Consider the following 113066-nt stretch of genomic DNA (forward strand, 5'->3'; position numbering starts at 1 on the left):
AGTTCCAGAAGTCCGCGCCCAACAGACAAGCACGACGGGCACGTAAACACCTGCGCCGAGCAATCCTCGATCTCGCACACGATATCGCCGACGCAAAGGGCAACGACACCGAGGCCGTCCATCACTCCCGGGCAGAGGTCGAGCGCCTGCGCGCCAGAGACGGAATCAGCCGTCAAGTCTGAAGCGCCCCAGGCAACGTCACTCTCACGCTCGCCATCGAACAATTTGGCGGCGAACGCTTCCCTGGCGCACACCGTGAGAAGGTCCGCGCCGAAGTCTCCAGTTAGAGATCCGGGTCGACTTGGACTCTGGTGCCCCCAGTCGGACTCGAACCGACACTGTGCGGATTTCAAGTCCCTGGAAATAGATTCAACTGAACGTCTCTGGACTCGATTTCTGTTTCTTTACAATATTTTTCGTACGTTACGGTCCGGCTCGGTCCACGTCCGAACGTACCGACTTGTGACACTCTCGTGACACCGAACTACCGCCGGCGCTCCGGCACCGGACAGCCCTGATCGGTGTCGGACAGCCACGGTGCCGGGTGGACGGAGGGTGTCCTGTAACACCGACGTGCTGTGCGGACTCGTGACGACGAGACTCGTTCGACCGAAGCCACATGCCCCCGGAGTCAGTAGGAAAGTGCGACCACGTGACGAACCAGGCGTCCGCGATCCGCAGACGAATTGTTCCGTACCAAGGGGGTGGGATGATGGGCCGTCCATTACGGCGGTCGGGGTCGACGGACGAATAAACGAAATTGTTGGGCACCGATCGCGTGAGAACCACCGGGTGGGCGAACCTGGTGCGCAGGTAGACGCGACGCGCAGGACCTTAAAACCCGATTGGAGAATTGAAGCTGGACGGCAGCTGAGGGCAGTGAAACCGGCAGTCCTTCCCCATGCGGGCACGGTTCGCCATCGGTGTGGTCGACGGCGGCGGTGATCGCCACACGGACCACGCCGTCGAATCAACAGTGTGGCACCACCTGTCAGGTGCACTGTCACCCTGTGGACGCCACCCTCGCACATGATATTTGTCATGCGCGACCCGTGACGCTGTCATCGCAGACCGTGTCCATGCGCACTGGTGTCGACCCCCACGCGGAGAGCACCCTCGAATACATGACCACGCCACCCGCCCCGCCGAAACGCATGAAACCGTTCCGACAGTGGCAGGTACTGCATAGACACCTGTACACCGTCGATCACACCGGCCCGGCAGGGAACTCGATTCGATACACCCTCGAAATCGATACAGCCAACGGCGACAACGAAGTACAGGTGTACGCCGATGGATGGTTCCAGTCGAAGCACGAACTGCCGGCCTCGATCCCCGTAGTCGGCGGACACATCGAAGCAAACGCCTCGTTGTACGGCGTCACTCGAATGCACCTCGTGACGGCAGACGGTGCCGCGCGGCGGTTGACTCCCGTCGCCGGAACGATCGAGGACCGTCGCCGCGCACTCGATCGTCGCCACCCTACGATCAGCAGAGCCATGAGGTGGGCAGCAATTGCAATCCTCATCGCCAATCTCGTGCTCGCCATACCCTTTGCGATCGAACTGGCGACAGAACTACCCGCAATTCAGCGAAACCTCGGCACGTTCGTCTCACCGATTCAACTACCCGCATGGGCCAACACGTCGCTGATGGTCGCCGGAATACTTGCAGCGACCGAGCGCGTCCTGACTTTGCGTCGCAACAGGATCCTCGATATGGAGACGATCTGGACAGGTCTTTAGGCTTTCCTCGGCAAACAACGAGATTTCGATTCCTGAACGGTCTGGCCCCGAATTGCTGTCGATGGGGTGGTGGAGCAGCCGACGAACTGGCCGCTACCTGCCCGAGTCACGATGGCTGCGATGAGTTCGGCGCCCACCCGAGGTCTCACCGAGTATGGACAACATCGAAACGAAGATCATTGCCCGCACCGGCCGCGGCACCGCCAGCGAAAAGGAAAGCGACGGAGCCGCAGTCTGGTCGGACATTGCAGCGACACTGCGATCCGGAGAGATGACGAGTTGGCTCAACGTCCGTGGTCGTCGAGGCGGTGTCCACACCCGGCCGGTATTCGCGGCGTGGGGCGAGACGTCGTTCTTCTTCGCCACCAAAGCATCGGCGTCGAAAACTGCCCACCTGCAGAACGACAACGAGGTTTCGTTGGCCATCGACCTCGGCGAGGTGCATCTCGTCGTCGACGGTGTTGCCGAACGCCTCACAACGGCGGACGACATGCACCGAGCCTCCGCAGCCATGTTCGACGTCTTCGATTGGCCCACCGAGGTTCGAGGCGACGAACTCGACGCACCGTACGCGGCACCGACGTCCGGTGGGCCACCCTTCCAAGCCTGGGAGCTGCGTCCCACCCGCGCTTACGCATTTCCGACCCGAGACCAGGTCGAGCCGACGAGGTTCGTGTTTAGGGCGGCTGACCGTTGATTCGATGACGCCGAACGATGTACGGCTCGTGCGTCACTCTGGGGTGATCGCGTCCCAGAGTCCGCAGTGGTGCTCCGCGCGGTGATCGATGAGGTGCACGCCTGACCCGGTGACCGGATTGTCGAACTGCATGACCGGGGTTTCGATACCGGTGGTGACAGGCCATTCGGCATCGTCGGCCCCACCGGGAGTACCGGTGTGGGCGAACGCGGCCCACGCGACCACCATGTCGTCACCGAGCTCGCGTTGTCCGGGTTCGGTGAGCAGACCTTCGCTGCCGAGATCGAACAGGTACGGCAGGTCGGTGGCGTGCGCCGCCCCCTGGGGCACACCCGATGACCCCACGCCGCTCACGTCGTGCGCGCTGCGATCTGCGAATTCGTAGCTTTACACCGGTGTTCCGGCCGCAGCGAGATCGCGTGCACCGCGAGATGTCGTGCAGGCCCACGCCACATCGGTCACCACCGTGGCCCACGCAACGGGAGCCGACTCGTAGTCATCAAGCGGATACGTCGCGCTCACCGCTCCCACGTCGGCCGGGAAGGAGCTTCGAATCAACGACTCGTAATTCTCCGCGGTCACCGCGGTCGGGTCGGTGAGCAAGAGTCCGCCGATGAACGAGCGATGTTCGTCGCGATTGCCGCCGGACAGGACAGGAACCTTCAGCCAATTCCCCTGCTGGACTGCTGTCGACGGTTGCTGCGGAAGCAGTTCGGTCCCGTACGCGATCGGGTTACCGAACAACACGGCTTGCCCCAGTAGGGCATCGACGGGTCGTGCGCGTAAGCACCCCAGCGGGTCGGGGTCGGTACACCCCAGCGCAGCAGCAGCCACCGAACCCTGAGCTTCGCTGTCGGACAACGAAATCAGAGACGACGACGCAGGCAGACCGGGGAACAGCGTGCCGGCGGGCCACGCGAGGCTGCACGAGCCGGAGGAGAAAATGGCCCTGTCGACGAGGCCTACCGCAGCCGGTGATGTCAGCGCGGCGCAGACGGACGTTCCACCGGCCGATTCACCGAACACAGTAATCGAATCGGGGTCGCCGCCGAACACCTCGGCGTTGTCGTTGGCCCAACGCAGAGCAGCCAATTGGTCTGCGAGACCGAAGTTTCCGGACCCGTCGAGTCCGGGCAGTCCCAGGTAACCGAGCATCCCGAGCCGGTAGTTCGCGGTCACCACGACGACGTCACCCTGATCGGCGAGCCGCTGAGCGTCGTACTGCGAGCCGGCTCCACTGGTGAAACCGCCGCCGTGCCACCACACCATCACCGGGCGCGGTGTCTCGCTCGCTCGGGCGGGCACGGTGACGTTCAGGAACAGGCAATCCTCGTCTGTCGACGAGACGGCCTGCGCAGTCTCTCCCGTTTGTGGACACGGTGACCCCGCGCGGGTGGCATCGAGGACGTCATCGGTATCGGGAACCGGTTCGGGACGGGTCCACCGGCGGTCACCGGTCGGCGGCTGCGCGTACCGAACGCCGAGGAACTGGTGTGTCTCGCCCACGGCGACCCCCTGCAGAGTTCCCGTCGTGGTGTCCACCACCAGATCCGATCCGGTCGCCGCGTCATTGTCCACCGACGAACAGCCAGTGGCGACCAGAACCGTCGCCGCGACGATCGCCAGTACACGCCTCATGACATCACCCGCGTGGCTGCGTCGATGGTGCTGACCAGCTCGTCGGCAAGCACAACCGGGTCGGCTCCCGCTGCGGTCAACCCGACCGCGGTGTCCAGGATGGCGCGGATGGTCAGCGCCATGAGTGTCACGTCGAACTCGCGCATCTGGCCGGCGACCTGACCGTCCCGGAGCAGGCCGGCGGTCGCCATCATTTCGGCTGCATGCTCAGGACGCTCCTCCCGCCGCAGGCTGTCCCCGGTGCGGCTGGTGTAGATCGCGGTGAGGGCCCGGAGGTGACGCGGGTAGTGGGCGTAAAACGCAATGCTCCCCCGAACGAACGACGCCACGCTGTCGCGGGGCGACTGCGCCGACAGCGTGTCCGGCTGCACTTCCCGGCGGCCGAGGTCGTAAACGGCGTCCACAGCTGCCTCGAACAACTCGCGACGTCCCCCGGGAAAGTGGTAGTTCACCACCCCTCGGCTGACACCCGCGCACTCGGCTATCCGCACCAGAGAGGCCTGTTCGGCACCCAGGTCGGCCAGAACATCGATCGCAGCATCGACGAGTTGAGCCCGTCGTGCCGATTGGAGGAACGTATGGTCCATGACGCTAATTTAGCAGGCCCTTTCAAATTCTGACACCTATGTCAGATGCAGACTCCGGAATGCGACGCCATGGAGCATCGGGTGTGACCACGAGGGAGTCACCGATGACGAACGAATCGGTCGAGGTGACGATTCCCGGCGATCTCGTGGTCGCGATCGTTCGCCGTGTCGTCTGCGGCCACAGCGCTCCAGCTGTGCCAGTTCTCGCTGAACCACCGACTGCCGTAGACGAGGGTGCCGGCCCGGCGCAACAGCTCGAGATTGTGATCGTTGAACGCGTCCTCGAACGGCATGCTGGACAAATCTTGATCGACGCCTTGGCATTTGCCATCGAGAGACGTCAGGACGGACACGACGAGTGTGCGCAGGTTCGGATGCCACCAGCGTTGTGTCGTCGGTGGAATCTTTCTGTGCGATGACATTCTCCTGCCGATGTGGTCGGTACATCGAAAGAAGGTTCGCTACGACGAAGAGGTGCGTGATGGTCGGTTACACGGCAGATATTTTCTCGACGCTCGACGGATTCGCTTCTCCACGACCAGGCACGTGGGGTGGCTACTGGGGTAAGGAGAGCGACGCTTGGCTCACTCATCGCCGCACGCAATTCGCCGAGCCCCAGCGAATGGTGTTGGGAGCCAACACCTACCGGCTGTTTCTCGATTTTCGCCGGTCACTCGGGTCGGATCCAGAGATCGACGAGGCCGGAGATGTCTGGGTAGATCGCATGATGGCGATGCCGACGTCCGTCATATCGTCCACTCTGCAGACCGACCGCACGTCCACCGTCATCGCTACCGGGTCCGCGACCGACGTCGTCTCTCGGTTGAAGACCGAGTCGACGTTGCCGCTGCGATCGCACGGCAGCATTTCGCTGAATCGAGCACTGATGGCAGCAGGTCTGGTCGATCGTCTGCAGCTGACGATCTTCCCCGTCATCACCGGCACCAACGGAACCCATCCGATCTATCGCGACGGCCCGGACTTCGACTTGGACATGATCGACAGTCGAACCTTCGACGGTGGCATTCAGGAGTTGGTGTACCGCCCTGTCCCGCACACCTAGCCCGAGCAACACGCTCGTCGACGGAGTCGCGTTCGACCACCCGTCACCGGTCGACCGCGTAACGCATCAAGGACGATCCGGACCGAAACGCTCGGCACTCCAGCAGGCGCAGTTTCTGCGACGGGGTGCCGTCGAAGAGTCGTTCGCCGTGTCCGCGCGCGTACGGATACTGGAAGAACCTGTACTCGTCGACGAGGTCGGCCGCGATCAGATCCCGACACAATCCGATGCTCCCCGTGCAGACGATGTCGCCGCCGTCCAACGCCTTGACCCGCGTGACCTCCTCGATCGGATCTCCTGACAACACAGTCGAATTCGTCCATCCGGGGTCCTTCATGGTCGAGGACACGACGTACTTCGCGACGCGATTCAGATGATGAGTCACTCCCGTCGTGTCATCGGTTTTCGGCCCCCAGAAGTCACGCATGCCCTCGAATGTCACCCGCCCCACCAAGAAGCCGTCCGACGCATCGCGTTGCGCGGCCAGCGCCGCGTCGAGTTCGGGGTCGAGCCCTGCTCGGTCGAACCAGTCGTCGGTCGCCTCGATCACGCCGTCGACCGTGATGTTCTGCGTGACAACCAAAGTGCGCATCATCGGAAAATACCACCGCGTCCATCCACTTCTCGTTCGACCTACGCGATGAGTTTTCGGACTTCGTTCGGTCAGAACCCGTAGCAAGATTCTCCATCCACCGATGCGAAGGATTTGGTATGCAGATAATTCGTACTCTGCCAGTGTTGTTCGTCGACGATCACGAGACCGCGATCGACTGGTACACCAAGCTGTTCGGCCGTACCTTCGACCGACGACCGATGGATCCCGACGCCGAATGGGACCTCGGCGACGGGCGCGGAGTACAGATCTACCACGACCCCGCGCGGGCAGGCGGGCACGATGTCGTCCTCGGAGTCCGGGACCTCGATGACACACTGTCCGACATCGGCTCCCGCGGCATCGACGCCGAGGCATTCACAGTGCCCTCGGGGCAGTTCAAGCTGGCGGCACTCACCGACCCTGCCGGCAACAACGTGATCCTGTCCCAATCACTGACCGACACACAGCCCACGATCGAGCGATTCATAAGTACCCGCACCATCGACGCGGCGGCGTCGGAAATCTTCTCGTTCCTGACCGACCCCGACAATCACCAACACACCGAACCGACCGACTGGGTCCGCGACGCTGTCGACACGTCCCCGATCACCGGCCCGGGCCACACGTTCGCGGTCAACATGTTCCTCGAGGCGGCCGGTGGACACTACGTGATGCACAACCTCGTCACAGCGTTCGAGCGCGACCGCATCATCGCGTGGCTGCCGTGTTCGCAGAGAAGCGACGGCGAACTCGACGCAGGCGGATGGTGGTGGCGCTACGAACTGGCATCTCACGACAACGCAACTCGGGTGACCCTTACCTACGATTGGAGCGACACACCCGCAGCAGTGCGAGAGGAGATCGGCGGGATGCCGGCGGTTCCGATGAGCTTCCTCGACGATTCGCTGGCGGCATTGGACGCAGCGATCTGCACCGCCAAGTGAGCGTTTCACTGGCCACCTTGGATCCCATTCTGGGCCAGTGGCGGACATCGGGCACCGTCGTGGACAGACACGGGAATGTCGAAAGTGAGATCGAGGGAACGGATTCCTACACCGCACTGCCGGGCGGACAGTGGATTACACACGACGTCGACGTCACGATCGGTGGCCACCGCACCCTTGCCCACGAACTGATCGGCGGTGCACACCCCGACGGGGGCTGGCGCATGTACGCATTCGACGACGCCTACGAGCCCGGGCTCATGCGACTGTCGTTGCACGACAACGACCTTCTCCTCCTGGAGGGCAACGGTATTCGCAGCTGGTTCCACTTCCGAGCCGGGACCCGCCACATGACAACTCGATGGGAACAATTCGACGGCGACGGCTGGACGACGTGGATGTCGATGCGATTCGACAGGATGTGACACCGGGCAATCGAACTCGAGCTCATTGTCGACGTCAGTCCGAGCCGCCCGCCGGCATTGGTGCAGCGGTGCGGAAAAGCAGCGAAATGGCGTGTTGCAGAACGTCCGCTTCCGAACGAACCCGAGCAACTTCGGCCGGGAGGGCTCGCGCTACGGACAGGCCGTCGAGTACCACGTTGAGATAGGCAGCGCGCTGGGCGTTGTCGCCCGGCGGCAGGGCACCTTCTTCTTCGAGAACGTCCAGCCAGTGTTCGATGTGCCGGAGTCCGGCCGCACTGAGAGCGTTGTACGTGTCGATGGCATCAGCGTTGAGCTCCGAGCTGAGGTAGGTGCCGAACGTCCGCCGCCATGTATCTCGGGCTTGCTCACCGGTGCCGGTGGCCGACAACACCTGCTGCATACACGCCAACAGTCGCCCCTCGGCAGGCACAGTGGTGTCTTCGATGTCATTTTTGTTCGCCACCAGCCCGGTAATTCCCGCGGCGACTTCGTCCATCAACGCTCGCTGTGTGGGGAAGAAATGACGCAATGATCCGGTGCTGACACCTGCTCGTGCGGCGACCGCTCGGACGCTGAGCCGGGTTCCCGGATCCTCGGACACCATTGTCGCGGCTGCGATCAGAATCCGATCTCTGGTGCTGGGTTCGCTTTCGCGAGTCTCCACATTGTCCGACACCCCCCAACCCTAATACAGCGTGATACCTTCAAGTCTACTATCACGCTGTACTAATTGGGATCGAGGATCGCGCAGATGGGAATCAAACAGTGGCGCTACCGCCGCATTCGCGCCGGAGCCGGTGAGCCGCTCCGCCGCTACCGCTGGTGGCAGATGTTCGGCAGATCGCTGCGGTCGATCACGCTCACCGCACCCGACGGCACGACGTCGGTCTACGCAGTCGATGTGCGGCACATGGGCGACGCGAAGGACGGTGAGGTGCGCGCTCGCCTCTACGTCGACGGCGCACTCGAGTCGTATGCCAAGATGCCTGCCCGCTTTCCCGTCCCCGGTGGGTACATCGAGGTCGCGGCCACCGGATTCGGGCTGAAACGCTGCCACTACGTGCGCGGGGACGGCACCGAACAACAGCTGTCTCCCGATCCCGCATCCGCGGAGGGACGCCGCGCTCGGCTGCACCACCGGCACCCGGGTCCCAGTCGCGTCATCGGTCTCATCTCGATCATGCTCGTCATCGGCGGCCTCTGCGTAGAGGTTCCGCAGATCATCGAATCCCTCTCTCTCATTCCCCCCATCGCCGACTCGATCGGGACCTTCACCTCACCCGTCCGACTCCCGCTCCACGTCAACCTGCTCATCGCAGTCGCCGCTGTCATCGGCAGCACGGAACGAGCTCTACGGATGCGATCGAGCTGGATAGACGAACTCGCCAGCTGAACCCCACGAAAGGAACACCACCATGCCACACACAACTCCGGCGGGTTTCCGACGGAAGGACGAGGAGCGACGGCGATGGCCGAAGCCGGTGATGGCGGCGGCCACTGCCCTAGTGCTCCTGCTCGCCGGATGCTCCGGTGCAGCACCGAATGACGACGACAGCGCGAACGGGGTTGGCCTCGAACGGTTCATGGAGCAGGAGCTCGCGTTCGGGGCGTGCGATGCCAGCGTCGTGGACTCCCAGCCGCCCGTTCCCCAAGTCGTCGAGGCCGCAAAGAAGGCGGAGTGCGCGATGCTCACGGTCCCGATGGATTACGAGGATCTCGACGGTGAGACCGTCGAGATAGCCGTGTCCCGTATTTCCGCCACCGGCGACAACCCGATCGGCTCTGTCCTGCTGAACCCAGGCGGTCCCGGAGCGGCGGGGACGACGCTCGCCCCGCTGGTGAATGCCCTGTGGACGGGAGGCCCCATCCCCGAACGCTTCGATATCGTCGGCTTCGATCCGCGTGGAGTCGGTCTGAGCAATCCGGCAATCGACTGCTACTCCGATGAGGAGCGCGATGCCGACGCACCCCTGTCGGCTCTCGGCACGTGGACCGAAGAATCCGCGCGCGCCATTGTCGACAAATGCGCCGACGGCTCCGGAAACGAAGAGGTACTCGCCCACCTCGGGACACGGGATGTCGCTCGCGACATGGATGTACTCCGCTCCGCGCTCGGCGATGACAAGCTCACCTATGCAGGAGTCAGCTACGGCACTCGACTCGGTTCGGTGTACGCCGAGATGTTCCCCGAGAACGTTCGTGCGCTCGTTCTCGACGGCGCGGTGGATCCGCTCATGGACACCGCGGATCGCAGGATCCAGCTCAGTGAAGGAGTTCAGGCTTCGTTCCAGCGATTCGCCGACTTCTGCATGACGCAGGCCGCGTGCCCGCTCGGAACCGACCCGGCGCAGGCGACCGCCGCAGCGCAAGAGCTCCTCCAACCTCTCGAGGAGGAGCCGCTGGTGGCCGCCGACGGACGAGAGGTCGGCTTCCTCTCCGCTGGTGAAGGCATTGTCTCCGGCCTGTACTCCGAAGCCAGCTGGCCCGCCATCATCGCGGGGCTGACGGAGCTCGAAACCGGACGACCCGACGCTCTTCTCGCAATTCGCGACGGGTACTACGGCCGGTCCGACAGTGGCGAGTACACCAATTCGTTCGAGGCGCTCTTCGCCATAAACTGCCTCGACGAGCAACGGTTCACCGAAGAAGAGATGACCCAGCTCGGCCACGATCTCAACGAGGCAGTGCCGTTCCTCGACCCCGGATCCACTCCCCCTGCGCAGGACGGGTGCGAGTTCTGGCCGGCCGAGCCAACACTCGGATACCCCTATGCCACCGACATCGATGGGCTTCCCGAAGTGCTCGTGATCTCGGCCACCGGGGACCCCGTGACGCCTCACGAGGGCGGCATCAGCCTGGCCGACACCCTCGGTGCGCGGTTGCTCACGGTCGACGGCAACCAACACGGGACGATCATCTCCGCCAACGCCTGTGTCGACGGAGCGGTCGCCGACTACCTGATCGACCTCGAACTGCCGGATGAAGGTGCGCGCTGCACCATCTGACCCTGCTGAGCCATCGAGCGGCCGTGATCCGCTCGATGGCTCAGCCGTCCCGGCGCTCAATCACGAGCTACCGCAATCGCATCGGTGTGCAGTGCGTCGGCTTCGGACGCCGCTCACCGCGGGTCTCGAGCAGGTTGAACAGGTCAGCCAGGTCCAGTTGTGACAGCGTCGCGATACCGAGCCGCATGCGAAGAAATGGGACTGCCCCGAGTTCGGTTGACTCGTGGGGTTGAGTGATTCAGGCCGCGTGTGCGGTTGATTGTCTCAAACGCCCCCGCAAGCGGGAGGGACCCCCAGATCGGAGTGAGCTTGCCGAGGCGTCGTTGACGGCGTTTGCGGTGATAGGTCTTCTCGATCCAGGTCACGATCGCCAGCCGTAGTTGCTCGCGGGTCGACCACCGCTGGCGGTCGAGGACGTTCTTCTGCACGAGCGCGAAGAACGACTTTATCGCGGCGTTGTCACCGCACGCCCCGACCCGCCCCATGGAACCTCGTAATCCGTCGCGCGACAGTGCATGTACGAACTTCCTTGACCGGAACTGGCTACCGCGATCCGAGTGAACGATAGTCCCCACCGAGCCTCTTTGCGCCATAGCACCATCCAATGCAGACACCGCCAACGAGGCCTTCATCCTGGAGTCGATCGAGTAGCCGACGATCCCGTTCGACCAGACGTCCTTGATCGCGCAGAGATACAGTTTGCCCTCGTCGGTGCGGTGTTCGGTGACGAAAGGTCAGCCACAGCTCGTCCGCGGCGTGTGCGGTGAACTGACGGTCGACGAGGTCATCGTGGACCGGCGGGCCGGCCTTCCTGTTCAGGCCTCGCTTCTTCGAGAACACCGACCAGATGCGTTCTTGTGAGCACAACCGCGCGACCCGGTTCTCGCTGGCGGTGATGCCGCGGCCGGGTAGCTCGTCTGCGATGAAGCGGTAGCCGAATGCGGGGTCGTCGGCGTCGATCTCACGAGCAATGTCGATCAGATGCGCATCATCCCAATCTCGTTGCGTGACTGGCTGTTTCTTCCATTTGTACAACGCTTGGGTGAAGAAGCCGAGCACCCGGCAGGTCACTGTGACGGGGACTCCGTCACCAGCAAGGTCGAGGACCATCGGTGGGGGCACCTCCCGCTCGCGGGGGAAGATCATTTTGCGTTGACGTCCCGGGACAAGTAGGCAACCGCGCGACCCATGACCTCGGCTTCCTGCTCGAGCAGCTTGATCCGTTTGCGGGCTTCTCGCAGCTCGGCGGACTCGTCGAGGCCTGTCTTCGTGGCGGTGCCGCGTTCGATGCCGTCGTCGCGGTCAGCGATTTTGAGCCAGCGGTGCAGGCAACCTTCTTCAGATTCCGAAGTCCTTCGCGATCTGACGCAGCGGGCCCTCGCCTTTGCGTGCGACGGCGATTACGTCGCGGCGGAACTCCTCGGGAAATGCTTTCGGCATGATGAACATCCTTCCACCGCCCACCGTGAGGAGTGATCCCCACAGATCAGATGTCAACCAAAGCCGGGGCAGTCCCGGGCCACCCACGCCATCCGTCTGTGGACGATGCCCACCATGCTAGAAGCAAGCTTTCCGAGCCGGATCTTGAAACCTTTGTGAAAAAATTTTTCAGAACGGCCTGTTATGTAATCTATTATTTGCAATGAACTGTCAATATTGACGGGCGACCACCGCACGGCGCGTGTGAACTTTCCTCCGCTCAGCTGAGCTCACTCCGATGGCGTCGAAAATCCTGTCGCACCCTGTCGATCACCAACAGACTTGTTGAAACGGAGACGAGGAGACTCGCAGTGGCAAAGCAAGCAACCCGACTAGAACCGGCTGCAAACTCGCTCAAGTTCAGTCAATCTTAGCCTCTGGCAATACTTTTGGTAGCCGCCGCCTGTCATTGCACGAGGTGCGGCTACATTGGCAATCGGTGGCCCTCATCTCTCACGTCTGCGCCGCGAGGACGGCACATCCTTTGGCTGACCTCGCTGTGTGTCCCTGCGACGGCTTCGTGCGTGGGGTACGACGACGCGCGATAGTGCGGGGATCGTCGATGGTGAGTGCGGCGTCGAGGCGTCGTCGACGCAGGTTCAGATCCGGTTTCTTGAACGAGAGGACCTCGCGCAGGTCGGTAGCTTTGGGCATCTGCCCGGTGACGGACATCATGTTGCTCTCGATTCCGAGAAGTGACACTGGGGATCAAAGGAAATTCGGGCTCATTGTTGGAGCCGAGAATGGTTGCGGGTCAGGCCATTCTGCACGTCTGACGCGCTCGGCCGATGCCGTCGATCGACACCTCCACCACATCCCCGTGTTGAAGGTAGGGGAATCGACCGGACAATGCGACACCTTCCGGGGTACCGGTGTTGATGATGTCGCCAGGCTCCAGAACGGCGAATTGAGAGAGGTGCCAGACGATATATTCGACGTCGAAGATGAGATCCGATGTCGACGAATCCTGTCGTACGTCACCGTTGACAAAGGATCTGAGCCTCAGGTTTCGGGAATCGAGCTCGTCCGCGGGGATCAGCGAAGGCCCGAGGGGATTGAAGGTCTCGCAGCATTTACCCTTGGACCACTGGCCCCCCGACTCATCCATCTGGAACGTGCGTTCGGAGACATCGTTCGACACCGTATAACCGGCAATCACTCCGGCACTGTCGTCCGGAGACTCGAGATACCTGGCTCGGGAGCCAATCACGACCGCTAGCTCGACTTCCCAATCGGTCTTGGCCGAGCCACGTGGAATGAGAACGTCGTCGTAGGGCCCCACCACGGTGTTGGGCGTCTTGAAGAATAATACTGGCACCGTCGGCGGTGCCGAATTCGACTCGGCGGCATGCGCGGCGTAGTTCATGCCGATGCACCACACGGCGTGGGGGCGCGCGACGGGTGCACCCACACGCAGTCCGCCGATATCGATCGAGGTAAGGCGATGTTCGGCAAGTGCTCGTCGGGTGGTCTCGATCCCCCCGCTGGAGAAGAAGTCGCCGTCGATGTCCTGGGTGAGCGGAAGCAGATCGAACGCAATCCCGTCGGTGAGCACCACCGGGCTTTCGGATCCGCTCGGTCCGATTCGTTGAAATTCCATGTTCTACAACCCTTCCATCGAATAGATTCTTTCCGCTGTCGAGGACAGCACTGTCTCTCGGTCTTCGCTGTTCAGCGCGCTCAAGGTCCCGATCGAGGCATCCCACACCTGTTCGTAGGATGCGGCAGTCAGCGTGAAGGGCCAGTCGCCGCCGAACATCAACCGCTCCGGACCGAATGTCTCGAGCGCATGGTCGACGTACGGCTGCCAGTGAGCCGCTCCGATCCTGCTTCCCGATACCGTTGCCAGGCCTGAGATCTTGCCGACCACGTTGGGCCTCGCCGCTGCCTCCGTCAGTAGGTCTGCCCAGGGTTGCCACCGACCGCCTGCGATAGGTGGTTTGCCGAGGTGATCGAGAACAATGGTCAAGTTGGGATGCTGCCGCGCGACGACTGGCACCTGCGCCAACAATCGAGGCGTCTCGGCGACCGCGTCGAAGGTCAGTCCGGCATCGGCCAACAGCCCCAAACTCTGCAATACGCTTGGGCGCAGCAACCACCGCGGGTCGTCGGCGACATGAATGAGATGTCGAACGCCCACCAGTCTGCGCCGATCAACGGTGGACGCAAGCTCGATCTCCATCTGGTGTGGATCATTCAGCGGAAGCCATCCGACCACTGCGGCGCGCAGCGTTGTTCGCTCCGCCGCATCGAGTAATGTTTCAGTTTCGGCCATGGAATCCGACGCCTGAACCAACACCACGGAGTCGACGCCGCGTCGTTGCAGTTCGGGTTCGAGATCTTGGAGTGTGTACGTGCGATAGAGAACATCGGAATCGGCCGTCAACCACGAATACTCGACCCCCGACGGCCCACCTCCGATATCCCACATGTGAACATGGGCATCTACAGTCATCGGACGGCTGCACTGAGATCAGCTGAACAGGAGAATTGAGGGAAAGCATCGTGTCGGTTACCGATGGAGCCATCGAGAAGATCAAGGGCATGATCGTCTCCGGCAAGCTCAAGCCGGGATCGCGATTGCCCCGTGAGTCCGACCTCGCCGCAGAATTGGGCGTATCCCGGAACTCGTTGCGAGAGGCCGTGCGCGCGCTGTCGTTGGTGCGATTGCTCGATGTGCGCCAGGGCGACGGGACTTTCGTCGCCAGTCTCGAACCTCAGACCTTGCTGGACACCGTCAGCTTTCTTCTCGAACTGCATCAGGACGATTCCGTTCTCGACATTCTGGCGGTGAGGCGAATACTCGAACCGGGAGCCACTGCGCTTGCCGCGCACAACATGACGACCGACGACATTGCGTTGCTTCACGACATGTTGCTCGAACAGGAATCGGGCACGATCACTGATCTGGTCGCGCACGATCTCGAGTTCCACGCTGCGATCGCCGTGGGCTCCGGTAATCGCATTCTGTCGTCGTTGCTCGAGTCGATTTCGCTTCCGACAGCACGTGCGCGTGTGTGGCGCGGACTGACCGAGGAGAATGCGTTCGCGCGCACCATTGCCGAACATCGTGGCATCTTCGAAGCCATCGTCGCACGCGATTCCGGTCTGGCTCATGCCCGGGCGATGTCCCATATCGCCGGCGTCGAGGAATGGCTGCGCCGAGCTCACACCTGACGCGTAGCGGTTCATCGGCACCACGCCAAAGCGTCCAGTCGCGCCCACAATTCGAGCGGAATTTCCCGGTTCAATTGCGTTATCGTATCGGTGACGGTGTCTTCGCTGCCGGCACCGATCACCAACGAATGCACCGCGCGATGGCGCAGAGGAAACTGCAATGCGGCCGAGCGCAGCGGCACACCGTATTCGGCGCACACGCGCTGCATCTGTACGGCGCACTCGATTGCCTCCGAAGGAGCTTGCGTGTAGTCGAAGGTGTGGTTCACCGAAGGATCGGCCAGGAGTCCGCTGTTGAGCACCCCGGCAACCAGCACTGCGATGCCACGTGCGGCGCACTCCTCGAGAAGTAGCTTCTCGGCACGTCGGTCCAACAGCGTGTATCGGCCCGCAATCAACACGTGGTCGATGTCGCTGTCACGAACGAAGCGCAAGGCTACGTCCGCGTCGTTCACCCCTACCCCGATGGCGTCGACAATCCCTTCGTCACGCATCCGTGCCAGTTCGGGCGCTGCGCCGTCGAGAGCATCTTCCTGATGGTCGTCGGGATCGTGAATCAGAAGCAAGTCGACCGCGTCGATGCCGAGACGATCCAGTGACCCCTCCAGCGAACGACGGACGCCCGATGCCGAATAATCGAGTCGGCGGGAACGTTTGGGCGTGCCGAAGAACCCGTCGGTACCGTCCACAGCATCGGGATCGTCGACGAGAATTCGGCCCACCTTGGTCGAGATCGTGTACTCGGACCGATTCTTGTCGGTAAGAAATGCCCCCAGTCGTTCTTCCGACAGCCCGACGCCGTAGTGCGGGGCCGTGTCGAATGCGCGAATGCCCGCGTCCCATGCGGCGGCCAGAGCGTCGGCAGCACAGTCGGATCCGACGTGCTGGTACAACCCCGCGTACGCTGCACCGCCGAGTACCAATTCAGGAAACTGCGATGTCACCGATCAGTCCCCTTCACTGGCGTCGAGTTCCCACACCAAGGGCAGCGTTGCGTCCGAACCGTCCGACGAGTAATCGTGCGACGTCTCGAGCAACGTGCCCATTCGGGCCTGCCACGCCACATTGACCGGCAGATCGCGCAACGCAGCCAAAAGGTGTCCGTAATCGTCGCAGTCGATGGTGTGAAACAGGTCGATTCCAGATCGCCAGATACTCCAACTCTTCACTCCCGCCGCTCTGATGGCGGCGATGAGCTCGGCTGGGACCTCGCGGTGAGCCGCCTCGTAGTCCTCGATCGAATCGGGTCGAATCCGCGTGTGTACTGCAACTCGCATGCTCACTCCTGCCGACGCCCGCTGGCGATTCGGGTGATGATCAACGCGACAAGGATGAGCGCGCCGTTGATGAACTTCAACGAGTCGGCGGAGACGCCTCCGTACGAGAGCAGCTTCTGAATCAATGTGAGAATCAAGATGCCGCAGAATGCGCCTACGACAGATCCGCGACCACCGTTGAGAGCGACTCCGCCGATGACGCACGCTGCGAACACCTGGAAGATCATGCCGTCGCCCTGACTGACCTGAACGCTGGCGAATTGTCCCGCGTAGATCATTCCGCCGACGGCGGCCAGTGCGCTGGCAACCACGAGGACGCTGATCACCACGGTGTCGGTGCGGATGCCTGCGGCACGTGCTGCGGCCTGATTACCTCCGATCGCGTACAGCGAGCGACCGATTCGGGTGTAGCCGAGAACGAAGTATCCGGCTCCGAACAGTAGGAGGCAGACGACGATATTGAATGGAATGCCGAATACTCGTGCATTTCCCAGCCAATCGATCGACGCCGGAATCTTGGTCAGCGTGAATCCACCGGTGATGAACGTCAGCAATCCGCGCAGCGCGATCAACATTGCAAGTGTGACGATGAAGCCGTTGAGTCCGAACTTGACGATCAGCAGTCCGTTCACCAGGCCGACGGCCACACCGACTGCCAGAGCGATGGGAACGGCCATCCACTCTGCAGCCCAGACGAATCCACCCACCTGCGTGGTACCCATCGTGATCCAGATGGCCGCGCCCGGGGCCAGACCGAATGTGGATTCGAGCGAAAGGTCCATCTTGCCGACGATCAGAACGAACACCTGAGCCAGCACGATGAGCGATATCCCGCTCATCGTTGTCATGACGTTCGTCAGGTTGCTGATCGAGACGAATTTGTCGTTGACGAAAAAGCCCACGATCAGAACGAGAACGATCGGAGGAACGAGCAGGAAGTCGCGAAGCGAAGCCCACTTGACGGTGCGTCGACCCGTGGTCGCGCCCGTCGTCGTGGCGCGTCGGGAAACCGGTGGTGTCCCGGTATCGATCTCGGTCATGCCAATCCTTCCATCGCGGCGACGAGTTGGTTGTCTCGCCAGCCGTGCTCGAATTTGTCGGTGACACTGCCGTGCACCATCACCAGGACTCTGTCGCAGTCGCGCAGGTCGTCGAGTTCATCCGACACGATCAACACGCCCGCTCCCGTCTCGGCGACGCCACGAACGACTTCGAGAAGAGTCTGTTTCGATCGCACGTCTACACCCGCCGTGGGGGTGATGAGCACCAGGGCTTTCGGGTTGTTGGCAAGCGCCCGCGCAAACACCACCTTTTGTTGATTGCCACCCGACAGACCCTCGACGCTCTGACCGGGGCCATCCGTCTTGATGTCCAGATCGGCGATCGCAGTCGTTGCAATGGAATCGCGAGCACGCGCCGACAGAATGCCGAAGCGTCCCAGATGTTTCGGCACCGTCATCGTTGCGTTGTCGCCGACGCTCATCTGCGGAACCAATCCTTCGTGGTGTCGATCGCGGGGCACGAAGCCGACGCCCGCATCGAGCGCGGACCGGACACTTCCGGATTTCGGGACAATCCCGTCGATCGAAACAGTTCCCGACGTCGGTGTACGCAGACCGACGATCGTCTCGGCGACCTCGACCTTGCCGCTGCCGCCCCCGCCCGTCAGACCGACCATCTCGCCACGACCGACGATGAAATCGATTCCATCGAACTCGCCGGAACGACCGAAAGACGATACGGCCAGAGCCGGTACGGTCTCGGAACCGGCCCGGTACCGTTCCCGTTCCCTGTACTCGCCCATGAGCGCAGCATCGCCGGTCATCGCGCTGATCAGTTCGGACTTCGACAGCTCGGAGACCGGTGCCGTCACGACGTGCCTCGCATCTCGATACACCGTGATGTCCTGGCAGATCTCGTACGTCTCGTCAAGATGATGCGAGATGAACAAGAACGTCACACCGTGGGCCTGCAGATCCTGGATGCGGCCGAACAAGCGCTTGATGGCCGGTCCGTCGAGCTGGGCAGTCGGTTCATCGAGAATGATGAACCGCGCTCCCCGAGAAAGAGATCGGGCGATCTCGACGAGTTGCCGATGTTCGACGGACAGGTCTCGCGCCACCGTGTCGACTTCTACCGGCACCGACCACGTATCGAGGATCTCCCGAGCCAGGACCCGGAGCTTCTTCCACCGAATGACACGACCGTCGAGCTGCTGTCGATTGACGAACAGATTCTCGGCAACCGACAGGTCACCGATGATCGTCGAATGTTGGTACACGCAGGCAACTTTCGCTGTCCACGCGTCGCGGTCCTCCCGCGAAGGTGCGAGTTCGCCGGAGAAGCGAATCTCTCCCGAGTCGGGTGTGAGCAGCCCGGTCAGCACCGAGACGAGGGTGGACTTTCCGGCTCCGTTGCGGCCGGCGAGCGCATGTGTTCTCCCCGCCGTCACTTCGAGATTCACGCCGTCGAGTGCAGTATTCGGCCCGAACCGTTTGGTGATGTTCCGAGCCTCCACCAAGGGCGGCTCGGTCACTGGTTCCCCCAGAGATCTGCCGAGTCCGATCGAACGGTCGTCAGAGTACCCACGGTACCGCCGTCGCGAGTGACGACCGGAGCCGGCAACTGGTCTTCGAGCATTCCGTCGATTCCGGTGTCGACGATGGTCGACCCGTGATCGGTGGCACCGGGTTGAAAGGTCTTGCCCTCTGTGGCGGACTTCGCGTAGAACGCGGCGTACTGCGCATACAGATCAGCAGGTTGGGAGATGGTTGCATCGATCGAGCCTTCGCCGATCGCGGTGAGCTCACCTTTGATGCCATCATTGGAAATGATCGTGATGTGTCCGGGCTGGCCGGCGGGAACGAGCTTGTTCTCGCGCTGGAGCAGAGCAAGTGTCGGCTGCAGGAACACCCCTCCCGCTTGCATGTAGATTCCGTTGATGTCGGGGTCGGTGAGCAGTTTGTCCTGCAGTCCGGACGCCGCCCGATCGCCTTCCCAGTCGGTGGGTATCTCGATCACACTTATTCCGGGATATTTGCTGGACATGCAGTCCGCGAACGCCTCGGATCGCTCGCGTCCGTTGATCGAGCTCAGGTCGCCCTGGAACTCCACGACTTTTCCTGTGCCACCGAGTGTTTCACCGAGGTAGATGCAGGAGTTGGTGCCGTAGGCCTTGTTGTCGGCGCGGACGACCATGTAGGCACCACCGGAATCCGGGCGGGTATCGACGCTGATCACCGGAATGTTCGCGGCTGCGGCCGAACTGATGGCGGGTGCAGCAGCCGCAGTGTCCTGAGGAGCGATGATCAGTGCCTGGACCTCTTTGGAGACCAAGGTGTCGACATTGGATTTGAGCCGATTCGCATCGTTGTCGGACGAGGTATTGGACAGCGCCACACCCTGATCGGCCGCCTTGGGTCCGAGGTAGCCGCCGTATGCGCTCCAGAAGTCGGAGTCCGAGCGCGGCTGATCTGCGCCCACCAACACTCCGGAGCTGTCCCCCGCGCCTACTTCTGCAGCGGCTGCGGTGGGGGCCGATGCAGTGTCCGCTGCGTCGCGGGAGCAACCGGCCAGTGAGCTGACGAAAACTGTGGCGGTTACGCAGCCGGCGACCAGCAAGCGTGTTCTGTTCATGGTGCGGTGTGCTCCTTCTGACGGTTCGGGGTAGCCCATGCCTTGCCGTCGGGGAAGGCATGGTCGAGAAGCGATTTCGGATGCATCTCGGCAGAGAAGCCGGGTTCGAGTGGTGCTCTGTAGCGCCCGTGAAGAACACGGACCGGATCCACGAAGTGTTCGTGCAGATGGTCGACGAATTCGATCGCACGGCCGTCCAACGAGCCGGACACGGCGACCAGGTCGATCATGGCCAGGTGTTGAACGAGCTCACACAGTCCCACGCCGCCCGCATGAGGAACGACTGGTACGCCGAACTTGGCTGCCAGCAACAGAATCGCGATGTTCTCGTTGATTCCGCCCACACGTGCTGCATCGATCTGAATGAGGTCGACGGCACCGGCCTGCATGAGTTGCTTGAACACGATTCGATTCTGGCAATGCTCACCCGTGGACACAGGAACCGGCGCAATCGCCCTGCGGATCGCAGCGTGTGCAAGCACGTCGTCCGGGCTCGTCGGCTCCTCGATCCATGCGATGTCGTACGGAGCGAGCGCGGACATCCAGTCGACCGCCTCATCGACGCCCCACCGCTGATTGGCATCGACCGCCAGTCGCGTGCTTGGTCCGACAGCCTCCCTCGCCACCTTGACGCGACGGACGTCGTCCTCCTTGTCGATTCCGACCTTGATCTTGATTGTTCTGAATCCGTCAGTCACCGCCTCGGCTGCAAGGCGGGCGAGCTTGGCGTCCGAGTAGCCGAGCCAGCCAGGAGATGTGGTGTAAGCGGGGTATCCGGAACGCAGGAGCTCCGCAGCCCGGTCGACTCGGCCAGGTTCGGCCGCGCGGAGAATCCCAAGAGCCTCGTCTCTGGTGAGAGCATCGGTCAGGTACCTGAAGTCGACCAGGTCGACTATCTGTTCGGGCGTCATCGACGATACGAATTGCCACACAGGCAATCCGGCGAATTTGGCCGCGAGATCCCACGCCGCATTGATCACCGCACCGGCCGCCATGTGGATCACGCCCTTCTCGGGCCCGAGCCACCGCAGTTGTGAGTCGCCGGTAAGCGAGCGAGCGAAAGTACCAAGGTCGCCGATGATCTCCTCGACGGATCGACCGATCACCAAGTAGGCGAATGACCGGATAGCCGCGATCTGTACCTCGTTGCCCCGGCCGATGGTGAACACGAAACCGTGTCCTTCACGGTCGCTCGGGTCGTCGGTACGCAGAATGACGTACGCGGCCGAATAGTCCGGATCCGGGTTCATGGCGTCGGAACCGTCCAAATCGCGCGATGTCGGGAATCGAACGTCGAAAGTGTCCACAGCAGTAATCGTTGTCATACGAGTGTTGCCCCCAGTGAGCAATTCGGTAGGCAACTGAGCATCCAGTCGCCACAGTGTTGTGATTGGAGTCACTCTATACATGGGATGTCTCTGAGGTCAAGAGGTTGAACGAAGGCCTCCGACCCAATGTAAGCGTTGGACCCGGCGCCGCCTCTGCAATCCTTCAATCTGACTGAATGCTCAAGAATGGCTGGCTAAGAGCTGTGTCACGAGGTCGAGCCGCGTCCACCGAAAGCTGGCGGAGGGGCTCATACTTCCTGCTACGGTTGCGTAAATACATCGGAGCTATGGAAATCGGAAGGTGTACCCATGACAGACTCACTCAACCTGGACGGGCTCAATGCAGTGGTAACCGGAGGCGCATCCGGCATTGGAGCTGCCGTCGTACGCCTCCTGTCCTCCCGCGGGGCAAAAGTTTCGGTTCTGGACCTCGAGACCGGGAACGTCGACGAGCATCACCATGCATTCCGCTGCGACGTGTCCGACGACGTATCGGTGCGTTCCGCGATCGAAGCGACAGCACGTGAGCTGGGCGGGATAGATATTGTGGTCAACAATGCCGGAATCGGTGTCCAAGGTACGGTCGGAGACAACTCCGACGACGAGTGGACAAAGGTGCTGGACGTCAATGTCATTGGCTTAGTGCGCGTTTCACGCGCCGCCATGCCGTTCCTCAAGCAGTCCGATCACGCCTCGATCGTGAACATATGCTCGATCGCGGCCACCGCGGGACTGCCGATGCGTGCTGCGTACAGCGCCAGCAAAGGAGCTGTACTCTCTCTCACCCAGGCAATGGCCGCCGACAATGTTCGCACTGGGATTCGCGTCAATTGCGTCAACCCCGGCACGGTGGACACCCCCTGGGTGCAGAGACTCCTCGACACATCTGACGATCCGGACGGGGAACGTACCGGTTTGCAGCAGAGACAACCCCACGGCCGACTGGTCACCGCGAACGAAGTAGCTCACGCGGTGGCGTATCTAGCGAGCCCATCGGCGTCGTCCACGACCGGAACCTCCCTCGCCGTCGACGGCGGGATGCAGGCTGTTCGAGTTCGGCCGTAGGCAAGCAGTACGCAGGACTGCCCGCGTCGCTTCGACAGGTTTAGGCCGCATTCTCGGATCGCAGTCGATGTCTAATCGACAAGCACAATTCTGTGCGCGTCTACAACCCTGTAGCAGCAGATCAACCGAGTGATCAGTCGCTGCAGTACATTTGGCAGAAGCGCCATCGCCCGTTCGTTGCCGGATCACGCCATCGGCGTTCCTGCCCCGAAAATCGAATACCAACACCCAGCTCGACCGTTGTCCACCACCTTCGCGGTGATAACACACGACACACCCCTGGGAGTGACAGGTGAGAAATCCTCCGCCACAAATCGAACTGCCACCGCCTCTCGCCGAGGAGTGGGAGTGGCAACTCGATGCTGCTTGCCGCTCGATGCCCGTGAATCTCTTCTTTCCGCGTTGGGGCTTGAAGGGGCACTCGCTGCGTAGAGTCGAGCGCGAAGCGAAACTTGTCTGCGATCAGTGCCCGGTGATCGAACAATGCCGTACGCATGCATTCCATGCTGCTGAGCCATATGGGGTTTGGGGAGGATTGTCAGCCACTGAGCGGTTGAACGCTCGCAAAGTCGACGACTCCGACGAGAAGCATCCGTCCACGCGCAGGATCGGACCACCCACGCGCCACTATCTCCGGCCCGATGAGGAGTACAGAAGCGGCGGTGGGGAGACCACCACCGATTACCTCGGCGACGCTGTCGAGGCGGATGCCTCACAGCCCAGATGTCGCTGTATAGGCGAGACCGACAGTCAAGACAAACGAGGCGAACCCGGGCAGTCGGGCAGATGTGCAATGCTCAGCTGTCGTAGCCAAGGTATGCCCACGTTGCCAGGCCCAAAATTTTTCCATCCTGGACCGACCGCTTTCTGTCCTCGGTGAACAGCCACTTCATCCGGTTGGGCTCGACCAGTTGAAGGGTGGCGATGACCTGGCGAGTCTTACTGTGGACGATAAACAAACGAATCACGGCAGAACAGGAAAGGATGACGTCGGGGATGCATCGAGCGGGGCGGGCCGGCCGAGATGAAATCCTAGTCCTTAACCGGCACCTCAACGCCATTTCCTTGCCCTTCTGTCTCTCGGTTTCGATTCTGTCAACGATGAGTGCGACGTCGAACCGGCTCCTGTAGGCAAGAATGGCGAGCATGGTGGCGAGAGATTGTCCGATCTGCCGAGCTTGATCGCCTCGCGTCGAGAAGAGGCATTACCGCCATCAAGTCGGGGTCAGCACCAACGTTCTCGATCCCAGCGCGGCACGCTATCGGAACCTTTCGTTTCCTGCGTCCGGGCACGCGGGGGCGTTGTCCGGATATGGACTTTGCCACAGTGGCGATGCCGGCGGTTGTGTTGTTGCTCCTGAATGGCTGTGCGCGGCCGCCCTGCAGAGTCGTTAGTAACGTGGAGCAGTCTGATATCCGTTTATGGCCGTCGGACACGATCGGGGTTTGCATGTCGTCGATACTCAATCCAGAAGATGTGGAGCATCAGCAATGTCAGAGCACACCGTGTTCAACCCATCCGAGCGTGAACAGGATGCGGTTGTCCGTGCTCTGCTCGATGATCCCAACGTCGATGTCGTCGACACGACACTGGATCAGCTGGCTTCGCTCCGCCGGTTGCTTCCCGCAATGGCCGGCCACTTCGAGGAATTGCCGCGGTGGGTGCATTACCCATGGCGGCGCACAATGGTGCGGGTCCTCGGTCCACGCGACTTCGATCGGTTACGGCTGGACCGCAACAGGAACAAGATCACTTCCGAGGAACAAGCTCGGTTCAGAGGACTGCGAGTGGGAGTTGTCGGGTTGAGTGTCGGCCACGCCGTCGCCCACACCCTCGCACTGGAGGGATTGTGCGGCGAGTTGCGACTGGCGGACTTCGACGAGCTCGATCTCTCGAATCTCAATCGTGTCCCGTCCTCGGTGTTCGACTTGGGTGTGAACAAGGCGGTCGCTGCGGCCCGACGGATCGCCGAACTCGACCCCTACCTGAATGTACAAATGTTCGCGGACGGTGTGACGGCAGAGACTCTCGATGGCTTTCTGGACGGGCTCGATCTCGTTGTGGAGGAATGTGACTCGATCGACACCAAACTGTTGGTCCGTCATCACGCCCGCGCCCGCGGAATCCCGGTGGTGATGGAGACCAGCGATGGAGGCGTCCTCGATGTCGAACGCTTCGATCTCGAACCCGACCGACCGGTGTTCCACGGACTGCTCGGCGAGACGAACACCGCGGATGTGGCCGACATGACCATCGAGCAGAAGAGCACGATTGCAGCGACGCTGCTCGAGCCGAACAAACTGACCCCGCGCATGATTGCATCGGTGCCGGAAATCGGGCGCACGCTCTCCACCTGGCCGCAGCTCGGCGGAGACGTCGCGCTCGGTGGTGCCGCTGTGACCGCTGCTGTGAGGGCATTCGGCCGCGGTGAACCGCTCCCGTCCGGTCGGCGGCGAATAGACCTGGATGCGTTGGTGCGCACCGGACTCGACCCGGCAGCCGACGCTGAGAACGTATGAGCGGGCGCACCAGCGGCCGGAGGCATCGCCAGATACTGTTCTTGGGGTTCGCCCGACACTGATCCGAGGAATCACCCGATGAACGTGATCGACAAGTCGTCTCGTCGGCGAGCGAACTCCTGGCGGTCACGGCTCGATACCCGCACGACCGCAGTCATTGCCAGCGCCACCGGTGCCGTACCGCTGTTGGCTATTGCCCTGCTGTCTCCGACCTTCTTGCGGCCGAACGCACTTCCCATTCTCATCGCGGTGCTGACGTTCACCGCCGTCACCGTGCTCTTTGCTGCCAAAGTGGGGCGGTTGAGTGAACGCCAATTCGCCGTCCTGGGCTTCGGCGGTATGACCGGAGTGGCTATCAGTGCCTACCTGATCGCAGATCCGGCCGGCACGCGTGCGGTCACCTCGATGCTGGCCATCGTTCCGGCCATCGCCGCATCGAGCTCACCGCCACGAGTCACCGCCTGCCTATCGGCTGCCTCGGTGCTCATGGCCACGGTGCTGTCGGTGGTCAGTGTGGGATCCTCCGGGTGGGCGGTGACTGCCGTTGCGATCGGTGCCGCAGCGACCACAGTGCTCGTGCCGGTCGCACTCATCGGCGGCCTACGCCGAACTCTGACGTTGGTCAACCAAAAACTGCAACGACTGGCCGACACGGACCCCTTGACCGGTCTGGTCAACCGCCGTGGACTGCTCTCGAACGCTCACACCCTCGTGCACGAGGCCTGCGAGGGACGGAAACTTCTGTCTGCGCTCGTCGTCGATGTGGACTATTTCAAGGCGGTCAACGACACCGTCGGTCACACAGCCGGCGACCGAACGCTCGCCGCAGTCGCCGATACCCTGGCCCGTGCTGTCCACGCAGTGGTGGGCGCATCCGATGCGGTCGTCGCTCGGACGGGTGGCGAGGAGTTCCTCGTCCTCGCCTCACACCGAGCAGATCACGAACTCGCGCGACAGATACTCGATCGAATTCGATCGGACTGCACAGTGACCGTAAGCATCGGAACGGTGACCGTGGACGTGCAGCCCGCGGTCCCCGGCGACGGCGCGTGGCCCGCCGAAAACCTCGCGTCGACCGAATCGGGCGGCCTCGATCAGGTGCTCGACACCGTCGTCCGCGCTGCCGATGCCGCGCTCTACCAAGCCAAGACAGATGGTCGAGACCGCGCCTGCCACGCAGGGACCCTCACGATCACATGGCAGGGCGCGCCACACAGGACAGCCACACAGAGGGCGGCTAGCCGTAGTGAGCCGCTAAGCCGCGAACAGGACGTGCCGATCGTCCCCGAACAGTGAACGCGTCTCGTCGACCATCGACTGCCACACCTCGGGCTTCGCAGTCTGCGCGAGCGTGTCCCGGTCCCACCACATCATGACTGTCCGATACTGATCGCTCGGATACGCCGCAGCGGGAATGTCGTGATCGATCCGCCCACCCGAGGTCTCCCACAAGCGCAGGACGTGATCGGCCGCGCTGGCGAACAGATACCGACTACCGGTCAATTCGATCGTCGGCAAAGCCGTCCGGGCAAGCACAGCCGAGACCGTGCGCCCTGCAGCACCCGCCTCGACCCACGCGCTCTTCATCTCCACGATTCCGCGGGACAACCGCGACTGCAGCAGATCGGAGACCACGTCCAGTCCGGGTGAGTCCTTCCACTCGGTCAAGACATGGGATTGCTCCATCAACGCGTACGGCCCTTGAGCTCGGACGCCGCCGAGCATCTCACCCGCCGCATCGAGCACCGCATAGAACAGGGCTGTCGTCGCACCCGAGGCCACTTCATCGATATCCAGCGCAGCGGTGACCCCGTGGCGCGAGTACGACTCCCACGCACCGGCGACATAGCGGGACCACAGTTCAGGAGAACCCGACGGCGTCGCGGCCATCAATGTCAGTGCTCCATCCGCGCAGGGCGTCGATAGATGGACGGAGTCCAGCCGTCGCCGCTGGGCACGGGCGCGGCTCGTCTTGTCCGCCGGTGCGCTGCGCACTGAGCCGGGGCGACCTGCGTATTCGATGGTGCGTGCCGAAGGCATGCTGGGGAGGAGGGGGGTAGTCATGGGCGAACTCCTGGCTGATGCTCGACGCCCGTCTGAGGCGAAATCGAGTGCATGGTTGATTCCTGAACAATCGACAAACCTATTGTGTCCAGAAAACAACCCTACGGCCAGGATAATCGTTTAAAACATACCTAGATCCTGCTTACTCGTCGTCGACTGTGACATAGCACTGCTGAAACTAAAATCGAACTCGATGGCGCTGTGGTACATCACATACCCGGGTCGCGATGTCCGCGGCGAGCTCTGTGGAGCTGTCCGCAATTTCAGCTCGAGGGGACTGGTCCGTGTGTCCAAAACGCCGACCGACGGACCCCGCGCACTGGCCGACGGCGTTTGGCCTGCGGCGGTGATCGCAGGCCGCTTGTCAAGCAAGGCGAAAGCTCAGTAGGAGGTGCCTGGACCAGAAAGGCTCCTGAACCGAAAACCGAAAAAGAACTCCGCGGCGCTGTGGCCGATTCTTGCACCTGAGTCGAACGAGCCGTGTCGGTAGCGGGTCCAGCTCATCTGAAGCTGCGTTCACGAAGTCTGCGTAGGTGCACATAGTTCGCCAGAAACGTTGTCTCTCAATGGTTTGAAACGCCGTAGTACATTGCCGATGGCATCTTTATGCGAGGTTGACGTAACCACGTTGCCGCTGCGCAATGCTTCTCACGTCATGGGCGTTGTGAGCGGTCGCAGCTTGTCTCGTCTGTGGGTTGCAGTTCGCGACTAGGGCACCTTCGTTGCCTTCCTGCATCCGCTTCTCACAGGCTTCCCCTCTGGTGCGCCGTGTCGAAGAAGGTCGACAGCTCTGCCGCGAGCACGTAGCTGTCGTCGCATCACCTGCCTACCTACCAAACTGTTTCAGCACAACGTTTTCGACAACGGAAATTGAGAGGTCGCTTGTCTCGAACAGATTGGACAGCCCCAGTTGTGACAGCCTCGTGACAACGAGCCACCCGCAGAGACGACCATTCGACACGAAACCCAGCCCTGAGCTGCAAGAATGCGAAGATGCTTCGCCGAATAAGGCGCATCCCGCGCGGATCTCAAATCCGCTGTCTTGGTTGACCACTCAGATCCGTGGGAAGCCACCGAAGTCCGCGCTACCACCCGAAAAGCACTGTCCTGGTCCAAAAATCTGGATCCATATGGACTCCGGTGCCCCCAGTCGGACTCGAACCGACACTGTGCGGATTTTAAGTCCGCTGCCTCTGCCAATTGGGCTATAGGGGCCACCGCTGGACTCTCGCTCCAGCGGTGACGATCATATCGGGCTGCTACTGCGCCGGGATGACCGGCGGCACGAAGTCGAAGGTCATACCGAGAAGCCACACCAGCAGCAGGACCACCGGGAAGTGAAAGATGAACTGCAGGAACGTGAATCCGATCAGATCGCGTGCTCGCAGACCCAAAACCGCCAGCAGGGGCAGCATGAAGAACGGGTTGATCAAATTCGGCAGCGCCTCGGCCACGTTGTAGATCTGGACCGTCCAGCCGAGGTTCATCTGCACGTCCGTCGCCGACTGCATCACGTACGGCGCTTCGACGAGCCACTTGCCACCGCCCGAGGGAACGAAGAGTCCGAGCACGACGGTGTAGATCGCGATGACCACCGCGAAGCCTCCACCGGACCCGATTTCGGTGAAGAAAGTCGCCAGATGCTCGGAGATCGTGATGCCTCCCCGGCCCTCCGCCTCGGTGAGCATGGCCGCCATCGCCGCGTACAGCGGAAACTGCACCAGAATCCCTGCCGTCGCGGGGACCGCTTTGCTCACTGCATCGAGGAATCGCCGCGGGGTTCCGTGCAGCACCAGCCCGAGCATCAGGAACACCAAGAGATACCCGTTGAGGCTACTGACCACCGACAGCACCGGCAGCGTCAACAGCTGGGAGACAAGCCATCCCAGGGTCATCGCTCCCGCGAACAAGGGCAGAATTCGACTGTATTCGAGCCACTCACCCGGCCTCGAACGCGGAGCGGGCTCAGCGACGGTGTCGTCGAGATCGACCTCCATGTCTGCGGCAGTCTTGATCGCGGCACCCTTGGGAGCGGACACGTGTGCGATGACGACCGTCAACACGATGATGATCACACACATCAGCAACGACTGCCACGTGAAAATGGTGGTTCCGAAGTCGAGTACGCCCGTCACCGAAAGCAGCGTCGCCGGAAGCGAACTGGCCGTCGCCTGCAGCTGCGCAGCCGAGGACGACATCCCCAGCGCCCACACCGCACCGAGTCCCATGAACGCAGCCGCGCCCAGCGCTCGGTAGTCCACGCGGAGATCGTCACGCCGCGCGACGGCACGGGCCAGCAGTCCTGCGAAAACCAGCGATAGCCCCCAGTTGAGGAACGACACCGAGCAGGACAGTAGAGCCACGAAACTGACTGCGCTACTGGAACTCTTGGGTACCTGCGCCAATCGGGTGATCAATCTGGCGACCGGCGGAGATGTGGCTACGACGTAGCCGGTGAGAACGACCATCGCCATCTGCAGGGTGAAGGCGGTCAGATCCCAGAAGCCGTTTCCGAACGCGTCGACGACGTTCTGCGGAGACGACCCGTTGGCGAAAGCAGCGACAGCCACGACCACCACGCCGACGAGAGCGAAGATGTAGGCGTCGGGAAACCACTTCTCGGTTCCCCTGGCGAGCATCTGCGCGACGCGCGCCAAACCTTTCTCGGCCGGCGCCTGATCGGCCGGAATCTGCTCGGCGGGTGACGTCATCGGTGGTCCTCACCTCGAAGGGAGCCGTGACGTGGGCCACAGCACCTGTAAGGTTTCACCGAATCATGCAGTGATGCAACCTACATCACCGCAGACCGCATCTGCAGAATTGCAGATCAGATCTTGATGGACATCGCGATGCCGTCGAGGATGTCGTGCTCACTGACCGTCAACGAGCTCACAGCACCGCGTCGCTCGAACTCCTCGGCCAACACACTGCACACAATTGCGCCGCCGCCGATGACGTCGACCCGTCCGGGGTGCATGGGGCCCAACGCACTTCGCTGCGTATGCGTCATGCCGATCAGTCGCTCGCACACCTCGAACAACTCCGAGAATGGCACACGGGACAAATGCACCGCATCTGCGTCGTACTCGGGCAATTCCTTGGCGATGGCGGCAATGGTCGTCATCGTGCCGGCCACCCCCACCCAGCTCGACGCGTCGCCGATCGACACTTCCTCGAACGCCTCCGCCAACTTCTCGCGGGCGTATTCACGCGCGCCGTTGATCTCGTCGGCGGTGGGCGGGTCGGAATGCAGGAAACGCTCGGTCAGACGGACGCAGCCTATGTTTGCCGAGAACGCGGCCTTCACTCCTTTGGCGTCGCCCAGTACGAGCTCGGTGGAACCGCCGCCCAGGTCGACAACCAGGAAAGGTCCTGCAGCAGAGTCGAGTTCACCGACAGCGCCGGCGAAGGACAACCGAGCCTCCTCGTCGCCGGTGATCACCTCGGCTTCGGCACCGGGGATGACTTTGCCGAGTACCTCGCGCACCATCGAGAAGAAATCCTCGCGATTGGACGCATCACGTGTGGCCGAGGTGGCGACCATGCGCACTGCGGTGGCCCCGGTCTTGCGAATGATCTCGGCGTATTCGACCAACGCCACCCGGGTGCGCTCGATGGCCTCGGGAACGAATGCTCCGGTGGCGTCGACTCCCTGGCCGAGTCGCACGATGCGCATCTCGCGAGCGACGTCGGCGAGGGATTTGCCGTTGTTGTCGGCGACGAGCAGGCGGATCGAGTTGGTGCCGCAATCTATTGCTGCAACCCTGGTCATGATTTCTCCGCACGTAGTTCTTCGATGGTCGGCCAGTCGGCCGGAATAGCTTTGCCGCGCAACGAGTTCTCGGCGGCCAACGCAACCGACTCGTCACCCAGCGGGTTGACGCCCGGGCCCTTGGCCAACGAGTGCGCGATCAGCACGTGGAGGCACTTGACCCGATCGGGCATGCCGCCACCGGTGAAATCGGTTCCGAGGGATTCGATCTCGTCACGCTCGGCCAGATAGGACTGATGGGCGCGCAGGTATGCCGCAGCCAATTCCGGGTCGGTACCGAGACGTTCGGTCATCTCGCGCATCACGCCGGCCGATTCCTGCCGACTCGCCTCGGCCGTCAGCCGCGGGTCCGTCAAGTAGAACAGGGTGGGAAAAGGCGTGCCGTCGGGCAGCTTCGGGGCGGTTTTGACCACACCCGGCCTGCCGTCCGGAGATCGGTACGCGATCTCGAGTACGCCACGCGGTTCACGTCCGAGCTGCGATGCGACCGCATCGAGATCTTCCTGCGAGACTGCCGAGGAATTCACCCGACCGGTCCTCCTTCTGGTTCTGGCACCGGCGGCACGGCCGGCGCGGGTTCTGGCTGTACGAGAGGCATCGGTGCGGACGTCGGCTCCGGGGGCTCGTCCGATCCCTGTGGCTGGACCGCGGTGTTCCACAATTCCGTGTACCACGGTCCCGTCGGAGTGTTGTCCACTGCGAGGTCCTCGGAGCTCGGCGAGTAGTCGCCGGGCAGCTGCACCTGATAGGGCGTCTCTCCCGGCATGACGAAACGCAGACGTTCGCGAGCGTCGGCCGCAATGCGGGACGGCTCGTCGAGTTGAGACTTCTGAACCTGCAGGCGGCTGACGTCGTCTTGCAGCGCCTGCCGTTCGGCCAGCACGGATTCGAGCTCACTGCGTTGCGAAAAGTAGGTACGCAGCGGTACTGCCAGCGTCAGTGCCAGCGCACACACCACGACACCGAGAATGACGGCTCGTCCGGTGGACAGTCCGAAGAACGTTCGCTCGGGCATCTTGGGCCGGCGAACTCCGACGCGTCGGGGCGCGGCCTTGCCACCGACCACCGCGTCGCGCACCTGCTCGGAGGGTTCCGGCGGGGTGGCCTGCCGGCCGGAGGCGTTCGCGTCACGCGAGACGCCCCCGGCCTTGGACCGACTCGAAGAGGAGGAACGGCCACGGGGTCGGGGATCACGTCCACCTGGACTGGTCCCGGACCTGCCGCGCCGTGCCATCATTCACTCTCCACTTCGTGTCATACGAGCCTGTTCGCTATCCCTCGTAATTGAACCGGGGGAAAGACAACTCGCCGGCGTAACGCGCCGCGTCGCCCAGAGCTTCTTCGATACGCAGCAACTGGTTGTACTTGGCCACGCGCTCGCTTCGAGCCGGAGCACCGGTCTTGATCTGGCCGCTGCCGACGGCAACTGCCAGGTCAGCGATGGTGGTGTCCTCGGTCTCGCCGGACCGGTGGCTCATCATCGTCTTGTAGCCGTTGCGGTGCGCGAGATCGACTGCGTCGAGGGTCTCGGTGAGCGTGCCGATCTGGTTGACCTTGACCAACAGTGCGTTGGCCGCACCCTTGACGATGCCGTCTTCGAGACGCTCGGGGTTGGTGACGAAGAGATCGTCGCCGACGATCTGCACCTTGTCGCCGATGGCCTCGGTGAGCGCAACCCAGCCGTCCCAGTCGTTCTCGTCGAGCGGATCCTCGATGGAAACGAGCGGGTAGGCGTCGACGAGCTCGCCGTAGAACGCCGACATCTCCTCGGCGGACTTGGTCTCACGCTCGAAGGCGTAGCCGGTGCCTGCGGTGTAGAACTCGGTGGCCGCCACGTCGAGAGCGAGCGCAACGTCCTGACCGGGCTTGAGGCCGGTCTTGCCGATGGCCTCGAGGATGAGATCGAGGGCAGCCTTGGTGCCGGCGAGGTCGGGAGCGAAGCCGCCCTCGTCGCCGAGGCCGGTGCCCAGGCCCTTGGCCTTGAGCACGGACTTGAGTGCGTGGTAGACCTCCGCACCCCAGCGCAGCGACTCCTTGAAGGTCGGTGCGCCGATGGGGGCGATCATGAATTCCTGCACGTCGACGCCACTGTCGGCGTGCGCGCCACCGTTGATGATGTTCATCATCGGAACGGGAAGGATGTGCGCGTTGGGGCCACCGAGGTAGCGGAAGAGTTCGAGTCCGGTGGACTCGGCAGCGGACTTCGCGACCGCGAGCGAAACACCGAGCAGGGCGTTCGCGCCGAGGCGAGACTTGTCGGGCGTGCCGTCCAGGTCCAACAGAGCCTGGTCGACGGTGCGCTGCTCGATGGCGTCCAGGCCGATAACGGCGGGAGCGATCTCGTCCAGCACTGCATTGACGGCCTTCTCGACACCCTTGCCGCCGTAGCGGTCTCCGCCGTCACGAAGCTCGACGGCCTCGTGCTCACCGGTGGATGCACCGGAGGGAACGGCGGCGCGACTCAGCGTCCCGTCGTCCAATGCGACCTCGACCTCGATCGTGGGGTTGCCACGAGAATCGAGGATTTCGCGCGCTCCGACCTGCTCAATGATGGCCACGAATGCTTCTCCTATAAACGGGTACCGACGGACTGTGCCGGGTGCAAGACTAACCGCTCCCCTGTGATGTCCGCGATGCATGGAGGTCCTACGGCCTGGTGCCCACCGAGTACGCGGCCGCACGATCGCGCACATCGCGCAGATACTGACCCGACAGGTTGTAGGCCATCAACGCCGTCTCCCAACCCTGCGCCGTCCGCAGATCACCGCCGCGCGCACACAGGTATCGAGCCGCGGTCAGCGCTGCGTCGTCGATGTTGTCGGGATCGGCGACGCCATCGCCGTTGGCGTCGACACCCCATTTCTTCCACGTCTCGGGAATGAACTGCATGGGGCCCATGGCCCGGTCGAACTCGGTGTCACCGTCCATGACGCCGCCGTCGGTGTCCGGAATTTCGGCGACGCCCGGTCCGCCGTCGAGAGGAATACCGCGGATCGGCGGTGCGACGAGGCCGTCGGGCGCGACCGACGAACCCTGGTAGGTGCCGTGCCGACTTTCGATGTAGCCGATTCCGGCGAGCGTCGTCCACGCGATTCCGCAATCGGCATCCGTCTCGGTCATGATCGCCGCCGCGTGCCCGTACGACGCCAACGCGGTCACCGAAATGCCCAACGCTTCGGTCTGCGGTTCGGCCCAGGCGAGCAACAGATCGGCCGTCCGCCCGGGCGCGTTGAAATCGATGGCCGGCACTTCGGTGCCGGGGCCGGGCGGGATGCCCTCGGGAATCTCGCGCTCGGGTTCACCGGTGCCGCACGCCGTCAACGCGAGAAGGACCGACGCTGTGGCGAGCACGCAGATACGGGAGATCACCACTCCATCCTGCACACGCAAGGTAATAGAAAGCTAAAGACCGAGATAACCCCTGGTCAACGCGTATTCGGGCCGCCTTGCAGGGTGTATGTTCTGGTCAGCCCTCACGCATGAGGGTCGCCTACCCTTTGCGAGGGAAGGCGTACCAATGTTCGACGCACCGCAGGAGCCTGATTCATGCCAGTTCTCGCCGCCGCAGGCTCAGCGCCGTCGATCGCCACCCAAATGTTCGGCAGTGGCTTGATCGGACTGCGCGAAGGGCTCGAGACCGGCATCGTCGTGATGATCCTCGTCGCCTTCCTCGTCAAAGCCGATCGACGCGACGCGCTCAAGTGGGTCTGGCTGGGAGTCGGCCTTGCCGTCGCCATGGTCGCCGCCATCTTCTTCGTGATCCATTACGGCACCTCCACCGTCACCGGGTTGACCGCCGAGATCATTGCCGGAGCGGCGTCACTCGTTGCTGTGGTGATCGTGACGGGGATGGTGCTGTGGATGCGCACCGCCGCGAAGAACATCTCCGGCGAACTGCGGGCGAACATGGAGAAAGCACTGACCGTCGGGCCCGCCGCCGTGCTGACGCTGGCGTTCTTCGCCGTCGGCCGCGAAGGCGTCGAAACTGCGTTGCTCATGGTCGGCTACGCCGAGAACACCAACGGCAGCCTGTGGCCACTGCTGGGACTGCTGCTCGGAATCGTCGTCGCCGCTGTCCTGACGGTATTCCTCTACTTCGGTGCCGTGCGCGTCAACTTCGCGGTGTTCTTCGAGTACACCGGCATCTTCCTGATCGTCGTCGCCGCCGGAATCCTCGCCTACGGCATCCGCGCACTGCAGATCGGTGGAGTCCTCCCCGGCGGCAGCACCGTCGCCTTCGACATCACCGCACACTTCGACGCCTCGAGCTGGTACGGAACCGTGCTCGCCGGCATCTTCAACTTCCGGCCCGAACCCACTGTGTTCCAAGCGATCGCGTGGGTGCTCTACATCGTGATCGTCCTCTACCTCTTCCTCCGCCCGGTCCGCGTTCCCGCGACACCCGAGCCTGCTCTTCAATCCTCCTGAAAGGCACCACCACCATGCGTCGTACCACCTACGCTCTGGCCGCCGTCGCGGTTCTGCCGATGGCTCTGGCCGGCTGCACCGAGAAGTCCTCCACCGAGGCCGCGTCGGGCGATATTGTTGTCACCGCGACCGACTCCTCGTGCGACGTCGGCGCTTCCGAGGGCACCACCGGAAACTCGACGTTCCAGATCACCAACAACGGCAGCAAGGTCACCGAGTTCTACGTCTACGGCGAAGGCGACCGCGTCATGGGTGAGGTGGAGAACATCGGACCCGGCCTGACGCGTCAGCTCATCGTCGCCCTGCCCGATCCCGGCACGTACCAAACCGCGTGCAAGGCAGGCATGGTGGGCGACGGCATCCGCGCCGATTACGTCGTCACCGGCGACTCGGTGCGCACCGCGGACGAGGACGGACTCCTCACCGAGGCCGCAGCCGGGTACAAGCGGTACGTCGTCAGCCAGATCGATGCCTTGCAGGACACTACTGCCTCGTTCGTCACCGCTGTCAAGAGCGGAGACGTCGACGCGGCCAAGGCCCAATTCCCCATCACGCGTAGCTATTACGAGCGTATCGAGCCCGTCGCCGAGAGCTTCCCCGACGACCTCGACCCCCGCATCGATCTGCGTGAACCCGACGTGGAGCCCGGGGCCGAATGGACCGGCTTCCACCGCATCGAGAAGGACCTGTGGACGCAGGGTCTGCAGCCCGACACCAACGCGATGGCCGATCAGTTGCAGGCAGACATCACCGAGCTGGCCGACAAGATCAAGGCCGAAGACTTCACCATCGACCCGATCCAGGTGGCAGGCGGCGCACAGGGATTGCTCGACGAGGTCGCCAAGACCAAGATCAGCGGCGAAGAGGACTTCTTCTCCCACACCGACCTGTGGGACTTCCAGGCCAACGTCGACGGCTCGCAGGCCGCCATCGCCGCCGTCCGCCCCATCCTCGACGAGCGCAACGCCGAGCTGGGCACCGCGATCGACGCACGCTTCGCCGAACTCGATGCCGAACTCGCCAAGTACCGCAACGGCGACGGCTTCGTCTTCTACGACACCGTGACCGAGCCGCAGCGCCAGGAACTGTCCAACAAGATCGACGCATTGTCCGCCGAAGTGAGCCAGGTGCAGGGTGTCGTTGCCGGACAATAAGACTGGAACCTTCTCCCGGCGGCGCCTCTTCGGTGCCGTCGGGACCGGTGCTGCACTCGTCGGAGTCGGCGCACTCGCGGGACACGCGACGGCGTCGGGTGCCGAGGTGCCGACATCGGACGTCGTCGAATTCCGCGGAGAGCACCAGGCCGGAATCGTCACCCCGGCACAGGATCGCATGCACTTCGTCGCCTTCGACATCACCACCGACTCCCGCGACGAATTCGTTGCGCTGCTGAAGAAGTGGACGCTGATGGCCGAGCGTCTTACTCGCGGCGAGGAGACGTTCGACGGCGGCGCGGTCGACGGCGGGCAGTACAACCCACCCACCGATACGGGCGAAGCTCTCGGTCTGACGGCGTCGTCGCTCACGTTGACCATCGGTTTCGGTCCGAGCATGTTCGATCGCTTCGACCTAGCGTCGAAAAGGCCAGCGTCCCTTGCCGATCTGCAGCACTTCCCTGCCGACAACCTCGATCCCGCACGCTCCGGCGGAGACCTGTGCATCCAGGCCTGCGCCGACGACCCCCAGGTGGCCGTCCACGCCATCCGCAACCTCGCTCGCGTCGGCTTCGGCACCGTGTCGGTCAAGTGGTCGCAACTCGGGTTCGGTCGCACGTCGTCCACCTCGACCACCCAGGCGACGCCGCGAAACCTGTTCGGCTTCAAGGACGGAACGGCCAACCTCAAGGCCGAGGACCCGACACTGCTGAACGACAACGTGTGGGTTGCTGCCGACGACGATCAGGAATGGATGGCCGGCGGCTCCTACCTCGTGGCGCGTCGGATCCGCATGCTCATCGAATCCTGGGATCGCACCACCCTGAAAGAACAAGAGCGAGTGATCGGACGCAGCAAGGGAACCGGTGCGCCGCTGGGACAGAAGGACGAATTCGACGCCCTCGACTTCGAATCCCAAGGTCCTGAGGGCACCTTCATCGACAAGACCGCGCACGTGCGCTTGGCGTCGAAGGAAAACCTCGGTGGCGTCCAACTCCTGCGTCGGGGATACAACTTCACCGACGGATCCGACGGCTTCGGCCATCTCGACGCCGGCCTGTTCTTCATCGCCTACTGCCGCGACCCACTGACCCAATTCGTCCCGATGCAACTGGCACTCTCGCGCAAGGACGCATTGAACGAATACATCCAACACGTCGGATCTGCGGTATTCGCCTGCCCACCCGGTGTCGAAGAATCCGAGTATTGGGGTTCGACACTGTTCGAGTAGGCGGGCCCCGCCACCCCCGTCCGCGTCAATGGACCCTTGCATACGTCTGACCTCTGCGAGGGTTCATTCACGCGAAAACCCGGTCCACGTGGATGGCACACTGCATACGTCTGGGCGCTGCAGTGGTCCATTGACGCGGTCGAGCGGTGAGTTTGTACAGTCGGCTCGGTCCATACGTCGTACGTTCTATCATCGACTTCGGGAGCACACATGGGACAGCTTGTTCGGGTACAGAACTTCACCGTGTCGAGCGACGGAATCGCTGCGGGGGTCGACCAGAGCTTCGAGAGCCCGTTCGGACTCGACCATCTGGCCCTGATGGGGTGGTACTTCGGCACCGCCAGCTTCACTGGAAACGCCGGTTCGGGTGGTAGTCGCGGACTCGACGACTACTTCGCCCGCGACTTCGCGAACAACATCGGTGCCGAGATCATGGGCCGGCACAAGTTCGGACCCCAACGCGGACCGTGGACCGACCACGAATGGCAGGGCTGGTGGGGTGACGAGCCGCCGTTCCACACGCCAGTCTTTGTGCTCACCCACCACGAGCGACCCTCGATCACGCTCTCCGACACAACGTTTCACTTTGTCGACGGGGAGCCCTCCGAAGTACTGAAGCAAGCAAAGGAGGCGGCCGACGGTAGGGACGTGCGACTCGGCGGCGGCGTCACCAGTATTCGGGAATTCCTCGACGCCGATCTCGTCGACACCATGCACATCGTCGTCTCGCCCATCGAATTCGGCTCGGGCCTGAAGCTGTGGGATTCACCCGACGAGTTGAACGACAGATTCGAGCACGAGATCGTCCCCAGTAGCAGCGGCATCACTCATCACTTGTTCTGGCGCAGGTAGCCGGGCCGGATCAATGCGACTTTGTTGCACTCTGACCGACTGAACCCCACATTGATCCCAACCCGAGGGACGAGGGTAGGGAGAGAGGGTGGGCGGCGGCGGGGCAGTCAGCCTCGCAGACCCCAGTGTTCGATCCAGTCGAGTGCGGACATCTCCCCCGGCCCGATGCCTGCGTTGCGGGCCGAGGCTTCGGCATTACGGATCAACGCAGCGAAATCCAGTACCCGACGCCTCAGCAGGTCCTCGGCACTGTCTCCTCCGTGTGAGTGGTCGATCCCGATGTGTACGACGCGTAGGCCGTCGGGGATCAGCTCGTCGGGCAGGCCTGCCTTGGTGGCCCGTCCGATCACTTTCTGCGCCAGGGCGAGTGACGGCTGAGACAGGGCGATTCCGTCGACGCAGGATCCGCGTGCCTTCTCCGACGCCTTCTTCTCTTCCCAGGCTCGCTCTTGTTCGGCGATGTCGATGGGGCCATTGCCCGTTCGACCGAGGTGCGGGCTGCGGTGGGTGAGCTTGGCTACCAGTCCTGCGGCGACGTCGTCGACATCGAACGCGTTCTCGGCGGCATCCTGAGCAATTCTGGAATGGAACAGCACCTGCAGCAACAGGTCTCCGAGTTCTTCGCGCAAGTCCACCAGGTTGCCCGCGGCGATCGCGTCGAGCAGCTCGTACGTTTCTTCCAGCAGGTAGCCGCGCAGCGACTCGTGGGTCTGCTGCGCTTCCCATCCGCCGAGGGTGCGGAGCCGATCCATCAGCCGGACCGCTGCGATGAGGTCGTCACCGGGCAGCTTCTCGGCGGCGATGACCCGTTCTCCGCGTGCAATCCGTTCCTGGACGTCGGGGTTGGCGGGATCGGTACTCACCAGCACCGCGTCGACGGCGTCGGGCGCAGCGGTTCCCGAGAAGAGCCACCGCACTCGCACCGGCACTTCTTCGGTGAATTGCACTGCACCGCCGAGGAATTCGACAGCATCAACCGGCACTTGCGTGGGCCGAACAGGGTCGAGCAGAACTACCGTCACCGCTACACCCCCACTGTTTGCTCCAACAACACCGACCGAGATGGCTTACCGTCCAAGGATAGGATGAGATCGGCGATGAACTGCACCAATTCGACGTCGCGTACGCGCGCCGCCCCCACTCCGCCGCCTTCGACGCGCGGCAGTGGCAACTGCACCACACCGGTGGTGGCCCGGTAGGCAGCGCTCGGGTAAAGCCGCTTGAGGCGGATCTGCTTGGAGTCGGGCAAATCCATCGGAGCCAGCTTCACCTGCGTTCCGGCAACATTGACGTCTGTCAGGCCGTATTCCTTGGCGATCAGCCGCAGCTTGGCGATGGAGACCAGTCGGCCCACCTCCTCGGGCAGCGGACCGTACCGGTCGACGAGTTCTTCGATGACCGCGTCGATGCCCTCGGAATCGGCTGCCGCAGCGAGCTTTCGGTAACCCTCGAGGCGCAACCGATCGCTGGTGACGTAGTCGGGTGGAATGTTGGCGTCGACGGGAAGGTCGATGCGCACTTCCTTGGGGGCTTCGTCGGTGGTGATGGGCTTTCCGTCGGCGGCCGCGCGGTACGCCTCGACCGCTTCACCGACGAGCCGCACGTACAGGTCGAATCCGACGCCTGCGACGTGGCCGGACTGCTCGGCTCCCAGAACGTTTCCGGCACCGCGGATTTCGAGGTCCTTCATCGCCACCGCCATACCGGCACCGAGGTCGGAGTTCTGCGAGATGGTCGCCAATCGGTCGTAGGCCGTTTCGGTGAGCGGCTTCTCGGGCGGGTACAGGAAGTACGCGTAACCACGCTCGCGGCTACGGCCCACTCGACCGCGCAGCTGATGCAACTGGGACAGGCCGAGCGAATCGGATCGCTCCACGATCAGGGTGTTGGCGTTGGAGATGTCGAGGCCCGTCTCGATGATGGTGGTACACACCAGGACGTCGGTCTCGCGCTGCCAGAACCCTTGCACGGTGCGCTCGAGTGTTTCCTCGTTCATCTGCCCGTGCGCCGTCGCCACCCTGGCCTCCGGGACCAGATCGCGAATCTTCTTGGCGGCCTTGTCGATCGAGCTGACTCGGTTGTGCACGAAGAACACCTGGCCATCGCGCAGCAGCTCACGCCGGATGGCCGCGGCGACCTGCTTGTCGTTGTACGCACCCACGTAGGTGAGCACCGGGTGCCGCTCCTCCGGCGGAGTGAGAATGGTCGACATCTCACGGATTCCGGCGAGACTCATCTCGAGTGTTCGCGGAATCGGAGTGGCAGACATCGTCAGGACGTCGACGTGGGTTCGGAGCGACTTGATGTGCTCCTTGTGCTCGACGCCGAAGCGCTGCTCCTCGTCGACGATGACCAGACCGAGGTCCTTCCAGGCGACACCGGTCTGCAGCAACCGGTGCGTACCGACGACGATGTCGACCGTACCGTCGGCCAGCCCGGCCATGACCTCCTTGGACTCGGAGCCGTGAGTGAAGCGAGAGAGCCCTTTCACCGTCACCGGGAACGACGCCATCCGAGCGGTGAAGGTCTGCAGATGTTGTTGCGCCAGAAGCGTTGTCGGCACCAGCACGGCGACCTGCTTGCCGTCCTGCACCGCCTTGAACGCGGCGCGAACCGCGATCTCGGTCTTGCCGTAGCCGACGTCACCGAGGATGACGCGGTCCATCGGAACCGCCTTCTCCATGTCGGCCTTGACGTCGGTGATGGCCGTCATCTGGTCGACCGTCTCGGTGAAGCCGAACGCATCTTCCATTTCGAGCTGCCACGGGGTGTCGGGTCCGAAAGCGTGTCCGGGTGCGGCCTGGCGAGCAGCGTACAGCTGCACGAGTTCGCCGGCGATCTCGCGAACTGCCTTGCGCGCCTTGCGTTTGGTGTTGGCCCAGTCGGATCCGCCGAGCTTGCTCAGAGACGGCAGCTCACCACCGACGTAACGCGAGAGCTGATCGAGCGAGTCCATCGGCACGAAGAGTCGGTCTCCGGGATGGCCACGCTTGCTGGGTGCGTACTCGACGACGAGGTATTCGCGTCGGGCACCACCGATGGTGCGCTCGACCATCTCGACGAATCGACCGATGCCGTGCTGATCGTGCACGACGCTGTCGCCGGCGACGAGGGCAAGCGGATCGACCTGATTGCGACGCTTCGCCGGGAGCTTGCGCCCCTCGCCCGCTGCGGCCACACGGTTGCCGGTCAGATCGCTCTCGGTGACGACCACGAGTTTCGCGTCGGGAAAGACCAGGCCGTCGTGCAACGAACCGCACAGGACGTTCACGACGTCGGCGACCGGGACCGCACCGGAATCGAGATGTGCCGCAGGCACTTCGGCCTCAGCGAGACGTTCGATGATGCGGGTGGCGGTACCTGCACCGGCCACCGAGATGACCGCACGACCACCGGTGGCGATATGCGCCCGCAGCGTCGCGAACAGGGCCGTCAGCGCCTCCTCGGACCCACGAACCTCCGGGACCGAATCGACGGCGAGCTCGACTTCCTCACCGTTGCCGGATGCCAACGGGCTGATGGTCCACCACGGACGGCCGTGCACCTGCGCCGATTCACGAACCTGTCGAAGCGAACGGTACGCAGAGGCACCGAGATCGAGAGACGCACCTTCGAGGCTGGACGTATCGAGGGTGGAGGTATCGAGCGGCGCAGCTCCACCGATCGATGCTGCCGTCCAGGACGCTTCGAGGAATTCCTGGCCTGTGCGCACCAGATCTGTTGCGCGCGTTCGGATTCGCTCGGGGTCGCAGAGCAACACGTGTGTTCCTGCGGGGAGGGTGTCGGCGAGCAATTGCAACTCACCCGGCTGCAGTAGCGGCAGCAGCGCCTCCATGCCCTCCACCGGGACACCGGCGGACAGCTTGTCGAGCATCTCGACCAACGCGGTGTCGCCGGCATTGTCGGCTGCGAGAACCGCGGCGCGGTCGCGGACTTCCTGGGTGAGAAGCAGTTCGCGGCACGGCGGAGCGATGACGAGATCGACCTCGTGATCGGGCAACGAGCGCTGATCGGAGACCGCGAACGCGCGGAGTTCGGTGATCTCGTCGCCCCAGAATTCCACGCGCACCGGGTGATCTGCCGTCGGCGAAAACAGGTCGAGGATGCCGCCGCGGACGGCGAACTCGCCGCGCTTGCCGACCATGTCCACGCGCAGGTAGCCGAACTCGACGAGTCGGTGGATCAGGCCGTCGAAGTCGATGTCCAGGCCGACCTTCAGGGTCACGGGTTCGATCTCGCCGAGACCGGGTGCCATGGGCTGCACCAACGAGCGGACCGTGGTGACGATGACGCGCAGAGGATCGCCGTAATCGGTGTCACCGGGGCGAGCCAGCCGACGGAGAACATCCAGTCGCTTGCCGACGGTGTCGGCGCTCGGTGAGAGTCGCTCGTGCGGAAGCGTCTCCCACGACGGGAACATGACTACGCCGCCGCCGAGGATCTGGCGGAGTTCGTCGGTGAGATCGTCCGCTTCACGCCCGGTGGCGGTGACGATCAACAGCTGGGTGTGCTGCGCGATCGCGGCGGCGACGAACGGGCGAACCGAGTGCGGTCCGATGAGTGTGTGTTCGGCGGTTCCGATCGCGTCTGCGACGGCCACCATGGCCGAATCGGTCAGCGCGACGCTGGCCAGACCCGAGAGTTGCAGCGCCGCGTCGGGAACGATCGGGGCCGGCCCGGATGCAGAAATGGCAGGCAGAGAATCGGAAGACAACAGCAATGCTCCTAGAAGCGATTCGAGGCGACGGCTGCATACGCACAGTCCTGAGCGAGTCTATGGGAGCACACCGACAGCCCGGCAGGCGGGAGACGCCGGGCTCGTCGACGGCAAGGCCCCACCTCTATCCCGACGCCTCACATGCGATCAACGGTGAATACCCGGATCGACTGCGCGACGACGTAGCGGCTTTCGTTGCGAAGAACTCGTGAGTTACGGGCCGAAGCGGATGACTCGACGCGCCGCGAACTCGCGGAAGTAGTCCAGCTTGTTGGCGGGAACCAGAGCCGGCAGGAGGTAGTACCAGAGACGCTCCATGCGCGACGGCAGTTCCTCGGTGGTGGAGGTGGCAACCGCAACCATGTGCACGCCGGCCAGGATCTCGAGTACGAGCGAACCGATGGTGCGCGAATCCGAGTTGGGGTCGATGTCGCCCTGCGCGATGGCCTTGGCGGCGAGCTTGTCGAACGAATCGCTCCACCCGGCCATGACATTGCCTTCGGTGCCGCGGTAATCGCCGATCTGATGGCTCAGCCGGAGCATAGCCGAGACCATGGGGTCGCTGACCGAAAGGTCGACGACGATGTAGGAGATGCCGATCGCCGCCTCGAGTGCGGGGATGCGACCGTCGTTGAACTGCATGCACGCAGTGGTCAGCCGAGCGTTGCCCTCGTCGATGACCGCACGTGCGAGCTCTTCCTTGGAACCGAAGTGGAAGTACAGAGCGCCTTTGGTGACCTGGGACTGAGAGATGATTTCGCTGAGACTCGCGTTCGCGTACCCCAGGCGCAGAAATACGTTCGCTGCGCCCGCGAGCACGGTGTCGCGGGTTATTTCAGCGCGGGCCTGCCTGACCATGGGATCCGCCTTCGCAATTCTGAACTGCCACTGCGCAAATTACGCCCGAACGGTACCACTGACTTGCTTTACGTCTCGTGCCAACATGCATCGGTCCGATCGAGCCTTACGCCGTGTGTGACACAGCTCTCATGGCCGACAAAGGGGACGATACCCCCTCTTTCACCGCGAAGAGACGAAACCGAGTTCTCATTCCTCGGTCAATCGAGGGTCGGCCTCCAGATTCGTCAGCCCGTTCCAGCACAGGTTGACCACATGCGCCGCAACCACTTCTTTCGACGGTGTTCGCACGTCGAGCCACCACTGTGCCGTCATCGACACCATTCCGACCAGCGCCTGGGCGTACATCGGCGCGAACTCGGGATCGAGTCCGCGGCGTGAGAAATCCCCGGCCAGCATGTGCCCGACGCGACCGATGGCCTCGTTGAGCAACGACGAGTACTTGCCGTCCTCGGCAGCCGCAGGGGAATCGCGCACGAGAATGCGGAAACCGTCGGTGCGGTCCTCGATGTAGGTGAGTAGTGCAAGCGCGACACGTTCGACGCGAATCCGCGAGCGATTGAGGTCGAGTGATTTGGTGATCATGCCGAGAAGCGTCGACATCTCCCGATCGACGATGACGGCGTAGAGACCTTCCTTACCGCCGAAGTGCTCGTAGACGACCGGCTTGGACACGTTCGCGCGCCCGGCGATCTCCTCGACCGACGCGGCCTCGTACCCGCGTTCGGCGAACAGCGTGCGCCCCACCTCGATCAACTGCTCGCGCCGTTGCGTTCCTGTCATTCGGACTCGAGGTGTGCGTTCCTGCTCCGAGGCTGCGCCTGTCATCGAAAACCGCTCCCGTTACCGACCCTGCATTTTCGACGCCGGACTCGACGCCTCCCCCACACTAACGATGTCCGATCCATCCGTTTGTCCCACCAATCTTCATCGCGGTTCGACTCACCACCACCTCGCGTGCGAGGATCGTTGCGCTCAGTGGGAGCGCAGCGGCAAACGAATGAGTCGTTCGATTCGTCGGCCACTGGCGAAACCGCTGGCCGTTTATCCGCCGTGGTGTAATGGCAGCACCTCTGATTTTGGTTCAGATAGTTCAGGTTCGAGTCCTGGCGGCGGAGCGAGCAACATCATTCGTGCATACCGTCTTCGCGTTACCGCCTGAGGAGCTCAATGCCTGTGCAGACCGCCGTGGTCGTTCTCGCTGCGGGTGCAGGTACCCGAATGCGGTCGAAGACTCCAAAGGTTCTGCATCCCCTCGCCGGCCGCACCATGCTCGCGCATGCCCTCCACGCGGCCGCCGACCTGGGTCCCGACCACCTGGTGACCGTCGTCGGACATGATCGCGAACGAGTGACCGAGGCCGTCCAGGACCTCGCGGCCACCTTCGGGCGCACGATTCACACCGCAGTCCAGGATCGCCAGCTCGGCACCGGACATGCCGTGCAGTGCGGCCTGGCCGCACTGCCCGACGATTTCGAGGGCACGATCCTCGTCACCGCCGCCGACGTGCCCCTGCTCGACGGCCACACTCTCAAAGCTCTGCTCGACGAGCACCTGAGCGCCCCCAGGCCCGCTGCCGCCACGGTGCTGACCTTCGTCCCGGACGATGCGAACGGCTACGGCCGTATCGTCCGCACCGACGACGGCGAGGTGGCCGAGATCGTCGAGCACGCCGACGCCACCCCGGCCCAGGTGCTGATCGGTGAGGTCAACTCCGGCGTCTACGCGTTCGACGCCGTGGCGCTGCGTACCGCCCTGGGCAAACTCAGCACCGCGAACGCCCAGCACGAGCTGTATCTGACCGACGTCGTCAAGATCAGCAAGGCCGACGGCAAAGCCGTCTACGGCACCCAGCTCGCCGATCCCGATCTGGTGGTGGGCGTCAACGACCGCGTCCAGCTGGCGCACGTCACCTCCGTGTTGAACCGTCACATCGTCGAACGACATATGCGGGCAGGCGTCACCGTCGTCGATCCATCGACCACCTGGATCGACATCGACGTCACCCTCGGCGCGGACGTCCGCATCGAACCCGGCGTCCAGCTCCACGGCAAGACCCACATCGCCGACGACGCGGTCGTCGGACCGGACTCGACCCTGCGTGACGTCGAGATCGGCGAGCGCGCGTCGGTCGTGCGCACCCACGCCGAGCAGGCCGTGATCGGACCGGATGCCACCGTCGGACCGTTCACGTACCTGCGTCCCGGCACGGTCCTGGGCGAGGGCGGCAAACTCGGTGCCTACGTGGAGACCAAGAACGCGACGATCGGCCGCAACACCAAGGTCCCGCACCTGACCTACGTCGGCGATGCCACGATCGGCGACCACAGCAACATCGGTTGCTCCAACGTCTTCGCCAACTACGACGGCGTCAACAAGAGCCGCACGGAAATCGGATCCCATGTGCGGACCGGTTCCGACTCGACGTTCGTCGCTCCCGTTCATGTGGGCGACGGCGCTTACACCGGTGCAGGAACAGTGGTTCGGGACGATGTTCCTCCCGGCGCGCTGGCCGTCTCCGGTGGCAAGCAACGCAATATCGAAGGCTGGGTCATCGACAACAGGCCCGGAACCGAAGCTGCGAAAGCAGCGGCGCTCGCAGATCGTGATCGGCAAGAACAAAAGGACGGCGAAGAGCAGTGACCACCCCTAATTGGATCGACAACCAGAAGAACCTGATGTTGTTTTCTGGTCGAGCACATCCGGAGTTGGCCGAGCAGGTCGCCAAGGAACTCGGGATCGACGTCACCCCGCAGACCGCGCGTGACTTCGCCAACGGCGAGATCTTCGTTCGCTTCGAGGAGTCGGTCCGCGGATCGGACGCCTTCGTGCTGCAGTCGCATCCGTTCCCGCTCAACACGTGGCTGATGGAACAGCTCATCATGATCGACGCGCTCAAGCGCGGATCGGCCAAGCGAATCACCGCGATCCTGCCGTTCTACCCGTACGCGCGTCAGGACAAGAAGCACCGGGGACGCGAGCCCATCTCCGCTCGTCTGGTCGCTGACCTGCTCAAGACCGCCGGTGCCGACCGCATCATCACCGTCGACCTGCACACCGATCAGATCCAGGGCTTCTTCGACGGACCCGTCGATCACATGCACGCACACAGCCAGCTCGCCGATCACATCCGGGCGACCTACAGCCTCGAGCACATCACCGTGGTCTCCCCTGACTCCGGCCGCGTACGCGTCGCCGAGAAGTGGGCCGACTCGTTCGACGGTGCGCCGCTGGCGTTCATCCACAAGACGCGTGACCCGTTGGTGCCCAACCAGGTCAAGTCCAACCGCGTCGTCGGTGACGTCGAAGGCCGCACCTGCATCCTCATCGACGACATGATCGACACCGGCGGCACCATCGCCGGTGCCGTGAAGGTGCTCAAAGAAGCCGGAGCCGGTGACGTCGTCATCGCCGCCACCCACGGAGTTCTGTCCCACCCGGCCGCCGAGCGGCTCGCGAACTGCGGTGCCAAGGAAGTCGTCGTCACCAACACCCTGCCGATCAGTGACGAGAAGCGCTTCGAAACGCTGACCGAGCTCTCGATCGCGCCGCTGCTGGCTCGCACCATCCGCGAGGTCTTCGAAAACGGCTCCGTCACAAGCTTGTTCAACGGCAGCGCATAGCCTTTTCGGGTCACTCCGCAGGCTCCACTCCCGACCTTCAGGTCTGTTTCACCCCGCCCCGCCCGCTCTCCGTCCGCTCTGCATGAACTACGTCACGTCCGTGACCGGAACCTGCAGCTCGCGAGACGGGGGTGTGCGGGGCGGGTTTCGTTGTCACCTAAGATGACTCGTCGTGATCGACGCAGACTCTCCCCACGGCCCGGCTGGAACTACTACGGTCAGAATTGCCCGATGGACGCCGGGCGGGTGCGTCTGGTGCGGTAGCACCGACAGCGTCGAGGACTTCCGAAACGAGCCGCGCTGTGGTCTGTGCCGCGAGAAGGAAGCCGTCATCGACGAGGCCAAGCACTTCATCGGGATGTACGGCCTGCGGCCCCTGGGCGGGACGCTGGCGTCCGAGGACGAGGAGGAGCGCGAGTACCGCGTCACCGCTCGGGATGCGCGTGAGGTGCTCAACCGCATTCGGCTCGAGAAGCTGCCCGATCCGGCCGCCGTCCGCAAAGCCTTGCGCCCCAGGGCCGCTGCCGCGGGCAACGCACCGGCCTCCACGACGTCCGGAACGCCTGCGAAGGCACCGACGAAGAAGTCGCAGGCCGGCGTCACCGGGATCGATGCGATCGAACTGCAGTCCCGTGTGCAGAAGTTGCTCGGCCAGCTCACCTCCGTCGACGAGCAGATCAGCGCGCTCGACGGCGTGCAGGGCCTGCCGGCACGTGCGCGCATGAAGGATCTCGAACGGCAGCGCACCACGGTCCTGTCGACTCTGGCCGCGCTCGAGAAGGCTCGTCGCCGCACCAACTGATCCACGTAGTCTGATCGAGTGCTGCGCAAGCGTTCGATCTCACGGCAGGTGCTCGACGTCGCCTACGCCGTCGTCTTCGTTCTGCTCATGACGTCGTCCACGCTGTACGGTCCCTACGGTTCCGCCGGCTTCGGCGTCCTGGTCGGTTTCGGCGTCGCGCTGGCGGTTCGGCGACGGTCACCGCTACTGTCGTTGGCACTGGCCTGGGTGCTGGCCGTCGTGCAGATGGTCAGCGGGGTACTCCCCCTCTCTGCAGACATCGCAATCTTCGCGATTCTGTACTGCTCGGCCGCGTACGGCGACAACGTGCTTCGACGCCTCGGGCTCGCGTCGGCCGTCGCCGGTGGCGTGATAGCGGCTCTGTACCTGGCGTTCGTGGACGGCAATCCGTTCGGCCCGGCCACGGAGGAGGGCTACCAGGAACCCCGACTCCTACAGTTCGCCTTCCTCCTCGTCGGCCTGTGGGCGATGCTCGGGTTGTCCTGGGCCCTGGGTCGCTTGGCCTATGCCCGGCGCACCGCCATCGAATCCGCACACGCGCGTGAGCTCGCGGAAGTACATCAGGCCCGCGCCGAACACGAAGTGGCAATCGAGCAGGAGCGCAACAGAATTGCCCGCGACATGCACGACATCGTGGCGCATTCGCTCGCCGTGGTGATCGCGCAGGCCGACGGTGCACGCTATGTCCGCGCCGTCGACCCCGCTGCCGTCGACACTGCCCTGACGACCATCTCCGACACCGCGCGCGAAGCACTGTCCGACGTTCGGGTGTTGCTCGGACAGCTGCGCCACAGTCAGGGCGATCTCCCGAACCCCACCCCCGACGATCTCGAGCGTCTGTTCGACCAAGTGCGTGCGACCGGCCTGACCATCGACTCGTCGATCGACACCGATTCGGTGTCGTTGGGTGCCGGTGCGCACCTGGCGCTCTATCGGATCGCGCAGGAATCGCTGACCAATGCCCTACGTCACGGCGACCCCGACAAGCCGGTGACCGTCACCATCGAATCCGACTCTGCCGGCATCGAACTGACGGTGCGCAACAGTGTGCCCTCGGCGCGTTCGGCGTCGGAATCGGGCGGCCACGGAATCGCCGGTATGAAAGAACGCGCCAGCCTCGCCGGTGGCATGTGCACCGCGTCCGGCGACGGATCGTCGTGGACCGTGACAGCCTGGCTTCCTGCGGCCGGCTCGTCCACGAAGGGAATCAGCTGATGTCCGATCGAATCAAGGTAGCGCTGGTCGACGATCAGCAGTTGTTCCGCGCGGGCATTCGCATGCTCATCTCCTCGCAGCCCGATCTGGAGTTCGTCGGTGAGGCGGGCAATGGGAAGGAAGCCGTCGAGCTCGCCGCGTCGGCACGTCCCGACGTGATGCTCATGGACGTCCGGATGCCTGTGCTCGACGGTATCGCCGCGACCGAGCAGATCGTGGCCGGATCCGATACTCCCCCGCGGATTCTGGTCCTGACGACGTTCGACCTCGACGAGAGTGCGGCGCGAGCGATTCGTTCGGGCGCAAGTGGATTCGTACTCAAGGATGCGGACCCGGAATTTCTGCTGGCTGCGATCCGGACGGTTCATGCAGGCAACTCGGTGATCGCCGCGTCGGCGACGACGGGTCTGCTGGCGCATTTCACGCCGACACCGGTGGTGCCGAAGGTGCCGGCCGAGTTCGCCACCCTCACGGCGCGGGAGAAGGAACTCTTCCGACTGACCGCCCGCGGGCTGAGCAACTCCGAGATCGCCGAGATGGAATTCCTCAGCGAGGCGACGGTGAAAACGCACATCAGTCGCATCTTCGCCAAGCTGCACCTGCGTGACAGAGTGCAGTTGGTGGTCTACGCATTCGAGCACGGACTCAACTCGCCTTGACCTGCTTGGCACTGACACCGAAGTCATCCTGTAGATGTACGACGCAGAGACTCGCGCCTGATTACTCGGGGCCGCTGAGTTCATAGCGTTGTGGGCATGACGATCACAGCAGGCCCTGTTGCCCGGGCATTCCAAGTCAGCAAACATTTCGGCGACTCGACCAATCCGGTGAGCGCCCTCGACAACGTCTCTCTCGACATTCACGGCGGCCAGTTCACCGCCATCATGGGACCGTCCGGTTCCGGCAAATCGACCCTGATGCATGTGATGGCGGGATTGGACAACGCCAGCTCGGGTCATCTGATGCTGGCCGGTGCAGACATCACCTCGGCCAACGACGACGCACTGACCACGCTGCGGCGCAAGCAGGTCGGCTTCATCTTCCAGTCCTTCAATCTCGTTCCCACCCTCGATGTTCGGGGCAACATCCTGCTGCCGTTCGAGCTCGACGGCCGCGCACCCACCGCCGAGGAGGCGGCCTGGATCGAGCAGCTCATCGACACTCTGGGGTTGCAGGCGCGGGTGAACCACCGGCCGCATCAGCTCTCGGGTGGGCAGCAGCAGCGCGTCGCGATCGCCCGCGCGCTGGGGACCCGTCCACATCTGATCTTCGCCGACGAACCCACCGGCAATCTCGATTCCCGCACCGGCCGTGAGGTTCTCGGCCTTCTCGCTGCGGCGGTGCGCGAGTACGGCCAGTCGATCGTGATGGTCACCCACGACCCCATCGCGGCGAGCTACGCCGATCGCATCGTCTTCCTCGCCGACGGTCACATCGTCAACGAACTGGGGCGTTCGAGTGCGGAACAGGTTTCGAGCTACATGCTGGGAATGGAGAGCGTCCGATGAGTGGGTTGACGTCGGCTCAGGCGTCGAAGGAGCACGGTGCCAGTCTGCTGGTGACCTCGCTCGCGTCGTTCTTCGGTGTGGTGTTGATTCAGGCGACGGCCTTTCTGGTCGACATCTTCGGCGAGATGGAGGGTGCTGCCATCACCGCGCTGTACAGCGTGGCGCTCGTGTTCATCGGTCTCGCCCTGTATGTCGCGGCGGTGGTCACCTCGAACACGTTCGCGACGATCGTCGCGGGCCGCACCCGCACCATCGCCCTTCTGCGCCTACTGGGTGCCCGGGCGCGTGACCTGCGTCGATCGGTGGCCAGGGAAGGCTTCCTCGTCGGATTGTTCGGTGGTGCACTCGGTTCGGTTCTCGGTGTCGGAGCCAGTCATCTCGCGCGAGCCGTTGCGGTCTCGGCCGGTCAGCTGCCGGACGTGGAGTACACGTCCGTCCAACCGCTGGTGATCCTGCCGGTGGTCATCGTGGTGCTGACGACGACTCTCGCGTCCTACGTCGGGTCTCGAAAAGTGCTGGACGTGACTCCGGTTCAGGCAACCGGGGGTGCCGTGGACACGGGAGTGGAGGCTCCGCGGTCGCGTCGAATCAGGACGGGCATGTCGATCGTGCTGATCGCCGGCGGAGTGGCACTGCTCGGCCTCGGAATCCTGATCGGGATGGTGAACCCGACGGGTGTGCTGGTCGCGTTCCTCGGCGGTGTCGCCTCGTTCACCGGCATCATGGTCGGCGCCTATCGAATTCTGCCCGCGACGCTGAGGCTGGTCGGGAAACTGTTCGGACGCGGACCTGCAGCAAAATTGGCCTCGGCCAACGCAATTCGCTATCCGGATCGCAGCACCCGCACCGCGGTGGGATTGCTGATCGGGGTGACGCTGGTGACCACGTTCGCGGTCGCGATGTACAGCTACCGGGCGATGCTCGTCAACGAGTTCGACGAAGCCTCCGTCGACCAGGTCCTCACCGTGACAGTGGGAATCATGACCGGACTCATCGGCTTCTCGGCTGTGATCGCGGCAGTCGGGATGGTGAACAACCTGCTGCTGAGCATTCTGCAGCGCACCCGAGAGATCGGTCTGTTGCGTGCACTCGGATTCACCCGCAAGCAGATTCGGTCGATGATCGTCTCGGAGAGCAGCCAGATGGTGGTCGCCTCGATGGGCTTCGGGCTGATCCTCGGCATCGGATACGGCTGGGCCGCAGCACAATCGCTGCTCGGCTCACTGGATTCACGCGGACTCACGGCTCCCACTCTGCCGTGGGCTGTGATCGCTGGAACCGTGCTGTGCGGTGGCCTCCTCGCACTCGGGGCATCACTGACTCCGGCACGACGGGCGAATCGAATTTCGCCGGTGGTCGCGTTGGCGGATGCCTAGCCTCGTGTTCGACAGTGCTGGGTGATGCTGGCCGGGCAGGGTTGCGCACTAGCGACGCCGATCGACGGGATTCCGTCGATCGGCCGTCGTTGTGTGCACTGGTGCCCACTCTGCCGGGCACTGCCTGTGGATAACGTCATCGAGTTATCCACAATTGCGAGATTGCCACTGTTGCAGAGGCTCCTCAGCCGCAACGGTGTAGCCATGGGGGTTTACACAGTGCAGCAATTGGTGGCGCAGGGGCTCAGTACGAGCGGCATTTCGAGACGGTCGCGGTCGGGGGAGCTCGTGCGCCTGCTGCCGAAGGTCTACGCGACGGAGAAACCGGACTACCTCGGACTGTGCACCGGTGCGCTTCTGTGGAAACCGGACGCCGTGCTGAGCCACGACAGTGCGGCCTGGTTGTGGGGACTGATCGACTACGAACCGCGACTCGTCTCCGTCACGGTGGCCCCGAACGTCCAGTCGAGATCGGTGCCGTGGGTTCGAGTTCATCGCCGACGCCTCGTCGAGGTCCAGCTCCACCGAGGCCTGCGAGTGGTGTCGCTGGAGCAGACATTCGTCGACGTCGCGACCTCGTTGTCGACGCCCGATCTCGAGAAATTCTTCGACGACGCCATCGACCATCATCTGCCGTGGCGACGGTTTGCCGCACTGTGTGACACGTCGAAGGGAATGCACGGGATGGCTTCCGTCCGGAAGCAGCTTCGAACGTGCTGCCCGAGAACACGATCAGAGCCGGAGCGCGTAGTAGCGCGGGCGTTGACAGCCCGCAACTTCACGATGGAGATCAATGCGCGCGTCGGGAAGTTCTACGGCGACTTGGTCGACTTTTCCGCACGAGTCATCGTCGAAATCGATGGCCGAGAGTTCCACACGGATCCCGCCACGTTCAACAACGATCGTCGACGCCAGAACGAGTTGGTGCTCGATGGATGGTTGGTGCTGCGCTACTCGGCGGCCACAGCGCTTGCCGACCTCGATCGCGTCGTGGACGAAATCATCACCGTGGTGCGGCGTCGCCGGAAGTCGATCGCAGCGACCGACCGTCGACTCCCGTGAATACGCGGCTGCAGCGGGCAGGGTTGCACCCTATCGACGCCGATCGACGGGATTCCGTCGATCGGCGATCGTTGTGTGCACTGGTGCCCACTCCGGTGGATCCGCTACCCGTCCTTCCGCGCAAGAATGAGTGCGAAGCGGGAATCGGCGTCGGACCAGAGATGGTCGACGCCGAATCCCGCCGCCGCGAGTTCCTCGGTGATGCCCTCCGGCCGGAATTTCGCCGAGATCTCGGTGCGGAGGTCCTCACCGGCGTCGAAGTGCACCTGCAGATCGAGGTCGGCGAGGTACACCTCCTGCGGCGCGTTTGCGCGTAGCCGCATCTCGATCCACTCCTGCTCGGCATTCCACAGCGCGACATGCTCGAAGGCATCGGGATCGAAGTTGCCGCCCAGGCGAGAGTTGATCACCGACAACACGTTTCGGTTGAACTTCGCAGTCACTCCAGCGGCGTCGTCGTAGGCCGGAACGAGAACCTTCGGATCGATCACCAGACCGACACCGAGCAACAGATACTCGCCCGGATCCAGGGCGTCGGCGATGGCTCCGAGAAACTCCCGGCGTTCCTCGGGGATCAGGTTGCCGAGGGTCCCGCCCAGGAATGCGATCGTCCGTGCCTGGCCACTGGGCAGATTGTGCAGCGTGTCGGTGAAATCGCTGACGATGCCGCGCACCTCGAGCGCCGGGAATTCGTGCGAGATCTGCTCGATGGCACCCTCGAGGGCCGTGACGGATACATCCTGCGGTACATAGGTTTCGAGCGATCCATGCTTCACCCCGGCGGAGAGCAGGATTTTCGTCTTCTCCGACGAGCCGGAGCCCAGTACGATCAACATCGTCGATCCGGTTGCTTCGGCGACGTCCAAGGCGTGCTCCTCGAGGAGGGCGCGCTCGGTACGCGTCGGGTAGTACTCCGGCAGCACCGTGATCTGCTCGAAGAGCTCGCTGCCCAGCGCGTCGTAGAAGTACTTGGGCGAGAGCCACTTCGGGTCGGCAGTGAGACCGTCCCGCACGTCCTTACGCAACTCGTCGAGCAATGCTGTGTCGGCCAGATGTACGTCCACCGTGCTCATGACGCTCCTTTATGATTCCAGGCTGGAAATGGTGAGATCGGTTGTCGTGGCGACGACCATGCGTCGGTCGTCGATGAAAATCCAGTCGGGTCGATCGTCGAGGGGTTCGGAGGCGATCGTCACCGAATCGGTCCGCAGAACCGACAGCGAATGATGCACCGCCGTGGCGTACATGCTCTGGCCGTCCGACAGCAGAAAATTCAAGCGCGCCTTGGGCGAGGTTGCGAGAACCCTGCGGACCAGCATGCGCAGTGCCGACTCGGGATCGTGGGTGCGCAGCAGGTTCTGCAGCACGACCCACAGAGCGGCGGCATCGGTCGGCGCAGGTAATGCGAGCGCGTCGACGGGCGGCACCTCCGACCACAGGTCGGCCATCGACTGCGGCCAGCCGAACACCACACCGTTGTGGCTGAACGCCCAACGGCCGTCGGTGAAGGGGGCGCAGGCGCTGCGTTCCACCGGCATTCCCACGGTCGCCGATCGCACCGCCGCGATCACCGACGTCGAATCGATCTGCGGCAGAACATCGTCCACCGCCGGATCGGTCCAGATGGGCATGGGATTGCGGTAGCTGTGCGCGGCTGCGTCGCCGTCCCACCACGCGACACCGAATCCGTCGGCATTGATGGTGCCGCCGCCGCGCATGTCGCTGGGGGCATACGCCTGCACACGCAGACTGTGTTCACCGTCGGTGAGCACTCCCCCGACGGACGTGCGGGGGCCGAGATACCCGAGATGACGGCACATTCAGCTGGGCTCGACGTCTCGGGCCAACCGGAACCCACTGAAGATCTGGCGACGGATCGGGTGGTCCCAGTTACGGAACGTGCCCCGGCACGCCACCTCGTCGGTGCCGAACGACCCGCCGCGCAACACCTTGTAGTCGCCACGGAGAAACACCTCGGAGTACTCGGCGTACGGGAAGGCCTCGAAGCCGGGGTACGGCTCGAAATCGGAGGAGGTCCACTCCCACACGTCACCGATGAGTTGGTGCACGCCTGCTGCAGAGGCACCGTCGGGATACGCGCCGACGTCTGCCGGTTCCAGATGCCGTTGATTCAAATTGGCATGTACCGCAGTGGGTTCGGCGTCGCCCCACGGGTAGGCGTTGCTGGTGCGGGTCTCGGCGTCGAATCGCGCAGCTTTCTCCCACTCCGCCTCCGTCGGCAGACGCTTGCCTGCCCACCGCGCGTAGGCGTCGGCTTCGAACCAGCACACGTGCACGACGGGCTGATCCGGGCGCACCGGACGGCGCACTCCGAAACTCCGACGCCACCAGGTGCCGTCGGAGTCGGACTCCCAGAACTGCGGCGCGGTCAGGTTCGCGTCGACGCGATGCTGCCACCCCTTGTCGGTCCACAGCTCGCGGCGTTCGTAACCGCCGTCGGCAATGAAGTCCATGAACTGCGCGTTGGTGATCGGGGCTCGGTCGATGGCGAACGTCGGCACGTGCACCGTGTGGGCCGGTCGCTCGTTGTCGAGAGCCCACGGATCGAGCGAGGTCCCCATCGAGAACGATCCACCGGCGATGACGGCCTCGCCCGACACCGGTGTGGCCGAACTGGGAGGCGCAGGAGCGGTCAGAACCGCAGGTCCCGAACGCAGTTGATGGGTCGCGAGCATGGTCTCGTCGTGTTGCTGCTCGTGCTGGGCGATCATGCCGAACGCGAAGCCATGTTTCTCGACCGGCCTACCCTCGAAAGTGCTGTGGTCGAGTACATCCCAGGCCTTGTCACGGACGGTCTGGACGTAGACGCGCGCCTCGTCCGGAGTGAGCAGCGGAAGCGACGTACGCGAGGAACGAGAGTGCTTGAAGGCGTCGTACAGCTCGTCGATGTCGGGACGCACCGGATCCCGTCCACCGACATCACGGACGAGCCAGAGCTCTTCCTGGCTACCGATGTGGGCGAGATCCCAGACCAGCGGGCTCATCAACGGCGAATGCTGCGACATCAGTTCGGTCTCGTCCACGCAATCGGTGAGCGCCGCACTGCGGGCTCGGCTGCGCGTGAGGACCGTTTCTATCCTGTTCCTGAGTTGTTCGGCGCTCACACCGATTCCTTTCGAGTCCGAAGTTCCCGTGCCGCCGTGTCGAGTGCGCTGGGCGGCTCGCCGGCACTGCATCGTCGAGACGCTGCCGACAGGTGGTCGGAGAACTCGCCACCGACCTCCGCTGCGAGATCGAGCAATTCGGTTGCGGCTGTGCGGAGCTCGCGATCTGCCAGCCCGACGCGGGCCGCGTCGAGCCACCGTCCCGCCGTACCGCCGCCGATCTCGGTGGCTCGGGCCACAAGTTCGGGTGTGGACAGCAGCGCCTCGAACGCCGCCGCCGGAACCACCCACTGCCCGTCCGGCTGCGCGTCGAGATAGCGAATCTCGAAGTGCCCGCAGGCGCGCACCTGAGGGAACAGGGTGGTCAGGTGATAGTCCAGATCGCTGTAGGTCGGCGGGCGTCCGACGATGCCGGGATCGTCCACCCACTGCGCGAACGTGGTGCCGGGCGGCGCTTCCCAGTTCTGCGTGACGCCCTGGATGCAGAGCAACGGAACGTCGAGCGCCCACCGTGCGTAGTCGGTGATCGGGTCGCCGGTGTTGGGCGCCGACGTTCTGCTCGAATCCGTTCTGCTGGAATCGAGTTCGAGCCAGGTCCGCATCCGCTGGGATGCCCAGCGTCCCGCGGGTGCACCGGAAAGTTCGGGAGATCGAGCGAACGCAGCCACGAAGGCAGGACCGATGACGTGGAGCATGTGCCAGCGCGCGGCGACCTCGGCACGATCACGACCCGCGTCGACGCTCACTTGAGCCGCTGCGGTGTTGCACATCATCAGCTTTCCGAAGGGGCCGATGGTGGTGAACCGATTCTCCATCGCGCAGTACCGCGGTAGCACGAGGAGACGTTCGGGTGCCCGAGCAGTATCGGCCGGAACGGACGCGATATCGATGCCGGCCTTACCGAGAATGTCCCGCAGCAACCGCGCATCGGCGTCGAGCATCGGTGCGAGTTGGGAAACGGATAGATAAGGCGAACTGGACAATTCGACCTGACCGCCGGGTTCGACGGTGACGATGCTGCCGCCCGGCAACGACAGGGCGGGTGACTCGGGATCGATACTGCGCGGGGAGTGAACACCGAGCGCAGCGGCCAGAGCTGGGAGGGTCGGACGCGTTCCGTCGTCGAGGGCGGTGAGCCACTCGAGTTCGGCACCGATGAGAGCCGGTGGCCCCAGCTTGAAACACACCTTCGATACATATGCCTCTGCTGCTGGGCGCGAGCTCAGCCCGAGAGACTTCTCGTTGGACGACACTCATTCCTTCTTTCCGCACTCAACACGTTCTCCGCTCGGAGTACGTACCCAGCCGCGGGGATCGAAAACGCCGCGATCCCTCGTCTGATCGAGGCTACCGATTGTGGAACTCTGGTGCCCGAGAGTTCGCTACCGAAAGGACGACCGATGCTCGATCACGACCGCATTCGACGCGACACCCCCGGTGCGTCGGGCCGGGTCTTTCTCGACAGCGCCGGATCGTCTCTACCTCCGACCGTCGTCCTCGATACCGCGATCGAACACCTGCGCCGGGAAGCGGAAATCGGTGGGTACCGGGCCGCGAACGAACGACTCGACGATCTCGCCGCGGTCAAGACCTCGATCGGAACCTTGATCGGAGCCCCGGCAGCGAGCATCGCACTGAGCGATTCTGCGACCAGGGCCTGGACAGACTTCTTCTACTCGGTGCCGCTGTCCCCCGGTGATCGAATTTTGCTGGGCGAGGCCGAGTACGCCAGCAACGCGATCTCCGCCCTCCACCGCGCCGATGTCACCGGCGCAACGGTGGAGATCGTCCCGAGTGACGAATCGGGACGCATCGACGTGCACGCACTCGAATCGATGCTCGACGACCGGGTGAAACTGGTCTCGGTGGTGCACGCCCCCACCAACGGCGGTCTGATCAATCCGGCCCGTGCTGTCGCCGATCTCGCGCACCGCCACGGCGCACTGGTCCTGCTCGACGCCTGCCAGTCCATCGGGCAGATGCGCATCGACGTCGAGGAATTGGGAGTCGATGCTCTCTCGGCCACCGGCCGCAAATGGCTGCGCGGCCCCCGAGGAACCGGCTTCCTCTACCTGCGACCGGGATTGGCGTCGACACTGCATCCGCCGGCCCTCGACCTGCACAGCGCTCAATGGGTCGACCGACAGACGTACCGAATGGCCGACGATGCCACGCGATTCGAGTTCTGGGAATGCGACGTCGCGGCCAGGCTCGCGCTCGGGGCGGCCGTCGACTATCTCCTCGAGCTCGGCGTCGACCAGGTCGAGGAGGCCGTCGTCGAACGTGCCGAATACCTGCGGGCCGGGCTCCGGAAGATCCCCGGAGTGACCGTGCACGACCTCGGCGACCGCAAGAACGGCATCGTCTCGTTCACCGTGGACGGCGAAGATCCCGTGGCCGTGCGCGACCGTCTCGGGGAGCGCGGGGTGACCGTGACCGTCAGCCACCGCAGCTCGACCCGCCTGGACATGACCGGCCGGGGGCTCGACGCGGTCGTTCGTGCGTCTCCCCACTATTTCGTCACATTCGCCGAATTGGACACGATGCTCACTGCGCTCGCAGGTGCGTGACCGGTTTTTGGTCGTTCCGCAGGCTCCATTCCGGGCTCGTAGCAGGGGTTGACGTTCCGCTCACATAGGCGGCCACACCGACTGCGGAGATCACCAGCCCACCGAGTCCGAGCCAGGTGATCGCGTCGCCGAACATGAGCCAGGCCCACAGCATCGTCGTCGGCGGGGTCAGGTAGAGCAACACGCTGGCGCGGGTGGGCCCGTTGCGACGCACCACGAACAGGTACGCGCCGTACGCACCGAAGGTCGAGAGCACGACCGTCCACGCCACGGCCGCCCAGAAGCCCGTCGTCATGGGCGGTGCGACATCACCGGCCAACGCGCTCCATGTCATGAAACCGGCTGCGCTGATAGAACATTGGATGGCCATCGCCAGCGCGATCGGCTCCTTCGGTGCCAGCACTCGTTGACCGATCGTGCCCATCGACAGAGCCAGCATCCCGGCCGCCGGTAGTAGGTAGACGGGCCAGGCGAGGTCGGCACCGGACATATCCCCCAGCACCACCAGCGAGACACCCGCGATGCCGACGACGAGCCCCAGACTCTGCCGCCCTCCGACTCGTTCGCCGAAGATCCGGCTCGATGCCGTCGCGACGACCAGCGGCTGAAGTGCGGCGATCAATGCGGCGACTCCCGGTGGCACACCCATACCGATCCCGGTGATCGTGGCACCGAGGTAGAGGAACTGACAGAACAGGCCGAGGACCGCGTGGATTCGGATGGCATGCCAGGTGGGGGTCAGCCGCCGGTACCGGCACCAAGCGATCAACAGTGCCGCGGCCGCGACATAACGCCAGGCCAGCAGAGTGTGGGCAGGAGCCTCGGCAGTTCCGAGTTCGGCTCCGATGAATCCCGAACTCCACAGCACCACCAGGGCCGTACCTGCGACGGCGTCGACATTCGCTTTCATGCTGCGATATAAACATACAGGTCTGTATACTTGCAGTGCACCTGCTTCTCACCAGCGCTTTCGGAAGGCAACCATGCTCGACAAGCCACTCACCCCCGCCGGAGAACGCATCCTGACCGTCGCCAGCGAGCTGTTCTACGCCCGCGGCATCCGAGCCGTCGGAGTCGACCTGATCGCGGAGGAGGCCGGCACCACGAAGAAGACCCTGTACGACCGATTCGGCTCCAAGGACGGCCTGGTGCAGCGATACCTCACCCGTCGATACGCTCTGTGGTGCGATCACGTGACGGAATTCGTCGATGCCCTCGAACCCGGCGACGCCCGCATCCTCGGGGTGTACGACGCCCTCGACGTCTGGATGCGCGACAACCATCGCGGCTGCGGATTCGTCAACGCCTTCGCCGAGTTCGGCGGCACCGACAGCCCGGTGCTCGCGATCATCGAGTCCGAGAAAGCCTGGACCAGATCGTTGTTCGCGCGACTGGCCACCGAAGCCGGATACCCCGATGCCGAACAGCTGGGAACCCGACTGTCGGTGCTGCACGAGGGTGCGGTGGTCATGGGGACGGCGGGAGCTCGCGATGACGCCATCGTGGTGGCGCGGGGCATCGCGTCGGATCTGCTCGCTGCGCTCGCAGGTGCACGGCAGTAACTGCGGTCGTTACGCCGGCTCCACTCCGGGCTCGTAGCAGGGGTCGAGCTTCCACGCACAAGACGTGGTCGTGTATTGTTTCCCAGGTTGTCTCGGCGAGGGTAGATCCGAATCGTTCCGGATCCACCGTTATCGACGCGGCTCGGCCCCGTTGGCCGCGCTCGTTCGTGTCCGCCCCGACGAGCTTGACCGCCCGACGAAGTACGCCGCACGAACCACAGTTATCAGGAGCATGTAGCACCATGGCATCGAAGGTAAACAATCTCACTGCGCAGGTCCGCACCGAATTCGGCAAGGGCGCAGCTCGCCGCGCACGTCGCGACGGCCTCGTTCCCGCCGTTCTGTACGGACACGCCACCGACCCCCAGCACCTCGCGCTGGACGCTCGCGCGTTCGCAGCTGTGCTGCGTAACGACGGCACCAACGCCGTGCTCACCCTCGACATCGACGGCAAGTCGCAGCTGGCGCTGACCAAGTCGATCGTCGTGCACCCGATCCGTCGCAGCATCGAGCACGCCGACCTCCTCGTCCTCAAGAAGGGCGAGCGCGTCACCGTCGAGGTCAACATCATCGTCGAAGGCGATGCCGCGCCCGGCACCCTGGTGGTCACCGACTCCACCTACATCGAGATCGAGGCCGACGCCCTGGAGATCCCGGAGAACTTCGTCATCTCCGTCGAGGACAACCCGATCGATACGCAGTACTACGCAAAGGACGTCGAGCTGCCCGAGGGCGTCACCCTGACGTCCGACCCCGAGCAGCTGCTCGTCAACGTCACCGAGGCACCGTCCGAGGAAGAGCTCGAAGCCGACGGCGAAGGCACCGAGCCGATCTCCGAGGAGGGCGAGGCCGAAACTCAGGAAGAGGCCGAGAGCCACGAGGATTCGAACGACGAGGAGAGCAAGGACAGCGACAGCTGATCTCGCTGCACCGACCGCGTACGACGCGCTGCTCCCACACCGGGAACAGCGCGTCGTTCGCTTCGAAGGCGTGATGCGACAATGACGAGCGTGAGTGTTGACCCCGTGAGTGCCGAAAGTACAGCGCCTGCCCTGATCGTCGGCCTCGGCAATCCCGGCCCGCAGTACGAAAAGACCCGCCACAACGTCGGTTTCATGGTCGCCGACGCCCTTGCCGGACGCATCGGCGGGGCGTTCTCCTCGCACAAGAAGTCCAACTCCGACGTCGTCCAGGCCCGTCTCGGCGCTCGCTCGCTGATCATCGCCAAGCCGCGGACGTTCATGAATCTCTCGGGCCAGCCGGTGGCTGCGTTGGCGCGATTCTTCTCGATCGAGCCGGCGAACATCGTGGTGGTGCACGACGAGCTGGACATCGACTTCGGTGCTCTGCGACTCAAACTCGGCGGCGGCGAAGGCGGCCACAACGGACTCCGCTCGATCTCCCAGCACCTGAGCACCAAGGACTACCTACGGGTTCGCGTCGGCGTCGGGAGGCCACCGGGCCGAATGGATCCGGCGTCGTTCGTGCTCAAGCCGTTCTCGGCGGCCGAGCGCAAGGATCTCGGCGTCGTCGTCGAGGAAGCCGCGGACGCCGCGGAACTGCTGCTCTCTGCCGGACTGGAAGCGGCGCAGAATCGGGTGCACCCGCGCTGAACCTCACACCCCTGTTGTGAGGCGCGCGCCTGTTCTCGCGTCCGAACGCAGGCGCGCACCCCGCAGAAAGGGTGTGAGGTCCCCGCCGTTCGCGTCAGTTCAGTAGCGACGCCGAATTCGCCCGTCGCAGTTTGCCGCTCGACGTCTTCGGAATGCTGCCCGGCCCCAACACCGCAACGGTTCGCGGTCGCACACCCACCTCCGAGTGCACCGCGTGGATCACTTCACGTTCGATGCGTTTGACCTCGTCCGGCTTGTCGATGTCGTTGGTTTCCACTGCCACAGCGAAGCTTTCGCGCTTCTCACCGGCATCGAGCCGGATGGCGACGGCATTGCCCGGCCGCACACCGGCAACAGTGCCCGCAGCCCGTTCGATATCGGTGGGATAGATGTTGCGACCACCCATGATGATGACGTCCTTGATACGTCCGCAGACGACCACCAGTTCGTCCTCGGTGATGTAGCCGACGTCGCCGGTATCGAGCCAGCCGTCCGCGTCGAGCGTCGACACCGGTCCTTCGACGGTGATGTAGCCGGGGGTGACGGCCTTGCCCCGCACCTCGATGATGCCCACGCCGCGGGCGGTGAGCACCTGTCCCTCCTTGTCGACGACGCGCCCCTCCAATCCGGGAACGAACTTGCCGAGCGTCGCGAGGGAACGGGTGTTGCCGCGGGTCGACGGGACGGCGCGACCGAGGGTCTCGAGCAGGTCCGCGTCGACCACATCGATCACCTGCCCCTGATCGGGATCCGGAATCGACACTGCGAGAGTCGTTTCCGCCATTCCGTAGACCGGGGCCAGAGCCAGCGGGTTGAGCTTGTACGGGGCCCCGGCCTCGGCGAGCGCGGTCATGGTGTCCGGGTCGACCGGCTCGGCTCCGTTCCAGGCATAGCGCAGAGTGGACAGGTCGAGATCCAGATCGTCCTCGGCCTGACGCAGCCGCCGCGCCAGCAGCGAGTACGCGAAGTTCGGTGCTGCGGTGACGGTTCCGCGGTACTTGTGAATCAGCTTGGCCCACAACAGCGGCGAGCGCAGGAAGTCCAGTGGAGTGATGCTGACGACCTCGGCACCGACCTGCATCGGCACCGACAGGAAGCCCACCATCCCCATGTCGTGGAACAGCGGCAGCCAGCTGACCATCACGTCGGAATCGACATCGAATTCGATGCGGTCGATCATGGCGTAAGCATTGACGTAGAAGTTCTCGTGTGTGATCCGCACGGCCTTCGGCGAACCGGTCGAGCCGGACGTCAGTTGCTGCAGCGCGATGTCGGACTCGGCCGTCGGCACCGGATCGATATCGCGACCGGTCTTCATGTCCTCGATCTTCAGCACGGTGATTCCGCGCTCCTCGAGCACGGGTGCGGCGATGTCGAACGGTGCCCCGAGAATCACGGCCTTGGCCTCGATCATCCGCACAACGGTCTCGGTGTCCTCGCCCCAGACGGCGAGGTCGGTCCGCGGAGTGGGCTGGTGCAGCATCGTCACCGATCCCCCGCGCATCCACGTCGCCTGGCACGCAGGCGCTATGTCCACCGGCTGACCGGCCAGAATCCCGATCGCGTCCCCGTGTTCGACGCCTGCGTCGGCCAGAGCCCCGGCCATTCGCCGCGCCTGCTCGTGGATCTCACCCCAGGACTGCCGAAGCGCCTCGTCGGGCTCGCCGGTCACCAGACCGTGCTTGCTGGTGCTCGCGGTCTCGAACATCTCTTCGGTGAACTTGCTCAACGCACGTCTCCTCGTGAGGGATCTCCCGGCCTACCGTTCACAGTAGGCACTCCCGCCCCGACCGAGGGGAACAACGGGCCGCGTATCCTTTGATTTTGCCCCGGCCACTCTTTCGGTGCCGCCCTTGCTACGAGAATGAGGTCTTCGTGAGTACCCCGTCCAGCACCCCCGACGTCGACGCAACGCTCGAAGGGTCCGGACCGGCTGCGCTCGACGAGTCCGGGACCACCCGAGGCCAGGCCAAAGAGCTCGAGACCGAGGTCGCGAGGCGTCGAACATTCGCGGTGATCTCGCACCCCGACGCCGGTAAGTCGACGCTCACCGAGGCCCTCGCCCTGCACGCACGTGTCATCTCCGAGGCCGGTGCCATCCACGGCAAGGCCGGCCGCCGCTCCACCGTCTCCGACTGGATGGAGATGGAGAAGGCCCGCGGTATCTCGGTGAGTTCGACTGCGCTGCAGTTCAATTACCAGACCTCCCCCGACGCCGAGATCACCAACGTCATCAACCTCGTCGACACGCCCGGCCACGCCGACTTCTCCGAGGACACCTACCGCGTGCTGACCGCCGTCGACGCGGCCGTGATGCTGATCGACGCCGCCAAGGGACTCGAACCGCAGACGCTCAAGCTTTTCCAGGTGTGCCGGCAGTTCGGCATCCCGGTCATCACCGTCATCAACAAGTGGGACCGCCCGGGCCAGTCGCCGCTCGAGCTGCTCGACGAGATCGAGTCGCGAATCGGCCTGACACCGACGCCTCTCTACTGGCCCGTCGGGATCGCCGGTGATTTCCGCGGCCTGCTCGACGTGCAGGACGGCAGCTACATCCGCTTCACCCGCACCGCCGGTGGCGCGACCATCGCTCCCGAGGAATTCATGACGGCCGAGGCCGCCGCCGAACGTGAGGGTGTCGACTGGGACACCGCCGTCGAGGAGAGCGATCTGCTGATCTCGAGCGGTCAACAGCACGATCAGGAGATGTTCCTGGCCGGCCAGACGTCGCCGGTGATCTTCGGCTCCGCGATGCTCAACTTCGGCGTTCGGCAGATTCTCGACACCCTCGTGGCCCTCGCGCCGTCACCCGGCCCGCGTGACGACGTCTCCGGCGGCGTACGCGAGGTCACCGACCCGTTCAGCGCCGTCGTGTTCAAGGTGCAGGCGGGCATGGACACCGCGCACCGCGACCGACTGGCATTCATGCGCGTGGTCTCCGGAGTGTTCGAGCGCGGCATGGTCGTCACCCACTCGCAAACCAAGAAGCCGTTCACCACCAAGTACGCGTTGACGGTGTTCGGTCGCGATCGTACGACCGTCGAGAACGCCTACCCGGGAGACATCGTCGGCCTCGTCAACGCGACCGCGCTCGCCCCGGGGCACACGCTCTACACCGACAAGAAGGTCGAGTTCCCGCCCATTCCGTCGTTCGCACCCGAGCACTTCTCGGCACTGCGCGTCGACAGCGCCGACAAATACAAGAAGTTCCGCCGCGCCGTCGAGCAACTCGATTCCGAGGGCGTCGTTCAGGTGCTGCGCAACGACATTCGCGGCGACGCGTCCCCCGTGCTCGCCGCCGTCGGACCCATGCAGTTCGAGGTGGTCACCGCACGCATGAAGACCGAGTTCGGCGTCGACGCTCGAATGGAACCGCTCGGATACTCCCTTGCTCGACGCACCGATGCAGCCTCGGCCGTCGAACTGGGTCGCCAACGCGGTGTCGAGGTCTTCACTCGCACCGACGGCGCGCTGTTGGCACTGGTGAGCGACAAGTGGCGTCTGCAGTACATCCAGAAGGAGATGCCCGAGCTCACCCTCGAACCACTCGTCGCCGCGGGTGATCAGTAGCAACCCGTGCTGATCGATCTGCTCGACGCAGAATTCTCCGTTCTGGGGCACCCGATTCTGTGGCGTGAGGTGGTCGGCAACGGTTTCGGCTTGCTCTCGGCGATCGGGGGAATGCGACGCGTCGTGTGGGCGTGGCCGGTCGGGATCATCGGAAATGCACTGCTGTTCACCGTTTTTCTCGGCGGCGTGTTCCATACTCCGCAGGCACTCGATCTGTACGGCCAGGCCGGGCGACAGCTGATGTTCATCGCCGTGAGCGTCTACGGGTTGATGCGCTGGCTGCGCGATTCGAAGCGGTCCGGGGCCGCGGTTCTGCCGCGATGGGGCACGGCGCGGGAGCGGACGGCGATGCTCGTCGTCGCGATCGTCGGCACGGTGGTGTTCGCGCAACTGTTCGGCTACCTCGGTTCGTTCGGCAAGTGGGCCGACGCGTGGATCTTCACCGGATCCATGCTGGCGACCTTCGGAATGGCCCGTGGGCTCACCGAGTTCTGGCTGATCTGGATAGCGGTGGACATCGTGGGTGTTCCGCTGCTGATCGTCGCCGGGTTCTATCCGTCCGCGGTTCTCTACCTCGTGTACGCCGCGTTCGTGGCCTGGGGATTCGCTGTGTGGTTCAGGATCCAGAACAAGAACTTCGGTCAAAAAATAGCGTCGTAAACAATCGTGATGCTACTCTCAGCCTGTCCGAACAAACTTCGAGTACGTTTCTGCGTGCTCGACGCCGAGTAGCCCGTCCTGATCGATACCCGATCGTGACATCTCGGCGCGGAACCACCTGGGAATCACGATGAAGTGGAAAACGACATGACAAAGGGATCGAACTACCCACTGGCCGGGATCAAGGTCGGTGGCGCTCCCGCGCATCGTTTGGCGACGCCGCCGAAGTCCGACTCCGCTTCACCCGCCGGTGGCCGCACCGATTCTTCGGCGGCAGCGCCCGCCGAGAAGGCGGTCGAGACCCCGTCCACCGAGAAGTCGGAGGCAGTGGTCACGTCCACCGAGAAGGCGTCCGCAACAACGCCTGCACCAGCAACGTCGTCCGACACGGATTCAACGACCCCCCGCGCGGATCGACGTCGTCCAGAGAAGCCCGCCACGGAATCGAACGAGGTTGAAGTGACTACAAGCGATCAGATCTCAGAACACGGCCTGCCCACCAACGGCCGCTCCACGTCTCACGGCTCCACCGCCTCGCCGTCGCTCGGTCGTGGCCAGGGACCCGACCGTCGCACCGCCATGGGTGTCGCCTCGGTACGCATCGCGGGACGCTTGACCCAGAACGAGCTCGGCAGCCGCACCGGCGACATCCGCACCCCCGACACCTCCGTCGGCCCCGACGAGCTGCTCCAGCTCCTCGGCGAATACCTCGTCTCGGGTGGCCTGCAGAACCCCGAGATCCACGTGCGCTCCAACGGCCAGACCATCGTGCTGGACCTGCAGAACCCCGCCAAGGGCTACCGCTGACCCATACCGGTCACAGCAGCTGCTGGAATGCCTCTGGTCGCACCATCTCGAGCACCAGAGGCTTCCATTGCGGCGCTCGGTCCTTGTCGACCAACACTGCACGAACACCCTCGGCGAAGTCCGGTTCGGTGATGATCCACGCCGCCATCCGCAACTCCCGATCGAGGCATTCACGCAACGTGCTGTCTGCTCCGCGTGCGATCAGCGCGTCGGTGGCCATCAGAGATGTCGGCGACAGCGTCGCCAACTGGGTCTTCGTCGTCCGCGACCACGGTGTGTCGCACACCAGTGCGTCGATGATGTCGACGAGCGATTCCTTTTCGAACACCGCTGCCACCGCCTCCGCGTCGAACGACAGCTCGGTCGTCGACGGCGCAGTGGTGTATCGATTCAACACCTCGTCGACGGCAACGCCGGCGAGTATGTCTGTTTTCAGGCTCTCCACCGAGTCACTGGGGCAGAAGTGCGTCGCCAATCCCAGTGCGAGCGCATCGGATCCGGAGATACGAGTTCCCGTCAGCGCCAGGTAGCGTCCGACATGGCCCGGCAGGCGCGACAGAAAGTAGCTCGACCCGACATCGGGCACGAACCCGATCGCCGTCTCCGGCATGGCCAACACGGCGTTCTCGGTGACGATGCGGATGTTGCCGTGAATCGAAATGCCCAATCCACCGCCGAAAGCCGCGGCTTCGATCACGGCGATGTACGGCTTGGGGTAGTTCGCGATCAGTTCGTCGAGGTCGTACTCCGCCGCGAAATACGCCGGGCCGGCCTCGTTGTCACCGTCGACGACGGCCTGCCGAATCGCCTTGATGTCCCCGCCTGCACAGAATGCCCTGGGTGAACTGCTCGTCACCAGAACGGACGTGACCGCATCGTCGTCTCGCCACGCGTCGAGTGCGGTGCGGATGCCCTCGATCATCGCACCGTTCAACGAGTTCAGAGCCTCCGGCCGGTTCAGGACGATATGCCCTACTCCGCCCACGATCTCGGCTTCGACAACGGCCACTGTTGACTCCTTCACACGCAGATCGTTCGACGCGTAACAGTAGCGCTATTCGCGAGACTCGACCGACCGCGGACGCGCGTCATCGGGAATGTCGGCGGCGAGACAGGGCCGCTCTTCCGCAGTGAACCACCCTCGATAGAGAAACAGCTGTCCGAGCACCGGACTCTTCACCTCGATCTCGATGCGATGCCGTTCCTCGGCCGCATCCCACCACTCCCGACCGATCGTCACTGCCGACGCCACCTTGGGCAACTTCGGTGCCAGCGGGCCGAGCAGGAATCGCGGCACCTCGCTCTCGAGGATCAGCCCGCCATCGGTATCGACCTCACACCTGGTGTGCACCACCATGTCCGAGGAGAAACCCAGATAGTCCAGGGCATATGCGTCGGACTCGGCGGAGGACACCATCACCGAGTTCATCCCCTGCGGGCGACCCGCGAAAGCGAAGCGACGCACGAAAGACATTGTCTCGCGGCCCAATTCGTCGACATACGCATAGTTGGCAATGGTGAACGGCACGTCCTTGCCGACACCGGCGGGAAAGAGACCGCGCTTGCGTCCGGCCCACAGCAACGGCGGCGGCACCAGCCGAGAATGCGTCATCTCCTCCATCACGCCCACTCCGAACTGAGCGAGATCGTCCGAGGACTGCAATCCGAAGCGCCACTGAACCTTGGGATGCAGACGGGCAAAATCCGAACCGAGTACTTCCGCGACGACCGATGTCATGACCCCAGTATGCGCTGCGCGCACGTGCACGAAACTTCGTAGCAGGCTACGAGTTACCAGTCACATGCGGCGGAGCCGCACTACTCCAACTCGGCGGCCAGTTCCATCCATCGTTCCTCGGCGACATCCTTGTCGGCGACGACCTGCTTGAGTTCGGTGTCGAGGGCGACGAGCTTGCCCTGCTCGGTGGACGCGTCGACGAGTTCGGCGTGCAGTTCGACCTCACGCTTGGAGAGCCGGAGGACGAGCTTCTCGAGCTTGCTGAGTTCCTTACGGGCCGCGCGCTCGGAGGCCGCATCACGGGTGGCTTTGCGCGGCGCACTTCCGGTGGTCAGCGAGTCCGGCGTCGCGTCGGCGGCGAGGACGGCCCGCCTGCGCAGGTACTCCTCGATGCCGCCCGGCAGGTTGGTGAGCTTGCCGTCGCCGAACAGTGCCCACGTGGAATCACAGATGCGCTCGATCAGGTACCGATCGTGACTGATGACGACGAGAGTGCCCGCCCAGCCGTCGAGGATGTCCTCGAGCTGCTGGAGGGTGTCGATGTCCAGATCGTTGGTGGGCTCGTCGAGCAACAGCACGTTCGGCTCGGCCATCAACACGCGAGTGAGCTGCAGCCGACGACGCTCGCCACCGGAGAGATCTCCGACGGGAGTGCGTTGACGCGCCGGGGTGAAACCGAGCCGCTCCGCGAGCTGCCCCGCAGAAATCTCTCTGTCGCCCAGCGTGATCCGCTCGGCCACTTCCTTGACCGCGTCGAGAACACGCAGCTTCTTGGGTAGGTCGTCCAATTCCTGCTTCAGCCAACCGATCTTGACGGTCTGGCCCTGGATGCGCTTGCCGGCAGCAGGTTGCAGTTCACCGGCGAGCGTGCGGAGCATGGTCGTCTTGCCCGAACCGTTGACGCCGACGAGACCGACGCGCTCACCGGGAGCCAGGCGCCAGGTGAAGTCCTTCACCAATTCGCGGCCGTCGGGGGTCTCGAGGCGCGCGTCCTCGAGTTCGATGACGACCTTGCCGAGGCGGCGCTGAGCGAACGAGGACAACGCGACGGAGTCACGCGGGGCGGGAACGTCGGCGATCAGAGCCTCGGCCGCCTCGATGCGGTACTTCGGCTTGGAGGTACGGGCCGGGGCACCGCGGCGCAGCCAGGCCAGTTCCTTGCGCGCGAGGTTGCGTCGACGCTCCTCGGACGCGTCGGCCTGACGGGACCGCTCGGCCCGGGCGAACACCCAGTCGTTGTAACCACCCTCGTAGGCCTCGACGCCGCCACCGACCACTTCCCACGTGCGATTGGCGACGGTGTCGAGGAACCAGCGATCGTGGGTGACGACCACCAGCGCACTGCGACGGCTGACCAGGTGCGCAGCCAACCACTGCACGCCCTCGACGTCGAGGTGGTTGGTCGGCTCGTCGAGCACCAGCAGGTCGAGATCGTGAACCAGGGCCGCTGCCAACGCCACTCGTCGACGCTCACCGCCCGAGAGGTTGTCGATCGGCGCGTCGAGTCCCGAACTTCCTGCAGGCCCGAGATCGGCAATACCGATGCCCGTCAGGATGTTTCGCACCCGAGAGTCGCCCGCCCACTCGTGCTCGGCCATTCCGAGTGGGTCGAGGACAACCTGGCCGACGGTCGAACCGGGAGGCAACACGCCGCGCTGCGTCACGACGGCCATCCGCAGACCGTTGACGCGGCTGACGCGTCCCGAATCGGGCGGCTCGATGCCCGCGAGCACCTCGAGGGTGGTGGTCTTGCCGCCGCCGTTGAGGCCGACCATGCCGATGCGTTCGCCCTCCTGCACGCCGAGGGAGACGCCGTCGAGCAGCGGCTTGACGCCGAAGGACTTGCTGACGTTTTCGAGATTGACGAGATTGACCATCAGGAAAAACCAATCGATTCGCTAGTGACAACACGAGCACCGGGAACCGGTCCACTCGCAACACGGACGGTGCGGCACACGCCTGCACCGGAGAGTTCAGCGCTCACCGACACCGCCGCGTCGGCGTCGGCGCACAGGAACGCGCAGGTGGGGCCCGAGCCGGACACGATGCCCGCCAACGCCCCGGCGGTGACTCCCGCACGCAGCGTGCGACGCAACTGCGGCATCAGCGACACCGCAGCGGCCTGCAGGTCGTTGCCGAGCAGCGGCGCGAGTGCACGCGCATCGCCGGACGCCAACGCATGCATCAGATCCTCGGTACCGCCGAGGCGAGGCGGATCACCCTTGGCCCGCAGTTCGTCGAGCTCGTTGTAGACGGCAGGCGTTTGCAGACCGCCCTTCGCCAACGCAAGCACCCAGTGAAAACTGTTGCGCGAGAGCACCGGAAGCAGCTTCTCCCCGCGACCGGTTCCGACCGCCGTTCCGCCGTGCAACGAGAACGGCACGTCGCTGCCGAGTTGAGCCGCCACCTCGTCGAGCTCGTCGCGCGAGAGATCGAGGTGCCACATCGCGTTCAGTGCCACCAGAGTCGCGGCAGCGTCGGCACTTCCGCCTGCCATCCCACCAGCCACCGGAATTCCCTTGTCGATGGTGATCTCCACCGACGGCTCCCGTCCGACGCGATGCCCCAGCAACTCGGCGGCCTTCCACACCAGATTCCGCGAATCGGTGGGAACCACCCTCGCGTCGTCGCCGCGCACCCGAACCGAGAGCGTCTTGGCCGGAACCACCGACAGTTCGTCCGAGAGCGAGAGCGCCTGGAACACCGTCGTCAGCTCGTGAAAGCCATCGGGACGCAGGTCACCGACCGACAGATGCAAATTCACCTTCGACGGGGCCCGAACGACGACGGGTGTGGGAACGACAGACAGCACGAGTAACCACAGTAGTGGAGAAACAGCGACCGAGTTCACCACCAGGGCCGACACCTGTCGAGCCTCGCGCACCCCAGTTCGAGCAGCGGTCGACGATTCCATCCGGCTCTGCGGTCCGGCCATGGCACCTCCTTGCCGGTCCGCTCCGATTGCTATACGTTCGTACTATACATTCGTACAGACGAGGAGGATTCATGAATAAGCACGACGGGGCACTTGTTGTCGGAATTGCCATGCTCATCGGGGGACTAGTTCTGTTCTTCGCCTTCAGAGACGTGGAGACACCCGTCATCGGCGTCCGCCAGGCCGGTGCCGTCATCGCGATTCTCGGTGTGATCGATATAGCGGCGACTGTCGTGTCGAAGATCGGGTCGACGCGACCGCAGGATCGATGACCGACAACCGGCTACTCGAGGGTGTACTGACAGTCCTGGCGGAGCAGGGCGTCGGTGCCCTGAGCGTTCGCAGTGTCGCCGCCGCAGCGGGGGTCTCACCCGCACAGGTGCAGTACTACTACCGCACGAAGACGGAGTTGGTGCGCGCCGGCTTCGAGTACGCGGGCACCCAGTTCCTGGAGGATGTAGCGGCCGCACAGCCCAACACGCTGATGGATGTCGTGCGGCAGTGGCTCCCACTCGACGACTCACGCGAACGACGCGCGCGCGTTTGGCTGGCCTACGCAACTATTTCGGCAGTCGACCCGGAACTTGCTGCCGCCTCGGCACAGCTCGACGAAGAGCTTCGCCGATGGTTTGTCGACCGAGGCCTTTCCGCTACCGCCGCCTCGCAACTCTTCGCATTGATCGACGGCGTCACCGTCCAGTGCCTCATGATGCCTCGATCGGCACGACCATCGCTGGTCGAGCGAACAATAGTGCCGTTCATCTCCGGCCTCGAGGCAACTTCGTAAAGGTGACCCGATCGATGCGGACCGAACATGTCCGCAATGCGTGGCATCGTGACGTCATGAAGGAAACATCGGCTCGGTTGTTGCGGCTGCTGTCCCTGCTGCAGACGCGTCGGGATTGGGCGGGCGCGGAATTGGCGGAGCGACTCGACGTCACTCCTCGGACGCTGCGGCGCGATGTGGACAAGCTGCGCGACATCGGTTACCCGGTCAATGCGACGCCGGGAGTCGGTGGTGGCTATCAGCTCGGTCCCGGTGCCGAGATGCCGCCGCTGTTGCTCGACGACGACGAGGCGTTGGCGGTGGCGTTCGGGTTGCAGTCGGCGGCCGGTGGCTCGGTGGCGGGCATCGGCGAGGCGTCGTTGCGGGCGTTGACGAAGTTGCGGCAGGTGATGCCGTCGCGCATCCAGCATCGGCTCGACGCGTTGCGGATCGACGTGGTGGAGCAGACCTCGCGTTCGGCGGTGGATGCGTCGGTGCTGTCCGCGGTGGCGGCGGTATGTCATGCCCACGAGCGGTTGCGGTTCGATTACCGCAAGCACGACGGTTCCGAGTCCAGGCGCGAGGTGGAGCCGTACAGCCTGGTGCGGGCGGGGGCACGCTGGTATCTGCTGGGTTGGGATGTGCTGCGGGAGGATTGGCGGTCGTATCGAGTGGATCGCCTGGATCCGAAGATTCCGACGGGTCCGCGGTTCACTCCGCGGGAGCTGCCGCCGGGCGGTGCGGCCGCGTTCGTCTCGAAGGGAATCGATCGTGCGTTCACTCAGGTTCAGGCGCGGATCGCGTTGCACGCCCCGATCGAGCAGATCGCCCCGATGATCGACGAGCAATGGGGCACACTGGAATCCATCGACGAGGGCACCTGCGCGGTGGTGTTGGCCGGAGATTCGCTGCCCTCGATCGCGCGGTGGCTCGCAGCGTTCGACACCGATTTCACAGTGCTCGATCCACCGGAACTACGCGAGGAATGCCGCATCGTGGCCGAGCGGCACGCGAGACTGAACGAGCGATACCTGGCGGCGGTTCACCCTCCGGTAACCGGTACGTGAGTCAATGGGCAGATGACGACACCACTCGGTTTCGACCCGAAGTTCCTGGCCGACATCGACGTTCCCTTGCCCGATCGCGCCGATGTGGTGGTTCTTCCGTACACGCACTTCTCGGTGTCCATCGACCCTGCCCGACGCCTCGCCGCGGTCACCGGCGTCAACATCGACGGCGCGAGCCTGCAGGATGTCGGACGCGGAGACAACTGGCGACTCGACGATCGACTACCGCCAGCGCAGCAGGCCGGCAACGAGTTGTACCGGAACAACGACCTCGATCGCGGGCATCTGGTTCGCCGGCGAGATCCGGTGTGGGGTGAGCGTGCAGTGGCCGAGCGCGCCAACGAGGACACGTTCCACTACACCGTGTGCGCTCCGCAGACGGCCACGCTGAACCAGTCGAAGACACTGTGGCTGGGGCTCGAGGATTACGTGCTGGGAAACGCCGAGCAGTACGACCGAAAGCTCTCGGTCTTCAGCGGCTGCATCTTCGCCGACGACGATCCGATCTACCGGGGCGTCGCCATTCCGCGGCAGTTCTTCAAGATCGCGGCCTGGTCGCAGGATTCGGCTCCAGCATGCACCGGATACGTTCTCGATCAATCGCCGTCTCTGGACCCGATCCTCGACAAACCGCTGCGGCTCGAGACCGATCCCCCGCCTCTCGGCCCGTACCGGACCTATCAGGTTCCGGTGGCCGACATCGCGTCGATGACAGGCCTGGACGTGGGCATTCTGATCGACGCCGACCGCTACGCGCCGGTGGCTGCTGCCCGCGAGGGCGCGTCGACGTGGACCGAGCTGACTGTCCTGACGGACATCCACCTGTAGAGAGTGGGCCTCAGGCTTCGGTGGCGGCCAAACGGACGAAAGCTGCGGCGTCGATGGTCTCGCCGCGAGCAGTGGGGTCGATCCCGGCCTCACGCAACCGCCGTTCGGCGGCAACCGGGGAGCCTGCCCACCCGGCCAGGGCTGCTCGTAGGGTCTTGCGTCGCTGCGCGAAGGCGGCATCGATCACCGCGAACACGGCCTTGCGATGCGCGGTGTCGGTCGGCCACGGCGGCTCGGCGTAACGATCGATGCGGACCAGCCCCGACTCGACCTTGGGTACCGGCCAGAACACCGAACGGCCCACTGCGCCTGCCCTTTTGACATCCCCGAAGAATCTGGCCTTGACGCTGGGGATGCCGTAGATCTTGCTTCCCGGTACCGCGGCGAGTCGATCGGCCACCTCGGCCTGGACCATCACCACGGCGACGCGAAGGCTCGGCAGTTCCGAGAACAGATGGATCAGTACGGGAACGGCAACGTTGTAGGGCAGGTTGGCCACCAGAGCGGTCGGCTCCCCCGCAATGTCCGCGGCTCGTACGCGCAGCGCGTCGGCCTCGATCACCGTCAGCCGATCGGCCAAATTGGGGGCCCGGTCGGCCACCGTCGTGGGCAATCGGTTCGCGAGCTTGGGGTCGATCTCGACGGCGATGACGGCCTCGGCGACATCGAGCAGCGCGAGTGTCAGCGATCCGAGGCCGGGGCCGACCTCGAGGACCGTGTCCTGCGGGCCCACACCCGCGGAGGCGACGATGCGTCGAACGGTATTGGCGTCGTGCACGAAGTTCTGCCCGAGTTGTTTGGTGGGGCGCACGTCGAGCTCGGCGGCGAGGGAGCGGACTTCGGCAGGACCGAGCAGAGCCGCAGATCCCCTCACATGTTCGGACACGGCGGAAACTCTACGGGACTAGCGGTAACCCAGGCGCGAGGTGCAGGCTGGCCATGCGCCCCAGCCCTGCGACTTCTGCGTCACCGACGCGATGGCGATCTGTTCCTCGCGGGTGGCGAGGTCGGCGCGCGGTGCGTACTTGAGGCCGCCCTGGCGTTCCCAGGTGTTCTGGTCGAATTGCACGCCGCCGTAGAAGCCGTTGCCTGTGTTGATCGCCCAGTTGCCGGTCGCCTCGCACTGCGCGAGCGCGTCCCAGATCGCACCGTTCTCCACCGGCGGCACTTCGGTGCCCGGCTTCGCTCCGACGCGAACGGTCTTCGGCTGCGCGGGTACCTTGACCGTCTCGTCGACCTTCTCGCGACCGACCTCGACGCCGTTCACCATGTTGATCTTCCAGGTGATGTCGGAGACCCCCGGCGCACCCGGGTTCTCGACGACGGTGCGGCTCATGTTCATCGTCGGATCCTCGATGCGCTGCTCAGGAGCATCGGTGTCCGTGGTTTCGGTCTTGGTGACGGTGCGGTCACGCGTGACGACGATCTCGGCACCATCGGTGACGGCTGAGTCAGGGTCGGGGCTGACGGTGTCGGCTTCCTCGAGCGGCGCGCCCGCTGCTTCGAGGAATTCACGCACGGTCGGTGCGGCCAAGGTGACCGGCGCGGCAGGTGCTCCACCGTCGACGAGCGAGACCTGCTTGGGCAGTGCCACATCGAGTTCGGTGCCGTCGAGCGGCAGCCGCTCCGAGCGCGAGGCGGAGACGTGCACGTCCTCGGCCAGACCGGTCTGCTGCAGAGCTTCCTCGACGGTCAGGGCGGTGGTCCAGATGTTCTCGGGCTGCCCGTCCACGTTCAGCGTGATCTCACGGGCGCGGCGCAGGACCACGGTGTCGCCGTCACTGAGATCGGAGTCCGGCGCGGGAACGACAAGATCCTTGTCCGACGGCGCATAGCCGGCGTCGGCCAGAGCACTGTTGACGTCGGTCTTCATCGTGCTCAGCGAAATCATGTCGCCGTCGACGTCGATGGTCACGGTCTTGTGACGGCTCACGGCCATGACGCCACCGGCGACGAGCGTCATCAACAGGGCCGCGACGACCAGGTAGAGCGTGGTCGAACGGGCGGAGTTGAGGCGTCTGATAGTCGACAAGTTTCGTATTCCTGGCGGTTGCGAGCTGACTTCGGCGTCGAAACGCCCGAGTTCGGTCACGGTACGGTAACGAATTAGTACCCACGCCGCAACTTCAGCAGCTACAGGCCGTACACGCGCTCCGCATTGGCCGTGGCGTGCGCAGCGAGCTCTGCCGGATCCTGGCCTCGAATCTCGGCCAACGCCCGCGCGGTGTACGGCAGGCAGTACGACTCGTTGGGAGCACCGCGGAAGGGATGCGGAGTGAGGAACGGTGCGTCGGTCTCCACCAGCACCAGCTCGTCGGGCACCAGTACCGCGGCCTCCCGCAGTGCGTGCGCGTTCTTGAAACTGACGGTCCCCGAAAAGCTGAGAACGTAGCCGGCGTCGACGCACGCCTTCGCGGTCTCGGGACCGCCGGAGAAGCAGTGGAAGATCACCGTCTCGGGAGCGCCTTCCGTCGTCAGCACGGCGAGCAGGTCCTCGTCGGCCTCGCGATTGTGGATCATCAGCGGCTTACCCAGTCGTTTCGCCAGATCGATGTGCCACCGAAATCCGTCGTGCTGCTCGGCCACCGTGGCGCACCCGTCGAGCTTGCCGGGCCAGTAGTAGTCCAGCCCGGTCTCCCCGACGGCAACCACGCGAGGGTCGGACGCCAATCGCTCGATCTCGGCCTTGGCCGCGTCGTCGAGCACGTTCGCGCGCGTGGGATGGATCGCAACCGCGGCCCACACCCGAGGATCCCAGGACGCCGCGTCGACCGCGAACCGCGCGGCATCGAGATCGTCGGCGATCGTGACCACGCGCGTGACACCGACGGACTCGGCCTTGTCCACGATCGCGGCCACACTCGCCGCGTCGGTCGCCCCACACGCATCGAGGTGGGTGTGCGCGTCGACGAGAGTGCCGACGGGCTCGGGCAACGGTGGTGCGGGACGGTCTCTGCTCACGCTAGTTAGAGTAGGCGCACCATGACTGCGCCAGCTGATGCCTCACGGCCACCCTTCTACGTCACCACGGCGATCGCGTACCCCAACGGCGCTCCGCACATCGGACACGCCTACGAGTACATCGCCACCGACACCATCGCGCGCTTCAAGCGCCTCGACGGCTACGACGTGCGATTCCTGACGGGCACCGACGAGCACGGCCTCAAGATGCAGCAGACCGCACAGACCGAGGGCGTGGACGTGCGCGAGCTCGCCGCGCGCAACTCCGACGCGTTCCAGGCTGCGCAGGACCTGCTGAAGATCTCGTACGGACGGTTCATCCGCACCACCGACGCCGATCACCACGCCGCCAGCCAGGAACTGTGGAAGCGGATGGAGGCGAACGGCGACATCTACCTCGATTCCTACTCCGGCTGGTACTCGGTGCGAGACGAGGCGTTCTACACCGAGGCCGAGACCACCCTCGCCGAGGACGGCTCGCGCGTCGCGACGGAGACCAACACTCCCGTCGAGTGGACCGAGGAGTCGTCGTACTTCTTCAAACTGTCGCAGTACCAGGACAAACTGCTCGAGCTGTACGACGCGTCGCCGGAGTTCATCGCGCCGAACACGCGCCGGAACGAGATCGTGAATTTCGTCAAGGGTGGCCTGCGGGATCTGTCGATCTCCCGAACCACGTTCGACTGGGGCGTTCCCGTCCCCGGCGATGAGAAGCACGTGATGTACGTGTGGGTCGACGCGCTCACCAACTACCTCACCGGTGCCGGCTATCCCGAGACCGAATCCGAGTCGTACCGGAAGTTCTGGCCTGCCGACCTGCACATCATCGGCAAGGACATCACGCGCTTCCACACCGTCTACTGGCCGGCATTCCTGATGTCTGCGGGCATCGAGCTACCCAAGCGGGTGTTCGTGCACGGGTTCCTGAACGTCAAGGGCGAGAAGATGTCCAAGTCCCTCGGCAACGTGCTGGACCCGAAGTCGTTGGTGGAGAACTACGGTCTCGATCCGGTGCGCTTCTTCTTCCTCCGCGAGGTCTCGTTCGGTCAGGACGGCAGCTACAGCCACGAGGCCATCGTTGCGCGCGTCAACGCCGACCTGTCCAACGAACTGGGCAACCTCGCGCAGCGTTCGCTGACGATGGTCGCCAAGAACCTCGAAGGAAAGCTCCCCACACCGGGCGAGTTCACCGCCGAGGACGAGGCGATGTTGGCTCGCGCGGACGCGCTGCTCCAGATCTGCCGACGCGAATTCGACGTGCAGGCAATCCATTCCGCACTCGAAGCGATCTGGTCGGTACTCGGCGAGACCAACCGCTACTTCTCGCTGCAGCAGCCGTGGGTGCTGCGCAAGACCGATCCCGATCGCATGGCCACCGTGCTGTACGTGACGATCGAGGTGCTGCGCATCGTCAGCATCCTGGCGCAACCCGTCATGCCCGATTCCGCGTCGCGCATCCTCGACCTGCTCGGGGCGTCGAACCGCGAATTCACCGACATCGCAACACGTTCGGTACCCGGCACTGCACTGCCGACCCCGACGCCGGTGTTCCCCAAGTACGAGTAGAGCGCTCCGCGCACGTGAGCGAAACCTCGACCCCCACTACGAGTTTCCGCTCACGTGCGGCGAAGCCGCTCTCACAAGGTCTTCTCGAGCTCCTCCAACGTGTTCTCCAGATGCGTCAGCATGCGCTGCAGATGCGGCACACTGCGTCGGCATCCGATGAGACCGAAGTTCAACGAATCACCGTTGCTGGCGACGGTGATGTTGAGCGCCTGCCCATCGGCCACGATCGACGCCGGGTAGATGCCGTCGAGTTTCGCACCGTTCCAGTACAGATCTTCCTTGGATCCGGGCACGTTCGAGATGATGACGTTGAACGGCGGCGGGGTGTAGTCGACGAATCCCGGCACCGGACCGAACAGCAACGGGGCCATGGTGATTGCGCCGACGGTGAGCGCTTCTAGGAAGTTGAGTTCGCTCATCATCTGCTTGCCCTTGACGGTCGAATCCTTGATTCGCTCCAGCCGCAGAAGAGGATCGGATTCGTCCGTGGCCAGGTTGCACAGGATGGTCGTCACCGAGTTTCCGGCGTCCTTGTCGTCGCCCTCCTTGCGCAGCGAGACCGGCACCATGGCGATCAGCGGTTCCTCGGGCAGTTCGTTCTGGTCGATGAGATACGCACGGAGGGCCCCGGCGCACATCGCGAGCACCATGTCGTTGAGCGTGGCGTCGAGCGCAGTCCCGACCGTGCGAATGCGCTCGATCGACCAACTTTCGGCGGCGAAACGGCGGGCTCCTCCGATGGGCACGTTGAACATCGTCCTCGGCGCCTGCAACGGCAGTTGTGCACCCTCTTTCTTCAACGCGCGCAACCCGATTCGAGCCGATGCCGGCGCAAAATCCACCAGGTCCCCGACGATCTTGCGTCCCATCGAGAGCCCACTGCCCAGCTGCGCCAACCGCCCGGGCTGCTCGACGGCGACCTGCTTCTTGCGCCTACCGAACAGCGACGGATCCCACGTTGCGACGCCGTTTCGATCGTCGGGATCGGTGGTGAGCGTGCGCTGCATCAGCTTCAGTGCACTGACACCGTCGACCAACGAGTGATGCACTTTGGTGTACAACGCGATTCGGCCGTCTGCCAATCCCTCGATGATGTGTAGTTCCCACATCGGCCGGTAGCGGTCCAGCGGTGCGCTGTGGTTGAGCGAAAGGAACTGGAACAGCTCGCGAATTCGTCCCGGTTGAGGCAACACGGTTCGTCGAACGTGGTACTCGAAGTCGACGTCCTGATCGAATGCCCACGCCAGGTTGCCCATGATCTGCACCGGACGCGACGGCCGCTTGCGGAAGAGCTCGTGCACCTCACCGGTGGTGAACTTGCGGTGCACTTCCTCGGCGAAGTCGTGCGGATCGCCGGGCGGGACGAACAACTCCAGACCGCCCACGTGCATCGGGTGCTCCCGTGACTCGGCGATCAGAAACATCGATTCGGTGATGGGCATGAGTGCCATGAGCTGTCCCTTTTCCATTTGTTTTAGGTCACGGTACGGCACCGAATGTGACTCAGAACACGACCTTACGTCTGGTCACGAAAAGCTACCCGCTATTGTCCGTTACCAGGGGTTCCAAATAGAGCGGGGTTCCAACGCACGGTGCACACGCGCCGCGCAACGACAACGGGGATGGAGGCGACGGCTATGAATCCGGCGCTCACCGTAGTGAAATCGACCGACCCGACAGCCACCGCACGCAGGCGCGATATCCGTGGCGCGAGTGTGCAGTCACAGATTCTGTCCAAGTCCCTGCAGTTCACGGTGCGACCGTTCCTGACCGTCTGGGCACAGGCACCGTCGCTTCCGTGGCCGATGGGGCTGGTCGACTACGCAGGCCTGCTCGTTCCGCAGATCAGCGGTACCACCCGCAGCCGGGTCATGTTGGCCGAGTGCGAGGCCGAATGGATTCGCGCCGAGGGCACCGGAAGCGATCGCGTCGTCCTGTACATGCACGGCGGCGCATTCGTCTGCTGCGGCCTGCGCACTCATCGCCGGATGACCTCGCGCGTCTCCGAGAACATCGACGGCGCTGTGCTGTCGGTGAACTATCGCATGATGCCTCGCAATCCGATCAGCCACGCGGTCGAGGACGGCGTCGACGCGTACCGCTTCCTGCTCGACTCCGGTTACCGCCCGGAACAGATCGTCCTCGGCGGTGATTCGGCGGGCGGATATCTCGCGTTCATGGTCGCGCTGGCGCTGCGCACCGTCGATTTGCCCGCCCCCGCAGGGATCTTCACCATGTCCCCGCTGACCGACATGGACCCCTCCGGCAAACTCGACCACGAGAACGCGTCGAAGTGTTCGATCTTTCCGCCCAACGCCGTTCCCGCACTGACAGCATTGGCCGATCGCGTCGATGCGCGCATCGTCGTAGAGGGCCAACGGGGCCCGCGGGTCTCACCCGTCGACAGTGATCTGGCCGGCATGCCGCCGGTGCTGATCCAGGTCGGTTCCACCGAAATGGTCTATGCCGACGCCGAACTCATGGCTCAGCGTCTCGCTGTCGCCGGAGTCGAGTGCGAACTTCAGGTGTACGAGGATCAGGTCCACGTGTTCCAGGCAGCCGATTTCGTTCCCGAGGCCCGCCGCGCGCTCAGAGCGATCGGCGAGTTCGCGCGGAACGTCAGCCCCCGCAGAGAAAGCTGAGATACCTTCTCCCCATGGCAGTCACAGCGAACAAGTCCGTCGACATCGACGCAGACGCAGCGGCAATAATGGAAGTACTCGCAGACGTCGAGGGCATCCCGTCGTGGTCCCCGGTCCACAAGAAGTGCGAGGTCGTCGATCGGTTCGACGACGGCAAGCCACACCACGTCAGGATGAACGTCTCGATCATCGGCGTCAACGACGAGCAACTCGTCGAGTACACGTGGTCGGAGAACGAGGTGTCGTGGACACTCGTCGAGAGCACTCAGCAGAAGGCCCAGGACGGCCGATACACGTTGACGCCCAAGGGCAACGGCACCCATGTCGAGTTCGAGCTGACCGTGGACCCGAAGATCCCGCTACCCGGCTTCCTGGTGAAGAAGGGAACCAAGACGATCCTCGAAGCGGCCACCGAGGGTCTGCGTCAGCAAGTGGTGGGCTGAGCCCCTACTGCTCCTTACGTGCGGCGAGAACGGCCTCGTAGACCTCACGTTTGGAGACGCCGTCGACCGCCACCTGAGCGCAGGCGTCCTTCAACCGCATGCCCGACGCCACCAGCGTTTCCACGTCGGCAACGAGATCCTCGGGCTCTTCGGCGACGGCGACGGCTCCTTCGAGCACGACGGTGATTTCTCCGCGCACCCCGTCCCTCGCCCATTCGAGCAACTCCCCCAGGCCGCCGCGGCGCACCTCCTCGTAGGTCTTGGTGAGCTCCCGGCACACCGCGGCGCGGCGGTCGGGGCCGAGGACGTGGACGGCGTCCTCGAGGCACGCGACGAGACGGTGCGGTGCTTCGAAGAAGACGATGGCACGCGGTTCGGCGAGCACGGTTCGGAAGTAGGTGCGTCGCTGTCCTTGCTTGCGCGGCGCGAATCCGTCGAAGCAGAAGCGTTCGACGGGCAGACCGGACAGCGCGAGGGCCGTGGTGACCGCGCTCGGCCCGGGCAGACAGGTCAGCGGCAGACCGGCCTCGACGCAGGCTGCCACGAGGCGGTAGCCGGGGTCGCTCACCGACGGCATCCCCGCGTCGGTCACCAGCAACACCGTCTTGCCCTCGCCCACTGCCTCGACGAGAGCCGGAAGGCGGGCGGTTTCGACCTGGTCGTAGAAGCTGACCACTCTTCCTGCGATCACCACGCCGAGCGAGGACGCGAGTTGTTTGGTGCGCCGGGTGTCCTCGGCGGCGACGATATCGGCAGTGCCGAGGGCATCACGCAGGCGCTGCGAGGCATCACCGACGTCGCCCATCGGGGTGGCGGCAAGGATGAGCATGCCTCCAGTGTCCCGCACGCTGTGCAGCGGCGTGCCGGGCACTGCCGATCAACGCCTACGATCGGTACGTGACCTTGCTGACCTCTGAGCGCTCCGGCGACCGGTCGATGGTCAGTCCCGGGCCCACCGTTGCCGCGCGCGACTGGTTCCACGACACCGATGCCCGCCGCGGGTGGATCGTCACCATCGTCATCACCGTGATCTGCGCGATCACGCGCTTCACCATGTTGCGATACCCCACCGACGCCGGAACCCCGGTGTTCGACGAGAAGCACTACGCCCCGCAGGGCTATCAGGTACTCACCGGCGGCGGGCTCGAGGACAATCCGGCCTACGGGCTGGTGGTGCATCCGCCGGTCGGCAAGCAACTGATCGCCATCGGTGAGGCGCTGTTCGGCTACAACGGCTGGGGTTGGCGCTTCTCTTCGGCCGTGGCCGGAACCCTGTTGGTGCTGTTGGTCATTCGAATCGTGCGACGCCTCGCCCGATCGACACTGGTCGGGGCTATCGCAGGCATTCTGCTCATCGTCGACGGCGTGACGTTCGTCAGCAGCCGCATCGGCATGCTGGACATCTTTCTCGCGCTGTTCGTCACCGCTGCGCTGGGTTGCTTGGTCGTCGACCGCGACGACATGCGACAGCGTCTGTCGAGGGTGCGCGCCGAAGGTCGAATGGACGTCAGCGTGCTCGGTCCGCGAATGGGAGTGCGGTGGTGGCGATTCGGAGCCGGCATCATGCTGGGACTCGCCTGCGGCACCAAGTGGTCGGGTCTGTACTTCATCGCATTCTTCGGATTGTTGAGCGTGGCATTCGATGTGGCGGCACGCCGCGCATACGGAGTTCGACGCCCGTGGCGGGGAACGGCGTTGCGCGACATCGGGCCTGCCCTGTACGCGCTGGTGGTCGTTCCGATTGCCGTGTATCTGATGACCTGGTGGGCGTGGTTCACCTCCGAGACCGGCGTGTATCGACACGAGGTCGGCAGTGGCGTCGGAGCGGGAGGTCCGTTCTCGTTCGTGCCCGACGCGTTGCGGTCCCTGTGGTTCTACAGCAGCAGCGTGCTGCAATTCCATGAGGGACTGACGAACTCGGCGGGCAACCGACACCCGTGGGAATCGAAGCCGTGGACCTGGCCGATGGGTCTGCGCCCGATGCTGTACTACTTCGCCGACGGCGAGAACGTGTCCGGTTGCTCGGCGTCCTCGTGTGTCAAAGCGATCATGCTGATCGGCACGCCCGCGATGTGGTGGCTGGCCCTGCCGATGCTGGCCTGGGTGATCTGGTCGGTGTTCGTCCGACGCGACTGGCGTTACGCCACAGTGCTCGTGGCGTACTCAGCAGCACTGCTGCCGTGGTTCACCACACTCGACCGACAGATGTACTACTTCTACGCGGTGGCTCTCGCACCGTTCATGGTGATGGGCTTCGCACTGGTGCTGGGCGACATCATCGGCAAAGCCACCGCATCGGCCGAACGGCGAGGTACCGGACTGCTACTGGTGTCCCTGTACCTCGCCGTGGTGATCGCAAACTTCGTGTGGCTGTGGCCGATTCTGACCGCAATGCCGATCACGCCGGAGATGTGGCAGCAACAGTTGTGGCTGCCGAGCTGGCGCTGAGCGATTATGCAAGCAGCGCAGTCTTGCCCTTGGTGAGTCCGTCGATGCTGATGCGTCCGGCACCGAAAGCGGCGAGCAGCAGCGCGCCGACCCCGAGAGCGACGACCAGTTCGTAGCCGTTGTCCGCAGCGAACACGCCGTTCTCGAAGTGCACGAAGACGGCCGCACCGAGCATGTTCAGAAACAGCAGCAGGCCGGCGACCGGAGTGAAGATGCCCAGCACGAGCGCACCGCCGCCGACGAGTTCGACGAATGTGGCGAAGTAGGCGGACGCCGTCGGCAGCGGAATGTTCATCATCTCGAAGCTTGCTGCGGTGCCGTCGAGGCCGTAGGTGTTGAGCTTCTGCCAGCCATGGGCGATGAAAACGATACCCAGGCCGATTCGAGCTACGAGGGCAACGACGTCGCGTACGACGGTGGAGTTCATGACAATTCCTTCTGACAGGGCTACACGGGCAGCCCTACCCTGACAGAAGTAGGTTGAAGCGTCAACTTAACTGCCGTTCGCACCCTTGAGGGCAGATTCGAGGAACGAGCGAGCCTGATCGTCGTCCAGCCCGATGGACCGGACCGTCCTGACGAACTCCGTCGCCGCCCGGGCCGCGATGTCGCGCGACGGATCGCCGCCCGACGCGACGAACGAACCGGACCGGCCCCTCGTCTCGATGATTCCCTGCTGCTCGAGCTCCCGGTAGGTCTTCGCCACCGTGTTCGGTGCGATCTTGAGTTCCTCGGCCAGACCCCTGACCGTCGGGATCTTGGTACCGGCGATGAGATCGCCCGATCGCACCAGCCCCAGAATCTGCATTCGTAGCTGCTCGAACACCGGGGTGGTGTCCGACGAATCGATGTGTACGCGCACGGTCGATGCCTTATCCGAGCGCGTCGACTGCGTCGACGATCGAAGTCGGCCCGGACGTCAACATCAGCGTCTTGCGCACGGCCGAGCCGGTATCGAGCAACTGCGCGATCACCGCGGCCACATCGGCGCGGGTCACCTCACCCGAGTCCAGCGGCGGCTCGGTCAGCGATACCGAGCCGGTGGGGTCCTCGTCGGTCAACTTGCCCGGACGCAGAATAGTCCAGTCCAGTCCACTTCTTGCCGAAACATCCTCTTCCGCAGCAGTTTTGGCCTCGATGTACGCCTTCCAGCCGGCATCGAGATCCTCGGCGACCGGCTCCCCGGCACCGAACGAGCTGATCAGCACGTAGCGCCGAACGCCTGCCTTCTCTGCCGCATCGGCCAGAAGCACTGCGCCGGCACGATCGACCGTGTCCTTGCGCTCGGGACCGCTGTTCGGGCCCGCACCTGCAGCGAACACCACCGCGTCCGCGTCGGCGAGCAGGGCAGCAACCTCGTCGACGGAGGCCGATTCGAGATCGATCACCTGCGGCAGCGCGCCCAGCGCGGTGACGGCATCGACGTGGTCGCTGTTACGAATCAGCGATACCGCACGATCTCCGTGCGCCGTGAGCACCTGAGTCAGATGTTGCGCGATCTGGCCGTGGCCACCTGCAATGACAATGCGCTTGTCGGTCATAACCACTCCCGTTCCTGACGTGAATCTGTCGGGGTGGCTACCCGCGTGGCAGGATTGCAAACATGACTGGCTCGGCGACCATCTACCACAATCCCCGGTGTAACACCTCTCGTACGGTCCTCAAAGCAATCGAGGAAACCGGTGTGGTGCCGCGGGTGATTCGGTACCTCGACTCGCCTCCCACCGAGAAGGAACTGCGCGCTCTGCTTGCCGACGCCGGACTCGAACCGCGTCAGGCCATTCGAACTCGCGAGAGCATCTACAAGGAACTGGGGCTGGCAGGCGCGGACGCCGACACGCTGATCGCGGCGATGGTCCAGCACCCGATACTCATCGAGCGCCCGATCGTGGTGACCGACAAGGGCACCGTGCTCGCCCGCCCGGCCGACAAAGTACAGACCGTGCTGTAGAGCGCTACAACCTCTCGCGCGACACCGGGCACGACATGCATCGGGGGCCGCCTCGCCCCGAACCCAGTTCCGATCCGGAGATCCGCAGCACCTCGATGCCCGACGCCTCCAGCCGTGCATTCGTTTCGACGTTGCGTTCGTACGCGACGACGACTCCCGGCGCAATGGCGAGCGTGTTGTTGCCGTCGTCCCATTGTTCGCGCTCGGCGGTGACGTGATCGAGTCCGGTATCGATCAACCGCAGCTTGCCGATGCCCATCGCATCGGCGGCCGCCTCGAGGAACGGGTCACCGCCGCGGATGGTGACCCCTGCATCTTCGCGGTGAATGGTGAACGCGGACAACGCGTCCTGAATCGCCGGGTACATCACCACCGCGTCGGTATCGACCATGGTGCACACCGTGTCCAGATGCATGGACGCGCGCTCCTGCGCGATCGGCACCACCAATACACTGTGCGCCAAATCATCCTCGAACAGGCTGCGCGCCAACGCTTCTGCGCCTGCGGGAGTGGTGCGCTCGCCAACTCCGACTGCCACCACACCCGGAGCGAGCAACAGCACGTCGCCGCCTTCGACCGGAGCGGTCCGCGACTCGTACGCGCGCCGCACGCCGCGAAACATCGGATGGAATGCATAGATCAGATCGGTCAGCGACGTCTCCCGCACACGGGCAGGCAGCGCCAGCGAGGTGATCGCCACTCGGTCGTCTATCCAAAACGACGAGTCGCGGGTGAACAACAGGTTCGGCAGCGGGTCGATGACGAAGTCCCCACCGTGATGCATTCGCCGAACCAGCGATGCCCCGCTCGGTTGCGGGTCCCCCGTCTCCGCCTCGAGCAACTCGTCGAAAGTCATTCCCGCCATGAGGATCTGCGCCAATTCGGCCGCGGGCACACCCCGCAGATGTTGGGCGAGGTCCTCGGCGAGCGACCGGCCGAGCCGTCGGGCATCGACGGCGGCGGAGATACCTTGCATTCGCGCTGCGCCGCTGACCGTCATGGCCTCGGTGAGAAGTTCGCCGAGGAGCAGCACCGTGACCCCTCGACCTCGCAGGAGATCAGCGAACGCGTCGTGCTCGTCCTGTGCGCGATCGACCCACGGCAGACCGTCGAACAGCAGCTGATCGTTGTTGCGCGGTGTGAGGCGTCGAAGCTCGTCTCCCGGCCGGTGCAGCATGACGGTGCGCAGCACCCCTACCTCGGAGTCGGCACCCAACGGGCCCGCAACCGCATCGACACTCATGAACGAACGGTAATCCCATTCGCCTGCCGCCGCTGGGATCAGGACCTGAAGTATTGTCGAGGTCGTGCCGATGCCCGAGTGGAACGTCCGAGAACTGACTCCCGGCCAGCTGTCCGAGCGCAGCGGAGTTGCGGTCTCGGCCTTGCACTTCTACGAGAAACAGGGGCTGATCAGCAGTCGCCGAACCTCGGGAAATCAGCGCCGATTTCATCGCGAAACTCTGCGCCGGGTTGCCTTCATCCGGATCTCGCAGAAGGTCGGGATCCCACTGGCGAACATCCGGCAGGCGTTGAGCGAACTACCGGACGAGCGGACTCCGACACGCGAGGACTGGGCCAGGCTCTCGACGCAGTGGCATCGCGAACTCGACTCTCGGATAGAGCAATTGATCCGGCTTCGGGACAACTTGACCGGGTGCATCGGGTGCGGTTGCCTGTCGCTGGCCGGCTGCGCATTGGTCAACCCACACGACGAACTGTCCTACTCGGGGCCCGGTGCGCGCACACTGGACGTCGATTTCGACGAACCCTCGACTCGACGCGGCTCGAGCAGCTTGGAGAACTGATCGTTCGCCTTCTGCAGTACATATTCGTAGGGCGGGGCGAATTTTCTGGCGACCCAGTACCCGAATCGGATGTCGTTGGAGGAGTAGACGAGGTACTTGCGCTTGGCAATTCCGGCGAGAATGGCATCGGCGACAACCGAGGGTTCCACGGCACGCTTCTCGAACCGGTGTTGCAACTTCTGTACCCGCGGATCGTCACGATCGACGCCGGCGATCTGAAGCGTCTGCACCAGCCCGGTCTTGACGCCACCGGGCACCACCAGGCTGACGCCGATTCCGTGGCGCTTGAGGTCGTATTTGAGTACCTCGGAGACTCCGCGCAGACCGTACTTGCTGGCGCTGTAGGCAGCGTGCCACGGAAGGGGAATCAATCCGGCGGCGGACGAGACGTTGACCAGATGGCCACCCCGTCCGGCGTCGATCATCGGAGGTAGGAACTTCTCGATGATGTGAATAGGCCCCATCAGATTGACGTCGACCATCGATTTCCAGTGCCGGTGTTCGAGATTTTCGACGGTTCCCCATGCGGAGATTCCGGCAACGTTCATCACGACGTCCAGGCTCCCGAACTCGGCGTGAATGTCGTCCGCGAACGCGGTGACGGCCTCGAAATCGGACACATCGAAGGGCAACGAGTGACTGACGGTACCGCCCGCGCGACCGACCAGGTCCACCGTCTCCGCCAAACCGGTGCCGTTGATATCGGTCAGGAAGAGTTCCGCTCCCACTCCTGCAGCAGCGATGGCCGTTGCCCGACCGATTCCGCTGCCTGCTCCAGTGACCAACGTCTTCTTACCGCGCAGATCGTATGTAACCATCGAAGCTTGTAACCCCCACCGGTTGCCACGTGTCAGTTCGATTTCGACCCTACGCGGTGACGACCGGGAGGGTTGTCACAATCTTTGCGACATCTCGTCTCGGTAGTCGGCGATAGTGCGCTCGATTCGCGCAGCATCGTCGTCGGCACCCTGTTTGCGTGCGTCGTCCGCGCGCTGCTGCAGGGTTCCGATCGCTTTCCGGAGTTCGTTGTCCGACATCCGAGGCCGGTGCACAGTGTGTTCCATGTCACACAGTGTGCCCGGCAACCGGGTGTGCGGCAAGCACCCCGAGATCACGGAATTTTCAGACTGTGACAGATGCTGACGTGATGCTCTCGCGCACGAAACTGGACAGACTCCGCGCCGCGAATTCGCGGAAGTAGGCAAGTTTGTCAGCGGGCACCAGCGACGGGAGGACCGTGTTCCAGACCTTCTCCATGCGCGAGGGGGCATCCTCCAGCCGGGACTGCGCCTCGGACACCATCAGAACTCCGGCGAGCATCTCGCACACCAGCAGCGCCGCGTTGCCCGCATCCAGATGGTCGGCGACGTCACCGTGCTCGATTGCCCGCTCGAAGAGGTGCTCGAAGATGTTTCCCCAGGTACCGAACACACTGCCGCGGGCGGTGTCGGATCCGTCGATCTCCATCTGCAACCGGTACATGACGCGCACCAGGGGATCCGATGCGGCGAGCTCGAGTACCGAATACGAGATTCCGATGACGGACTCGAGAGCCGGGCTGCGACTGTCGACCAAGCCGGCGCACGCAGTGGACACGCGATCGTGCCCCTCGTCGACGATCGCACGCGCCAGTTCTTCCTTGGACGCGAAATGGAAGTACAACGCACCTTTGGTCACACCGGACTGCGCTGACACCTGACTCAGCGTGGCATTCGCATGCCCCACCTCGAGGAAGAGATCTGCTGCAGCCCGCAGTGCGGCCGCTCGCGTTGCTTCTGCTCTCAGTTGTCTCACCATGTTGGAACACCCCTGCTCTGTCGACCTTGCATGACATCGACGCTCTGTATCCACTGCCTACCCGTAGGCCGATCGAGGTGAACGTGGAATTCACTTCGCCCTGTCGGGCTGCCAGCGCTCGACAATAGTAACCGGTTCGGTGGCGATTTTGTGATTCGAAAGTGACAATTGCATGAAGAACGGCTCGTTTACAAAACGATTGAAATGAAAAGTTCCACTTCTCCGGTATTCGTAACGACTTCGACTTCCTCTTTGTAGGCGCGAAATATCGATCCGGACATAACGCACTCTTCGACCTGAGCCCACACGTCCTCGATCGGATCCGCCAATGCTCCGGTGGGCGTGAATACCGCGAACACGCCGGTCGGTACCGACACGAAGACATCCCCCACCGCGACGTCGCCGGGCGAGTCCACCGAGACGGCGACCACCGCGTTGACCGTACCGTGGGGATCCGGAACGTACACCGTGCACACCTGATGCGCGTCGATATGCTTCTCGCACAGACGATCTCGCAGGAATCGCATCCATTCGCTGCCGCTCGATTCCGCGCCGGGCTCCACTCGCGGTGCCACCAACCCACTGAACAGCTCTGCACTGCGTGCGGTCACCCGGAAGGTCATCACGAACCGCCGGGCGCGGTGATCGCCAGATAGAGGTCGATCTTGTAGGCGTGGGGATAGCACTCGTAGTCGCCGGTGAACGATCGCACTATCTCGCCCTGCTCTTCGGCATGATCGATCTGGTTCCACAATCGGGTGAGAACGTCGGGGAAATACCCCACCGCAGAAAACCGTGCGTATTTCGCCGCGGGCACTTTTGCCACCAGATGTCCGCGCGCAACTCGATCGAGCGAAGAAGACTGATAACCGACTACCTGCGTATTGTACGAGCCGATACCGGGGGCGAAGTCGGTATAAATGGACGCGAGCGGACCCGAGGTCTCCTGATTGAGAACTGCGGACCACGCTTGATCGAGAGCCGGGTCGTCGAGGCGGCCGAGCGCCCGTTTGGGGCTGCGAACGGGGAGACCCGCGACCCACGTTTCAGCGAGGTCGACGATCTCGAACGACATTCACACTCCGTAGAGAAGTTGCAGGGGCAGATCCTGTGCTCGGAACCGGTCCGTTCACAATATCGCCCGTCAATCTACCGGCGCGACTGGTAGGTGGATCGTCAATCGATCAACCAAACTTGCAGCCCGTTTTGGCTGCTAAGCAACTTCTTTATCGAGAGCTGTCGGACGGATAGTCGGCGAGGCAGCACGGACGCCCACTCCGGGCGGCTGAGGGGCACGAGGGTGGTGAGAACTGCGCCGACCGACACACCATGCACAATCCGTCCGATCGATAGTTGGTTTAGACGCAACGGCCTCCGGTGCGCACACAGGCACCGAGATCGGCCGTTCCATCCGGCTGCGACCAGCCGGCGACCCACTCGATGCGCCGGCTTCGCTTGCCGCTCGGGTGCGGTTTCGCGATTCGTGCGATTGCGAGACCGACCATCTGATCACCGACGTCAGCATCGGACAAAATGGACTTTATTGACAGTACGAAGGAGCCGATTCCGACAACGGTGAGAGTCGACGACTCCCTACATCGGTGTTATTCGCTCACCGAATTCGCGGAAAGTTCATTTACCGGATGCGGTCGCGAATTCGTCGTTACGAATGACTGACAGGTGCTGGTCGGCCGTAACGCTCGTATCGTTATGCGATACCGGGAGAATTCGCGAATCACACGTCGACAGCATCCGCGTCAGCGGCCAATGAAGGGTATGCAGAACCATGTCCATTATCAGCAATCTGCGCAGCGGGTTGCCGACCAGATCGTGGTGCGCCCAGGTCCGATAGGAACTGAGTACGTAGTGGCGGTACTCGAGCGGAGGGGTGAGCAGTCGACGGCCCGACACCTCGACGCACATGGACTTGATCCGAGCGATCTGCAGCCCGACACGATGGAGGCACAGAGACAGATCTATGTCCTCGTGTAGGTCGGTTCGCAGACTCACTCGGTCGCGGACCGCCTGCCAGGCAGACCGACGGATAGCGAAGTTGTTACCGGATGCGGCAGAAACCCGCAGCTCATCCGGCTTCCGCTTGGTGGTGTAGTTAACGAACGCCCGATAGGGCACCACCCATGGAGAGTCGTAGAGGTGAATCGGCCCGGTGACCGCGGCGTAGTCCAATCGCCGATCGAAGAAGTCCAGTACCGACTTCGCCCAGCCCGCACCGACGTGCGTGTCGGCGTCGATGCGGCCGATGATCGATCCGACGGCGTTGTCGAAGCCCGTGTTTCGTGCGTGCACCACTCCGCGCTCGGACTCCGCGACCAGTTCGATCATCGGGAATCGGCGTCGACGATCGAGAACGATCGCAGCGGTGTCGTCGGTCGAATTGTTGTCGACAACAATGATCTCGCGAATGTGTTCGCGCTGCTCCAGCAGTGCATCCAAACATTCGCTCAAGTGAGCGGACTCGTTGAATGCAGGCACAACGACCGAAAGACTGTTCACCGCTGCCAACCCCTGACCAATTGATTTCGGCGATAGTGTGGCTCGGTTCGGATGCATGAATAGTGCGTCTCGAAATACGAGCTACGGACGAATTGATGCTACCGCATAAAATGGCAAATATAGCCAGTCGAATTCTGCGCAATAAACAATATGAATTACGATACGAGTTCGCCGATCGAACTTCGATTCTCCAGCCAATCCCTATAACAAGGAATTCTCCGGTTTGATCGCTACGAGCCAACTCACTGTTCGTACTCCACGGTCTCCTTACCGGGCATTCGGGCATCTCCGATGCGACGTAAGGTTCCCGCCGTGGAGACCGTCAGGATCGAGACCGCTCTGTACGACGATGTCGTCGTCGAATATTCGAACGTCGCCATCTCGGCGTTCTACGTCTCGTCACGCGATGTTCGCATCACGTTCAGTCGAATCTGACCACAGACACACGACAAGACTCCGTTGGGCACCAGGAGTGCGACGTGCGTTCGCGCAAACTTCGACGGCGAGCCCCTCTCGATCCAGGTGGGTCGCGCCCGGGTGACGAAGAGGTCATATCGCCTACGGGTGTCGTTTCGGGACAACACTCTGACTCTGGCGGCCAAGGACCTCGAATCCAGCGCAGTGTTTCGAGGGGTGTCGGACAACGGCGACAACTGCTTCGGCGACCTGACTCGTGAATACGGCGGCGGGGTGAGCGCGTTCTGGGGCCTGCCGTTCACGTTCTTCGGGAAGTCGGTAGAACCGCCGACACCGTCCGAGGACGAAGTGCTGATCGCGTTCGCTGCTGCTGCCGCGTTCGGAACCGGCGGCCTGTCGGTAACTACCATCGTCATGAGCCTGTTGGGTTCGGTGTTCCCTTGAGCGACAATCCGACAGTCTCGGAACACGGCTCCAGCCTCATCTCTCCGCTGAAAATGCACTTTTTCCCGTCACTGAATCGATTCGGAATCGTTGTTTCCGTCACAAAGTTGGTTTGAACGAGATACAAATACTCCTGGCTGCGCGTGACGCACGGCTCACCCCTCAACAAGTAGGAGTTTTTCCATGGACATCTCTTCGTTCATCTCCAGCCTTCTGTCGACCGGAAGCTCCACCGGAAGCACGACCTCCAACATCCCGATCCTGGAGCTGCTCAGCTCCGGCTCGGCTTCCTGACAGTTCGCCTCACTCGCAAGAACAGGCTCGATCGACTGTGTCGATCGAGCCTGTTCTCTTCTGTTATGTGGAGCTGAGGGGAATCGAACCCCTGACCTTCTCGATGCGAACGAGACGCGCTACCAACTGCGCCACAGCCCCTTCGCCGTCATGTCGACCGGCTGGGTAACTCTAGCAAAGCCGCTTCGGGCGGCAGCTACGCGCCCTGGGCTCTGCGCATGTCCCGGTCCTCGTCACGACGTGCCTGGAACGGCTCCTCGTAGTGATCGAGATGCTCGAATTCGGGATCCTCGTCGTCGATCTCGAGCACCACCGCACCGGGGCGACGCAACCGCTGCGGGACGAGCTCGAGTTCGTCGTCGGTCTCCGATTCCACACCGAGACGGGACCGGCCCATCCGGGTGAGCCGACGTCGACGGACCTCTTCCTCGATCTGCACCTGACGACGCAGGTAGTACAGGTAACCGACGAGAACGGCGACGGACAGTCCGCACAGCCACCAGACCGTCGGAGAAATGATGAAGGCCAGAGCTGCAGTGGTGATCGCCGCGAATACCAACCCCAGAACTGCGCGCTGTCGAAACGCGTACCGCGCGGCACGGGCGATCGCATCGGCCTCGGGGTCGAAACCGCCGCGGCCGCGTCGGCGAGGGACGAAATCGTCGTCGACGACACCGGGTTCGTGCGCGGGCGAACTTGCACTCGATGCCTCCGAGTCGGGTGCATCGCGCTCGAGGTCGCTGTCTGCTGCGTGAGTGTCCATCGGGTCCTCCGCGGTACCGGGTAGATCGGGTGAGTCTGGACGAACAGTCGCAATCGCGGGGCCGAAGATCTCTCGGGCCGGCGCGGAGACTCGCAGGTCGTCCTCCGGTCGCCAGTGGGGATCACTGCGGTGCCCGGTCGCGGGGCCGCGCTGCTTTCGCTTAGTGCCACCCCGATGCAGCACGCGGGTCGCGAGCGCTGCGTCGGTCGTCTGCATGATCTGCGGACGCTTGGTCATCAGCATGGGCAGAAGAACGAAGAGCCAGACGGCTACGAGACCGATCCAGATGATCGAGTTCGGCATCGGCGATGTTCTCCTCCCTGGGCAACGGTGACACTTGTGACGTCATCAGGCTATGGGGAGGAGGCGCGAGAACGATGCAGACGCGCCGACCCGAATTACACTCCTGTCACTTTGACAACATCAGACGCGGTCGGCCGTCAGGCCCACGCAGCCCGGCCCGCGCGAACCAACCGATCGACGACGGTTCCCTGCACCTCACCCGAGGTGATCGCGACGAGCTTGTGATCGCGCCATTCGCCGTCGACGTCGAGGTACTTGTAGAGCAGTCCCTCTTCGCGAAAGCCGACGTTGCGCAGCACTGCTTGGCTGGCCAGGTTCTCCGGCCGCACCGTCGCCTCGACGCGATGGAGTCCGACGGGACCGAAGCAGTGATCGAGACCGAGTGCCAGCGCCGCGGTGGCCACACCCTTGCCGTTGACCTCCTTGGAGACCCAGTACCCGATCCAGGCCGAACGCAGTGCGCCCCGCACGATGTTTCCGGTGGTGATCTGGCCACAGAATTCGCCGTCGACTTCGATGACCATCGGCAGCATGTGTCCCTTGCGCGCCTCGGACTTCAGGCCAGAGCACAAGGTCGGCCACGAGGAGATGTGGTGTCGCGAATTCCAGCTGCCCTCACCACTGGGCTCCCAGGGTTCGAGGTGGGCGCGATCCGCAGTACGAATCCGACTCCACGCGGCCGCGTCGCGCATCCGTACCGGCCGCAACGTGACAGTTCCGCCGGCCACTCGCACTGGACCCAATTTCGCCGGCCAACCTGGGTGGCTCGACCACGTTCGCGGCATCCGTCGATCGTATGCGCTGCGCGCAAGTGAGCGGAAACTCGTAGTAGAAGTCGAGGCGGGAGTGGAGCCTGCGGAACGACCGGCAGGCCCCGCGCTCACATGGCGTCAGCCTCGCTGAGCGAGGAACGAGACCTTGACTTCCTCGCCGGTTCGGATTTCGGTGACCTCGGGATCGATGACGACCAGGCAGTTCGCCTCGGCGAGCGTGGCCAACAGATGCGAGGACGATCCGGGTGCACCGCCGAGGGCCTGAACCAGGTATTCACCGGTTCCCTCGTCGCGCATGAGCTGGCCGCGGAGAAATCCCTTGCGGTCCTCGATCGAGGTGATCGGCGCGACGGTTCGGGCGGTCACGGTCCGTCGCATCGGCTGCCGTCGGCCCAGGGCGATGCGAATCAGCGGACGCACCATCACCTCGAACACCACCAGCGCGCTGACGGGGTTGGCCGGCAACAGAAAGGTTGGTACTTCGTCGCGTCCGAGTTGGCCGAACCCTTGAACGGAGCCGGGGTGCATGGCAACTCGCTCCACTTCCATGTCGCCGAGTTCGCCGAGCGCCTCACGCACACCGTCCGATGCGCCGCCGCCCACCGCTCCGGCGATGACCACGATCTCGGAGCGGATCAACTGCCCCTCGACCACTTCGCGCAGTCGCTTGGGATCGGTGCTGACGATCCCGACGCGGTTGACGTCGGCTCCGGCGTCGCGCGCTGCGGCGGCCAGTGCGTAGGAGTTGACGTCGTACACCTGGCCGGGCCCGGGGGTTCGATCGGTGTCGACCAACTCGCCGCCCACGGAGATCACCGAGAGCCGCGGCCGCGGATGCACCAGCACCTTGTCGCGTCCGACGGCTGCGAGCAGTCCCACCTGAGCTGCGCCGATGATGGTGCCTGCGCGCACCGCCACGTCACCGGGCTGTACGTCGTCGCCGATCTTTCGGACGTAGTCGCCCGAGCGCACGGGACGGAACACCTTGACGCGGGCGCGACCGCTGTCGGTTCGATCCAACGGCAACACCGCGTCGGCCAGGGTGGGCAGCGGTGCGCCGGTGTCGACTCGCACGGCCTGACGTGGCTGCAGCCGGATGGGTTGACGCGATCCGGCGGACACCTCGCCGACGACGGGAAGCGTCAGGTCGATGCGTTCGTCGTCCTCGTTGCGCAGGTCGGTGCCCGCGGCCGCCACATCGACGCTCCGTACCGCGTAGCCGTCGATGGCTGCCTGGTCGAAACCGGGAAGGGGACGCTCGGTGACCACTTCTTCTGCACACAGCAGGCCCTGTGCTTCCGAGATGGCGACCCGAACAGGCCGTGGAGCCACCGCCGCGGCGGTCACCCTGGTCTGCTGATCTTCGACCGAGCGCATCTGGCCCTTCCTCTATGGCATCGACCCGCGATGCTATTCGTACGTGGTCAGTTCCGGTGCCCAGCTGTCGCTCAAGCGTTCGTTCAGCCATTCACGCAGCGCCGGACCGTAGTCGTCACGTTGTAGAGCAAAGTCAACCGCAGCGCGCAGGTATCCCCCGGGATTTCCGAGGTCGTGTCTCGATCCGCGGTGCACCACCACGTGGACGGGGTGGCCTTCTTCGATCAGCAGCGCAATGGCGTCGGTGAGCTGCAGCTCGCCGCCTGCACCGGGCTTGATCCGTCGCAGAGCGTCGAAGATCGCGCGGTCGAGCAGGTATCGGCCCGCAGCGGCCAGGTTGGACGGGGCGTCCTCCTGCTTGGGCTTTTCGACCATACCGGTGACCTTGAGGACGTTCGGGTTGACTGCGTCGGGCACGATCTCGACGGAGAAGACGCCGTAGGAGGAGACCTTGTCGTCGGGAACCTCGATGGCGCACAACACCGAGCCTCCACGCTTGGCGCGGACGCGGGCCATGACGTCGAGCACACCGCGGGGCATCACCAGATCGTCGGGAAGCAGAACGGCAACGGAATCCTCGTCGTCGTCGAGAACTTCCTCGGCGCAGGCGACGGCATGTCCGAGTCCGAGCGGCTCGTGCTGAATGACCGACTGGACGTCGAGCAGACCCGGGGCAACCCGCACCTTCTCGAGCATCTCGAGCTTGCCGCTGGCCTCGAGCTTGTTCTCGAGTACGAGGTCTTCGACGAAGTGGGCGACGACGCCGTCCTTGCCTGGGGAGGTGACGATCACCAGTCGCTGTGCGCCGGAATCTGCGGCTTCGCCGGCGACGAGCTCGATACCGGGAGTGTCGACCACCGGAAGCAGTTCTTTCGGAACGGTTTTCGTGGCCGGCAGGAACCGGGTACCCATGCCCGCTGCGGGAACGATGGCCGTGCGGAAATGCACGGGCGTGGCGGCGGTCGTCGCTGTAACGGCTTCTGTCATGGTGCTCACCCTATCCATGGTTTCTGGTGATCTGCTCGCCGTGTGCTGCGTTTTACCCCCGAGTGCATATCGTTGAACGACAGCACAGGAAGGGAGGACGAATCGTTGTGACCGTTCCCGATTTCACGGAGAACACGCCCAAGGATCGATGGCGAAAGTATGTTCTCGCCGAACGCCGACTGCTCGACGGTGCGCAACGCGCAATGGAGTCCTCTGCACTCTGTCACGTCCTCGGCGAATTGGCTGCCGAACACCCCGTCGTCGCCGCGTACGTTCCGGTCGGCCGGGAGCCGGGTTCCATCGAGATGCTCGACGCGATGGCCGCGGCCGGGTCGGCCGTTCTGCTTCCGAGTGCGCACGAGCCGGGTCCCCTGCGCTGGGCTCGATACGGCGGGCGTGAATCTTTGGTGAAAGCCCCCTTCGGTCTGTTGGAACCGTCGGGGCCGACGCTCGATCCCGACGCGGTGTCGGAGTGCACTCTGGTTCTCGTTCCGGCGCTGGCCGTGGACCGGAACGGAAACCGGCTGGGCCGAGGCGCGGGCTTCTACGATCGAACACTCGACCTGTGCAGACCCGACGCGATGCTGGTCGCGGTGGTGCGCGAGAGCGAAGTGGTCGATCGTCTACCTGCCGAATCGCACGACAGACCGGTGACACACGTGCTCACCGCCGGCGGGCTCGTACGCTTGAGTACGGAATAACGCTAGGATTCGATTCGTTGGCACTCCTGACTGTAGAGTGCTAATGCTCTCCCCAGTTTCGACAGTTTCGACGAACAGACAAGACACCGGCGGTGTTCGGCCTCGGCCAGCAGAGCGGCGAATTTCCTCGGTGACCAGCGCGGAGGAAACACGATGCCCACTTACTCATACGCATGCACCGAGTGCGACAACCGCTTCGACATCGTTCAGTCCTTCACCGACGACACACTGACGGTGTGCCCCGCGTGCTCGGGCAAGCTTCGCAAGCTGTTCAACTCCGTCGGCATCGTCTTCAAGGGCAGCGGCTTCTACCGCACCGACAGCCGCGGCGGCTCCAGCACCTCCAGCGAGGGCGCAGGCGAGAAGAAGTCCGATGCGGCGGCCACGAAATCGGACAGCAAGACCGACTCTAAGCCCGCCGAGAAGAAATCTTCGGATTCGTCGTCGTCGAGCAGTTCCTCTTCGTCTTCGACCACGAAAGCTGCTGCCAGCCAGTAGTTTTCCGCTTCATCCACAGGCCGGGCCGTTATCCACAGCCCGGCCTTTTCGGTGCCTGTTCCGGCTCGGCCACCGATACCGTTTGCGCCATGGCTGCAGGCAAGAATCGACTCGACTCGACGCTGCTCGATCGCGTCACCCTGCGTCCGGCATGGGTCGGATCCACGAAATTCAGAAAGATCGCCGCCGGGGTTCTGGTCGCGGTTGCACTGGTGCTGTTCCTCGACGACGCCGCCGGCGACGACCGCGTACGGGTGATCACGGCCGGACGAGACCTGACACCCGGCACCGTACTGACGCAGGCCGATATCGCCGTCGCAGAGTGGGACGGGGCGAACGTCCCCGAGGGTGCACTCGTCGAATCCGAGGCCGTGGACGGCCAGACCCTCACCGGGCCGGTCCGTGCGGGCGAACTGCTCACCGACGTGCGGCTTCTCGGATCTCGAACAGCCACGACGACGCTGGGGACCGAGGCACGCGTCGTACCGGTGCATCTCGCCGATGCCGCGGTGACCGACCTGCTGCGTGAAGGTGATCGCGTCGACGTGCTGACGGTCGAGGCTCAGGACGACCCGAATGCGGTGCCCGCGGCACGGGTGCTGGCGTCGGGAGCGATGGTTGTGCTCGTCTCCGCCGACGCCGGTGGCAATCGGCAGCGAGACCGAGTCGTCTTACTGGCCCTACCGACGAACGACGCTACGACGGTGGCGGCCGCCTCCTTGGTCAGCGCGCTCACGGTCACCCTGCACTAACGTCTCTCGAGACAGAACAAACCGAACGTTGGGAGAAGGGCTCATGCTGAAGGGCTTCAAGGACTTTCTACTCCGCGGCAACGTGGTGGACCTCGCAGTTGCCGTGGTCGTCGGCGCAGCATTCACCGCTATCGTCACCGCATTCACGACGAACGTCATCAACCCCCTTGTCGCCGCTCTCGGTGGCAGCAACGAATACGGCTTTGGGTTTCAGATCACGTCGTCGCCGGAATCGTTCGTCAACGTCGGTGCCGTCATCACCGCGGTCATCAATTTCGTCATCATCGCGGCGGTGGTCTACTTCGTGCTGATCCTGCCGGTGAACACGGCGAAGAAACGCTTCGTGAGCCAGCCGGAGAAGGAACTGAGCGACGTCGACGTGCTGGTGCAGATTCGCGACATCCTCGCGGGTGGAACCGCAGCGGGACAGAAACTGTCGACCGCAGCCGACACCACCGGCGGTAGCGGCGAGGCCATGGACGCAGCCCCGGATCTCGGCAAGCATTCCAAGGACTGACGCCGGTCTGCTTCGACGAATGAATGCGCCATTCACGTTGTCTGACAGCGTGAATGGCGCATTCATTCGTTGTGGGGGTGCGACCCCCTACGTGGATCTCCGCTGTAGCGTCAGCCGATGCTGAACGGCTGTCCCCACAGTGTGGTGGTTGCCGTGACCGCATCGTTGTCGATGGTGACCTTCACGTACGAGCGGGCCTCTGCGTAGCCGGCACATCCGGCGACGCTCAGGGTCTCGTCGGCGTAGGTGTAGCCGCCGCCGTTGCCGTCGAACGAGAACTTGTTCGACACCTCGGTCGCAACCGTGACACCGTCGATCTCCGCGGACTTTTCGTCGGCCACGAGCTTGACGTCGTTGAACTGGCCGGGGGCGAGATTCAGCTCGACGCCTGCACCGATGTCGTAGGTGTTCGGCTGAGTGCGGTCGATCGTCAGCGAGCTGAGATCACCCGGCTCCAGCGAGATCGTGTTGCCCTGGCCGAAGGACGCGTTTCCATCGGCACCGATCGCGGCACTGAAATCGACCTGGCACCCGACCAGGAAGCCCGGCTCGATGGATCCGCCACTGGCGTTGGAGGTCTCGACGGTGTAGTTGCCGGTGACCCACACGTTGCGCTGGGTAGGTGTGGCACCCATCGACGGCGAGATCAGCGCGCTCTGGCCGAATCCCTTGACGGTAACGGTGGTTCCGTCGATCAGCGTCTTGCTGATCTCGTTGTCCTGCAACGGAACGAAGGTGTCGGCGTTGGCCGCTCCGGCGGACAGGAACCCGATTGCGATGGCGCCGACGGCTCCGACTGCGGCCGTTTGGAATCCACGCCGCACGGTGGTGGTGTTCTGCATAGCTACCCCTTTTGGGAAAGTGAAACGCGCTCTAGGCGAGGGTGAGTGAAGTGGTGGGATGCTCAGCCGAGGCTGAACGGCTGGCCGTAGAGCGTGCCCTTGTAGCGGTAGTTGCCGGTGAGTTCGAGTGTGGTGTACGAGCGAGCCTGCGCGTAGCCACCGCAGTTCTCCACGGAGATCCCGACATCCTGGTACTGAATCGCGGTGAACGGGCCCTTGACGTCCTTGCTGCCGAGCTCGACCTGCGCGACTTCCTTGTCCTTGATGGGGACGTTGACTCCGACTCCGCCCTCGAACTTGTTGGTGGTCTCGCCTTCGCCGCCGATGAGGAACGGGATGGGGAACAGCGTGATGATGTTGGTGTTGCCGCCCTCGATGCCGAAGCCGGCGTTCATGTCGAGACTCAGGTCGTCCATGTCGAGCTGGCAACCGACGAGGTAGCCCGTCTTCAGGGTTCCGGTCACTCCCTCTGGAGCGTCGGCAGTAGCGGTGCCGGTGACCCAGCCGTTTCGATTGAGGGGATTGTTCGCGATCGCGGGCGAGATGACAGCCGACTCGTCGAGATGCGAGATCTTGTACGGCCCCGCCACCTTCTCACCGTTCGGCAATGGAACGAACGTATCGGCATTGGCAGCACCGACCGAAAGCATTCCGACAGCTACGGCCGACGCCGCGCTCACTGCAGCAATTCGACTTACCTTGCGCAGCACGGAGTGACGAATATTGTTCATGATTCCCCTCGTATGACCGGCCGATGCCCCATCCGATGGTCGGACCGATCGGGAGACATCTTTTCTCGCAGAAGAATACTGTACAAATCGGTACGAAGCATCCACAACGGACGCAATATGGGTGCGTGTATCAGCAGCTCACAGATACCTTCCCTGCTTGCGCTACCTAAACAGCGGACCGGCTCGCAACCGGCTGTCACTTTTCGGATCGATCGCTCGAATTGTGCTGATACAAAGCAAGAAAAGACGTCTCGAGTGCACAATGCATGCAACAAAACGGACCGAATACCGACGCAGGTGCGATCCGAGGATCTCTTTCTGCGCCCCATTCGGTCGATCGGTGCGACTATGCCCTGCAATCCGCAGATTGCAGGGCATAGTCGACTGTTTCTCCCGAACTAGAACTTCAACAGCGGAAACTCGTCGAGCGTGATGGATGTGCCGTCGGCTTCACAAGCCGAGGCAACTGCATTCGAATTGTCGACGAATTTCTGGCCGGATTCACTGTCCGGCTCGGACAGTTCCAGCGAATCGGCAGGCAGATCCGCCACGAGCGTCATCAGAGCGTTCTTGACCTCGCCTGTTGCCTGTTCCGACTGGGTGGTGAATTCACTCAGCAACGCGGATTTGTCCGCGGTCCACTTCTCGACGCCGGCTTGATCGGTGGGGACAGCTTCGACAGTGGCGACAAAGGCATTGTGCGAAGTCGCGAAGGCCGTGCAGCTTTCGGCATTCTCCCCCGATGATGCATCCGAGGATTCGTTGCTACAGCCGGCCAGAAGTAGAAATGCCGCACAGGCGGCGGCAGAGAGAGCTTTCGTTTTCATTGTCGGTCCCCCGGACCCCTTCTCGCAGGCAATACCGAAGCACAGTCCTGCAGTATCGATTCGTTCGGTTCCACTAGTACACAGCAATCAGGCCCGCCCGGGATACCCGGGCGGGCCCAATCGAATTCGGCTAGGTCAGCCGAGGGTGCTGCTGTTGATCAACCGATCGAGATCAGTTGAAGGTCCACGGTGCGCCGTACGTGACAGCAACGTCACCGGTGGAGCTGGTGACCGAGACGTACGGACGAACGCGGACGTTACCGAGGATGCCGGTAGCGGTGCCGTGAGCGTTGGCGATCTGGATGGTGCCGGAGGGGCCTTCGGCGTCACCTTCGGTGCCCTGGACGTTGCCCGAGGCAGCGGTGGCGTCGACGATGCCGGGTCCGGGAGCGATCTCGGCCTCGAAGCCAACCGACGGGAGCAGGTCGCTGGTGGAGCCGGAGATGCTGCCGCCACCCTCGTTGTCGATCTCAGCGCCGAGGCTGAAGTTCGGGGTGGTGTAGCCGAAGGTGACCGATCCACCGAGGCTCATCGGGTAGCCGACCTGGTAGCCGATAGCGACGGTGCCCTCGAAGTCGTCGGCGTCGGGACCGGTTACGGTCCAGCCTGCAACACCGTTGGCGAACCACTCACGGGTGAGCGGGTTGCCGTCGAGCGGCGAAACGCTGTTGATGAAGGTGTCGGACAGCGACACGGTGATGACGTTGCCGTTGGCATCGACGACCGTGTTGGTGCTGTCCACTGCAGCGGACGCGGTTCCGGTACCGAGTACCAGACCGACGACCGACGCGCCGGCGACAACCGCAGCGCTCATGGACTTGAGTCCCCGGCTACGCCGCGACTTCTGGATCTCCGTCATTTATTCCTCATCATGTTCAGTCCCAGCGCGGTGTCGCACGGGGAAGCTTGTGGCTTTCACCCTCGAACTAGATCGCTTGCATCTATGCAAACGAGCCCGAGCCGGATGCGACCGTGACGGCCTCATCCTGTAGTTCAGTTCCGAACTCGAGGTGAGGCACCGGTTGGTCCCACACCCTCACTGTCGGAAGCTGAGGGGAACATTAGAGGAGATGCCTGACCGTGACAATCCCTACGATCGGCCCACAAACGTTGCCGACTCGTGATGTGTTTCGGCGGCGTGAACAACTTTCACAGCAGTGTTAGCGATAACCCGAGTCACAGCATCTCTCGGAGGCGTCGAACTGTTACATCTGCCTCATTCGGGTAAACCGACCCTGATGTGGGAATACTTCGACTCCGTCATGTCCCGGTCAGCCGAATAGTCCGGTCTGCGAGGCGTCCGCGACGTCCGTTTTGAACCTTGCCGCCTCGAGCTACTGCCGGGTAGCTCGCTAACGCCAGGTAAACGAGTAACTAACAGACCTGTCATTCAGAGCGAATAAATGTGTTGTGGATCACATCAGAAGTAATGAGGTGGTCGCTGTTGCTTCAACCATTCGTCCGAGGACGGGCCGCCGGATTCGGCACCCGCACTGTCGCTTCGCTCGTCTCCGGTCGTCTCCGGCAGAACGTCACCGAAGATGCGAGCGAGCCGGGCCCGTTCTGCTCGGGCCCGGCTCGCGTCGTCTTCGGCCGATCGATCGTCGTTCGGCTTTTCGCTCATCGGTATCGCTATGCGTCCAATCCGGACAGCTCGGCGATGACCTGACTCGCCAGCGGCGTCAGCGTCGCCATTCCGTCGCGAATCGCAGCCCGCGACGAGGCCAGGTTCACCACCAGCGTGCTTCCGGATACACCGACCAGTCCACGGGACAGACCGGCGTCCAGCGAACCGGCTGCCAGTCCCGACGATCGCAATGCCTCGCTGATACCCGGAATCTCGCGGTCGAGCACCTCCGCGGTGACGTCGGGAGTGACATCGCGCGGCGAGACACCCGTGCCACCGATGGAGACCACCAGGTCGACACCGCCGATCACCGCGGTGTTGAGTGCGTTCCGCACATCCACCTCGTCTGCCGTCACCGCGACGACGCCGTCGACGAGGAAACCTGCCTCGGTCAGCAGTTCCGTGACGAGCGGGCCCTTCGAGTCCTTCTCGGTGCTGTGCGCTGTTCGGTCGTCCACGATGACGACCAACGCGCGCCCTGCCAGTGGTGCGTCGAGTTCCATACCGCTCACCGTAGTAGTAAGGCCTCCACCCGGCTCACGCTGTGCGTAAATCGTTGCAACCGTTCCGTGCCTGCCTGGTTCTCGTAACATCAGCGACCGCCCGGGAACGACGGAACCTGGAAGGGCAGTTGCTGTTCTTGCTGTTGCGTCTGAGTCTGGGCCGGGGCGGGCTCCGCGGTACCGAGCGTCACCGTGGCCGTCTTCTCGCTGCCACCCTCGTTGTAGGTGACGGTGACGGAGTCTCCCGGAGCGTGCGAGCGCACCGCGGCGATCAACGCGTCACCGCTCGAGATGACGCGGTCGTCGAGCTTGGTGATCACGGCACCCGTCGGGATGCCTGCCGATGCGGCGGGGCCACCCTCGGTGACCTCGACGACGGTTGCGCCGTTGGCGTCGTCCTGCGACGGCACCTGCACCCCGATCATCGCCTGGGTGGCCTTGCCTGTGGTGGTCAGCTCGTCGGCGATGCGCTTGGCCTGATCCACCGGGATGGCGAACCCGAGCCCGATGGATCCGCTCTGGGCTCCGGATCCCTGGCTGCCGCCGATCGTGGCGATCGCAGTGTTGATACCGATCAGCTGTCCGTCGGTGTTGACCAGCGCGCCGCCGGAATTACCCGGGTTGATCGCAGCGTCGGTCTGGATGGCGTCGATCACCGAGTTCTGGTTGCCGGACTCCCCCGAAGTGGACACCGGCCGGTTGAGCGAGGACACGATGCCCGTGGTGACCGTTCCCGCGAGGCCGAGCGGAGAGCCGATCGCGACAACCTGCTGACCCACTTCGAGGTTCGACGACGAGCCCAGCTCGATCGGCGTCAGGTTCGACTTGCCCTCGGCCTTGATGACTGCCATGTCCGAGACCGAGTCGGCACCGACGATCGTCGCGTCGGCCACCGATCCGTCGGAGAACGCGACGGTGAGTTTGCCGTTGGCACCCGCGCCCGTCGCGACGTGATTGTTGGTGAGGATCAAGCCGTCGCTGCTGAGAATGACGCCCGAGCCCTCGCCTTCCTCCTGCGAACCCGTCACCTGGATCTGCACCACACTCGGCAGGACCTTGTTCGCGACGGCCTGAACGGAACCGTCGGGGAAATTGGCGGCCGGCTCTGCGGCGGTGACGGTGGAGTTCAACGAGTTGGTCACTCCCCCGCCGCCGTTGGCGTTGTTGGTCGCGATGGCACCGACTGCGCCGCCGATTCCGCCGCCGACCAGTACGAGGGCGATGGCACCGGCCACCAGCGCAGAACGACCCGAGCGAGTCTTCACCGCGGCAGGCGCAGAGTTGGATTGCGGTGCAACGTGTTGCGGCTGGGCGTGGGTGTGCTGGGCGGTCCGTGGGTCGCCCTGCTGACCGTACGGCCCGTAGCCGGGCTGGTAGGGGTTCTGTCCGTAGCCGGCGTACTGCTGCGGATAACCCTGCTGCGGGGGTTGCGAGCCGGCGTGCTGGGGGTTTACCTGCTGAGGCGGGTGCTGCTGGGTCGGGTGCTGCTGGGTGGGGTAGCTCTGCTCGTCGCCGCGCGAAGCCCGGTCCGCCGGATGCTGCTCGCCACCGGCACCCTGTCCGGTCTGTTCGGATTCGTTACGGTCGTCGCTCATCGTTGTTGCTTCCTTCAGTAGAGACCTCGTCGTAGAGGTCCGCCCGCCTTCTTGCTACTCACTGTGCAGGGCGGTACTGAGAGGTCGCTGAGATCCGGCTATCAGTTTGCCGAGAGTGTCGTGGGATCAGGAGCACCCTCACCGGGCAACACGATTCGAATGAGGGCACCGCCGCGCTCGGACACCTCGACCCCGATGGTGCCACCGTGCTTGACGACCACCTGTCGCACGATGGCAAGGCCCAGGCCACTTCCGGGCATGGAGCGTGATGCCGTGGAGCGATAGAAGCGCTCGAACACCAACTCGCGATCTTCCTCGGGAATGCCCGGTCCTGCGTCGTCCACCGTCAACTCGAGCAGACCATCGCCGATCTGCCGCATGGCGATTCGCACCTCACCGCCGCTCGGGCTCCACTTCGCCGCATTGTCGAGCACGTTCAGCACGGCCCTCGACAGGCCCGCTTGATCGCCGTAGACGAACCACGGCATCAGCGTCGCATCGAAGTCGATCTCGTTGCGACGGCGGCGTGCTCGCTCGAGACTGCGTTCGACGGCATCGGCCAGGTCGACTCGCTCGAACACCGTCTCCGGCGCATCCTCGCGCGCCAGATCGACCAGATCACCCACCAGGGTGGACAATTCCTGGATCTGCGCGACCACGTCGGTTCGGAGCTCGGCCATGTCCTCGTCCGGGATGGACGGGGCTCCGGGGCGTCCGGCCGCGATCAGCAACTCCATGTTGGTCCGCAGCGAGGTCAACGGAGTCCGCAGTTCGTGGCCGGCGTCGGCGACCAATCTGCTCTGCCTGCCTCGAGATTCGGCGAGCGCGCGGAGCATCGTGTTGAAACTCTCTGTCAGACGCGCCAATTCGTCGTCACCGGTCACCGGAATCGGCGTCAGATCGTCGGTGCGCGCCACTCGTTCGGCGGCAGCCGTCAACCGGGCGATCGGACGTAAACCAGTGCGGCCCACGGCCATACCTGCTCCAGCAGCCAGCACCACTCCGCACGCACCGACGATCAACAGCACCCACGCCAGACGGTCGAGTACTTGTCCGGTCGGCAGCAGTCTCTGTGCGACGACGAGAGTGCTGCCGTCCTTGGTGCGTAGCGCGAGCACCCGCTGATCGTCGAGTGTGCGCAGAGACGATTCCTGTTGTCCGCTCACGACAGCGAGTTCGGCATCGCCGATCGGCACCTTGGGCCCGGGCGGGTTGTAGCTGGACATGTCCGGGTAGATCAGGGCCACACTCACATCGGTGCTGTACAGCGTGGCTCCGGCAACGAAGCGCGGGTCGTAGGACACCAGAGTCGACTCCGCCAACGCGGTTGCGCGAGAACGCAACTGAGTGTCCACATCGCCGTACAGCGCCCGCGAGACAACCGTGTACGCGGCAATGGCCATGACAGCCACCGCAATTGCGACGACGGAGGCCGCGAGCAACGTCACCCGCCACCGCAGCGACACCGACCGTGTCAGGGGCATCGGTGGTCGCATCCCCGTCGGCGACGAGCCGACACCGTCGGTCGACTTGCGCCCGAACGAAGCGACCATCACGGAGGCGTCTCGCGCAGGACGTAACCCACACCGCGAACGGTGTGGATCAGCCGCGACTCCCCCTCCGCCTCGGTCTTGCGCCGCAGGTAACCGACGTACACCTCGAGGGCGTTGCCCGACGTCGGGAAGTCGTAACCCCACACTTCCTCGAGGATGCGGCTCCTGGTGAGCACTCGTCGCGGATTGGTCATCAGCATCTCGAGCAACGAGAACTCGGTCCGGGTGAGGCTGATCGAGCGTTCGGCGCGCGAGACCTCACGGGTGACCGGGTCCAACGACAGGTCCGCGAACGTCATGGTCTCCGAGTCGATGCCCGCTTCCATCGCGGTACGCCGAAGCAGTGCACGCAGTCGAGCCAACAGCTCCTCGAGCGCGAACGGCTTGGGCAGGTAGTCGTCGGCACCGGCATCGAGGCCGGCGACGCGCTCGGACACAGAGTCCCGGGCCGTCAACACTAGAATCGGCAGGTCGTCGCCGACACTGCGCAACCGACGACACACCTCGAGGCCGTCGAGCCGAGGCATCATCACGTCGAGCACCAGAGCGTCGGGACGCGCCGCCGCAACCTGCTCGAGCGCGTCGAGACCGTCGACCGCCAGGTCCACGGTGTACCCGTTGAACGTCAGCGACCTGCGCAGCGACTCACGCACTGCTCGATCGTCGTCGACCACCAATATCCGCATCCGTACAGTTTGTCCTGGTCGACTGAGATATGTCTGAGAGGGGTGCCCAATCCGGCTACGGAGTGGGTAGGTGCTTGGCCAGCGGGAGGTTCCACTTTCGCCACAGCGCGAGCAGACGCAACCCCGTCGCAAGCAGTGTTCCCACGATCAGACCGACGTTCTCCGGCAGACTCACAGCGTCGGCCAACACGACGGCCGACGCACCGAGCAGAGCCGGCAGCGCATAGAGGTCGCGGTGCAGCAGCAGCGGAACTTCGTTGACCAGAACGTCTCGGATCACGCCGCCCGCCACGGCCGTCGTCGTGCCGATGAGAGCTCCGGCCAACGCGCTACCGCCCGAAGCCAAGGCAATGGTCGCGCCGGTCGATGCGAACAGGCCCATCCCGAACGCGTCGAGCACCAGAACTCCGCGTCGCACCTTGCCCATCTGCCGATGCGCGACGAACACGACCAACGAGGCCAGGAAGCCGACGGTGAGGTTCGGCCACGTGTCCAGGGACGTCGGCGGGTGGATGCCGAGCAGCAGATCGCGAATGATGCCACCGCCGATACCCGTCGTGATTCCGACGACGCACACCCCGAACAGATCCAACCGGCGATGTACTCCGATCAACGCACCGGAGGCCGCGAAGGCCGCGATACCGATCAATCCGAGCACGTCGAGAAGCATCGGACCAGCATGTCACGGCGCTGACAGGAATCTGACAGTAACATCCGAGGCCTGCCCCAGCATCGGCGAGCAGCTTCGAGTTGTAACCGATGTCAACCCCCAGGAGCACCTCATGCGTATCGGATTCAAGAAAACCATCGCCACAGTCGCAGCGGCGGGAGCACTTGCACTCGGTGGCGGCGCGGTCGCCCAAGCCTCCACGGATCGGGCCACGATCCCCGATGTGGCCGGCAGCTCCGAAAGCGCAGCCTTGGAGGCACTCTCGGATGCCGGTTTCACCAACGTGAGTGTCAACTATGACCGACCCGACGCCATCGTCCTCGGAACCAGCTTTCAAGCAGGGGCCAAGGTCAACGAAAACGCGTCCATCCTGGTGATCGTCGGACGCGACTAGCTCGCCCGCACCGTCCCGTCGTAACCGGCGGCGGGACTGTCCGCGTTGTGGTTGCAAGCGATAGTCTCGGTGTGCAGCAGAATTCGCAGAACCGAGGTGAACGAACAAGTGCCGATCATCGACAACGCCGTCTACGTGAACGGAAAACGCACTGCCAATCCCGAGAGCCTCGATATCACCTTCGAGGTCATGCGCGAGCGGCACGGAATGGCATGGATCGGGTTGTACCGACCTGAGGTCGCCGAAATCATGGCTGTGGCAGACGAGTTCGGCCTGCACCGGCTCGCCGTCGAGGACGCCATCGCAGCCCACCAGCGGCCGAAACTGGAACGGTACGCCGAACAGCTGTTCGTCGTTCTCCGGCCCGCGCGATACGTCGACGAGACCGAAAAGGTCGAATTCGGCGAATTGCACATCTTTCTCGGTCCAGATTTCGTCGTCACCATTCGCCACGCCGAATCCCCCGACCTGGCGATGGTGCGAAAGCGCCTCGAAGGATCTCCCGAACTGATCGAACTCGGACCCGAGGCGATCCTTTACGGCATCCTCGATCAAGTGGTCGACGAGTACGTCCCGGTGGTGACCGGACTGCAGAACGACATCGACGAGATCGAGGATCAGCTGTTCACCGGCGACCCCTCGGTCTCGCGTCGAATCTATTCGCTTCTCCGTGAAGTGTCCGAATTCGACCGTGCAGCAAAGCCACTCGTCGAAATGATCGAATCGCTCAAGCGAGGATCGGACAAGTACAACGTGGACGTGGAACTGCAGCGATACCTGCGCGACGTGCACGATCACGCGATCCGCGTCTCCGACCGCATCGAGTCCTTCCGATCCAACCTGCAGAATGCGTTGACCGTGCACTCGACCATCGTCGCGCAGCAGCAGAACGAAGAGATGCGCAACATGACCGAGGCCAGCCTGGAGCAGAACGAACAGGTCAAACGCATCTCGTCATGGGGTGCAATTCTTTTCGCACCCTCGCTGATTGCCGCCATCTACGGCATGAACTTCGACGACATGCCGGAATTGAAGTGGCAACTCGGCTACCCGATGGCACTGCTCGCCATGGCGATCTGCTCGACTGCACTGTTCGTGGTGTTCAAGCGTCAGAAGTGGTTGTAGTGCGGCTCCGCCGCATGTGAGTGAAACTTCGTAGCAGGGGTCGAAGTTTCACTCACAAGGGTGTCAGGACGAACCGAACCTTGGGCCGATCGGGATGTCGCGGGTGAAGGTCAACCTGTCGAACTCGTTGCCGTATTCGTCGATGGCACCGATCGTCATTCTGCTGGCCGTGATGCCCGGAATGCCCGGCACCACATCGACTCTGACGAACGAGTAGTTCAGGAATCGCACCCTCGACCAGGTGATGGATTCGGCCGACTTCGTGCCGTCCGGTGCCCAGACGTAGCTGTTGGGAACTGCGGTGTCGGGCAACTCGTTGCCGCGGTAGCTCACGCCCTCGCCGTCCTGGAACGTGTAGCGGGGACGACCACCACCGCCGACGGTGTAATACACGGTGCCGTCGGTCTTTCCGTCGACCATTGCGTTGTCACCGGCGACCCGCGTCGCACGGTTGCCGCGAATGGGATCGGTGCGTTCGAAGACGTGGTTGTGAGCCTGGAGCACCACATCCACCTCGTACCTGTCGAACAACGCAACCCATGCGTCGCGCACGCCGCCGTCGCTCGCATGCGTCGACGTGGTCGAGTACGCGCAGTGATGGAAGAAGCAGACGATGAAGTCGATGTTCGGATCGGCACGGTACTTCGCCAATGTCTGCTCCACCCAGGTGTTCTGGGCCCCACCGCTGTACCCGGTATTGGCTTTGATCTCGTAGCTGACGTCGTTCGCGTCGAGCGAGAGCACCGCGGTGTTGCCGTAGACGAACGAGTACGCCGACGGGCAGCCCTTCGGGCCGTTGCTCGGCTGATCCAGACGCGCCGCATGGCCGCCGTATCCGTTGGGGCTGTACAGCGCTTCCATGTCATGATTTCCGGTGGCGAACAACCACGGCGCGGTCGACGCACTGGCTTCGATCGCCTGGAAATAGCCGTCCCAGACGAACGGGTTGAATTTGTCGAATCCCTTCGGCGGCGTCTGTCCGTGCTTCGCGAACTGCGGCGGCAGACCAGCACCGGACGGGTCGGCGTACGCGATGTCACCGGCGAGGATGTGGAAGTCCGGGTGCGAGGCCTCGATCTGTCGATTGATGTTGCGCGCGTGCTTGACCGACGGTTCGTTGTCCGCTTTGTAATACTGGTCGTCGTAGTCGCCGGCCACCAGACCTTCTGGTTGCGAGGGCGTTTCGTCGACGCCCTGATCGCCCATCATCGTGAACCTGAACGGTGCGATGCGGCCCGACGGCAGCGCCGGGGATGCGCTGCGAATGTCGCTCACGAAGCCGTCGGCGGTGCGCCAGCGGTAGTAGTGCGGCAACTTCGGCGTCAGATTGTCGACGGGTACGTGCACGTAGTACTGCTCTGCCGACAGAATTCCGCCGTCGGTCTGCGGCACCTGACTGATCAGGTTGCGCACCTCGGCCGACGTCGTCGCGCCCAGCGCCGGCGTGGGGCCGTGGTCGAGAAAGACGCCGGT

117 protein-coding genes, 3 tRNA genes and 2 pseudogenes (2 of these 122 cut by a window edge) are annotated in these 113066 nt (G+C 63.8%); 52 read left to right on the forward strand and 70 right to left on the reverse strand.

The genetic code is table 11. The features are described from left to right. From CH291_RS02460 to CH291_RS02470, 3 genes are all read left to right on the forward strand, one after another. A protein-coding gene (locus CH291_RS02460; protein ID WP_094686628.1) for a PrsW family intramembrane metalloprotease crosses the window boundary here: on the forward strand, positions 1-182 show its end. Its footprint begins 1018 nt before the window's first position; only the last 182 of its 1200 coding nucleotides appear in the window; its start codon lies beyond the left edge, outside the window; its stop codon occupies positions 180-182. A 942-nt stretch (positions 183-1124) separates the two neighbouring features. Further along, positions 1125-1745: a hypothetical protein gene (locus CH291_RS02465; RefSeq protein WP_143545870.1), complete on the forward strand. Its 621-nt coding sequence runs from the start codon at positions 1125-1127 to the stop codon at positions 1743-1745. A gap of 154 nt (positions 1746-1899) precedes the next feature. Next, positions 1900-2442 carry a hypothetical protein gene (locus CH291_RS02470; RefSeq protein WP_068046569.1) on the forward strand — a complete coding sequence of 181 codons (543 nt, stop codon included), beginning with the start codon at positions 1900-1902 and terminating at the stop codon, positions 2440-2442. A 33-nt stretch (positions 2443-2475) separates the two neighbouring features. Here CH291_RS02470 and CH291_RS27085 read toward each other — a convergent pair. From CH291_RS27085 to CH291_RS02485, 4 genes and pseudogenes are all read right to left on the reverse strand, one after another. Then, positions 2476-2814 (reverse strand): annotated as a pseudogene (locus tag CH291_RS27085) (carboxylesterase family protein); the annotation flags it as partial. Positions 2815-2829: 15 nt separating this feature from the next. Beyond that, the gene (locus tag CH291_RS02475; RefSeq protein ID WP_256980705.1) at positions 2830-4080 is read right to left on the reverse strand and encodes a carboxylesterase/lipase family protein; all 1251 of its coding nucleotides are present in this window, start codon (positions 4078-4080) and stop codon (positions 2830-2832) included. Continuing rightward, positions 4077-4667 (reverse strand): TetR/AcrR family transcriptional regulator, encoded by a 591-nt coding sequence (locus tag CH291_RS02480; RefSeq protein ID WP_068046563.1) that lies wholly within the window; start codon positions 4665-4667, stop codon positions 4077-4079. The genes CH291_RS02475 and CH291_RS02480 overlap by 4 nt, the downstream gene beginning before the upstream one ends. A gap of 98 nt (positions 4668-4765) precedes the next feature. Next, complete coding sequence (locus CH291_RS02485) at positions 4766-5089, reverse strand: hypothetical protein (protein ID WP_094686630.1); 324 nt, start codon at positions 5087-5089, stop codon at positions 4766-4768. A gap of 59 nt (positions 5090-5148) precedes the next feature. Here CH291_RS02485 and CH291_RS02490 point away from each other — a divergent pair, with 59 nt between their 5' ends. Beyond that, positions 5149-5730, forward strand: coding sequence for a dihydrofolate reductase family protein (locus tag CH291_RS02490; RefSeq protein WP_306437670.1), 582 nt, complete (start codon positions 5149-5151; stop codon positions 5728-5730). Positions 5731-5773: 43 nt separating this feature from the next. On the opposite strand, the gene CH291_RS02495 is transcribed toward CH291_RS02490, so the two are convergent. Next, positions 5774-6322, reverse strand: coding sequence for a dihydrofolate reductase family protein (locus CH291_RS02495; protein ID WP_068046591.1), 549 nt, complete (start codon positions 6320-6322; stop codon positions 5774-5776). Positions 6323-6441: 119 nt separating this feature from the next. On the opposite strand from CH291_RS02495, the gene CH291_RS27355 reads away from it, so the two are divergent. Both CH291_RS27355 and CH291_RS02505 read left to right on the forward strand, forming a co-directional pair. Further along, positions 6442-7269 (forward strand): VOC family protein, encoded by an 828-nt coding sequence (locus tag CH291_RS27355; protein WP_373455102.1) that lies wholly within the window; start codon positions 6442-6444, stop codon positions 7267-7269. Further along, positions 7266-7694, forward strand: a complete 429-nt coding sequence (locus tag CH291_RS02505; RefSeq protein WP_068046555.1) for a hypothetical protein — start codon at positions 7266-7268, stop codon at positions 7692-7694. The genes CH291_RS27355 and CH291_RS02505 overlap by 4 nt, the downstream gene beginning before the upstream one ends. A gap of 34 nt (positions 7695-7728) precedes the next feature. On the opposite strand, the gene CH291_RS02510 is transcribed toward CH291_RS02505, so the two are convergent. Next, positions 7729-8370, reverse strand: coding sequence for a TetR/AcrR family transcriptional regulator (locus CH291_RS02510; RefSeq protein ID WP_218829006.1), 642 nt, complete (start codon positions 8368-8370; stop codon positions 7729-7731). Between the two features lie 75 nt (positions 8371-8445). On the opposite strand from CH291_RS02510, the gene CH291_RS02515 reads away from it, so the two are divergent. Both CH291_RS02515 and CH291_RS02520 read left to right on the forward strand, forming a co-directional pair. Next, the gene (locus CH291_RS02515; RefSeq protein WP_094686633.1) at positions 8446-9087 is read left to right on the forward strand and encodes a hypothetical protein; all 642 of its coding nucleotides are present in this window, start codon (positions 8446-8448) and stop codon (positions 9085-9087) included. 22 nt (positions 9088-9109) lie between these two features. Then, positions 9110-10699, forward strand: coding sequence for an alpha/beta hydrolase (locus tag CH291_RS02520; protein ID WP_094686634.1), 1590 nt, complete (start codon positions 9110-9112; stop codon positions 10697-10699). Positions 10700-10995: 296 nt separating this feature from the next. Here CH291_RS02520 and CH291_RS02525 read toward each other — a convergent pair. The 4 genes and pseudogenes from CH291_RS02525 to CH291_RS02540 all read right to left on the reverse strand — a co-directional run. Further along, positions 10996-12139: pseudogene (locus CH291_RS02525) on the reverse strand (IS3 family transposase); the annotation flags it as partial. Between the two features lie 492 nt (positions 12140-12631). Then, entirely contained in the window at positions 12632-12880 is a 249-nt protein-coding gene (locus CH291_RS02530; RefSeq protein ID WP_094686635.1) for a hypothetical protein, read from the reverse strand. 52 nt (positions 12881-12932) lie between these two features. Further along, on the reverse strand, positions 12933-13778 hold the full coding sequence (locus tag CH291_RS02535) for a fumarylacetoacetate hydrolase family protein (RefSeq protein ID WP_094686636.1): 846 nt from the start codon (positions 13776-13778) through the stop codon (positions 12933-12935). Between the two features lie 3 nt (positions 13779-13781). Beyond that, positions 13782-14633 carry an amidohydrolase family protein gene (locus CH291_RS02540; RefSeq protein WP_094686637.1) on the reverse strand — a complete coding sequence of 284 codons (852 nt, stop codon included), beginning with the start codon at positions 14631-14633 and terminating at the stop codon, positions 13782-13784. A 50-nt stretch (positions 14634-14683) separates the two neighbouring features. On the opposite strand from CH291_RS02540, the gene CH291_RS02545 reads away from it, so the two are divergent. Then, entirely contained in the window at positions 14684-15355 is a 672-nt protein-coding gene (locus tag CH291_RS02545) for a FadR/GntR family transcriptional regulator (protein WP_094686765.1), read from the forward strand. A gap of 11 nt (positions 15356-15366) precedes the next feature. Here CH291_RS02545 and CH291_RS02550 read toward each other — a convergent pair whose 3' ends face one another. From CH291_RS02550 to CH291_RS02575, 6 genes are read right to left on the reverse strand one after another with little or no spacing between them, the layout of a single operon-like run. Beyond that, complete coding sequence (locus CH291_RS02550) at positions 15367-16299, reverse strand: aldo/keto reductase (RefSeq protein ID WP_094686638.1); 933 nt, start codon at positions 16297-16299, stop codon at positions 15367-15369. Positions 16300-16302: 3 nt separating this feature from the next. Then, entirely contained in the window at positions 16303-16632 is a 330-nt protein-coding gene (locus CH291_RS02555; protein WP_094686639.1) for an L-rhamnose mutarotase, read from the reverse strand. Positions 16633-16634: 2 nt separating this feature from the next. Then, entirely contained in the window at positions 16635-17672 is a 1038-nt protein-coding gene (locus CH291_RS02560; RefSeq protein WP_094686640.1) for an ABC transporter permease, read from the reverse strand. Further along, a complete protein-coding gene (locus CH291_RS02565) occupies positions 17669-19168 on the reverse strand; it encodes a sugar ABC transporter ATP-binding protein (protein ID WP_094686641.1) in 1500 nt (499 codons plus the stop codon). Before CH291_RS02565 ends, CH291_RS02560 begins: the two co-directional genes overlap by 4 nt. Further along, positions 19165-20268: a sugar ABC transporter substrate-binding protein gene (locus CH291_RS02570; RefSeq protein WP_094686766.1), complete on the reverse strand. Its 1104-nt coding sequence runs from the start codon at positions 20266-20268 to the stop codon at positions 19165-19167. The genes CH291_RS02565 and CH291_RS02570 overlap by 4 nt, the downstream gene beginning before the upstream one ends. Next, positions 20265-21593: an enolase C-terminal domain-like protein gene (locus tag CH291_RS02575; protein ID WP_094686642.1), complete on the reverse strand. Its 1329-nt coding sequence runs from the start codon at positions 21591-21593 to the stop codon at positions 20265-20267. The genes CH291_RS02570 and CH291_RS02575 overlap by 4 nt, the downstream gene beginning before the upstream one ends. A 312-nt stretch (positions 21594-21905) precedes the next feature. Here CH291_RS02575 and CH291_RS02580 point away from each other — a divergent pair, with 312 nt between their 5' ends. Together CH291_RS02580 and CH291_RS27320 are read left to right on the forward strand one after the other, a co-directional pair. Next, entirely contained in the window at positions 21906-22661 is a 756-nt protein-coding gene (locus tag CH291_RS02580; protein ID WP_094686643.1) for an SDR family NAD(P)-dependent oxidoreductase, read from the forward strand. A 292-nt stretch (positions 22662-22953) separates the two neighbouring features. Further along, positions 22954-23541: a WhiB family transcriptional regulator gene (locus tag CH291_RS27320; RefSeq protein ID WP_306437671.1), complete on the forward strand. Its 588-nt coding sequence runs from the start codon at positions 22954-22956 to the stop codon at positions 23539-23541. Here the strand turns inward: CH291_RS27320 and CH291_RS26655 are convergent. Continuing rightward, a complete protein-coding gene (locus CH291_RS26655; RefSeq protein ID WP_179276420.1) occupies positions 23459-23809 on the reverse strand; it encodes a hypothetical protein in 351 nt (116 codons plus the stop codon). The two genes, CH291_RS27320 and CH291_RS26655, sit on opposite strands and share 83 nt — an antisense overlap. Before the next feature lie 343 nt (positions 23810-24152). On the opposite strand from CH291_RS26655, the gene CH291_RS02590 reads away from it, so the two are divergent. Both CH291_RS02590 and CH291_RS02595 read left to right on the forward strand, forming a co-directional pair. Further along, on the forward strand, positions 24153-25181 hold the full coding sequence (locus tag CH291_RS02590; protein ID WP_094686645.1) for an Rv1355c family protein: 1029 nt from the start codon (positions 24153-24155) through the stop codon (positions 25179-25181). A 78-nt stretch (positions 25182-25259) separates the two neighbouring features. Next, positions 25260-26477 (forward strand): GGDEF domain-containing protein, encoded by a 1218-nt coding sequence (locus CH291_RS02595; RefSeq protein WP_094686646.1) that lies wholly within the window; start codon positions 25260-25262, stop codon positions 26475-26477. On the opposite strand, the gene CH291_RS02600 is transcribed toward CH291_RS02595, so the two are convergent. The 8 genes from CH291_RS02600 to CH291_RS02640 form a co-directional block, all read right to left on the reverse strand. Next, the gene (locus CH291_RS02600; protein ID WP_256980707.1) at positions 26436-27245 is read right to left on the reverse strand and encodes a hypothetical protein; all 810 of its coding nucleotides are present in this window, start codon (positions 27243-27245) and stop codon (positions 26436-26438) included. The two genes, CH291_RS02595 and CH291_RS02600, sit on opposite strands and share 42 nt — an antisense overlap. Before the next feature lie 1141 nt (positions 27246-28386). Further along, positions 28387-28460 (reverse strand) — tRNA-Leu (locus CH291_RS02610). 44 nt (positions 28461-28504) lie between these two features. Beyond that, the gene (locus tag CH291_RS02615) at positions 28505-29956 is read right to left on the reverse strand and encodes a short-chain fatty acid transporter (RefSeq protein WP_094686648.1); all 1452 of its coding nucleotides are present in this window, start codon (positions 29954-29956) and stop codon (positions 28505-28507) included. A 116-nt stretch (positions 29957-30072) separates the two neighbouring features. Next, positions 30073-31017 (reverse strand): Ppx/GppA phosphatase family protein, encoded by a 945-nt coding sequence (locus CH291_RS02620; RefSeq protein WP_094686649.1) that lies wholly within the window; start codon positions 31015-31017, stop codon positions 30073-30075. Beyond that, entirely contained in the window at positions 31014-31544 is a 531-nt protein-coding gene (locus CH291_RS02625) for a DUF501 domain-containing protein (protein ID WP_032404265.1), read from the reverse strand. Before CH291_RS02625 ends, CH291_RS02620 begins: the two co-directional genes overlap by 4 nt. Further along, the gene (locus tag CH291_RS02630) at positions 31541-32254 is read right to left on the reverse strand and encodes an FtsB family cell division protein (RefSeq protein ID WP_231911399.1); all 714 of its coding nucleotides are present in this window, start codon (positions 32252-32254) and stop codon (positions 31541-31543) included. The genes CH291_RS02625 and CH291_RS02630 overlap by 4 nt, the downstream gene beginning before the upstream one ends. A gap of 34 nt (positions 32255-32288) precedes the next feature. Further along, on the reverse strand, positions 32289-33575 hold the full coding sequence (gene eno, locus CH291_RS02635; RefSeq protein ID WP_094639587.1) for a phosphopyruvate hydratase: 1287 nt from the start codon (positions 33573-33575) through the stop codon (positions 32289-32291). An 88-nt stretch (positions 33576-33663) separates the two neighbouring features. Beyond that, positions 33664-34386: a lytic transglycosylase domain-containing protein gene (locus tag CH291_RS02640; protein WP_094639811.1), complete on the reverse strand. Its 723-nt coding sequence runs from the start codon at positions 34384-34386 to the stop codon at positions 33664-33666. A gap of 177 nt (positions 34387-34563) precedes the next feature. Here CH291_RS02640 and efeU point away from each other — a divergent pair, with 177 nt between their 5' ends. From efeU to CH291_RS02660, 4 genes are all read left to right on the forward strand, one after another. Next, a complete protein-coding gene (gene efeU / locus CH291_RS02645) occupies positions 34564-35445 on the forward strand; it encodes an iron uptake transporter permease EfeU (protein WP_094686650.1) in 882 nt (293 codons plus the stop codon). Between the two features lie 14 nt (positions 35446-35459). After that, a complete protein-coding gene (gene efeO / locus CH291_RS02650; RefSeq protein WP_094686651.1) occupies positions 35460-36599 on the forward strand; it encodes an iron uptake system protein EfeO in 1140 nt (379 codons plus the stop codon). Next, entirely contained in the window at positions 36580-37830 is a 1251-nt protein-coding gene (efeB, locus tag CH291_RS02655; protein ID WP_094686652.1) for an iron uptake transporter deferrochelatase/peroxidase subunit, read from the forward strand. Before efeO ends, efeB begins: the two co-directional genes overlap by 20 nt. Before the next feature lie 210 nt (positions 37831-38040). After that, positions 38041-38682, forward strand: coding sequence for a dihydrofolate reductase family protein (locus CH291_RS02660; RefSeq protein ID WP_094686653.1), 642 nt, complete (start codon positions 38041-38043; stop codon positions 38680-38682). Between the two features lie 107 nt (positions 38683-38789). Here the strand turns inward: CH291_RS02660 and CH291_RS02665 are convergent, their stop codons facing one another. Together CH291_RS02665 and mfd are read right to left on the reverse strand one after the other, a co-directional pair. After that, entirely contained in the window at positions 38790-39704 is a 915-nt protein-coding gene (locus CH291_RS02665; protein WP_094670507.1) for a MazG family protein, read from the reverse strand. Between the two features lie 2 nt (positions 39705-39706). Further along, positions 39707-43285, reverse strand: coding sequence for a transcription-repair coupling factor (mfd, locus tag CH291_RS02670; protein WP_256980718.1), 3579 nt, complete (start codon positions 43283-43285; stop codon positions 39707-39709). A 173-nt stretch (positions 43286-43458) separates the two neighbouring features. On the opposite strand from mfd, the gene CH291_RS27020 reads away from it, so the two are divergent. Then, on the forward strand, positions 43459-43611 hold the full coding sequence (locus CH291_RS27020) for a hypothetical protein (protein WP_218829007.1): 153 nt from the start codon (positions 43459-43461) through the stop codon (positions 43609-43611). A gap of 1 nt (position 43612) precedes the next feature. Here the strand turns inward: CH291_RS27020 and CH291_RS02675 are convergent, their stop codons facing one another. Both CH291_RS02675 and CH291_RS02680 read right to left on the reverse strand, forming a co-directional pair. Next, positions 43613-44257, reverse strand: coding sequence for a ScbR family autoregulator-binding transcription factor (locus CH291_RS02675; protein ID WP_068049844.1), 645 nt, complete (start codon positions 44255-44257; stop codon positions 43613-43615). 189 nt (positions 44258-44446) lie between these two features. Further along, positions 44447-45085, reverse strand: a complete 639-nt coding sequence (locus CH291_RS02680; protein WP_068049842.1) for a TetR/AcrR family transcriptional regulator — start codon at positions 45083-45085, stop codon at positions 44447-44449. A 219-nt stretch (positions 45086-45304) separates the two neighbouring features. Between CH291_RS02680 and CH291_RS02685 the strand changes: the two genes are divergently transcribed. From CH291_RS02685 to CH291_RS02725, 9 genes are all read left to right on the forward strand, one after another. Continuing rightward, positions 45305-45375, forward strand: a tRNA-Gln gene (locus tag CH291_RS02685). 52 nt (positions 45376-45427) lie between these two features. Continuing rightward, entirely contained in the window at positions 45428-46900 is a 1473-nt protein-coding gene (glmU, locus tag CH291_RS02690; protein ID WP_094670508.1) for a bifunctional UDP-N-acetylglucosamine diphosphorylase/glucosamine-1-phosphate N-acetyltransferase GlmU, read from the forward strand. Further along, the gene (locus tag CH291_RS02695) at positions 46897-47880 is read left to right on the forward strand and encodes a ribose-phosphate diphosphokinase (RefSeq protein ID WP_082898903.1); all 984 of its coding nucleotides are present in this window, start codon (positions 46897-46899) and stop codon (positions 47878-47880) included. Before glmU ends, CH291_RS02695 begins: the two co-directional genes overlap by 4 nt. A gap of 172 nt (positions 47881-48052) precedes the next feature. After that, positions 48053-48682: a hypothetical protein gene (locus tag CH291_RS02700; protein WP_231893907.1), complete on the forward strand. Its 630-nt coding sequence runs from the start codon at positions 48053-48055 to the stop codon at positions 48680-48682. A gap of 18 nt (positions 48683-48700) precedes the next feature. Beyond that, entirely contained in the window at positions 48701-49897 is a 1197-nt protein-coding gene (locus tag CH291_RS02705) for a sensor histidine kinase (RefSeq protein WP_068049839.1), read from the forward strand. Then, the gene (locus CH291_RS02710; RefSeq protein ID WP_068049838.1) at positions 49897-50556 is read left to right on the forward strand and encodes a response regulator; all 660 of its coding nucleotides are present in this window, start codon (positions 49897-49899) and stop codon (positions 50554-50556) included. Before CH291_RS02705 ends, CH291_RS02710 begins: the two co-directional genes overlap by 1 nt. A 96-nt stretch (positions 50557-50652) precedes the next feature. Then, entirely contained in the window at positions 50653-51405 is a 753-nt protein-coding gene (locus tag CH291_RS02715) for an ABC transporter ATP-binding protein (RefSeq protein WP_094670511.1), read from the forward strand. Beyond that, positions 51402-52781, forward strand: coding sequence for an ABC transporter permease (locus CH291_RS02720; RefSeq protein WP_094686654.1), 1380 nt, complete (start codon positions 51402-51404; stop codon positions 52779-52781). The genes CH291_RS02715 and CH291_RS02720 overlap by 4 nt, the downstream gene beginning before the upstream one ends. Before the next feature lie 204 nt (positions 52782-52985). Next, positions 52986-53843: a DUF559 domain-containing protein gene (locus tag CH291_RS02725; RefSeq protein WP_094686655.1), complete on the forward strand. Its 858-nt coding sequence runs from the start codon at positions 52986-52988 to the stop codon at positions 53841-53843. A 104-nt stretch (positions 53844-53947) separates the two neighbouring features. Here CH291_RS02725 and egtD read toward each other — a convergent pair whose 3' ends face one another. Genes egtD through egtA form a run of 4 tightly spaced genes read right to left on the reverse strand, consistent with a single transcriptional unit; the run spans position 53948 to position 58221 of the window. Beyond that, positions 53948-54916, reverse strand: a complete 969-nt coding sequence (egtD, locus tag CH291_RS02730; protein WP_094686656.1) for an L-histidine N(alpha)-methyltransferase — start codon at positions 54914-54916, stop codon at positions 53948-53950. 9 nt (positions 54917-54925) lie between these two features. Next, entirely contained in the window at positions 54926-55663 is a 738-nt protein-coding gene (egtC, locus tag CH291_RS02735) for an ergothioneine biosynthesis protein EgtC (RefSeq protein ID WP_094686657.1), read from the reverse strand. Next, positions 55664-56968, reverse strand: coding sequence for an ergothioneine biosynthesis protein EgtB (gene egtB / locus CH291_RS02740; protein WP_179276429.1), 1305 nt, complete (start codon positions 56966-56968; stop codon positions 55664-55666). After that, complete coding sequence (gene egtA, locus CH291_RS02745; RefSeq protein ID WP_094686659.1) at positions 56965-58221, reverse strand: ergothioneine biosynthesis glutamate--cysteine ligase EgtA; 1257 nt, start codon at positions 58219-58221, stop codon at positions 56965-56967. The genes egtB and egtA overlap by 4 nt, the downstream gene beginning before the upstream one ends. A gap of 147 nt (positions 58222-58368) precedes the next feature. Between egtA and CH291_RS02750 the strand changes: the two genes are divergently transcribed. Beyond that, positions 58369-59538 carry an aminotransferase class V-fold PLP-dependent enzyme gene (locus tag CH291_RS02750; protein WP_094686660.1) on the forward strand — a complete coding sequence of 390 codons (1170 nt, stop codon included), beginning with the start codon at positions 58369-58371 and terminating at the stop codon, positions 59536-59538. Here CH291_RS02750 and CH291_RS02755 read toward each other — a convergent pair. Then, positions 59516-60448 carry a DMT family transporter gene (locus tag CH291_RS02755; protein ID WP_094686661.1) on the reverse strand — a complete coding sequence of 311 codons (933 nt, stop codon included), beginning with the start codon at positions 60446-60448 and terminating at the stop codon, positions 59516-59518. The two genes, CH291_RS02750 and CH291_RS02755, sit on opposite strands and share 23 nt — an antisense overlap. 73 nt (positions 60449-60521) lie before the next feature. On the opposite strand from CH291_RS02755, the gene CH291_RS02760 reads away from it, so the two are divergent. From CH291_RS02760 to pth, 3 genes are all read left to right on the forward strand, one after another. Beyond that, entirely contained in the window at positions 60522-61100 is a 579-nt protein-coding gene (locus tag CH291_RS02760) for a TetR/AcrR family transcriptional regulator (protein ID WP_094686662.1), read from the forward strand. A gap of 242 nt (positions 61101-61342) precedes the next feature. Next, a complete protein-coding gene (locus CH291_RS02765) occupies positions 61343-62020 on the forward strand; it encodes a 50S ribosomal protein L25/general stress protein Ctc (RefSeq protein ID WP_094686663.1) in 678 nt (225 codons plus the stop codon). A 90-nt stretch (positions 62021-62110) separates the two neighbouring features. Then, a complete protein-coding gene (pth, locus tag CH291_RS02770; RefSeq protein WP_255183329.1) occupies positions 62111-62713 on the forward strand; it encodes an aminoacyl-tRNA hydrolase in 603 nt (200 codons plus the stop codon). Positions 62714-62807: 94 nt separating this feature from the next. Here pth and CH291_RS02775 read toward each other — a convergent pair whose 3' ends face one another. Continuing rightward, complete coding sequence (locus CH291_RS02775; RefSeq protein WP_094686664.1) at positions 62808-64442, reverse strand: fatty acyl-AMP ligase; 1635 nt, start codon at positions 64440-64442, stop codon at positions 62808-62810. 146 nt (positions 64443-64588) lie between these two features. Between CH291_RS02775 and CH291_RS02780 the strand changes: the two genes are divergently transcribed. From CH291_RS02780 to CH291_RS02790, 3 genes are all read left to right on the forward strand, one after another. Then, a complete protein-coding gene (locus tag CH291_RS02780; protein ID WP_037192020.1) occupies positions 64589-66283 on the forward strand; it encodes a peptide chain release factor 3 in 1695 nt (564 codons plus the stop codon). Positions 66284-66289: 6 nt separating this feature from the next. Then, positions 66290-66943, forward strand: coding sequence for a nicotinamide riboside transporter PnuC (gene pnuC, locus CH291_RS02785; RefSeq protein WP_094670521.1), 654 nt, complete (start codon positions 66290-66292; stop codon positions 66941-66943). 147 nt (positions 66944-67090) lie between these two features. After that, positions 67091-67750 (forward strand): hypothetical protein, encoded by a 660-nt coding sequence (locus CH291_RS02790; RefSeq protein ID WP_068049833.1) that lies wholly within the window; start codon positions 67091-67093, stop codon positions 67748-67750. A gap of 10 nt (positions 67751-67760) precedes the next feature. Here CH291_RS02790 and CH291_RS02795 read toward each other — a convergent pair whose 3' ends face one another. The 4 genes from CH291_RS02795 to CH291_RS02810 all read right to left on the reverse strand — a co-directional run bounded on the left by CH291_RS02795 (position 67761) and on the right by CH291_RS02810 (position 72300). Beyond that, a complete protein-coding gene (locus tag CH291_RS02795) occupies positions 67761-68759 on the reverse strand; it encodes an enoyl-CoA hydratase/isomerase family protein (RefSeq protein ID WP_094686665.1) in 999 nt (332 codons plus the stop codon). Between the two features lie 45 nt (positions 68760-68804). After that, positions 68805-69488 (reverse strand): DUF4166 domain-containing protein, encoded by a 684-nt coding sequence (locus CH291_RS02800; protein ID WP_094686666.1) that lies wholly within the window; start codon positions 69486-69488, stop codon positions 68805-68807. An 80-nt stretch (positions 69489-69568) separates the two neighbouring features. Continuing rightward, entirely contained in the window at positions 69569-71365 is a 1797-nt protein-coding gene (locus CH291_RS02805; RefSeq protein ID WP_094686667.1) for an ABC-F family ATP-binding cassette domain-containing protein, read from the reverse strand. Continuing rightward, positions 71365-72300: a 4-(cytidine 5'-diphospho)-2-C-methyl-D-erythritol kinase gene (locus CH291_RS02810; protein WP_094633226.1), complete on the reverse strand. Its 936-nt coding sequence runs from the start codon at positions 72298-72300 to the stop codon at positions 71365-71367. The genes CH291_RS02805 and CH291_RS02810 overlap by 1 nt, the downstream gene beginning before the upstream one ends. 194 nt (positions 72301-72494) lie before the next feature. Between CH291_RS02810 and CH291_RS02815 the strand changes: the two genes are divergently transcribed. From CH291_RS02815 to CH291_RS02830, 4 genes are read left to right on the forward strand one after another with little or no spacing between them, the layout of a single operon-like run. Next, positions 72495-72695 carry a DUF5708 family protein gene (locus tag CH291_RS02815; RefSeq protein ID WP_094686668.1) on the forward strand — a complete coding sequence of 67 codons (201 nt, stop codon included), beginning with the start codon at positions 72495-72497 and terminating at the stop codon, positions 72693-72695. Next, positions 72692-73210 (forward strand): TetR/AcrR family transcriptional regulator, encoded by a 519-nt coding sequence (locus tag CH291_RS02820; RefSeq protein WP_094686669.1) that lies wholly within the window; start codon positions 72692-72694, stop codon positions 73208-73210. Before CH291_RS02815 ends, CH291_RS02820 begins: the two co-directional genes overlap by 4 nt. A gap of 56 nt (positions 73211-73266) precedes the next feature. Next, a complete protein-coding gene (locus CH291_RS02825; protein WP_094639809.1) occupies positions 73267-74256 on the forward strand; it encodes a helix-turn-helix transcriptional regulator in 990 nt (329 codons plus the stop codon). Positions 74257-74268: 12 nt separating this feature from the next. Continuing rightward, positions 74269-75084, forward strand: coding sequence for a DNA/RNA non-specific endonuclease (locus CH291_RS02830; RefSeq protein WP_094639563.1), 816 nt, complete (start codon positions 74269-74271; stop codon positions 75082-75084). A gap of 10 nt (positions 75085-75094) precedes the next feature. Here CH291_RS02830 and rsmA read toward each other — a convergent pair whose 3' ends face one another. The 3 genes from rsmA to CH291_RS02845 all read right to left on the reverse strand — a co-directional run bounded on the left by rsmA (position 75095) and on the right by CH291_RS02845 (position 78045). Then, on the reverse strand, positions 75095-75970 hold the full coding sequence (gene rsmA, locus CH291_RS02835; protein WP_094686670.1) for a 16S rRNA (adenine(1518)-N(6)/adenine(1519)-N(6))-dimethyltransferase RsmA: 876 nt from the start codon (positions 75968-75970) through the stop codon (positions 75095-75097). An 18-nt stretch (positions 75971-75988) separates the two neighbouring features. Continuing rightward, positions 75989-77116, reverse strand: coding sequence for a resuscitation-promoting factor (locus CH291_RS02840; RefSeq protein WP_094686769.1), 1128 nt, complete (start codon positions 77114-77116; stop codon positions 75989-75991). A gap of 101 nt (positions 77117-77217) precedes the next feature. Then, the gene (locus CH291_RS02845) at positions 77218-78045 is read right to left on the reverse strand and encodes a TatD family hydrolase (protein ID WP_094686671.1); all 828 of its coding nucleotides are present in this window, start codon (positions 78043-78045) and stop codon (positions 77218-77220) included. A 21-nt stretch (positions 78046-78066) separates the two neighbouring features. On the opposite strand from CH291_RS02845, the gene metG reads away from it, so the two are divergent. Then, entirely contained in the window at positions 78067-79611 is a 1545-nt protein-coding gene (gene metG, locus CH291_RS02850) for a methionine--tRNA ligase (RefSeq protein ID WP_094686672.1), read from the forward strand. Positions 79612-79682: 71 nt separating this feature from the next. On the opposite strand, the gene CH291_RS02855 is transcribed toward metG, so the two are convergent. Then, a complete protein-coding gene (locus tag CH291_RS02855) occupies positions 79683-81062 on the reverse strand; it encodes a WS/DGAT/MGAT family O-acyltransferase (RefSeq protein WP_094686770.1) in 1380 nt (459 codons plus the stop codon). A gap of 171 nt (positions 81063-81233) precedes the next feature. Here CH291_RS02855 and CH291_RS02860 point away from each other — a divergent pair, with 171 nt between their 5' ends. Then, complete coding sequence (locus tag CH291_RS02860; RefSeq protein ID WP_068049791.1) at positions 81234-82253, forward strand: alpha/beta hydrolase; 1020 nt, start codon at positions 81234-81236, stop codon at positions 82251-82253. 14 nt (positions 82254-82267) lie between these two features. Beyond that, complete coding sequence (locus CH291_RS02865) at positions 82268-82696, forward strand: SRPBCC family protein (protein WP_094686673.1); 429 nt, start codon at positions 82268-82270, stop codon at positions 82694-82696. A gap of 4 nt (positions 82697-82700) precedes the next feature. Here the strand turns inward: CH291_RS02865 and rsmI are convergent, their stop codons facing one another. After that, positions 82701-83525 carry a 16S rRNA (cytidine(1402)-2'-O)-methyltransferase gene (gene rsmI, locus CH291_RS02870; protein ID WP_094686771.1) on the reverse strand — a complete coding sequence of 275 codons (825 nt, stop codon included), beginning with the start codon at positions 83523-83525 and terminating at the stop codon, positions 82701-82703. Positions 83526-83632: 107 nt separating this feature from the next. Here rsmI and CH291_RS02875 point away from each other — a divergent pair, with 107 nt between their 5' ends. Further along, a complete protein-coding gene (locus CH291_RS02875; RefSeq protein WP_068049825.1) occupies positions 83633-85144 on the forward strand; it encodes a dolichyl-phosphate-mannose--protein mannosyltransferase in 1512 nt (503 codons plus the stop codon). Positions 85145-85148: 4 nt separating this feature from the next. Here CH291_RS02875 and CH291_RS02880 read toward each other — a convergent pair whose 3' ends face one another. From CH291_RS02880 to CH291_RS02890, 3 genes are all read right to left on the reverse strand, one after another. Then, positions 85149-85571, reverse strand: coding sequence for a DoxX family protein (locus CH291_RS02880; protein WP_068049787.1), 423 nt, complete (start codon positions 85569-85571; stop codon positions 85149-85151). Positions 85572-85637: 66 nt separating this feature from the next. Beyond that, positions 85638-86006, reverse strand: coding sequence for a GntR family transcriptional regulator (locus CH291_RS02885; protein WP_094686674.1), 369 nt, complete (start codon positions 86004-86006; stop codon positions 85638-85640). A gap of 10 nt (positions 86007-86016) precedes the next feature. Beyond that, a complete protein-coding gene (locus tag CH291_RS02890; protein ID WP_068049783.1) occupies positions 86017-86685 on the reverse strand; it encodes an NAD(P)H-binding protein in 669 nt (222 codons plus the stop codon). Between the two features lie 62 nt (positions 86686-86747). Here CH291_RS02890 and arsC point away from each other — a divergent pair, with 62 nt between their 5' ends. Then, positions 86748-87095, forward strand: coding sequence for an arsenate reductase (glutaredoxin) (arsC, locus tag CH291_RS02895; protein ID WP_094686675.1), 348 nt, complete (start codon positions 86748-86750; stop codon positions 87093-87095). Between the two features lie 4 nt (positions 87096-87099). On the opposite strand, the gene CH291_RS02900 is transcribed toward arsC, so the two are convergent. Beyond that, positions 87100-88338: an arginine deiminase gene (locus CH291_RS02900; RefSeq protein ID WP_094686676.1), complete on the reverse strand. Its 1239-nt coding sequence runs from the start codon at positions 88336-88338 to the stop codon at positions 87100-87102. Positions 88339-88402: 64 nt separating this feature from the next. On the opposite strand from CH291_RS02900, the gene soxR reads away from it, so the two are divergent. Beyond that, positions 88403-88903: a redox-sensitive transcriptional activator SoxR gene (soxR, locus tag CH291_RS02905; RefSeq protein ID WP_094639555.1), complete on the forward strand. Its 501-nt coding sequence runs from the start codon at positions 88403-88405 to the stop codon at positions 88901-88903. On the opposite strand, the gene CH291_RS02910 is transcribed toward soxR, so the two are convergent. The 6 genes from CH291_RS02910 to CH291_RS02930 all read right to left on the reverse strand — a co-directional run bounded on the left by CH291_RS02910 (position 88819) and on the right by CH291_RS02930 (position 93271). Further along, positions 88819-89721, reverse strand: a complete 903-nt coding sequence (locus CH291_RS02910) for an SDR family oxidoreductase (protein WP_094686677.1) — start codon at positions 89719-89721, stop codon at positions 88819-88821. The two genes, soxR and CH291_RS02910, sit on opposite strands and share 85 nt — an antisense overlap. 75 nt (positions 89722-89796) lie before the next feature. Next, the gene (locus CH291_RS26660; RefSeq protein WP_176460553.1) at positions 89797-89967 is read right to left on the reverse strand and encodes a hypothetical protein; all 171 of its coding nucleotides are present in this window, start codon (positions 89965-89967) and stop codon (positions 89797-89799) included. Positions 89968-90025: 58 nt separating this feature from the next. After that, positions 90026-90700, reverse strand: a complete 675-nt coding sequence (locus CH291_RS02915) for a ScbR family autoregulator-binding transcription factor (RefSeq protein WP_068049771.1) — start codon at positions 90698-90700, stop codon at positions 90026-90028. 188 nt (positions 90701-90888) lie between these two features. Next, positions 90889-91311, reverse strand: a complete 423-nt coding sequence (locus CH291_RS02920; RefSeq protein ID WP_094639808.1) for an effector binding domain-containing protein — start codon at positions 91309-91311, stop codon at positions 90889-90891. 11 nt (positions 91312-91322) lie between these two features. After that, positions 91323-91775: an effector binding domain-containing protein gene (locus CH291_RS02925; RefSeq protein ID WP_094686678.1), complete on the reverse strand. Its 453-nt coding sequence runs from the start codon at positions 91773-91775 to the stop codon at positions 91323-91325. A 557-nt stretch (positions 91776-92332) separates the two neighbouring features. Continuing rightward, a complete protein-coding gene (locus CH291_RS02930) occupies positions 92333-93271 on the reverse strand; it encodes a glycosyltransferase family 2 protein (protein WP_094686679.1) in 939 nt (312 codons plus the stop codon). Between the two features lie 255 nt (positions 93272-93526). Between CH291_RS02930 and CH291_RS27095 the strand changes: the two genes are divergently transcribed. Beyond that, positions 93527-93649 (forward strand): hypothetical protein, encoded by a 123-nt coding sequence (locus CH291_RS27095; protein WP_256980709.1) that lies wholly within the window; start codon positions 93527-93529, stop codon positions 93647-93649. Between the two features lie 102 nt (positions 93650-93751). Further along, positions 93752-94075, forward strand: a complete 324-nt coding sequence (locus tag CH291_RS02935) for a hypothetical protein (protein ID WP_143545871.1) — start codon at positions 93752-93754, stop codon at positions 94073-94075. 362 nt (positions 94076-94437) lie between these two features. On the opposite strand, the gene CH291_RS02940 is transcribed toward CH291_RS02935, so the two are convergent. From CH291_RS02940 to CH291_RS02960, 5 genes are all read right to left on the reverse strand, one after another. Further along, positions 94438-94510: transfer RNA gene (locus tag CH291_RS02940), tRNA-Ala, on the reverse strand. A gap of 55 nt (positions 94511-94565) precedes the next feature. Further along, complete coding sequence (gene sepX, locus CH291_RS02945; RefSeq protein ID WP_068049759.1) at positions 94566-95435, reverse strand: divisome protein SepX/GlpR; 870 nt, start codon at positions 95433-95435, stop codon at positions 94566-94568. A 137-nt stretch (positions 95436-95572) separates the two neighbouring features. After that, complete coding sequence (locus CH291_RS02950; protein ID WP_068049757.1) at positions 95573-96220, reverse strand: GNAT family N-acetyltransferase; 648 nt, start codon at positions 96218-96220, stop codon at positions 95573-95575. Positions 96221-96325: 105 nt separating this feature from the next. After that, on the reverse strand, positions 96326-97585 hold the full coding sequence (gene glp / locus CH291_RS02955; RefSeq protein WP_032395737.1) for a molybdotransferase-like divisome protein Glp: 1260 nt from the start codon (positions 97583-97585) through the stop codon (positions 96326-96328). Between the two features lie 33 nt (positions 97586-97618). Beyond that, entirely contained in the window at positions 97619-98572 is a 954-nt protein-coding gene (locus CH291_RS02960; RefSeq protein ID WP_037192236.1) for a UTP--glucose-1-phosphate uridylyltransferase, read from the reverse strand. A 107-nt stretch (positions 98573-98679) separates the two neighbouring features. Here CH291_RS02960 and CH291_RS02965 point away from each other — a divergent pair, with 107 nt between their 5' ends. From CH291_RS02965 to mscL, 4 genes are all read left to right on the forward strand, one after another. Beyond that, positions 98680-99273, forward strand: a complete 594-nt coding sequence (locus CH291_RS02965; RefSeq protein ID WP_068049755.1) for a 5-formyltetrahydrofolate cyclo-ligase — start codon at positions 98680-98682, stop codon at positions 99271-99273. Between the two features lie 153 nt (positions 99274-99426). Beyond that, entirely contained in the window at positions 99427-99771 is a 345-nt protein-coding gene (locus tag CH291_RS02970; RefSeq protein WP_094639550.1) for an FmdB family zinc ribbon protein, read from the forward strand. Between the two features lie 89 nt (positions 99772-99860). Beyond that, entirely contained in the window at positions 99861-100523 is a 663-nt protein-coding gene (locus CH291_RS02975; RefSeq protein ID WP_094686681.1) for an SAF domain-containing protein, read from the forward strand. A gap of 43 nt (positions 100524-100566) precedes the next feature. Beyond that, positions 100567-101040 carry a large conductance mechanosensitive channel protein MscL gene (mscL, locus tag CH291_RS02980; RefSeq protein ID WP_068049748.1) on the forward strand — a complete coding sequence of 158 codons (474 nt, stop codon included), beginning with the start codon at positions 100567-100569 and terminating at the stop codon, positions 101038-101040. A gap of 110 nt (positions 101041-101150) precedes the next feature. On the opposite strand, the gene CH291_RS02985 is transcribed toward mscL, so the two are convergent. The 10 genes from CH291_RS02985 to CH291_RS03030 form a co-directional block, all read right to left on the reverse strand. Next, complete coding sequence (locus CH291_RS02985) at positions 101151-101882, reverse strand: MspA family porin (RefSeq protein WP_094686682.1); 732 nt, start codon at positions 101880-101882, stop codon at positions 101151-101153. Between the two features lie 62 nt (positions 101883-101944). After that, on the reverse strand, positions 101945-102613 hold the full coding sequence (locus CH291_RS02990) for an MspA family porin (protein WP_094686683.1): 669 nt from the start codon (positions 102611-102613) through the stop codon (positions 101945-101947). A 398-nt stretch (positions 102614-103011) separates the two neighbouring features. Then, positions 103012-103440, reverse strand: a complete 429-nt coding sequence (locus tag CH291_RS02995; protein WP_094686684.1) for a hypothetical protein — start codon at positions 103438-103440, stop codon at positions 103012-103014. Between the two features lie 172 nt (positions 103441-103612). Next, a complete protein-coding gene (locus CH291_RS03000) occupies positions 103613-104299 on the reverse strand; it encodes an MspA family porin (RefSeq protein ID WP_094686685.1) in 687 nt (228 codons plus the stop codon). 561 nt (positions 104300-104860) lie between these two features. Further along, a complete protein-coding gene (locus tag CH291_RS03005) occupies positions 104861-105064 on the reverse strand; it encodes a hypothetical protein (protein WP_094686686.1) in 204 nt (67 codons plus the stop codon). 8 nt (positions 105065-105072) lie between these two features. Beyond that, the gene (locus tag CH291_RS03010; RefSeq protein ID WP_037191958.1) at positions 105073-105570 is read right to left on the reverse strand and encodes a MogA/MoaB family molybdenum cofactor biosynthesis protein; all 498 of its coding nucleotides are present in this window, start codon (positions 105568-105570) and stop codon (positions 105073-105075) included. Between the two features lie 89 nt (positions 105571-105659). Next, a complete protein-coding gene (locus tag CH291_RS03015; RefSeq protein ID WP_094686687.1) occupies positions 105660-107165 on the reverse strand; it encodes a S1C family serine protease in 1506 nt (501 codons plus the stop codon). A 101-nt stretch (positions 107166-107266) separates the two neighbouring features. Beyond that, positions 107267-108718 carry a HAMP domain-containing sensor histidine kinase gene (locus tag CH291_RS03020; RefSeq protein ID WP_068049736.1) on the reverse strand — a complete coding sequence of 484 codons (1452 nt, stop codon included), beginning with the start codon at positions 108716-108718 and terminating at the stop codon, positions 107267-107269. Then, positions 108718-109404, reverse strand: coding sequence for a response regulator transcription factor (locus tag CH291_RS03025; protein WP_032395747.1), 687 nt, complete (start codon positions 109402-109404; stop codon positions 108718-108720). Before CH291_RS03025 ends, CH291_RS03020 begins: the two co-directional genes overlap by 1 nt. Before the next feature lie 55 nt (positions 109405-109459). Continuing rightward, positions 109460-110074 carry a trimeric intracellular cation channel family protein gene (locus CH291_RS03030; RefSeq protein WP_094669617.1) on the reverse strand — a complete coding sequence of 205 codons (615 nt, stop codon included), beginning with the start codon at positions 110072-110074 and terminating at the stop codon, positions 109460-109462. Between the two features lie 112 nt (positions 110075-110186). Between CH291_RS03030 and CH291_RS03035 the strand changes: the two genes are divergently transcribed. After that, positions 110187-110468 (forward strand): PASTA domain-containing protein, encoded by a 282-nt coding sequence (locus CH291_RS03035; protein ID WP_068049732.1) that lies wholly within the window; start codon positions 110187-110189, stop codon positions 110466-110468. Between the two features lie 108 nt (positions 110469-110576). After that, the gene (locus CH291_RS03040; protein ID WP_094686688.1) at positions 110577-111593 is read left to right on the forward strand and encodes a magnesium and cobalt transport protein CorA; all 1017 of its coding nucleotides are present in this window, start codon (positions 110577-110579) and stop codon (positions 111591-111593) included. 63 nt (positions 111594-111656) lie between these two features. On the opposite strand, the gene CH291_RS03045 is transcribed toward CH291_RS03040, so the two are convergent. Further along, positions 111657-113066: the 3' portion of a metallophosphoesterase family protein gene (locus CH291_RS03045; protein WP_094686689.1), read on the reverse strand. Its footprint extends 309 nt past the window's final position; the window shows 1410 of its 1719 coding nt (coding positions 310-1719); the start codon falls outside the window, past its right edge; its stop codon occupies positions 111657-111659.

It is taken from the genome of Rhodococcus sp. 14-1411-2a (assembly GCF_002259485.1).
Classification (GTDB): domain Bacteria; phylum Actinomycetota; class Actinomycetes; order Mycobacteriales; family Mycobacteriaceae; genus Rhodococcoides.

Excerpts from the sequence above, each read along its gene's own strand:
- CH291_RS02715 (WP_094670511.1), top strand. The coding sequence starts at position 50,653 with ATGACGATCACAGCAGGCCCTGTTGCCCGGGCATTCCAAGTCAGCAAA.
- CH291_RS26660 (WP_176460553.1), bottom strand. The coding sequence starts at position 89,967 with ATGGAACACACTGTGCACCGGCCTCGGATGTCGGACAACGAACTCCGG.
- CH291_RS02520 (WP_094686634.1), top strand. The coding sequence starts at position 9,110 with ATGCCACACACAACTCCGGCGGGTTTCCGACGGAAGGACGAGGAGCGA.
- CH291_RS02915 (WP_068049771.1), bottom strand. The coding sequence starts at position 90,700 with ATGGTGAGACAACTGAGAGCAGAAGCAACGCGAGCGGCCGCACTGCGG.
- CH291_RS03025 (WP_032395747.1), bottom strand. The coding sequence starts at position 109,404 with ATGCGGATATTGGTGGTCGACGACGATCGAGCAGTGCGTGAGTCGCTG.
- mscL (WP_068049748.1), top strand. The coding sequence starts at position 100,567 with ATGCTGAAGGGCTTCAAGGACTTTCTACTCCGCGGCAACGTGGTGGAC.
- CH291_RS02595 (WP_094686646.1), top strand. The coding sequence starts at position 25,260 with ATGAACGTGATCGACAAGTCGTCTCGTCGGCGAGCGAACTCCTGGCGG.
- CH291_RS02925 (WP_094686678.1), bottom strand. The coding sequence starts at position 91,775 with ATGTCGTTCGAGATCGTCGACCTCGCTGAAACGTGGGTCGCGGGTCTC.
- CH291_RS02865 (WP_094686673.1), top strand. The coding sequence starts at position 82,268 with ATGGCAGTCACAGCGAACAAGTCCGTCGACATCGACGCAGACGCAGCG.
- CH291_RS02860 (WP_068049791.1), top strand. The coding sequence starts at position 81,234 with ATGGAGGCGACGGCTATGAATCCGGCGCTCACCGTAGTGAAATCGACC.
- CH291_RS03020 (WP_068049736.1), bottom strand. The coding sequence starts at position 108,718 with ATGGTCGCTTCGTTCGGGCGCAAGTCGACCGACGGTGTCGGCTCGTCG.
- CH291_RS02725 (WP_094686655.1), top strand. The coding sequence starts at position 52,986 with ATGGGGGTTTACACAGTGCAGCAATTGGTGGCGCAGGGGCTCAGTACG.
- CH291_RS02540 (WP_094686637.1), bottom strand. The coding sequence starts at position 14,633 with ATGACTGTAGATGCCCATGTTCACATGTGGGATATCGGAGGTGGGCCG.
- CH291_RS02485 (WP_094686630.1), bottom strand. The coding sequence starts at position 5,089 with ATGTCATCGCACAGAAAGATTCCACCGACGACACAACGCTGGTGGCAT.
- CH291_RS02560 (WP_094686640.1), bottom strand. The coding sequence starts at position 17,672 with ATGACCGAGATCGATACCGGGACACCACCGGTTTCCCGACGCGCCACG.
- CH291_RS02720 (WP_094686654.1), top strand. The coding sequence starts at position 51,402 with ATGAGTGGGTTGACGTCGGCTCAGGCGTCGAAGGAGCACGGTGCCAGT.
- CH291_RS02805 (WP_094686667.1), bottom strand. The coding sequence starts at position 71,365 with ATGGTCAATCTCGTCAATCTCGAAAACGTCAGCAAGTCCTTCGGCGTC.
- CH291_RS02475 (WP_256980705.1), bottom strand. The coding sequence starts at position 4,080 with ATGAGGCGTGTACTGGCGATCGTCGCGGCGACGGTTCTGGTCGCCACT.
- efeU (WP_094686650.1), top strand. The coding sequence starts at position 34,564 with ATGCCAGTTCTCGCCGCCGCAGGCTCAGCGCCGTCGATCGCCACCCAA.
- CH291_RS02830 (WP_094639563.1), top strand. The coding sequence starts at position 74,269 with ATGACGACACCACTCGGTTTCGACCCGAAGTTCCTGGCCGACATCGAC.
- CH291_RS02960 (WP_037192236.1), bottom strand. The coding sequence starts at position 98,572 with ATGACAGAAGCCGTTACAGCGACGACCGCCGCCACGCCCGTGCATTTC.
- mfd (WP_256980718.1), bottom strand. The coding sequence starts at position 43,285 with ATGGTGGCCGTCGCAGACGCGATCGGAACCGCCGAACACACACTCATC.
- CH291_RS02600 (WP_256980707.1), bottom strand. The coding sequence starts at position 27,245 with ATGACTACCCCCCTCCTCCCCAGCATGCCTTCGGCACGCACCATCGAA.
- CH291_RS02615 (WP_094686648.1), bottom strand. The coding sequence starts at position 29,956 with ATGACGTCACCCGCCGAGCAGATTCCGGCCGATCAGGCGCCGGCCGAG.
- CH291_RS02495 (WP_068046591.1), bottom strand. The coding sequence starts at position 6,322 with ATGCGCACTTTGGTTGTCACGCAGAACATCACGGTCGACGGCGTGATC.
- CH291_RS02790 (WP_068049833.1), top strand. The coding sequence starts at position 67,091 with ATGACAAAGGGATCGAACTACCCACTGGCCGGGATCAAGGTCGGTGGC.
- CH291_RS02515 (WP_094686633.1), top strand. The coding sequence starts at position 8,446 with ATGGGAATCAAACAGTGGCGCTACCGCCGCATTCGCGCCGGAGCCGGT.
- CH291_RS26655 (WP_179276420.1), bottom strand. The coding sequence starts at position 23,809 with ATGCTCGCCATTCTTGCCTACAGGAGCCGGTTCGACGTCGCACTCATC.
- CH291_RS02990 (WP_094686683.1), bottom strand. The coding sequence starts at position 102,613 with ATGAACAATATTCGTCACTCCGTGCTGCGCAAGGTAAGTCGAATTGCT.
- CH291_RS02950 (WP_068049757.1), bottom strand. The coding sequence starts at position 96,220 with ATGCCGCGAACGTGGTCGAGCCACCCAGGTTGGCCGGCGAAATTGGGT.
- CH291_RS02555 (WP_094686639.1), bottom strand. The coding sequence starts at position 16,632 with ATGCGAGTTGCAGTACACACGCGGATTCGACCCGATTCGATCGAGGAC.
- CH291_RS02580 (WP_094686643.1), top strand. The coding sequence starts at position 21,906 with ATGACAGACTCACTCAACCTGGACGGGCTCAATGCAGTGGTAACCGGA.
- CH291_RS02590 (WP_094686645.1), top strand. The coding sequence starts at position 24,153 with ATGTCAGAGCACACCGTGTTCAACCCATCCGAGCGTGAACAGGATGCG.
- CH291_RS02890 (WP_068049783.1), bottom strand. The coding sequence starts at position 86,685 with ATGACCGACAAGCGCATTGTCATTGCAGGTGGCCACGGCCAGATCGCG.
- CH291_RS02970 (WP_094639550.1), top strand. The coding sequence starts at position 99,427 with ATGCCCACTTACTCATACGCATGCACCGAGTGCGACAACCGCTTCGAC.
- CH291_RS02535 (WP_094686636.1), bottom strand. The coding sequence starts at position 13,778 with ATGGAATTTCAACGAATCGGACCGAGCGGATCCGAAAGCCCGGTGGTG.
- egtD (WP_094686656.1), bottom strand. The coding sequence starts at position 54,916 with ATGAGCACGGTGGACGTACATCTGGCCGACACAGCATTGCTCGACGAG.
- CH291_RS02755 (WP_094686661.1), bottom strand. The coding sequence starts at position 60,448 with ATGAAAGCGAATGTCGACGCCGTCGCAGGTACGGCCCTGGTGGTGCTG.
- CH291_RS02930 (WP_094686679.1), bottom strand. The coding sequence starts at position 93,271 with ATGCATCCGAACCGAGCCACACTATCGCCGAAATCAATTGGTCAGGGG.
- CH291_RS02875 (WP_068049825.1), top strand. The coding sequence starts at position 83,633 with ATGGTCAGTCCCGGGCCCACCGTTGCCGCGCGCGACTGGTTCCACGAC.
- CH291_RS02815 (WP_094686668.1), top strand. The coding sequence starts at position 72,495 with ATGAATAAGCACGACGGGGCACTTGTTGTCGGAATTGCCATGCTCATC.
- CH291_RS03010 (WP_037191958.1), bottom strand. The coding sequence starts at position 105,570 with ATGGAACTCGACGCACCACTGGCAGGGCGCGCGTTGGTCGTCATCGTG.
- CH291_RS02975 (WP_094686681.1), top strand. The coding sequence starts at position 99,861 with ATGGCTGCAGGCAAGAATCGACTCGACTCGACGCTGCTCGATCGCGTC.
- CH291_RS03000 (WP_094686685.1), bottom strand. The coding sequence starts at position 104,299 with ATGACGGAGATCCAGAAGTCGCGGCGTAGCCGGGGACTCAAGTCCATG.
- CH291_RS02995 (WP_094686684.1), bottom strand. The coding sequence starts at position 103,440 with ATGAAAACGAAAGCTCTCTCTGCCGCCGCCTGTGCGGCATTTCTACTT.
- CH291_RS02765 (WP_094686663.1), top strand. The coding sequence starts at position 61,343 with ATGGCATCGAAGGTAAACAATCTCACTGCGCAGGTCCGCACCGAATTC.
- CH291_RS02680 (WP_068049842.1), bottom strand. The coding sequence starts at position 45,085 with ATGACAGGCGCAGCCTCGGAGCAGGAACGCACACCTCGAGTCCGAATG.
- CH291_RS03005 (WP_094686686.1), bottom strand. The coding sequence starts at position 105,064 with ATGAGCGAAAAGCCGAACGACGATCGATCGGCCGAAGACGACGCGAGC.
- CH291_RS02880 (WP_068049787.1), bottom strand. The coding sequence starts at position 85,571 with ATGAACTCCACCGTCGTACGCGACGTCGTTGCCCTCGTAGCTCGAATC.
- CH291_RS02660 (WP_094686653.1), top strand. The coding sequence starts at position 38,041 with ATGGGACAGCTTGTTCGGGTACAGAACTTCACCGTGTCGAGCGACGGA.
- arsC (WP_094686675.1), top strand. The coding sequence starts at position 86,748 with ATGACTGGCTCGGCGACCATCTACCACAATCCCCGGTGTAACACCTCT.
- CH291_RS02710 (WP_068049838.1), top strand. The coding sequence starts at position 49,897 with ATGTCCGATCGAATCAAGGTAGCGCTGGTCGACGATCAGCAGTTGTTC.
- CH291_RS02465 (WP_143545870.1), top strand. The coding sequence starts at position 1,125 with ATGACCACGCCACCCGCCCCGCCGAAACGCATGAAACCGTTCCGACAG.
- CH291_RS03015 (WP_094686687.1), bottom strand. The coding sequence starts at position 107,165 with ATGAGCGACGACCGTAACGAATCCGAACAGACCGGACAGGGTGCCGGT.
- CH291_RS02820 (WP_094686669.1), top strand. The coding sequence starts at position 72,692 with ATGACCGACAACCGGCTACTCGAGGGTGTACTGACAGTCCTGGCGGAG.
- CH291_RS02630 (WP_231911399.1), bottom strand. The coding sequence starts at position 32,254 with ATGATGGCACGGCGCGGCAGGTCCGGGACCAGTCCAGGTGGACGTGAT.
- CH291_RS02575 (WP_094686642.1), bottom strand. The coding sequence starts at position 21,593 with ATGACAACGATTACTGCTGTGGACACTTTCGACGTTCGATTCCCGACA.
- CH291_RS02800 (WP_094686666.1), bottom strand. The coding sequence starts at position 69,488 with ATGACATCGGTCGTCGCGGAAGTACTCGGTTCGGATTTTGCCCGTCTG.
- CH291_RS02480 (WP_068046563.1), bottom strand. The coding sequence starts at position 4,667 with ATGGACCATACGTTCCTCCAATCGGCACGACGGGCTCAACTCGTCGAT.
- CH291_RS02470 (WP_068046569.1), top strand. The coding sequence starts at position 1,900 with ATGGACAACATCGAAACGAAGATCATTGCCCGCACCGGCCGCGGCACC.
- egtC (WP_094686657.1), bottom strand. The coding sequence starts at position 55,663 with ATGTGCCGTCATCTCGGGTATCTCGGCCCCCGCACGTCCGTCGGGGGA.
- CH291_RS02855 (WP_094686770.1), bottom strand. The coding sequence starts at position 81,062 with ATGGCACTCATGCCCATCACCGAATCGATGTTTCTGATCGCCGAGTCA.
- CH291_RS02825 (WP_094639809.1), top strand. The coding sequence starts at position 73,267 with ATGAAGGAAACATCGGCTCGGTTGTTGCGGCTGCTGTCCCTGCTGCAG.
- CH291_RS02675 (WP_068049844.1), bottom strand. The coding sequence starts at position 44,257 with ATGGTCAGGCAGGCCCGCGCTGAAATAACCCGCGACACCGTGCTCGCG.
- metG (WP_094686672.1), top strand. The coding sequence starts at position 78,067 with ATGACTGCGCCAGCTGATGCCTCACGGCCACCCTTCTACGTCACCACG.
- CH291_RS02910 (WP_094686677.1), bottom strand. The coding sequence starts at position 89,721 with ATGGTTACATACGATCTGCGCGGTAAGAAGACGTTGGTCACTGGAGCA.
- rsmI (WP_094686771.1), bottom strand. The coding sequence starts at position 83,525 with ATGCTCATCCTTGCCGCCACCCCGATGGGCGACGTCGGTGATGCCTCG.
- CH291_RS02490 (WP_306437670.1), top strand. The coding sequence starts at position 5,149 with ATGGTCGGTTACACGGCAGATATTTTCTCGACGCTCGACGGATTCGCT.
- CH291_RS02900 (WP_094686676.1), bottom strand. The coding sequence starts at position 88,338 with ATGAGTGTCGATGCGGTTGCGGGCCCGTTGGGTGCCGACTCCGAGGTA.
- CH291_RS02750 (WP_094686660.1), top strand. The coding sequence starts at position 58,369 with ATGCTCGATCACGACCGCATTCGACGCGACACCCCCGGTGCGTCGGGC.
- CH291_RS02620 (WP_094686649.1), bottom strand. The coding sequence starts at position 31,017 with ATGACCAGGGTTGCAGCAATAGATTGCGGCACCAACTCGATCCGCCTG.
- CH291_RS02985 (WP_094686682.1), bottom strand. The coding sequence starts at position 101,882 with ATGCAGAACACCACCACCGTGCGGCGTGGATTCCAAACGGCCGCAGTC.
- CH291_RS02570 (WP_094686766.1), bottom strand. The coding sequence starts at position 20,268 with ATGAACAGAACACGCTTGCTGGTCGCCGGCTGCGTAACCGCCACAGTT.
- sepX (WP_068049759.1), bottom strand. The coding sequence starts at position 95,435 with ATGCCGAACTCGATCATCTGGATCGGTCTCGTAGCCGTCTGGCTCTTC.
- glmU (WP_094670508.1), top strand. The coding sequence starts at position 45,428 with ATGCCTGTGCAGACCGCCGTGGTCGTTCTCGCTGCGGGTGCAGGTACC.
- glp (WP_032395737.1), bottom strand. The coding sequence starts at position 97,585 with ATGCGCTCGGTCGAAGATCAGCAGACCAGGGTGACCGCCGCGGCGGTG.
- efeO (WP_094686651.1), top strand. The coding sequence starts at position 35,460 with ATGCGTCGTACCACCTACGCTCTGGCCGCCGTCGCGGTTCTGCCGATG.
- CH291_RS03035 (WP_068049732.1), top strand. The coding sequence starts at position 110,187 with ATGCGTATCGGATTCAAGAAAACCATCGCCACAGTCGCAGCGGCGGGA.
- CH291_RS27020 (WP_218829007.1), top strand. The coding sequence starts at position 43,459 with ATGGGAGCACACCGACAGCCCGGCAGGCGGGAGACGCCGGGCTCGTCG.
- CH291_RS02760 (WP_094686662.1), top strand. The coding sequence starts at position 60,522 with ATGCTCGACAAGCCACTCACCCCCGCCGGAGAACGCATCCTGACCGTC.
- CH291_RS27355 (WP_373455102.1), top strand. The coding sequence starts at position 6,442 with ATGCAGATAATTCGTACTCTGCCAGTGTTGTTCGTCGACGATCACGAG.
- CH291_RS03030 (WP_094669617.1), bottom strand. The coding sequence starts at position 110,074 with ATGCTTCTCGACGTGCTCGGATTGATCGGTATCGCGGCCTTCGCGGCC.